The sequence below is a fragment of the Telluribacter roseus genome (assembly GCF_017355915.2).
GTDB lineage: Bacteria > Bacteroidota > Bacteroidia > Cytophagales > Spirosomataceae > Telluribacter.
This window is the reverse complement of the sequence record NZ_JAFEUV020000015.1, coordinates 1-115,343: the sequence shown is the minus strand read 5'-3', so window position 1 is coordinate 115,343 and position 115,343 is coordinate 1. Positions and strand designations below refer to the sequence as shown.

Here is a 115,343-nt window from a genome sequence, read left to right as displayed (position 1 = left end):
TGGTGCATTCCCAACCGGTATCGAGCTGCAGGATAAAGTAGTTGATAACTACAAAACTGGTAAGATGAACATCCAGGGGGTGGCTATCCAAGGAGCAGTTACTCCTATGAAAGGTGTAGATACTGCCATGTTCGACACTGCTGCTAATAAGAATAAAGTATATACCACCGTAGCTGAACTGTTGCTGCCTTCTTCTTTCAACTCTATCTCGGCTCGTCCAAGCGCTATTCCTCAGGCTGGATCGCCTCTGATGGGCAATGGTGTAACACTTCCTGCCGGATTTGAAGCTACTACCTACGTAGGTGCTTTCGGAGCTACTGACTGGACTCAGGGCTGGGCTAACTTCGATCCTCAGAATACAGACTATTAATAGTACATAAAGCTTTAAGATAACATCTTATATTGGTGTCAGATTGATAAAAGGCCGGGGACGTTGCTCCCGGTCTTTTTTGTTTTGTTTGATTTGCAGGTAGTAGTAGGGCTCTTACGCCGTGTAGACCAGAAAGAGGAGTACCACTTACAAACTCCTGATGCAGAATATAGATAACCTTTACAGACTAAATCAGGGCTTTTGCGTAACTTTACCGATTGGATTTACGTTCTTTGATGGGAAGCCTGCTTGCAATATATTACAGGCTCAAAATACGTAAACTCTTACTAACTAACGGAGGTAGCGGGCGGTAATCTGAAAAGAGCTATTACCCTCTGGTACCTGCATTTTACTATTTATAAAAAACTGAATGGAAGTATTGATTATGGCCGGACAGCTCATTCTGGGCTTGTCCATACTAGTAGGCTTACATGAACTGGGGCACCTGGTAGCCGCCAAGATGTTCGGGATGAAAGTGGAAAAGTACTTTATCGGCTTTCCACCCAAGATATGGAGTATCCAGCGGGGGGAAACGGAATACGGCCTGGGGGCGGTACCGCTGGGAGGTTTTGTGAAAATATCCGGTATGATCGACGAATCGCTGGATACCGACCAGATGAACGCGGAGCCGCAGCCGTATGAGTTCCGGGCCAAGCCAGCCTGGCAGCGTCTGATCGTGATGCTGGGAGGTATTATTGTCAATGTCATCGTAGGTATTATCATCTTTATTGCTATTTCCTACAGTACCGGTGATCGGTTCCTGTCGCGTGAGGAGGTAAACCGCTACGGTATTGTAGCCGGTGAACTGGCCCGCGAAATCGGCCTTCAGACAGGTGATAAAATTGTAAAGGTTAACGGTAAAGATTTCAAGGATTTCAGCGAAGCGGTAGGCTCGGATGTATTTCTGGGTAGCGGTAGCTACTACACCATACAGCGCAACGGTAGTCTGGTAGATGTTGATATTCCCAATGATTTTATAGAGAAGCTCTCTGATCCCGAGGCCCGTGGAACCTTTATCCGTCCGGCCGAGCCGTTTGCGGTGGGAGAGGTAGTGGCCGGGTACCCGGCTGAGGAGGCTGGTCTCAAAGCCGAAGATCGTATTGTGGCGGTCAACGGTAAGCCGATCCAGTTTTTCCACCAGCTGCAGTATGCACTTGACTCCCTGAAGGGCAAAACCGCTAACCTGACGGTACAGCGTGGCGGGCAGCAAGTTACGCTTACTTCTAAAGTTACTCCCGAAGGTACACTGGGCTTCCAGGCCAAGAGCCTACTCAACTATACTACCGTTGACTATACCCTTGGTCAGGCTATGGTAGTAGGTACCAAAGAAGCCTTCGGAGTCGTTTATAATAATATCAAAGGCTTTGGAAAGATTTTCCGTGGTGAAGTGTCGGCTTCCAAAGCCATCAGTGGTCCGATCGGTATCGCCCGTATGTTCGGGGGAGTATGGGATTGGGGTCGTTTCTGGTTCCTGACGGGACTCCTGTCAATGGTACTGGCCTTTATGAATGCGCTGCCCATACCGGCGCTTGATGGTGGCCATTCGGTGATACTCCTTTATGAGATGGTATCAGGCCGTAAGCCTTCGGACCGCTTCCTCGAAAATGCCCAGAAGGTAGGAATGGTACTCCTGCTGGGGCTGATGGCTTTCGCTATCTTCAACGACGTCTGGAAGGCGGTTTTTTAAAAGCAATACATGTGAGTGCCTACGACAGCCCACGCCACTTACCGGGAGCGCGGGCTGTCGTAGACGTATCTGACAGGCTGCAACTAGCTGGCTATGACGAAAAGAGTAACACTACTATTGGCTTTGGGTATACTGGCCCTCTTTGTGGCAGCCAGAGCTGTACACGAGTACCACGTGAGCGTGACGCAGATGCAGTATAATCCAGCCCAGAAGTCCCTGGAAATTAGTATACGGGTATTTACGGATGATCTGGAGAAAGCCTTATCTGTAGAAAACAACAACCGGCGCTTCGTGGTAAACAACAACGACCAGAACGACCCTTTTGTAGAGAAGTATCTAAGGAAGAGTTTTGTGCTTATGGATGCCAGACAGCAGGTGCGTCCTTTTCAGTACGTGGGGAAAGAGCAGGAAGCAGATGCTACCTGGATCTACTTGGAAGTACCGGCTCAGGGTACTATTGATGGCTGGATGCTGCAGAACAATTTGCTGATGGATGTGTTCAGTGACCAGATGAATATGCTGAACCTTAAGCTACCCACCGGTAAGAAAACGATTTTATTCAAAAAAGGACAGTCGTTGCACCCGCTTCAGTAGTCAGCGTAGAGCCATGTCAGTAGTAGGACAGGGCCATGACAAATGCATGGGTGGTACGGCTATTTTATCGTTAGTATACCCCGCTAATTAATTATATTTTATTGTAAATTGGGAAAAGAATCTCTGTCAGCCTGACAGAATGCCTATGAAGTTTGAAAATTCTGATCTATACAGTCGGATATTGATGTCTGACGCCGACCTAGATAGCCTTGAAATTGTACCACTGGGTGGGCCCGAAGGCTCTGATGAGCCGTTTGATGTCCCCGAGGAGCTCCCCATATTGCCAATCCGCCAGACCGTACTATTTCCGGGGATGGTCATTCCTGTGACCGTCGTACGGCAGAAAGCCATCCGGCTGGTTAAGAAGATCTATCGCAATTCGGAGATAAACTCCCGGATCCTGGGAGCGGTTACACAGGCCAAGCCCCTTAAAGAAGATCCATCCGCGGACGACCTGTATAAGGTAGGTACCGTAGCGCATATCCTCAAAATGATCACCCTGCCGGATGGTAATGTGACCATTATTGTACAGGGACGGCAACGCTTTCATATCAAAGACATCCTGCGCGAAGAGCCTTATATTACGGCGAAGGTTGAAGCCATTGAGGATTCATTTGCCAATGCTAACCGTAAGGAGTCCAAGGCCCTGCTGCAGTCGCTGCGCGATGGAGCTCACCGCATCATGCGACTAAACCCGGAAATACCCCAGGAAGCCCGTATTGCGCTGGATAATATTGAAAGTCCCATCTTCCTTATTCATTTTCTGTCGTCTAACCTCAACGTGGAGGTGGTAGATAAGCAGCGGCTCCTGGAAGAGACCAATGGACAGAAGCAGGCTAATCTGCTGCTGCAGTTCATGATGCGCGAGATTGAAATGCTCGAACTGAAGCGGGAAATCCAGACCAAGGCCAGCTCCGACATTGACCAGCAACAGCGTGACTACTTCCTGCGTCAGCAGATCAAGGTACTGCACGACGAGCTGGGCATTGATAGTCCGGAGCGCGATATGGATGAACTGCGCATAAAGGGAAGCCAGAAAACCTGGCCCGCCCCGATACGTCAGCATTTCGAGAAAGAACTAAGCAAGCTGCAGCGCATCAACCCCATGGCACCGGAGTACCCGGTTACGCTCAACTACCTCGAGATGATGGTTGATCTGCCCTGGAACCAATATACCAAAGACAACTTTGATCTGGTGCGGGCTCAGAAGATACTCGATGCCGACCATTTCGGCCTTGAAAAAGTAAAAGAGCGTATCATTGAGTACCTGGCGGTACTGAAGCTCAAGAATAACATGAAGGCGCCTATCCTGTGTCTGTACGGGCCTCCGGGTGTAGGTAAGACTTCCCTGGGTAAGTCCATAGCTAAGGCGCTTAACCGGGAGTACATCCGTATGGCGCTGGGTGGAGTACACGATGAGGCCGAAATACGCGGCCATCGCAAGACCTATATTGGTGCTATGCCCGGTAAAGTCATCCAGAATATTAAGAAGGTAGGTTCATCCAATCCGGTCTTTATTCTGGACGAAATAGATAAAGTAAGCTCTGACTTCCGGGGTGATCCGGCTTCGGCACTGCTGGAAGTACTGGATCCCGAGCAGAACTCGTCCTTTACGGACAACTACCTGGAAGTAGAATACGACCTTTCGAAGGTACTCTTTGTGGCTACGGCCAACTCCCTCGAAACCATTCATCCCGCCCTGCGCGACCGGATGGAGATTATCGAGATGACGGGCTATACCATTGAGGAGAAGCTTCAGATCGCTAAAAAGTACCTGGTACCCAAGCAGCGCAAAGAGCACGGCCTGAAGTCGACGGACGTAAAGGTGGAAGACAAAGCCCTGCTCCGCATTGTGGAAGGCTACACCCGTGAGTCGGGAGTACGTATGCTCGAGCAGAAAGTAGGCGCCCTGATCCGTAAAATAGCCAAGGCGATTGCGATGGAGCAGGACTACCCTAAGGTGATCAAAGAAGAGCATGTAGAAAAACTGCTGGGGGCCGAAATATTTGATAAAGACTTGTACCAGGACAACGATATAGCCGGTGTAGTAACGGGGCTGGCCTGGACGTCGGTAGGAGGCGAGATTCTCTTCATCGAGTCAAGCCTGAGCCGGGGCAAAGGTAGTCTGACACTTTCCGGGCAACTGGGAGATGTCATGAAGGAATCGGCTATCACGGCTCTTTCGTACCTGAAAGCGCACTCGGAAGACTTTGATATAGATTACCGCATCTTCAATAACTACGACCTGCACGTACACGTACCGGCGGGTGCTGTACCTAAGGATGGTCCCTCGGCGGGTATTACCATGCTGACCTCCGTGGCCTCTATATTTACCCAACGTCGCGTGAAGCCTTTTGTGGCCATGACGGGTGAGATCACGCTGCGTGGAAAGGTACTTCCGGTAGGAGGTATCAAAGAGAAGATCCTGGCGGCACGCCGGGCCGGGGTGAAGGAAATTATCCTGTGCGTCAAAAACCGCAAAGACGTAGAGGAAGTACATCCTGATTATATCAAAGACCTGAAATTCCACTACGTAGATACTGTAGACGAGGTACTGGCCGTAGCGCTGCTGCCCGAGAAAGTATCAAACCCCATCAAGTTTGTACTACCCGAGGAGAAAAAAGAACCCGAGGATAGTATGATCAAGGTGAACGTAGTATAAGGGGGTATAGACTCAAACGATACAGCGAACGGCGTGCCATCAGGCACGCCGTTCTGCATGTAGTAGGGGTTAGATTTGCCAAAGAGCGTCTTTCAGTATAAACACATTTACTTGCTTATCTATGACGCGCCTTACCCCCCAGTTACTGATACAAAAGCCTGAGCTATGCCCTGATGCCGAGCGACTACTGGCTTTACCCGAAAAAGTAGTTCAGTTTGGTACCGGAGTCCTGCTACGCGGATTACCCGATTACTTCATAAACAAAGCCAACCAGCAGGGCATCTTCAACGGACGAATTGTGGTGGTAAAGTCCACCGATCGGGGCGGAGTGGATGCCTTTGCCGACCAGAGCAACCTCTACACCCAGTGCATCAGAGGCATAGAGGAAGGCGCTCCGGTTGAGGAGGATATCATCAATACTTCCGTTAGCCGTACGTTGTCAGCCCGTACTGAGTGGCCTGCTATACTCGAATGCGCCCGCAACGCCGACATCCAGATCATCATCTCCAATACGACCGAAGTAGGTATTCAACTTACTGATGACGACCTGCTGGCTTCACCGCCCGCTTCGTTTCCGGGTAAGCTGGCGGCATTTTTGTGGGAGCGTTTTAATGCCTTTGCCGGCTCGCCGGAGAGCGGTATGGTCATTGTACCTACCGAGCTGGTACCTGACAATGGTCCCAAGCTACGTGAGATCGTGCTCGAGCAGGCGCGTCGTCACGCGCTGGGTGAGGCATTTACTACCTGGGTAGTGGAGCACAACCAATTCTGTAGCTCCCTCGTAGATCGCATAGTACCCGGACAGCCCGATGAGGCTACTCTGGCCGAACTGACGGAGAAACTTGGCTACCAGGACGACCTGCTCATCATGTCGGAGGTATACAGGCTCTGGGCCATTGAAGGCGACGAAAAGGTACGCGCCGTACTTAGCTTTGCCGAGGCCGATAAGGGGATTATTATTGAACCCAACATAGACCTGTACCGCGAGCTCAAGCTACGTCTGCTCAATGGTACCCATACGCTGTGCGTAGGCTTGTGCTACCTGGCGGGACTGGAGACGGTCAGGGAGAGTATGGAGACTGCCGAGACCGAGCGCTTTATTACCGAGCTGATGATGGACGAGCTGGCACCTGCCATTCCCTACGAGGTAGATCTTGACCGCGCCCGCCAGTTTGGGAAGGACGTGCTCGACCGCTTCCGTAACCCATTCATCCGCCACCAGCTCATCGATATTACGGTACAGTATACCGCTAAGATGCGCATGCGCAACATCCCCACGCTACTGAACCACTATCGCCAGCAGAGCGAAGTACCAGTACGTATAGCCCAGGGGTTTGCGGCCTATCTGCTGTTCATGAAGGCAGTCGAGGCTGTCGATGGCAAGTACTACGGCCTGCGTAATGGAGTAAAATATCCCATCCGCTGTGACTCAGCTGACTACTTCCACAATATGTGGCAGCAGTACGGTGCTGATCGGGCCAGGCTGGTAGAAGTAGTGCTGTCGGATACGCAGCTCTGGGAGAGCGACCTGACCGCCCTGCGGGGCTTTAAGGAGGCTGTAACGGAGAATTTGCAGGTACTGGAAGCCCAGGGCGCCAGGGTGCTCCTGACCGCCGAAGTCGCTTCCTAGGTACTACCATACGTTTATACGTTATCTAAATTCTATGAAGAGTTACAGGTAGTTGCACTGGCACACTTTTTTGTAAGATTCTTTGCATGTGATCTTCTCCTGCGTTGTGGGAGAAGATTTTTTTAACTAAACCATCAAAGAAGCTTTGAGAAAGTCTGTCAAGATATTGCTGGGGCTGGTAGTCTTACTGATTATTGCCCGGCTTTTGCTTCCCTACTTTGTAGTACGCTACGTCAATAAAGTACTCTCCGAAATGGATGGCTATACCGGCCGTATTGAGGATGTAAACATATCTCTATTACGCGGAGCCTACCAGATTGAGGGTATGAATATCCAAAAGGTAAATGGCCAGGTGAAGGAGCCATTTATTAAGATCCCTTTGACCGACTTATCCGTAGAGTGGGAGTCACTCTGGAAAGGAAAGCTGGTAGGTGAAGTAATCACCTATAACGGGGAAATAAACTTTGCTTTCAGTGAAGACGAAGGCTCTAGTCAAACAGGGGTTGAAAACGACTGGACGCAGGTTGTAAAAGACCTGATGCCGATCGAGATCAACCGCTTCGCCATAGTGGATGGCCAGATCGACCTGACCAATGTGATCAGTCAGCCCGGTACGGATCTATCCATGAAAAACTTCCAGCTTCAGATTGAAAACATCCGGAATGTCGAGGAGAAGGGAGCGCGCCTACCCTCGCCGGTCAGAGCTTCCGGCGACCTACAGGGATACGGCGGAAAGCTGAACTTCAAAGCAGATATGAACCTGCTTAAGAAGATGCCCGACTTAGACTATCAGCTCAATTTTGATAACGTACAGCTGGTAGAGCTTAACAAACTAGCCCGCGAGTACGCAGATATTGACTTTGAGAAGGGGACCATCAGTATCTACAGCGAGCTGGCGATGTATGATGGAAAGCTGGAAGGTTACGTAAAGCCTCTCACCAAAGATATGCAGATATTTAAGCTGAAGGAGGAGAACAATAAGGAGGAAAAACGGGGTGTCGGAGGATTTATCAAAGAACTTTTGGCAGAGGGAGGTAAAGAGATCCTGGAGAATCAGAAAAAGGAACAGGTGGCTACTAACATACCTCTGCAGGGGGATGTCAGTAATGTCAATACCAGTATCTGGCCTATACTTGGGGGAATGGTCCGTAATGCCTACATAGAGGCCTTCAAGGCCGAGTTTGATAACTCAGTTCAGTTCTATGATCTGTTCAGTTCGTCATCGAATGAAAAAGGTGGTAGCTCCAACGCTACGAATAAAGCTAATGATCGAAAGCAGCGTCGGGAGCAGAGAAAACAGGAGCGAAAGGAGAGAAGAGAAGAGAGGAAGAAAGGATAATAGTATCCAGAGCGGCTTCCGCCTGATGATATGTATACTAGAAAGAGCTATGGCCTTAATGACCATAGCTCTTTTTGTAGCTTCCTATATTTAGCGGCTCTAGGATCTGATTTCCTTCACCAAACTAATACACTCTGCGACTTTATCCGTGATCCAGCCGTAGTTGCCACTAGCCAGTACATCCTTAGGGAACAGATGTGAGCCAAGTCCTACACAGTAAGCACCAGCGCCCAGCCACTCCTGCAGGCTCTCCCGCGTAGGCTGTACACCTCCGGTCACCATCATGCGCAGGTGGGGCATTGGGCCACGGGCGGCTTTCACAAAGCCAGGGCCTACCACTTCGCCCGGAAATACTTTTACTACTTCAGCACCGGCCTGCTGGGCCTGGAAGATCTCCGTCAGCGTAGCGATGCCCGGCAGCCAGGGAATTCCTGCTTCTGAGCATACCCGGCCTACCTCCGGATTCATGAAAGGGGCTACGACAAAATCGGCCCCGGCATCAATGAATCGGCGAGCCATATCAGCGTCATAAATAGTACCAATGCCGAGCGCCATACCCGGCAGGTGTTCCTGTACGTACTTCAGGAGCTCAACAAATGTATCGTAGGCGTTTTCGCCGCGGTTGGTAAACTCAAATACGCGGGCGCCCCCGTCGTAGCAGGCTTTTAGTACTTCTTTAACAATACCTGAATCAGCATGGTAGAAGAGGGGCACGATGCCCACTTCCTGCATAAGAGTAATGATTGTGTCTTTATCAATAGCTGCCATAAAATCTGTTTAATTGGATCAGGTACCGTGTTTACTACCGTTTGATGCGTCCCGAAGTGTCACCCTGCCGGATGGCCTCTACCTCTGCTTCGGTAGATACCAGGGCATCTCCTTCAATGGTATGCTTGAGAGCCGAAGCGGCCACACCAAATTCCAGCGCACGCTGCTCATCATTGAACGTGAGCAGGCCGTGGATGAGTCCGGCTATGAACGCGTCCCCACCGCCTACACGGTCGATGATGGGGTTGATTTCAATATCTTCGGTTTCCAGTACTTTATTACCATTCCACATAGAAGCCCGTAGCAGGTTATGGCTGGCGCTTACAGAAGTCCGGTGGGTATCTACTACCCGGCTTACCTGCGGGAATGCTTCGTGGAGACGCTGGCAGGACTCTTCAAAAGTGGCACCCGGCTCTATTCCGAAAATATCTTTAAATATAAAGGGGCTACCTACCACCAGGTCGGTACCTGCCGTTAGTTCGGGAAGTATTTCGGAGGGCTTTTTCCCATACTTCCACAGGTTGGAGCGGTAGAATATATCACCGGATACAGTCAGCCCGTACTTGCGGGCCGTACGAATACCCTCCAGACAGGCATCGGCCGCCGCCTGTGACAGAGCCGGAGTAATACCTGCCCAGTGAAACCACTTGGCATCTTTCAGGATATGGTCCCATTCAATCTCGGCAGGATTAAGCTCGGCGAAAGAAGAGAACTGGCGGTCGTAGACGATCTGGCTGGGACGCATGGCCACTCCCGTTTCGAGGAAGTACACAGCGATGCGATTGCCGCCGTACAGCATGTGCGAGATATCTACGCCGTGGTAACGCAGGTAATGAGCTGCCGCGCGACCCACGGGTGTATCCGGAAAGCGGGTAACGTGGGCGGTGGAGTGGCCCCAGTAAGCGAGTGCGGCGGCTACATTGGCCTCGCCTCCCGCGTAGGTGACATTAAACTGCTGAGCCTGTTCGAAACGAGCGAAACCGGGCGTACTAAGCCGCATCAGTACCTCGCCAAAAGTAATAATCTGAGCCATTGTGTTGCTTTAATCGTATATATACAGAAAGAACTAATTTACTGGCCTGGCCAGCAAATTAGTTCTTTCTATTAAACAGTCCTATTCTGCTTTTTTGATGGGTTCCAGACGGGGCATGATCAGCTGGATAATACCCAGTGCGATCAGGTAAGCTACCGAAGCAATTATGAACAGAGGTACGTAACCCACACTTGCAATAATCTCCCCAGATGCAGCCGCAAATCCTACCCCTCCGATAGCACCGGCCATACCGCCGATACCGGTAGCCGAGGCCACCATATTCTTGGGAAACAGGTCAGAACCAAAGGTATAGAGGTTGGCCGACCAGCCCTGGTGCGCCGAAGCTGCCAGCGAAATCAGCGCAATAGCTATATAGATGTTATTAGTAATTGACGCAAAGAAAATAGGTACTACACAAAGCGCGCAGATGAGCATAGTAGTCTTGCGGGCTTTGTTGAGCGACCATCCCATTTTCATAAATTGGGTAGACAGCCAGCCGAAGAACACGCTACCTACGTCAGATACCAGGTAAATGATCAGGAAAGGAATACCAATGGTTTTCAGGTCCAGCTTCTGGTCCAGCGCTTCGTTGGTGTTGAAGAAGTCAGGTAACCAGGTCAGGTAGAACCACCAGATGGGGTCAGCCAGGAATTTACCCACCATCAGTGCCCAGGTCTGGCGGTAGCTTAACATTTTGATCCAGGGTATCTTTACCTGCGACTGCTCATGATCGGCGTCGCTGTTGATATAGGCCAGCTCTTCTTTACGTAGATTTTTGTTTTCTTCGGGCTTGCTGTACAGAATCCACCAGAATATCAGCAGAAAAGCGCCCAAAGCTCCCGTAATCAGGAAAGAAGCCCGCCAGCCAAAAGCCAGCGTCAGAGCCGGAATAGACAGTGCCGTCAGGATAACTCCAATGTTAGTACCAGCGTTGAAAATACCGTTGGCCAAAGTACGCTCCTTCTTGGGAAACCATTCTGATACGGTTTTGATAGCGGCCGGAAAGTTAGAAGCTTCGCCAAGCCCCAGTAGTCCCCGCATAAAGCGCAGCCCCATGATAGAGCCGACAAAGGCGGTACCAATACCGGCGATACTCCATACAGTAATCCCCAGAGCGTAGCCTTTCTTGGTACCGATGCGGTCGATCAGCCAGCCGATCAGGATAAATCCGAACATGTACATCAGCTTAAAGGCTGAGTCCACATAACCCATCTGTATCTTGAACTGCGCAATGGCCGCTTCGGTAAGCGGTTGATTAGCGGGCAGGCCGAGCATATCCTTCTTGAAATTATCATCAATCATCGTGAACGAAAGCACGTTCCGGTCGATGTAGTTGATGACGGTAGCGAAGAATAACAAGGCTACGATTCGCCAGCGATAATTACTGGCAGGCTTGGGAATCTGTGGGGCCTCGGCAGGAGGAGTGACAGGCTTGGTAATCATGCGAGATTAAGGTAAAGGTTGTAAACTCACCACAAGAGGTCAATAAGCCGCTGGTAGTGTATCCGGGTTTAGTGTCAGCAAAGCGGACAGGCCAGCCTGTCCGCTTTGTATATAGTGAGTAGCATATAAGCGCGTATTTCCCTAAATAAGGAGCAGGGAGTACATACCTACCCTCTAAATCCAAAGTAATTCTTGGCGTTGTAGTAGCAGATATCCTGCACCAGTTTGCCCAGCCAGGGGAGGTCATTAGGCAGCTCTCCGTTCTCTACGTCAGTACCGATGAGGTTACACAGGATGCGGCGGAAGTACTCGTGGCGTGGGTAGGAGAGAAAGCTGCGCGAGTCGGTAAGCATACCTACAAAACGGCTCAGCAGCCCCATGTTGGAAAGCGCGTTCATCTGGCGCTCCATGCCATCTTTCTGATCCAGAAACCACCAGCCCGAGCCAAACTGAACCTTACCCGCTACACTGCCATCGTTGAAGTTACCGATCATGGTGGCGATAATTTCGTTGTCCGAGGGGTTGAGGTTGTACAGGATGGTTTTGGCGAGCTCGTTGCTGGAATCGAGGCGGTCGAGGAAGCGGGTCAGGGCCTGGGCCTGGCTGAAATCGCCGATAGAGTCCCAGCCGGTGTCAGGACCCAGCTGACGCATCATGCGGGAGTTGTTGTTGCGCAGGGCGCCCAGGTGGTACTGCTGGGTCCAGTCGGAGGCAGCATCCCACTGAGCCAGCCAGTATAGCATCGCCGACTTGAACATCAGCGACTCGGCCGGGGCAGGTGCTTCGCCCGCCAGTACCTTCGCGAAGGTGGCGGCTACGGTAGCCTCATCAAAGTCGGCGGCATATACCTGCTCCAGACCGTGATCGGAGAGGCGGCAGCCCATCGAAGCAAAGTAGGCATGGCGGCTACGCAGTGCCTGCAGGTACTCGTCCAGCGTCCCGATATCCTGTCCCGCTGCTACCGATAGCTTGGTTACGTAGTCGGCAAAAGCCTTGGGCTGGTCGATAAGGAGCATGGCCTTGTCGGGGCGGAAGGTAGGCAGTACCTGTATGTCAAACTCTTCGTTCCGGAGTTGCTGGTGGGCCTGCAGGGCATCCACCGGGTCATCCGTAGTACATACTACTTCTACATTCATCCGGCGCAGCAGACTACGCACACTGTACTCCGGCTGCTTCAGCTTGGCCGAACATTCCTCGTAGATATCGCGGGCGGTATCTTTATTAAGAATAATATCTATGTCAAAGTACCGCAGCAGCTCCAGATGGGTCCAGTGGTAAAGGGGGTTACGCATGGTATAGGGTACCGTCTCGGCCCATTTCTCAAACTTCTCCCAATCGCTGGCATCGCCGGTACAGTAGCGCTCATTGATGCCGTTGGTACGCATGGCGCGCCACTTGTAATGGTCGCCATATAGCCATACCTGCGTCAGGTTTTCAAACTTAGTATCATCGGCTATCTGCTCGGGCGACAGGTGGCAGTGGTAGTCAATAATCGGCATTTGCTTGGCATACTGGTGGTAGAGATGCCGGGCCGTTTCGGTGCGAAGCAGGAAATCTTCCGTCACGAAGGTTTTCTGCGCGGTATGTTGAATGACAAACATCGAAAAGTGGATTTAATCGTTCCTACTACTATCTATCTACGTGCTGGCTATATAAGGCCAGACCTTTCTATTCCCATTTCCAAACCTCTCAGCTCAGCCAGTCCACGCAGACGTCCGATAGCCGTGTAGCCGGGGTTAATCTTCTTGACGGAGTTGAGGTCGTCGAGCATACGGTGGCCGTGGTCGGGGCGGAAAGGCATCCGCAGGTCGCTTCTGCCACTGCTTTGCCGGCGTTTCTGCTCCGTCAGGAGGGCTTTCATCACTCCGTACATATCTACGTCGCCTGTCAGGTGATCGGCTTCATAGAAGCTGCCGTCAGCCTCGCGGCGGGTTGCCCGCAGGTGTATAAAATGGATACGGTCGCCGAGTCGCTCTACCATACCTACCAGATCGTTGTCGGCGCGTACGCCGTAGGAGCCCGTACAGAAGCATATACCATTAGCCGGTATATCACACGCCTGCAGGAGCTGACGGGCGTCCTGCTCGGTACTTACTACCCGGGGCAGTCCCATGATCGGGTACGGAGGGTCGTCGGGGTGGATTGAAAGCCGTATGCCTGCTTCGGCCGCAGCCGGTGCTATCTCCTGCACAAACAGGTACAGGTTCTCGCGCAGCCTGGCGTCATCTACATCCCTATAGGTATCCAGTACCTCACGGAACTCCTCAATGGTGAAGCTTTCCTCTGAGCCGGGTAGTCCGGCTATGATGTTGCGGGTAAGTTTGCGCACCTCTTCGTCGGTGGCTCCATCCAGCCATGCACGGGCTTTCTGCTTCTGCTCATCGCTGTACTCCTGCTCGGCTCCTCTGCGCGATAGTATGTAGAGTTCAAAGGCCGCAAAATGCGTAGCGTCAAACCGCAGGCCCGTAGAGCCATCCGGCATGGGAGCGTCCAGATCGGTGCGGGTCCAGTCGAGTACGGGCATGAAGTTGTAACATACCGTATCGATGCCGCTCCGCCCCAGGTTGTACAGGGTCTCCTTATAGTTATCTATGTATTCCTTGAAGCGTCCGGTGCGGGTCTTGATGGCTTCGTGTACAGGTACACTTTCTACCACCGACCAGGTGAGTCCGGCCTCTTCTATGGTTGTTTTACGCTTTAGTATTTCTTCCTCACTCCATACTACACCATTGGGCAGGTGATGGAGCGCTGATACGATCCCTGTAGCACCAGCCTGCCGTACATCCGGAAGTGATACCGGATCATTGGGGCCAAACCAGCGCCAGGTTTGTTCGAGAGCCATTCTGAAAGTAGTTCGATTAGTAAAAAAATAGATTCACAAAAAGAGGACGAAAGTTACGTCTCTTTACCCGCACTTAAGCTACCAGGCGATTTTCGGGTACGCGCTCACGTAGTACCTTCAGCGCGCGGCCCATCTGGGTTTCTACGGTTTTGACGGAGATCTGCAGGCGCTCGGCAATCTCGCGGTAGCGCAGGCCTTCTTCACGGCTCAGCCGGAATATAACCTGGCACTGGCGGGGTAGCTCACTGATGCAGCCTTCAACCCGGTCATAGAACTCATTGAATGCGATTTCCTCAATAGGGGTGTAGTGGTCAGCGTGGGTGCTATTCCACTGTACCGAGTCCAGCGAGTCGCGCTCCCGGCAGCGGTACGAGCGTAGCTTCAGGTAGTCCAGCGCCTGGTTGCGTACAGCCCGGTACATATACGCCTCAAACGACGTATGTACCTCTATCTGCTCCCGGTTTTTCCATAGCTTCACAAATACATCCGCTACTACCTCTTCGGCGATCTCCCGTACTACCACTACGCGCATCGCATAGGTACATAGGCTGCGGTAGTGGCGCGTAAACAACTCACGAAAGGCGGTATAATCGCCTTCCCGAACGACTTTCCCGAATAGTACCTCCATACCACCTGTCCGGCGCGAGGTAAAAGAAGCTGAAGCAACAGCAGTGATTTCCATGGTAACTGTGAGGTAAGGAATAGTAATTTTTTGCGAAAACGATTGAATGGCTCGGGTAGATTATAGAGTATAATCTTACTGAGATTACACAGGAAGCCGTTGATATGCAAAAAAACTTCTTGAAAAAAAGCAAGAAATCTACGCAACCGTTCCCGGAACCGTTCCCGGAAGAGCGTCTTTTTCCGGGAAATTTTATAATTTTCGATATATTGCGGTTAGACTGAGCTGCTGGTCAGGCAAATGATAATTTGAGATAATTGTACTATTACAATAAAATACATGGGTAAGGCCTCTGTTACCATCAAAGAAATTGCGCGCGAACTGAATGTTTCGAAATCAACGGTGTCCAGAGCGTTGCGGGATAGCTCCGAAATAAGCGAGGATACCAAGCAGCGGGTGCTGGAGCTGGCCCGACAGCTCAACTATTCGCCTAACCCCATCGCACTCAGCCTGCTGAAAAACCGAACCCATACCATCGGCATCATAGTACCTGACATAGCCAATGCGTTCTTCTCGTCGGCGATTGCGGGGGTAGAGGATGTAGCCTACAGCCGGGGGTACCACGTGATGATCTACCAGAGCCACGAATCGTACGAGCGGGAGTTAATAGATACGCGGCACATCGCTACCCGGCGGGCGGATGGGCTGGTCGTGTCGCTCGCCAGCAGCTCCGAGCGCTACGATCACTTCCGGGAGCTACAGGAAAAAGACATTCCGGTGGTGTTCTTTGATAGAGTTACCGATGCCATCACTACCCATAAGGTACTGGTAGATGATTACAAGGGGGCTTTTGAGGCTACTGAGCATCTGATCAAGCGGGGATGTAAGCACATTGCTCATATAGCCGGACCTCCCAAGCTCTCCATTAGCCGCAACCGGCTCAACGGCTACCGGGACGCTCTGAATAAGTACGGATTTCCTTTTCGGGATGAATGGGTGGTATCCAGCGAGTACAACCAGGCCGGAGGTACTGAGCGGGCCTACCAGCTGATGGCGCTTCGTGAGCGGCCCGATGCTATCTTTGCCGCTTCGGACCGGATTGCACTGGGTGTACACTGGGCCCTTCGGCAACTGGGCTATCGCATGCCCGAAGATGTCGCACTGATTGGCTTCTCAGATCTGGCGATTTCGTCCCTGCTGGACCCGCCGCTGAGTTCGGTAGCTCAGCCTTCGTTTGAGATAGGGCAGCAGGCCGCCGAGCTATTGCTGGAACTGATCGAAAGCAGAAACACCCCGGTCTCTTTCGAAACCAGGGTGCTCAAGACAAAGCTTATGGTACGTAAGTCTTCTATGAAAGAGACTAGCTGAGAGAGTCCAGTTTTCTCTGGAACTCGCGCAGGATGCGGTCCTTCATGGCAACTTTACGCTTCTGAATATTTAGCTTACCCAGTAGTTGCTTATCCTGCTCTTCGTCGCCGGTCAGCATACTTTCGGTACTTTGCGTAGCCAGCTCAAGGTCACTCCGCTCGCGCTTCACGAGCCACTCCATCTCCCGGATCTGGGTGCGGAGCTGCTCTTCTTCACTCTTAAGCTCAAAAGCCGGGTACTTGCGGTGGATCACCCGCGCCAGGTAGCTCAATTCAAATATCTTATCGCAGGTAGAGCGGAACTTCTCGGCCATATCCTTATCCACCAGTTTGAAAGGAATCTTGATGTCCTTCCACTTGCTCAGCAGTACTTTGGCCTGCTCTGCCGCTACTACTATATTTTCATTTTTAAGGAGTGACTCCGCCTGGGCAAGCAGCTTTTGCTGCTCCAGTACGCGGGGGTCTACCTTTACCTTCGGCTCGATACCTTTGGCCGCGTTATACTTATCGTAGAACAGCTTAAGGAAGTGCCGGTAGGCTTTATTGATCTTGAAGAATTTCTTGGGAGGTACTTCTCCTATGGTATTCCAGGCCTGGCGTATATCGCGGGCCTTCTGGTAGGAGGCATCCAGGTCATTGCCCCAGTTGAGCTGCTTGGTCTGCTTGATGAGTCGCTCGTAGGCGTCAATCCGCTCCTGAATAACCCTGTTCTGCTCGGCGAAGAAATCGCGGCGACGCTGGAAAAAATCATCAAGTACTCCCTGAAAAGCAGTTTCTACTTCTTCCTGGTACTCTTTGTCTACCGGCCCGGTCCTGATCCACTTGGCTTTTACCTCCTGAATCTCGTCCGTTGCCTTTTGCCAGTCTTCTATGGCCGCAGCGGTTTTGGCATCCTCAATGAGGGCGCGCTTGATCTCAAGGTTTTTAAGCTGGTTGGAATAGATCAGATCCGTCAGGTAGGCTTCTGCTTTGTCGAGTCGTTCGAGCAAAGGAATAAAGTCACCGATGGCATCAAAGCCAATCAGTTTGCGACGTAGCTGCATCAGTTTGGTAAGGTACGATCCTTTGTTCTGAGCCTCAGCTACTTCCTCTTCCAGTTGGGCCACCTTACTTTCGGCAATCGTGAAACGATTCTTAAAGTAATCAATGGCTTCCTGTTCTGTTCGCTTCACTTCGCCAATCTGCCGATCGGGGTACTCCAGGTACCCCTTTAAAAATACTTTGCCGTCTTTGACGTAACCGTATTCATCCATTAATGTGGCATTTTCCATTATTTCACTTTTTATCTGCTTTACTGTAAGGGTTTATTTGATGATATTTGCCAAGCACAAATTAACTAAAAAATGAGTAACGAAACCATTATTTTCTCGATGGCGGGTGTTAGTAAAATAATTCCGCCTAATAGACACATCATAAAAAACATCTATTTATCCTTTTTCTATGGTGCCAAGATAGGAGTTTTAGGTCTTAACGGATCTGGAAAATCTACACTACTACGCATTATAGCGGGTATTGACAAGGATTTTCAGGGTGAGGTAGTATTCTCACCCAACTACTCCGTCGGTATGCTTGAGCAGGAGCCCAAATTAGATCCTACCAAAACGGTACGCGAGGTAGTAGAGGAGGGGGTGCAGGTAGTCGTAAACCTACTAAAAGAGTTTGATGAAATCAATGAGGCCTTTGGTGATCCGGATGCTGATTTTGACAAACTGCTGGCTCGTCAGGGGGAAGTACAGGAAAAACTGGACGCTACCGACGCCTGGAACCTGGACAATCGCCTCGAGATAGCCATGGACGCACTACGTTGTCCACCACCGGATGCTACCGTGGGTAACCTGTCGGGTGGAGAGAAGCGCCGCGTGGCCCTGTGCCGCCTGCTGCTGCGCCAGCCCGACGTACTGCTACTCGATGAGCCTACCAACCACCTCGACGCGGAGTCGGTACTGTGGCTGGAAGAGCACCTGCGCCAGTACAAAGGTACTGTGATCGCCGTAACGCACGACCGTTACTTCCTCGATAACGTAGCCGGTTGGATTCTGGAACTGGACCGTGGTGAAGGTATTCCCTGGAAAGGTAACTACTCATCCTGGCTGGAACAAAAGCAGGACCGCCTGAAGAAAGAGGAAAAACAGGAGTCGAAGCGTCAGAAAACCCTGCAGCGCGAGCTGGAGTGGGTGAAGATGGCCCCCAAAGCCCGTCAGGCCAAATCTAAAGCACGCTTAGGTGCATACGAAAAGCTACTGAGTGAAGAAGGAAGGGAGAAAGAAGAACGCCTGGAGATATTCATTCCGGCAGGTCCGCGCCTGGGTAGCAAGGTAATCGAAGCCCATGATGTATCCATGGCCTTTGGTGATAAGCTCTTGTTCGAAGACCTAAGCTTTGCGCTACCTCCGGCCGGTATCGTCGGAATTATCGGACCGAACGGTGCGGGTAAAACAACACTATTCAAACTAATCACCGGGCAGGCTAAGCCACTGAAGGGCCACTTTGACGTAGGCGAGACCGTGCAGTGGTCGTACGTGGACCAGGAACACGATAATCTGGATCCTAACAAAACCGTATTCCAGACCATCTCCGACGGTAACGAGTGGGTGATGCTGGGGGGTAAGCAGGTGAATGCCCGCGCCTACGTGAGCCGTTTTAACTTCGCCGGCGCTGATCAGGAAAAGAAAGTAGGCAACTTATCGGGGGGAGAGCGTAACCGCGTACACCTGGCCCTGATGCTCAAAGAAGGCGGTAACCTCCTGCTGCTTGATGAGCCTACCAACGACCTGGACGTAAATACCCTGCGGGCGCTGGAAGAAGGTCTGGAAAACTTCGCTGGTTGTGCGGTAGTCATCTCCCACGACCGCTGGTTCCTCGACCGCGTCGCTACGCACATCCTGGCCTTTGAGGGCGAATCGCAGGTATACTGGTTTGAGGGTAACTTCTCTGAGTACGAAGAAAACCGCCGCAAGCGCCTCGGTACCGATGCGACTCCTACCCGCATCAAGTACAAGAAGCTGGTGTAGTACTATCAGTACAATACAATATATAATAAAGACAGCAGCGGCAGCCCATCGGGCTGCCGCTGCTGTTTAGTAGGGTACCTATTCTTAATTACCGTACGGAATTTCTCCCCCTTGCAGAAACCCAACTACATACAGATCAAAGCCACCTTTGCCGCCGGGGCGATTGGAGGAGAAGATACCTACGTGGTATTCGAAGTCGCCTTCGCGGAGCGTGGTGGGGCGGTACTCATCGTAGGTAGTATTAATGCGGCTGCCTATGTTAACAGGTTGCTTCCATTGGCCATTCACCCGCGTCGAATAGTAAATATCAAAGCCTCCGTACCCGCCGGAGCGATCAGATACAAAGTACATCACATTGTCATTGCTCCTGCTCCAGCCTCCTGGCAGGTGCGGGCACTTATCATCGGCGGGGGAAGAGAGACGCGTATTTTTAGTAACGGGCAGAGGCTTGTCCGATAGCAGCGTTTGCAGGAGTTGTTTTTTGTCAGTGGGTATGGCTACTTCAAAGATATCGAAGTTACCGTCGCGGTTGGAGCAGAAGTACAGGGTTGAGAAGTCACCTGAAAAGGTGGGATAGGCGTCATCTTTAGAGCTGTTGAGCCAGCTTACTTCAAAAGGGCCCTCTGGTATATACTTGTCGTTGAAGTTGTGCACAAACTTGATTTGCAAGTCTCCCTTGCTGTCGTCGGCGTAGAGTAGCAGGTGCCTACCCTGTTCGTCGGGGCCTGCTGCGGACCGCTCCTGCACAATAGAATACGTCACCGGGCCTAGTACGTTGCAGTCCTGATTAGCCTTCTTCATGAGCCTTTCGTAGAAATCTTCGTCCTTGGCCAGATGGCTCAAGCCAAAGTTGCCTATGCTAGCGGTGAGCTGCTTGGCTTTATCATCATATGCCAGCGCAAGGGGCTTCAGTACCAGGTTAAACTTATCTCCGCGAGCACGTTTGGATGAAAAAAGAATGTAGTCCTGGCCACCCCAATTTATAGGTATGTTTGAGTTGTAGTCATCCGTATCCGAGTTGATGACATCCAGGTTGACGGGCGTCTCCTGGAATTTCCCATTAGGGCGCCTGTTAAAAATACTGCCCGGGCAGGAGGTCAGACAGAGGCCGAGGCCCAAACAGAGGAGGGGTAGCAAAAGGCGGCGCATAGAGTGGGTGGAGTATAGTTTGAGCTTAAGATAGATACTTTATTAGAGAGGTATATAGAGCCTGGCGGAGATTTTACGTACAATCTCCTTGCAAAGCTCATTCGGTTGCCTCTTTGCGTGTCAGGGCTTTTTACTACTTACGGGCGCGTTTCATTCTCTTTCAAAAAACCTGCCATATAGAGGTCAAACCCGCCCTTGCCGCCGGGGCGGTTGGAGGAGAATATGCCGAGGTGGTAAGTAAAGTGGTCACGATTGCGGGGTGTAACGGGCCGGTACTCATCATACTGGGTATTGATACGTGCCCCCATATTCTGAGGCTGGCTCCACTGCGTACCATCCAGCCTAGAATGGTAGATATCAAAGCCGCCATGCCCACCCGGACGGTTGGAAACCAGGTACATCGTGTTGCTCCACCAACCCTGAACGAAGTGGGGGCACTTGTCGTCGGCAGGAGACGAAAGTTGCGTGTTTTTGGTAACGGGCAGAGGCTTGTCCGATAGCAAGGTTTCGAGCAGTTGCTTGCGGTCAGTAGGAAGGGCTACTTCAAAAATATCAAAGTTTCCGCCGCGGTTGGAGCAGAAGTACAGGGTAGAGAAGTCGCTCGAAAAGGTAGGATAGGCGTCGTCCTGCGGGCTGTTTAGCCAGCTTACTTCAAAGGGCCCTTCGGCTACATTTTTATCATTGAAGTTATGGACAAACTTGATTTGCAGGTCGCCCTTGCTGTCGTCGGCGAAGAGCAGCAGGTATTTATCTGTTGGTGAGGTGCCTTCCCGGATTATATTATAATCAAATGAATAAAGTGCCGGTCCCAATACATTACAATCCTGATTGGCTTTTCTGACCAGAAGGTCGTAGTACTTTTCATTTTGGCCTACGCTCAGCCAGCCAAAGCTACCGATCCTGGCATTCAGCTTATCCGTTTTATCGTCGTATACCAACTCGAAAGGCTTTAGTACCAGATTAAACACTTCCTTCCGGTCGCGTTTGGACGAAAAGATCAGGTAGTCATGACCATGCTTATTGGAGGGCAGGTTGGAGTTATAATCGTCAAATTCTGAGTTAAACTGCTCAAGATTGACCGGAGTCGAAAGAAACTTGCCCTCACGTTCGGTTAATAATGGTCCGATGCAGGAGGACAGGCTTAGTCCAAGAGTCAGGCAGAGGGAGGAGGTCAGGAGGCGATTCATGGCAGGGTGGTGGTTGTTCTTACCAAATATAAGTAGTAGAGGACCCATTTCAAATCTCCTAATCCAAACTTAACATAGTAGTAACCTCCGGTTTGCAAAGCCCCCTGTCCTGACGTATTTTTGTTAGTTAAGCAACTAGTTCATCAACCATTTCCATGTTCAAGCCCTTACGCTATCTAGTATCTTTGGCTGTCCTGCTGGCTGCCCCCGAGGCATCCGCTCAGATGGCTCCCTCGTGGCTGCGCTACCCGAGTATCTCGCCCGACGGCAAAACAATCGTCTTTACGTACAAAGGAGATCTCTGGCGAGTACCTGCCGCCGGAGGTACTGCCACGCCCCTGACACTGCACGAAGCCCACGACTATATGCCCGTCTGGTCGCGCGACGGCAAGTCCATTGCCTTTGCCTCCGACCGCTACGGCAACTTTGATGTTTTTGTGATTCCGGCGGAGGGCGGAGAACCCCGCCGACTGACATTCCACTCGGCCGATGAGTCGCCCTATGATTTTACGCCCGATGGCAAGCAGGTACTCTTCGGAGCTGCCCGTCAGGATGTAGCCTCCAATCGGCAGTTTCCGACGGGTTCGCAGCCGGAGCTGTATTCGGTAGCCGTTACCGGCGGCCGGGTGGAGCAGGTACTTAGTACCCCCGCCGAAGACGTAAGATACAGCAAGGATGGCAGCCAGCTGGTGTACCACGACAGGAAAGGCGGCGAAAACGCCTGGCGCAAGCACCAGACATCATCCATCGCGCGGGATATCTGGGTATACGATGCAAAATCGGGCAAGCATACCAGGCTCACTACCTTCAACGGCGAAGATCGCAATCCTATATTCACAGAAGACGGTAAAAAGGTCGTGTACCTGAGCGAGCGCAGCGGGTCATTCAATGTATACCAGATGCATGTAGCTAATCCGACCTCGGCCGAAGCGCTTACTTCTTTCAAGAAACACCCCGTTCGCTTCCTGAGCCGCGCCAGCGACGGTACGCTGTGTTTCAGCTACGACGGCGAGCTATATACCCTAAAGGCCGGGGCTAAGCCGCAGAAAGTACCGGTACAGATCGCCTCCGACGCGCGCAGCAACAACGAGAAGGTAATGGCTGTTAGCGGTGGTGCCCGTGATATGGCCGTATCACCCAATGGCAAAGAGGTAGCCTATATCTTCCGGGGTGAGGTATTTGTGAGTTCGGTAGAGGGCGGCGTCACCAAGCGTATCACCAATACGCCTGAGCAGGAGCGGAGCGTGAGCTTCTCACCCGACGGAAAGGCGCTGCTGTACGCGTCCGAAAGGGGCAATAGCTGGAAAATCTACGAAACCCGCATAACCCGCGGCGAGGAGCCTTACTTCTACGCTTCGACGGTACTGAAAGAAACGCCTATTATCGAAAACAACAAGGAGAACTACCAGCCGGAGTACTCGCCGGATGGCAAGGAGATCGCCTTTGTGGAAGACCGCATGAACCTGAAGGTGTACAACATCGCCTCTAAAAAGGTACGTACCCTGCTGACAGATAAAGAATTGTTCTCCATGCGAGACAACGACCAGTACTTCCAGTGGAGCCCCGACAGCAAGTGGATGCTTTTTGACTACAGCGTACCGGGCATCGCCAGTGGTGAGATAGGTATCATTGCCGCCGATGGCAAAGGCAAGGTCACCAACCTGACCCAGAGCGGCTTCCAGGACTACCGCGCCAAATGGGTGAATGGTGGTAAGATGATGCTGTGGTTCAGCAACCGTGATGGCCTTCGGAGCCAGGCGCAGAGTGGCGGCTCGCAGGCCGATGTGTACGCGCTGTTCTTTACGCCCGATGCTTATGATCGCTTTAAATTGAGCAAAGAGGATGCGGCCTTGCTGAAAGAGCAGGAGGAAAAAGCTTCCAAGGCGGATTCATCTAAAAAGAATAAAAATGAACCTGTAGTGATAGATTGGGATGGTCTGGCCGATCGTAAAGCCAAGCTTACCATCCACTCGTCGAGCCTGGCGGATGCGCTGCTGAGCAAGGATGGCGAAACGCTGTACTACCTGGCCCGCTTTGAAAAAGGCCATAACCTGTGGAGTACCAACCTGCGTACCAAAGAGACCAAGCAGCTTATTACACTCAATTCGGGCGGTGGCTCCATGGTATGGGACAAGGACCAGAAGAATATATTCCTGAACACCGACGGCAAAATCCTGAAAATTGACCCCGAGAAGAGCAAGCAGGAAACCGTCAGCCTCAAGGGCGAAATGAACCTGGATGTAGCAGCGGAGCGTAAGTTTATGTTTGAGCACATCTGGCGGCGCACCAAGAAGACCTTCTACACCGCCAGCATGCACGGCGTAGACTGGGACAGCTACAAGCCTGACTACGAGAAGTACCTGCCGCACATTGGCAACAACCACGAGTTTGCGGAGCTGCTGAGCGAGCTGCTGGGAGAGCTGAACGTGTCGCACAGTGGCGCCCGCTACGGTACCTCCAGCCCTACGGATGACGCTACCGCTTCATTGGGGGCTTTCTATGATCTCGGCTACCGGGGTAACGGCGTCCGGATTGAGGAGGTACTGAGGGATGGTCCGCTGGATAAGGCGGGTTTTAACATCAAACCGGGTATGATTATCGAAGCCATCGACGGCGAGGCCATCACAACCGACCGCGATCTGGCGCAGTACCTCAACCGCAAAGCCGATAAGAATACACTGGTGACCATACTGGACGGTAAAAATCGCCGCGAGGTAATCGTAAAACCAGTAACGACTAGCGAAGAGAGCCGCCTGCTGTACAAGCGCTGGGTAAAGCGCAACCAGGATGAGGTGGAGCGACTGAGCAAGGGCGCGCTGGGCTATGTACACATACCCGGTATGAACGACGGGGCCTTCCGAACTACCTACGAGGAAATCATGGGGAAATTTGCCGGGAAAAAAGGCATCGTGGTAGATACCCGCTTTAACGGCGGGGGCGACCTGGTAGCTGACCTGGCGATGTTCCTGAGCGGAAAGCAGTTTATGGATTATACCACCGATACCCGAAGCAACGGCTACGAGCCTAACTTCCGCTGGACCAAGCCGAGCGTATCGCTGGCCAACGAAGCCAACTACTCCGACGGCCACTGCTACGCCTTCATGGTACAGGATCAGAAGATCAACAAGCTGGTAGGTATGCCGGTGCCGGGTACCTGTACATTCGCGGGCTGGGAGGCCTTACAGGACAACAGCATCCGCTGGGGTGTACCGCCGCTTGGTGTAAAAGCCATGAACGGCCAGTACCTCGAGAACGCCCAGACCGAACCCGACGTACTGGTATGGAATGAGTACGAAGCGGTAGTGAAAGGCAAAGACGCCCAACTCGAGAAAGCCGTAGAGGTACTGATGCAGGACATGAAGTAAAATAAAACCTGCCGGATCAAATAGAGCAAAGGCTGCTTCTCCATATGGGAAAGCAGCCTTTGCTTTTTGCACCATAACCAGTAGTAAGCACTGGACATGCCTTTGCCGGTGTTATCACCGGCGAATCAGGTAAAGGAGAAAGTAAATAATGGGTGAAAAATACCAACCATTGTGGAAAGGGCGGACTTTTACTTTATTGTCAGCCGTACGTAAGAAAAGTCTTCCTGCTTGGGTTTGCCTTGTAACGATTTATACATTTCCATCGGTACTACCCGTAGTAGTACGGTCTGGGGCGAGGCCCAGTACAACTCAAAGGGCTTCCAGTCCGGTGAATCTACCTGAAAGTACTTGTCAATCGTAGTACTATCTCCCTGCTTCGTGACCCGCCACACCTGTATGCCATTGGGTGCCGATGCCGCCGTAGCCGGGGAGGAGATAGAGGCCAGGTACTTTCCGTCGGGTGAGGGTACCGGCTCCGACCAGGTGGCGGTGAGCGCGCCGGTTGTCTTGTCCACGAGGTACGTCTGATAAGTATCGTTCCCCATCTCAGCTACCAGGTACTTATTCAGCTCCCGGTTTTGCCCCAGGTACCTGTATTCTTTCCTTTCAGGAGCGGTAGTGTTGAGCAGAGTATCCCTAAAATCTTCTATAGACCGCCACTCCCCGTTGATTTTAAGCCTGATGGTACTGTTGACTTTCTGAGCGTCACCAGGCTCCATGCTGAAACCCACGCTGGGGCTGGTAGATGCTTTACTAAATTCCTCTTCCGTGGCCGCTTCTACTGTGTAAAGGTCGGAGGAGTTACCTGCTGTTCCTTCGGTTGTAGACGTGGTGGCTTGCTTATCCGATGGGCTGGTGCAGCCAAGGGTAAGGAGTAGTATGAATAAAGAGAAGCTGTTTTTGAACATAGTGCTATTAGTGCTTTTACTTTTGGTTCAAGGTTCCCGGCGAGTGCTAGTTGATTACGTAGTCATTAGCCGGTACTACACCTAGGTTCCGGAAGATGTGCATTTGGTTGGAAGCCTGAAAAATAGCTATGCCTTACTCCCAATGTCTTATCTAACCACTCACAGAGCTTCTGTTCTTCCTTAATGACAGGTATCTCCTGAGCTGGCTGGTAAATAAGATAAAAGGCGCTGAACCAGCAGGTGTACCAACTGATTCAGCGCCTCAAATGCGTGTACTATGGTTATATCTTACTTTATGACTACCTGATTGGAGGTTTTTTCTCCTTTCTCATTCTCGAAGCTGAGTACATACACTCCTGTACTTACTCTGGTCACGTCAAGTACTGTTTGCATTTCGTGCTTCAGGGATTGAGTACTGTGGGGCCGACCACTCAGATCGAACAGCTGCAGGGTACCCGTTACCGGCTGCCCGAAGGTGATGTTAATGAAGTCGCGGGTAGGGTTAGGGTAAATAATCCAGTACCTCTCGTAGCTGGGCGTCAACGCCAGGATTGGGTCGGTCTTGGTAGTAAGCTCCACCGCCGGCGACTCCGACACCGGACTTACAGCCCGTAAGCGGTACGTGTAGGCGGTGTTAGGTTCCAGACCTGTATCGGTGAAGGTAGCGGCCTTGCCATCAAATTGGGTAACGGGGCTGAAGTTGTTTTCACCTTCCTTCTTCCTTTCCAGCATGTACTGAATATCCGTTCCACTGACCGGTTGCCAGCTCAGTTTGATTGAGCTCTCGCTACCCACGGCCAGCACATCCTTCTTGAAGTCACGAACGGCAAGCGGAGCTCCTATCGCAACCTCATGGAAGGAGAAAGCCGATACACCGTTTTTATTCTTGATGAAAGGCCCCGGAAACACACTGAATCTGGTCCCGTAGTTGAAGGCAGGAAGGTAGTTGATGCGCTGAGCGTTGGCGGGTGAAGCTAGCTTGAGTACCAGCCGGTTGCCCTGGGCCTGTGCCGAAGCTATGGGAGCCGGAGCCGATTCATTGCCGTCAAAGTAGAAGAGGGTTCTGGCGCTCATGGTAACATCAATTCCGTTGCGGTCTTTCACGACAGTATCGGCAGGCCAGCGCATTTCCTGTCCTTCGTCAAAAAGCAGCGTAATCTCATTCCTTTCCGGTGAAGAGTAATACGCCTTCTGAATGTTGGGAGACCGCCAGTTGGGGTCGTTGGGAGCACCATACACAATGGGCGAAATAAAATTAGCCAGTTGACGGCCCAGCTCCTGATAGCCTCCTCTGTCATAATGGATACCGTCATAGAAAGGAAGTCCTATGGTGGTAAAGTGCAGGGTCCTGGGAAAGAGAGTCGGTGTACGGCGCTGGAAATCACGCAGGCGTCCGGCATTGTAATCCGGGTGGAAGAGGATGTTGATCTGCATCACAACGAAGTTCTCCACCATTGGGAAGTCTCTCTGCCACATTTTGTGTAGTATATCAAACTTCTCCTCATAGCCATTCGGGTTAGTCAGAGCGTCGTCTTCACCCTGTAACCAGAAGAAGGCCCGGATACGGGTAGCACCCGAAGCTCGTATCCGCGTGCGTAGCAGATCATGGATGGTGTATACCGCCTCGGGATTGGTTTCGAGATGGCGGTCTAATCGGGTACCGGGTAGCGATCCGTTGATGACACAGGTCGGGATCTGGTGCTCCTCCAGAATTCGTTTCTGAAGCTCCAGGCCCCACTGTCCTACCGTGGGCCACGACCAGGCTGCGAGCCTCCATAAGGTGTCTCCTTCAAAATAGCCGGGATTATCGTCAGGAACACGGCCTACTGTCCGCCAGTACTTGCTCGAAGCGTTAGAGCCTCCGACTGCCAGGGCGTTGGACTGGCCATTGATCACGTAGAAGTCGCCCGCTACGACATCATCCCGCCGTACGATCCGTACCGAATCGGTCCCGTTCTGGCTGGCATATACCTCAAACGAGTAATCAGCCATTTCAGCTTTAATCTTAGTCTCCATCGCAAAGCGGGCGGAGGTACTACCAGCGGCGTAGGTAAGGTTGCTGCGGTGATAGCTTATACGCTCATTATTGCGGTATACGACCAGCGACATATGGCTCCAGTTGGGGAGCTCCATCACACCCGAAACAGGTACTACGGCTTCGTTCTGATCATTCCGGGCATACAGCTGGAAGTCGCGGGGAAGCTTGTCAAAAACTACGGAGAAAAAGCGTTGCGCCTGGGACTCCGCTACTAGACCTAAGGTAATAATACCGATTACACAAATTCTGAGTACAGCTCTATTCATATTCACAGGGTTTTAATTCTTGATTCACTGGCCAGAGGTACCTGTTCCTGGGGCCGTTCGTGATGTAATGACCAAAATTCATCGAATAAGGTTAAAAACCAAAGTACCATAATGGTAGGCAACGAGTACTTATCCCAGGACAACTGAGCTTTACCCAGCAGGATCAGATTGATCAGCACGATCCATCCGCTCAGGCTCATGGCCGGGGTGATGAATCGCATAAGCGTTACCAGCATCAGGCTAGCAAAGAGGAGCTGCTTTGGTAACCCTTTGATCCCAATCAGAGTTAAAAGGTTGTCAAAGTACCCGAGGTAAGGCCAGGTAAAGTAGCTATTGTAGGTTTGCTTGGCCGGAAAGAAGATAGCCAGCACCAGTACCACTACCACAAAGCTCCCAAACAGGAGCGGGTGGCGGCGCGGGTAGGTGATGTAGTAGCTCCAGCTATTGGTAAAGACTGTTTCGAGCAGGATGTAGTACACAGCCAGGACGGCTGAGGCGTACAGCAGAAAGCCTCCATTATATACCACGGCTTTGTCATAGTCCTGACGCAGCATTTCCGCAGCCGGAGCAGGCCCGCCCCAGAGCAGGATCCATGGCAGCAGACTCAGGCAGGCCAGTGCGTACAGGTACAGTGAAGGGGTCTGCAGGGCTGACTTGAGGGTAATGCCGAGGTTATAATTGGAAGCTTGAAACATCCGGTACACTTCGTGCAGGATAATGGCCGCCGGAAAAGCAAGCATGTACTGTCGTGAAGCAATGGCGGCTATAAACGCCAGGCAACTCAGTACGTGGGCCTTGTAGAGGTAGCCAATGACTCCCAGCAGTACAGCCAGCAGGGAGATAATATCGGTATAGTAATGAACGCTGCAGAGGTAGTAGTTGGGAAAGATCGCCAGACCGAGCAGGCACAGCCAGAACCGGGGTGACGAAGCAGGGCTTAACCAGATAAACAGGCTAATGATAACAAAGCTCAGGAAAAAGTTGAGAAGCCGGAGGTACACGATGCTTTCTCCGAAGATGTTGAGAACCCACCCGCCTATGATGAAAGGAAGGGGCGTATTGAGCTCGTTGAAGGTTTCCAGGAGGTGTATCGAGGGGAGAGGCTCCTTGCTGAACTGTATCGCGGTAGGATAGTAATGGAGCTCATCCTGATACAGTTCGAAGTGGAATTGGTTCTTATAAATGTAGATAAGAAGGAAAAGTAGTAAAAATATAATCGAAGCAATCAGCTTTCTTTTGTTCATAACCATAAAGAGAATGATCCTTTCGGGCAAAAGTAAAAATAGGTAATCTGAATTACTAATCATTAATTTTGCCGCCGAACGATCAGTTAATGCATGAATTCTAAACGGTATTTCCCTAACTTGAACGGCATCCGAAGTGTTGCGGCACTTATGGTACTATTTCACCACATCGAACAGGCTAAAGCCGCTCTGGGAATTCCCAATATCTATGATCTATCGCTGATTAAGCACATAGGCAGACTAGGAGTAGGGCTGTTTTTTGTACTGAGTGGATTCCTGATTACGTACCTGCTCCTTCAGGAAAAACACAAGTACCAGGATATTTCGGCCAGTAAGTTTTACCTGCGCCGGGTGTTCCGGATCTGGCCCATCTACTACCTGATCATTGCACTTTCGTACTTTGTGTTTCCCTACATTCCTTTGTTTGAATACCCTGGCGCGAACGAAAACGTCTTTAATTACTATGGCGAGCGGCTGGCTTTCCTGGCTGTGGTTCTGCCCAACTATGCCTTTGTGGTATACAACCTGCCGTACTGGTGTGCGCAGGCCTGGAGCATCGGGGTAGAGGAGCAGTTTTACTACCTGTGGCCCTGGATCATCAAGTACCCTAAGCGTAGAATCCTGATATTTATACTATTTATATGCGCTTCGGCTCTGGTACTTTATCTGGCTATGCAGACGGTTTCGCCCACGCAGGATGAACAACTAGACATGGTCATGACGTTTCTGGGGCAGTTCCGTATCCAGACCATGGCGGTCGGAGGCGTATGTGCCTATATTGTATTTAAGGATGATCGTAAGTTCCTGGATATCCTGTACCGCCGTGATACGCAGATAGGTGCTTATATCCTCACAGTGCTGCTTCTGGTATCAGGATTCCACTTTCCGGCTTTCATGGAAGTATACTCTATACTCTTTGCTATTATTATTCTAAATCTTGCCTCCAATCCGGGTAGTATTATCAATATCAATAACCGGTTCATGAATTACAGTGGCAAGATCTCCTACGGGCTCTACCTCTACCACGTAGCGGTGATGATACCGATACTAAACCTGCTTCGTGACTATCAGCCCATTATGTCAGGAGTGTCGTATAATCTGGTATTATATACGTCAGTAGTTGCTATTTCTATTCTGGTCGCCTCTGTCTCGTACGAGTACCTCGAAAAGCCCCTGCTCCGCTATAAGGACGAGCGCTTTGGCCGCTGAGCCGACAGGGCCGGTAACTCCGACATAGTATAGAACTGAAGGTCCAGGCTATCAGCCTGGGCCAGTGTATACTTCAGAAAGCTAACCCGAAAGCCATACTCACCCTCCCCAGGCTCCTTGTTGAGGGGCTTATGGCCAAAGAGCATAAGAGCCGTTCCGGTGTCCCGGGCTTTGATCAGGGCCTCCCGTATCTCTTCCTGGCTGATATGTACATCTGTATCAATGGTGAGGGCATCAACGGTGCGGTCATTATCAAAAGTATAGTAGATATGAGGCATGTACCTGGGGGGAAGGTGGTACAGGCGTATCCCGTACAACGAACGCTCATTCTTAGCCACGTCACGCAGGATCGTAAATCCCTGCGCCAGTAGGACAGAATCAGCCTGCTGCGTATGATTACCGCCCGGATGAGCATACGAAGTAGGATGAAAGCCCGCCTGCCGCATGTACTTCATGCCCGGTTCCAGTTCGGTACTGATGTAGCCATTCACTCCGGCATTGCTCAGGAGCTGAGTAGCGTTGCCATGGATCGTTCCGTGAAATCCGATCTCGTGACCATCCTCCTGTAGATCCTGCAACAGCCTCCTTTTAGTTTCAGAAATGGTGTCACTACAGGTGATAAAGAAGGTGACTTTTGCCCCGTGTTGTTTAAAAACAGGCCTCAGTTGATACCATTCATCAATAAAATGATCGTCAAATGAAATAGCTACCCCACCTTTGTGCTGTAAATTATCCTCTGTCGAATCACATCCTATTAAAAGAACATGAATCAGAATTACAATTACCACCTTCACGTTGAGTTTCGGGGCGACCGCTACCTCCTTCATAGTAGTATCCTGCTGTTATCAGATTCTGTTTTATAGTTTGATGACTGAGTAGACTATTTGTGCCTCTGTTAACTTCCTGAAATCTTTTAAGTAAACAATAAGGGCTATATGTTGTACTTAAAACTTGAAATATTTCAAGAAAGATATTTTTTGACACTCCCGGTCACATCTTCACCTGAATCTTTATTTACTTTGATATATAAAAGGTTAAGTTGCTCCTGCACAACCTCAACTAATCAAAACAAAGCTATAAATGATTAGGTACTATAGAAGTTACTTCAGTATCTGATCGGGAAAATGTGTGTAAAAAGGTAACAGAAGCCGAATGGCTCACAACTGTATTTTCTTATTAACATCCACAACAAAGATAGTGTCAGCATGAATGTACGAATACTGAGGGGACTTTCTACGGGTTATTTACTTATTCCAAATATCATATTCTTTTACTACTGGACCAGACCGCTGGTAGCCATCATAGGTATTGTACTTTTTCTGTATGTATACCTGGTGCAATGGTCTGATAGGACCTTTTCTACGAGTGACAAGTCCCTTTCGGGCAAAGATCTGCTTTACGTCGGGATTCTGAGCCTCATCCTGACCCTGATTTCGGGTGTAAACGGTATCTGCTACCAGACCTTTGACTACTGGTGCCACAATACCAAGTTTTATGAAATGTTCAGGGAAGAGTGGCCGTTACGCATTCCGGCCGATGGTCCCATTGTCTCCTACTACTACGGCTACTACGTAGCTCCGGCTCTGTACTCCAAGTGGGTTGGGGCACTCAGCGAGGGCTTTATCTTCTTCTGGACTTACCTGGGTTTCTTTCTGGGCGTAGCCTGGCTGTACCTGGTGCTCAACCGGAAGGTACTCTACCTTATCCTGTGCCTGAGCATTGGCGATACCCCTCACATCATCAAGACGATAACTTACAAGCTGGGTATCAGGCTCTATACCTACGGCGACTTTGGTATTGAGTCCTGGTCCAATTTCGAAAACCTGCTGTGGGTTCCGAATCAGGTGATCCCTACGCTCATTATCGGTGGTATGCTGATCTACCTGCTTCGCCATAAGCTCCCGCTCGAAAACATGGTTTTCGTCATAGTACTTACGTTCTGGTGGGCGGTGTTCCCGGCGCTCACGAGCGGCCTGCTGGTAGGTATTCTGATCCTGCGGGATTGGGTACTGAAGAAGTTTCAGCTCGATTGGCCCTTTGTCATCAAGCACGCCATTGTACCCGCGCTGGTCTGCCTGCCGGTTCTGCTGATCTTTGAATCACATAATGAGGTACCTATTTCGGGCTTTGTGTGGCAGTTTAGGGATAACACCGGCAGCCTGATCATGGAGTACCTGGTCAATATCGGTATCAACATCGTGCTGTTTCTGCTGGCTAAGCAGCTTCTCTGGAAGCAGGGCTCTAAGCTGCCCGAGTTTCCGTTTTACCTGATCATGGCATTCATCTTCCTGTTCCCGTTCTACCGGATCGGTAAGGTCAATGACTTTCTTTTCCGGGGGCTGATGCCTTATCTGATCATCGTGGGTCTGTATCTGTTCGAGCCTATTTCCCACCAATCGTACAAGGTGGTGTGGCAGGTAGCCCGTAAGTCGGTATTTAGTCTGGCTGTGTTGCTCCTGCTGTTCTCCTGCTCATTTATTCCCATTGGAAGGCTTGTGCGGGCCATGCGGGTGAATGTAGTAGCGGCCTCGTACTTCCCCGATAAGGTCACCCATAATCCTATCCCCTACGATGCCTACGAAAGTATCTACGATGTACTGGCAGATAAATGGACGCTCATGGAAGCCAAGCAGTACCTGGGGAAGGAAGGCTCTATTTATGAGAAGTACATCAGCAAGCAGCGCTAAGTAGTGCTCGGCTGAGCTTATGTGGTTAGAAGAAGTACTTATTTTTTTACTTCTTCTAACCACATTTTTAGTACCCATCGCAGATGCCTCGTCACCTCATCAGGGCTCGTGGACTTCACCATCTTTAGGGCGGTGCTGTTGTTACTTTTTGCCATAGTTATGCTCGGAAGTCCAGCCCCTGTCCGGCCAATGCTTCCCGTAATTTGGGAAGCGAACTTTTACCCATACCGTGCAGGGCGAGTACTTCTTTCTCCGTAAGGTTGGCTAGTTGTGGCAGGGTAGTAATACCGCTGTTTAGCAGCGCACGCCTTGCTGGAGCAGCCAGCAGAGAGAAACAGTCTTCCGACTCCTTCGGAGCGGCCTTCTTGTTGATAGCTTTCTCCTGATTCTCCCAGATCCGGAACTTTACAATGTCTGCGATCAGGTCCAGAGGCAGGGGCTTGCTGAGCGGAAATTGGGCAGTACCTCTTCCGCCTTTGTACTCCGATAGTACTTGTTCGAATGCCTCGTGTTGCCGGGGTACCGGATAGACGCTCACGTGCTTTTTGTAGCCCGCAAAGTAAATAAACTGCCGGCCGTTGAGGTAGTAGGCCGGTATGCCATAGCTGATGCTTTCTGTCGCATCAGGGGCTGCCTGTCTGATAAGGGTCCGGACCTGCTGCAGAATGGTCTGGACCTCGGCGGGAAACTGGGCGATGTACTGATCTACATCGGATGGAGCTGGGTTGTTCATAGGCTTAGGCTATAACTAGTGACATGTAATGTCAATGGCAGGCTGGCTTCTGCCTTGGCCAGTGATTGCTACTGATAAAAGTACATTTACTAAGGATTTACCATAAAATGTATGTACAGTACCCCGACCAGCCCTACCAGAACCATGTACAGCAGACACGGTCCCACGAGGATTTTCAGGAGATCTTTTTCCTGCCCTTGACTCTGAATAGCCGCCTGCACCACCGCAATATTCTGCAGCGCAACGGCATTGCCGATAGAGGCTCCCGCTAGCTGCAGGCTCAGCATTATACCGGGGTCGACGGCAAGTAAAGTTGCCGAGGTATATATTTCCTGACCGAAGAGTAAGTTAGAAACAGTAGCGCTACCGGCGGCAAAGCTACCCAGGGCGCCAAAGAAAGGGGTCAGAAAAACGGCCAGGCTGGTAGGAAGGCGGGGCAGGACGGGAGAAAGAAATGACTGCTGGCTCAGAACCAGGTTCTGGGCAATGGCGGCAATGAACAAAATGGCCAGAGCAGGCCTGGGAACCGACCGTAAGGCCACCCTGAAAGCGGGCTCTATCTTACTCCACTGGAATCTGCTTCCGGACACCAGCATCAGGATCAGAGGCATCGTAAAGAAGGCCATACCGGGCTGGAAAAGGTACAGCCGTCGGCTTGCTCCGTCCCAGAGAGGCAGGGTGATATGGTTCCCTTTAAAAAGCAGCCGACCCGCGATCAGCAGCAGGCTGAGGCCGATGTAGGGCAGAAAAGCCAGCAGAAATCCTTTTATATCCAGCTCTCTTTGGGGGGCGGGTACCTCTTCAGACAGAAACAGGCGGTACTTGACCGAGAGAATCACCAGGAACAGCCCCACCAGCCCGCCCAGCAACGAAGGGAACTCGGGCCCCAGGAAGGAGATCAGCCAGGCCGGAAAGGTAAAGGCAAAGCCTGACCAGAGCGCAAAGGGTATGTACTTCCGTACCTGAAGAGCCGCTGGTTCAGGAAAGTGCCGGTGGAGCAGCCCTACCAGCAGCAAAGGGACGATCCAGCCCGTACTGAGGTTAAGCAGGGAGGCCGTAGTAGCAATAGTCGGACTATCCAATTCGGCAAATCCGATTTTGATGGGAGTACCCACCGCTCCGAATGCGACGGCCGTCGTGTCAGCCCATAAGGGCAGGGCCACCGCCAGCGATACCGGGAAGCCCAGCGAAGCCAGCAGAGGAGCTATCATCAACGCCGGGGTACCAAAGCCCGCGCTTCCTTCAATAAAACTACCGAATAGCCAGGTCAGCAGGAGTACCTGGATAACGGTACGCGAAGTAATGCCCCGGAGCCCCTCGTTGATCTGGTCAATAACCTGATGTTCTTTCAGGTAGTTCAGGAAAAAGATGGCTCCGGTCAGTACCAGGCTTATTTCTAACGCCACAAACAGCCCCATCACCAGCCCCAGAGCTAGCTGATCGGCCGGACTCCCCAGCAGCAGAAACAATCCGACGCTGGAGGGGTAGCTGACCAGGGCTGCCAGCCACAGCGGCTTGCGTAGCCCCACTGTAAACAGAATCAGGATTCCGAAGGGTACTATAAAATGTACTAAAGCCATAGGCCTTGCCTGTCTTTTCTGCGGTTTGGGTGGAGAGTAGTGTTCCTCCCTATCTAGAAAAAAGTACAGGCGTTCACGTACCTACTTACGTCCTGCTTTTGCAGGTACTATTGTTTTTAGCCAGAGCTTTTATTCGTAATGACCTTTCAGAATACTTGTATAATCCGCCGGATTGTGCAGCCACGGAATGTGTCCGCTGTTTTTGATGGTAAGTACCCTGGCCGTCGGATAGCGATGGATGACAAAGTCTTTGCTGGTTTGATAAATATCCTGATCGCCGTAGACAATCGTGATGGGATAGCCCGGCTGCTCCTGTCTGGCCAGTACTGGGTACTTCACGATCTCCGGTCGGGTGCGGTTGATGGGCTCGGCCCTTAGATTCGTAAAGTCTACTCCCAGGTTTTCGGTGTCAATGAAGTCGTCGTTGTAGTTTTTCATGACCTGCGTGAAGAGACGGCCGTAGGCCCTATCACTGCCCATCATACCCAACAGGTTGTTCCAGCCCATGTTGGCCCATTGCCAGCTGGTACACTTGGATTTATTGAGCTGCATCACCTCTTTCTCCGTTTGTTTCCATTCCAGGTTGGTACCCGAGCCGGGGCAGCACAGGAAGAGGCTCAGCAGGTTATCGGAGTACTTGTCAGCGTAGATCTGCGCATACAATCCACCCCACGAGTGCCCCCACAAGTGGAACTTGCCTACTCCATAAAAGCGCCTGATTACTTCTATATCGCTCAGGTAGGCTTCCATGGAATAATCCTTGCTTACGCAGGGCGACTTGCGGGTACCTCTCTGGTGAAAAGTGATGATCTGGAAACGGTCTTTCAGGATGTCTGCCACTTCCAGCAGATCGCTGGGGAAGCCCGGGCCTCCGTGTAGCAGGATCACAGTCTCCTTATCCGGATTGGGGTAAATGGTCGTATAGAGCTTATCACCCTTGTTATCCACTATATTAGTTACGTATGCTTCACTTGCCTGCACTTTTGCCGCCAATGATGCCAGGATGGTCATACCGAAGATTATCTGTCTCATGTTGATTACTGATTAGGTGTTTCAATGAGACAAAGTTGGGTGTTGGCCAAGCGATTTCTGTTAACATTTGATAAAATCGCTATTCTCTCGAAAGCTCACTTCGCAGCCTGCTGAACGAGACGTGGGTAATACCCAGGTAAGAGGCAATAACGTGGTGGGGAATCAGGTTTTCCAGGTTGGGGTACTGCTTTCGCATGGCTATGAGTCTCTCTTTGGCACTGAACGAGCGCAGAGCTACCTCGACTAACACGGCCGTCGAAAGCTCCCTTTCTACCACCCGTTGTCCAAAGTCACGAAACTCCTTATTGGTAGTTCGCAGCTCATCAAGCTTCTCAACCGGAATTTCGGCCAGGACAGCATCCGTCAGCGTTTGCAGGCTGAATAGGCTCTTTCCCTCGCTGGTTCTGGCAAAGTGAGGAGTGATAACTGAATGGGACAGGTAGAACCCGGTTGTTACACTATCACCCTTATCGGAATTATTATATCGATGGGCAACGCCTGAAATCATTAGGTACTCGCTGTAATTCTTCTTGCCCTCAATAAATATGTCTACGTTCTTAGGTAATTCTATGATAGTAGCCTGCTCTCTGAACAGTTGCTTAGAAGTTGAAGAGCTTATACCAAAGCTTTGTAATAGATGGTCTACCGTATCTGCCATTAGTAAATAGGGGACTTAGTTATAGCCTTAAGGTACCCCGGCTAGTGAGGTACTTGCTGAGGGGTAGCTGGTGTGGGGTAGCTACTGAATTAGTTGGGAGCCGAAGCTGCTTCTGTATTTCTTTTTATAAAATCAGCCAACAGGTCTCGATAGATACTCTCCGGGGCGTACGAAGGTTCTTCCAGAGCTCTCCGTGGTTGAGCCGGTGTACATGCATGACCTCTAGCTTCGCATAGTTAGCCTCCTGTAGCTTATCCTCAAATAAACGGGTATACTATAAAGGTATTAATTTTAGAGCTCAGCAGCATGGGCGTAGACAAGCTATTAGCTGGTTTGTGAGCCTGATTCAAATTCTTTGGGAGTTAATCCAAACACGCTACCGATGTGGTTATCCGCAAAGGCCGCTCCGTTACCGATGATCAGTACCTGGTGGTAATGCCGGATTTCATAAGTACCTGCCATGGGGATAACTCCCTTGATCAGGCTTTTTGATAGACCTTCGCTGGCCAGATACTGCCCATCCATCACAATCAGGGCTGCCAGGTGCCCACCCGATGATTACCCTCCCACAAATATAGTTCTATCGGAGTACCCGTTGGTACCCGCATTAGCGTGCAGGTACTTAATGGCCCGGGCTATGTCCCTGATGTGTTCAGGGTGCTTGATGCCGATGTTCAGGGCCGGGTCCTTCCAGGTGGCGGCACTGAGCCGGCGACTGGCCGAAGCCACTGCAAAGCCCTTCGCGGCCATCTTTCGGACTACGTCCATCTCCATACTCCGGTTGACGTACGACCAGGCCCCGCCCCCAATCCAGACTAACAGCGGCGGCTTCGTTACGTTTTTGGGTAACACCACACCAGGTTCAGTTTATGATTCGCCATGTCCTGGTCAGCTCCTTGGTAATAAGGTAGAGCGCTGATTTCGGTATAGGTTGTTCCGGTGCTGGCAATCTGGGCATACATTGGGTAACCCCACCATATAAGTAATGCTACAAGTACAGGTTTCATTGGGATGATGGTTAGGTGTTATGAGGTACTTGTTTATGCTAAGGCTGTTGTTAGTACAGGTTGACCAAGTACTTGTGAGAAATACCTGGTATGACGAGAATTCTCTTCAATTCGTATAAAGGTAGCTGTAATAGGTTGTAATTGAGGTGCTAATGCTGTGGGTGTTAACTATTTTTTTGATTATTTTCTCCATCTTTACCTGTGTCGTCAGCGGCAAGCGAAGTACCTGCATAGTAGCTTATTTTCCCACCAGATAAGGCCATAAATCATCCAGCGATCATGAAGCTATCCTATCACTCAATCTCAGTTCTGCTGTTAGCAGTACTACTAAGTAGTTGCGGTGGATTTATAGAACACATGCATAAGCGGAAAGCCGTGCGGAGTGGCTATGTAACGCAGAAGGGGTTTGTGCGTGAAATTCCCTTTGAAATGTACGTAAGCAATAAGCTTATTATTGAAGCCAAGCTAAACGGCTCTTCCCGCACTTACCGCTTTATTGTTGATTCAGGTGCACTATCAGTACTTTCTAAAAATGTAGCCGAAGAGTTGGGCCTGATCAAACCCGGGAAGAAGGCCCTCCCTGCTCATATAGTATTAGACAAGGTAGAAATAGCCGGATTGGCTTTTAACAAGGTAGGAACCATGGTGTTTGACCTGGAAAAAGATCCATTCTTATCCAAGTGTGCGCAGGTCGATGGTATGATCGGTACCTCCGTATTGAAGCACTTTATCTGGCACTTTGACTTCCGTAACCAGAAAATCCTGGTATCCGAAACACCCGATTCCTTGCCATCTGCTGCTTCCGAAATTAGTTTACCTTTCACTACCGATGAGTACAACCGCGCCCGGGTCAACTGTACTTTCCCCAATGGAAAAACTAAAAAATTCATCTTCGATACGGGAGGAAATGGCTTTATGACTAATGATATCGCCTTGTTTGAAGACCTTAGGTCACAGGTACAGTACAAGGCTAATTCTGGGCAGGCCAATTACGGTGGCCTGAGAGCCCCGGTCTACGACAACACGAGCTATACCGCCCGTATTACCAATTTTAAAGTTGGGCATTTACCGGTAGATACCGTGGAGGTACAATTTATTCCTAGAACGGCCAATCATGTGGGCTGGCATTTTTTGCACAATTACACTGTCACGTTTGATTGGAACAAGCGAAAGGTTGGATTGATCCCCTACGCCCAGCAACTCCCATTGGGTAGTCCATCATCCTTCGGCTTTACCTTATTTTATAAGGTAGATACGCCAACTAATGAAAAGCGGATGATTGTAGCAGCGGTCGACAAAGATTCTCCTGCTGATAAAGCAGGCCTGAAGGCTGGTGATCGGGTCATACAGGTAGGGAATAAAGATTATCGGGTGCTCACGGATGAGTGTGTCGTATTTGAAGGCGTAGAGATAGAAGGCAATGAAGCGCAATTGACCATTCTAAGGGATGATCAACCACAGGTGGTAACGGTGAAACTGGCGGCAGTTGACAAATAGCTAAGGCAGGTATGTCAACAGTATGAATGGCTGCTAATACCTCTTCAAAGTGAAGCCATCCCTTTTTCGTAGCAGGTGAAGACACCGGTAGCTAAAGTTAAAAAGTAGCTTTTATTTCCTATCAGCTACAGCAGATTGCGCTACTCAAGTCAAGCCTCTTTCTTGTGCATATTTAAGTGTATCACCTGTATCTCCAAAGTTTGATAAGTTACTATACTTTATTACTAATGACTTTGCAAATCCATCCAGTCCGGGAAAAATTGTAGCTCTCGTTATATTCATTTTTATCATATCTCTGATAGCTATTTTCTTTTGACTTGCCGGAATGGTAACTTTCATTATAGTTTGGTGCTTTATATTACCTAGGAAGTCAAATTGGCTAACGAGCTTTTCATGAGGGTTGCACTGACACAGAAATATCGATTGTTGTAAAAAGTACCTATGATTTAGGTTTGACGGTTCAACAGGAATTATACAGTTCAAATCACCTTCTTTTGATTTATCGTAAACTCTCTCAAACACTATATCATTATAAGCATAATTATCCTCGTAATATGGATAACCTATTTTGCTTTCTAAGTAATAAGCAGCTTTCTGAGCTAGAAAGATCTTATTTACAATCCAGATAGCGATTTCTTCTGTATCTGAATTTGCTTGTTCAAAGGCAAAATACGCTGCTATATATGGTGACTTTGTAAAGTCTAATAATCTTGACGGTGCTCCGAAATGTTGCAACATGGAAAACCACTCCAATAAAGTTGTTGGAAGTTTTTCATTCTCTAAATAGAATTTAGCTCCTTTCTGGAACTCTAATAGATGCTTATCCTCAAATTCTGGATAATTTATAAGTATATCAGATCTCTCCAGTGTAGTTGTAAGATCCCATGCAGAGTTAGCCTGACCCCTAAATATCCATTCTAATCTAGATCTCTCAGCTAATTCTTTATACTCTGCCCAGCTTTCAAGTTTTATTTCCTTATAGTAGCTCATTTTCTGCTAGTCTGTTGACTACTAAATATACAAAGATGAGTGTTAGCATGTAGCTGCACCACATTTACGTTTTTATCAGCATTACCGCCAGCAAATAAAGATTTTGAATATTGAAGTAGCTGGCGTTACTCACCAGCTACTTCAACACTTCATACTTACTCAAACTTTCGCCCCTCCGTCACGCCTTTCCAGGTATCGGTACGGAAGGGGGAAGCGGGTAAGCCTTCGGCGTTGTAGAGGTTGGCGTCGGTGGGGGAGTTGGACCAGCCGTAGCGTACGGCCACGGGAGTAGGTACCTGCGGGTGCGACACTACTACTGTAGTACCTTCTATACGGGCGGAAGCGTAGTAGAACTTCTTGTCTGCCCCGGCTATTTCAAAACCTTTGAGGTACCCGTATTTGTCTTTGGTGGTAAGGCCACCGCCCACGTTATCGAAGTTAAGGATGGCCTGACCGTTGCTGAACTGTACATCTTTGTAGGTTGGTCCACTGTATACCAGATCCTGGCCGTAGGCTACCTTCAGGGCCGAAAGCGCCAGGCGCTTTCCTACGTCCTGCTTATTAGTCGGGTGAATATCGTCGGGGTTACCGATGTCAGTGGTTACGGCCATGCCGGTCTTGGGCAAACGCAGGGTCATTGCCTGAGCTTCGCGGAGTTCGGCCCAGTCGCTGCCGTCGTTGCTGCTCTGGTTGGGGCCGAAGTTGGCCAGCTGCACAAACAGGAACGGAAATCCGTAGCCCCAGTCCTGCCGCCAGCTGTTGATCAGGAGCGGGAAGGACTGACGGTACTGCTGGGCCCGGCCGGCGTTGGTTTCGCCCTGGTACCAGAGCGCGCCCGCAATGGTGTAGGGCACCAGTGGCGCGATCATGGCATTGTAGATGGTAGTACCTACGTTGTTCATGAAGTGGTCGTAGGTACGCGTAGCCTTCCAGGAGGGAATCATGTTCCAGCGGGTATCGACCAACGGAATAGAGGTACCGGCTCCTTTGACAGAGAAGTCGGCGGGAGCTCCCATGAAGCCCATACCAAAGTACTGTGGCTCACGATTGGGCTCCATCCTGATCAGGAGCGAGTTACCTCCCTGCTGCCAGGTACCGGCGGGCAGCTTGATCGCGATAGGCTCTTTGGTAGTACCTTCAAATACCTTCTTACCGTTGATATAGAACGCCAGGTCGCCGGTATTGCGGCCAAAGTGGAGGGTAGTTTCGGCAGAGGTCAGCTCGGCCGGTACATCCACCGTGCGCTGCACGTAGGCCGTACCCCGGAAGCCCCCGACGCCCTGCCACACCCACTGTCCCATGGGGTTTACTTTCAGCTTCCACTGGCTGTAATCGTAGCCGGGCTTGAGGTAGGTACTTTCGTCTACGGCGCCGATGTTGTAAGTATCAGTACCGTACGTCTGCCTGATGAGCTTTTGTTCCTGGCGCTTGGCGTCCTCGTCCCAGTTGCGGGCCATGGTTTGGGGGTAGTAGTAGAGTACATCAGACTCCTTCATAGCCTTCTCGCTGATCCAGCCCTCAATTTGAGAGCCTCCCCACGACGAGTGGATGAGGCCTACGGGTACGTCCAGTTTCTGCGAAATATCACGCGCAAAGAAGTACCCTACCGCCGAGAAATCGCCTACGGTACTGGGTGAAGCCACTTTCCATTCGCCCTTACCAAGGTCTTTCTGTGGTTCAAAGGCCAGCTCATGCGCTACCTCAAAGTGCCGGATGGTAGAGTTGTTGGCCGAAGCTATTTCTGCCTTGGCATTATCGGAACTTCGTACTTTCCACTCCATATTCGACTGTCCCGACAGCAGCCATACTTCGCCGATCAGTATATCGTTGAAGGTAATCTGGTCTTTTTTACCTTTTATAATGAGCTGGTAGGGGCCACCCGCGGGCATGATGGGTAGATCAGTGATCCACTTGCCGTCAGGACCGGCTTTGGCGGTGACAGTACGACCATTAAGGGTGACAGTTACTTTTTCACCTTTATCGGCCCAACCCCATACCATGATGACTTTATCGCGCTGCAGCACCATGTGGTCACCAAATACTCGCGCTACTTTGAGCTGCGCGAAGGTCAGACTGGTGGAAAGGAGGAAAAATAGCAGGGGGAGAATTTGTTTCGTTGTCATATGCAGCGGCTAGGTCAATCTTATTTTTTGTGCGAAGATACACTACGTATCTATAACAGTATATCTGGTTTGATTTACTCAATAGTAACTCTGAGATTAGCTTTTCGGGCCAGAATAATTGGTATAGTACACGGAGGCCTAAGCGGTTGTCCCGACTAAGCCAGGTACTCCAACGTCAGGATAGGAAAAATCTTGTTAACTTCGCTGCCAATCAGTAATTACAAATAGATAGTATGAGTCAATCAACTCCGTCTCGTAAAATACACTTCATCTCCATTGGGGGGAGTATTATGCATAACCTCGCCATCGAGCTAAAACGCAAAGGTTTTACTATCACCGGATCCGATGATGAGATATATGAGCCTTCGCGTACCCGCCTGGCCAGTCATGGTCTGTTGCCGGAAGAAATAGGCTGGTTTCCCGAAAAAGTAACTACCGACCTGGAAGCGGTCATCCTGGGTATGCACGCCCGGCAGGATAACCCTGAGTTGCTCAAAGCCCAGGAGCTGGGGTTAAAGGTATATTCGTACCCGGAATTTATATTTGAGCAAAGCAAGGATAAGCAGCGCATTGTAGTGGCCGGTAGCCACGGCAAGACCTCCATTACCTCCATGATCCTGCACGTACTGCGGTACAACCAGCGCAAGTGCAACTATCTGGTAGGCGCTCAGCTGGAAGGCTTTGATAATATGGTTCGACTGGACGAGGACTCACCCATGATCATTGTGGAAGGTGACGAGTACCTGACTTCTCCCCTCGACCCTACGCCGAAGTTCCTGCATTACCAGGCGCACATAGCCCTGATCAGTGGTATTGCCTGGGACCACTTCAACGTATTCCCTACCTGGGAGGCCTACGTGAAGCAGTTTGAACTATTGGCCGACAGTCTACCCAAGGCCGGTGTGATCATATTTGACGAAACGGATGATATGCTGGACGTGATCGGACAGAAGGAGCGCCCCGATGTGACCAAGATCCCGTACGAAGCGCACCCGTACAAGGTGGTGAATGGACAGACCTTCCTCAAGACCAAGAGCCAGGGTGATGTACCTCTGCTGGTATTCGGGGAGCACAACATGAAAAACATCAGCGGTGCCCGTATCGTCTGCGAGCGACTGGGTATTACCGATGAGGAGTTCTACCGCGCTATTCAGGCTTTTAAGGGAGCCTCCAACCGCCTCGAGCTGCTAGGCAAGAATGATCAGACCATTATCTATAAAGACTTTGCCCATGCGCCCTCCAAGGTAGAGGCTACCACCCGTGCCGTAAAGGAGCAGTTTCCGAAGCGGAAGTTGGTAGCCTGTGCTGAGTTGCATACTTTCAGTAGCCTCAACAAGACCTTCCTGAGCCAGTACCGCGATAAGTTTGAGGCAGCCGATGTGGCGGTTGTATTCTATAACCCCCAGACCATTGAGCACAAGCGCCTGGAACCGATCACGGAGCAGGATATCCGTACCGCCTTCAAGCGTAACGATCTCAAGGTTTTTACAGAGAAGGAGCCGCTTCAGGAGTTCCTCAGAAGTCAGTCGTGGCAAAACGCCAACCTGCTGATGATGAGCTCAGGTACCTTTGGCGGCCTGGATCTGAAAGCCCTGGCGGCGGAGATAGTAGGGTAGTGGGGAGCTGTTAGCTATTAGTAGTTAGGTATTAGCTTTTTTATTGATCAGTGAAAAAAGCCAACGCCTGCCGAAGAGGTACTTACACATCATACTGATTGTTAAGTATTAAGCATACCTAACACCTAACCAGCTAACGCCTAGCAGCCTAAAAAACTAATACCTAATAATTAAAAGCTAACAGCTAATAATAATGAAATCTGTAGTAGTGTATTGTGGGGCAAATCCGGGTAATAAGCCGGTATATACAGAAGTAGCGCACCAGTTAGGAAAAGAATTGGCGGCGCGAAATACAAAAGTAATCTACGGCGGCGGTAACCTGGGACTAATGGGTACCATTGCCAATGGGGTACTTGAAAACGGCGGAAGCGTGACGGGTATCATTCCCAACTTCCTGGCTAAGCTGGAAGTAGCGCATAAGACGCTGTCAGAGATTCATTTTGTGGAGACGATGCACGAGCGTAAGGCCAAAATGGTATCCATGTCGGATGGCGTTATTGCACTGCCCGGCGGCTACGGTACTATGGATGAGCTGTTTGAGATACTGGCCTGGTCACAGCTGAAGATCTTCCACGGCCCGGTCGGCTTGCTGAATGTCAACGGCTTTTACGACCACCTGCTGGTACACCTCGACAAGATGGTAGAGGAGGGTTTTCTGCGGCCGGAGAACCGGGCGCTGTTGCTGGTAGCCGATACGGCCGATGCCCTGCTGGAAAAGATGGAAGCCTTCCTGGCTACACGTGAGGAAAATAAGACGCTGGATACATCGTTGTATGTAACAGATCCGTCTAAGTAATAGCCTGATTATAAAAATGCGCGTTGTACCCTCTTTCCTGGTTGCTCTTCTTGTTAGTACCTTTTCTGTAGCTCAGACGCCCCCCCGGCTCGAAAACCTGGGGCAGACGATTAACTCTGAGTTTAACGAAATCGGTCCGGTTATTTCACCCGATGGGAAGACCCTGTACTACGCGCGCATCAGTCATCCGCAGAATACCTTCGGAGCCAAGGGAAGCCAGGATATCTGGTACTCCGAAAATCAGAACGGGCAGTGGTCGCCGGCACGGCGCCTGCCCGCTCCACTTAACAAGGAAGAGTACAACAGCCTCTACAGCATCTCACCCGATGGGAATACCGCCCTGCTAAAAGGCGCCTACCTCAATGGCCGCTACGAAACCCGCGGCTTCTCCATTAGCCAGCGTACGGCCAAGGGCTGGTCAGCACCGCAGAAGCTGGATATACCCGGCTACGAAAAAATGAGCAAGGGGCAGTTTGACTGCGGGTACCTATCCACCGACGGTAGGGTACTGCTGATGGCCTTCAGCGAGAAGAAAAACAGCAAGGACGACGATATTTACGTAAGCTTCAAGGAGAAAGGCGGTAAGTGGACCAAGCCCATGAACCTGGGCTCGGAGATCAATACCGATGATTTTACCGAAACTACCCCTTTTCTGGCTCCTGATGGGGTGACGCTGTACTTTTCGAGCAATCGCCCCGGCGGCCAGGGCAGCAACGATGTTTACTACACCAAGCGCATCGACAAGACCTGGAAGCGCTGGAGCAAGCCCGTTAACCTCGGTCCGGCGGTCAATACCGATGGCTACGATGCCTACTACACCGTATCCGCGGCGGGTGACTACGCCTACATGACTTCTTTTAAGGAAACTCTAGGCAAAGGCGACGTCGTTCGTATAGACCTGCGACCTAAAACGCAGCCGGGCGAAGCCCAGCCTACCGAACCCGTGGCACCGGCTCCTGATCCTGTGGTACTGGTGAGTGGGAAGGTGATCGACTCCAAAACCGGCAAACCCGTAGAGGCACAGATCATCTACGAAGATATGGCTAGTGGTGAGGAAGCCGGTACGGCTACTACCAATCCCCTTACGGGTGAATATAAGCTGGTACTTCCCTACGGTAAGAAGTACAGCATGCGGGCCGTAGCGCCTAACTTCATTGCCGAAGGTGAGAATGTAGACCTTACCGACTCCACTACCGCTCAGCAGGGGAAAGGCTACCGGGAGATCAGTAATAAATCCCTGAAGCTGGTACCCATCGAGGAAGGACAGATTGTGCGGCTGAATAACATCTCGTTTGAGTTTGGTAAATCGACCCTGCGCCCTGAATCCTTTACGGAGCTGGACCGCATCGCTCTCACCATGACCCAAAACAACAAGCTGTTTATTGAGCTGGGAGGACATACCGATAACGTAGGTACCGACGCCGCTAACCTCAAGCTCTCGCAGGACCGCGCCGATGCCGTACGGGAGTACCTGATCGGTAAAGGCATAGAACCCGACCGGGTCGCCAGCAAAGGGTATGGTGAAAGCCGTCCAATGGCCACTAACGAAACGCCCGAGGGGCAAGCTGCCAACCGCCGGGTAGAGTTTACGATTCTGAAAAAGTAGTGCTAGGTGTACAGTGAGGAGTTGGTAAGGCAGACTGTTTATGGATTATTTTCTCTACCGCGTGCTGTGGTATAGTACCCTGGGAGGGTTGTTTGGGTGGCTGTACTATAAGAAGAACCTACTACTTAGCACTGCCTCCTGAAGACCATACTGTACAGTTCAACCCCGGTTATTGTGATTTCACCTTTTTTTTTGCTCACTTTATAGTACCAGGCGTTGATGCAGATTCCGAAAGTAAATAGCTTTACGTAGTATCTTTTATACTTTTAAGCTGTTTCTGCATGAATGTTTTTATCATAGAGGACGAAGAGCTGGCTGTACGCAAACTGACGCGGTTGCTGGAGGAGGTAGACCCAAGTCTGCGCGTGGTAGGTACTGCTCCGAGTGTGCGGGCTTCTGTAAAGTGGCTGGAAAATAATACGACCGATCAGGCTTCGGCTCCGGACCTAATCCTGATGGACATTGAACTGGCCGACGGACAGAGTTTTGAGATTTTTGAGCAGACGACAGTATCGGCACCGGTTATCTTTACGACTTCTTACGATGAATACGCCCTGCGGGCTTTTAAAGTCAATAGTATTGATTACCTGCTGAAGCCCATCAAGCGCCACGAGCTCGAGGCCAGCCTCGAAAAGCACCGGCGGCTAAGCACTGGCAATGGAGGGGAGGCCTCTTCCCGTATCGCTATTGATGCGCTGGTGCAGCAGCTTCGCCAGCAGGTATCTCCGGCTGATTACCGGCGCCGGTTTCTGGTACGTCACCTGTCGCAGTGGGTACCCGTGGAGGTACAGGATATTGCCTTCTTCTACTCTGAGGCCGGCGTCAGCTTGTTCCGTACCCGTACCAATCAGAAGTTCTCGCTGGACTATACCCTGGATGAGCTCGAGGCCATGCTGGATCCTGAACATTTTTTCCGGTCCAACCGCCAGTACATTGTCAGTATCCATTCGGTGCAACAGATTCACCCGTACTTCAACAACAAACTTAAGCTAACGCTCAAGCCCGATCCTGACGATGAGGTACTGGTCAGCCGTGAACGGGCTACCGACTTCAAGAAATGGATGGGAAAATAGCTACTTCATCTCGGCCAGCCGGCTTTCGGTTACCAGTGGCATACTCACCACAAACCAGTCCGGCTGTTCTTCAATAATCAGTTCCCCCTCATTAAGCAACCCGTACCGGATGGTCAGGTTGGTGAGGCCGGCTCCGGTGGTCTCCACGCGGAGCGGCTTGCGTTGTAGACTATTGGCTACCGATAGCCGCTGGTCGGGCGTAGTATATATTCGGATGTGCAGGGGCTGCTCGGGCAGGATAACGTTGTAGCGCACCGCGTTTTCAACGAGCATCTGCAGGGTCAGAGGGGGGATAAACATGGACTTTTGTGTAGCATCGATAGAAATATCCATGATGAGCCCGGCGGGGTACCGGACCTGCAGCAAATGCCCAAACGACCGGATAAACTCTACCTCCTCGCTAAGAGGCACCAGCTGGCGCTCACTTTGCAGCAGGTACCTGAATACCGACGTAAGTTCGTCCAGAAAAGTATCGGCCCGGCTGGGGCTTTCTCTGATGAGTGACGACAGGGTATTTAAGCTATTAAACAGAAAATGCGGGTTGACCTGGTGCTGCAGCGACCGGAGTTGACTTTGCAGCGATACCTTTTCCAGCGTACTTGTTTCGATGGCCTCATGTTGCCACTGCCGTATCAGATACCAGCCTTCGTATATGACCAGGTAGATGAAGACGTGAAAAAACTGGATACCGATACTACGACTAACCTCAGCCGTGTCGGTAAAGAACATAAACTGCCCCTCGATAAAGTAGCGCGCTGAATGGCGAATAAAGAACGATACGGCCACCAGCAGCGGCATGATGGAAAGCAACCGCAGGAATCGTTGATGCGTATTGACCAGGCCTGGCGTATTGCGCTGAATGCGCAGAACAGCCCAGCGTGCTATTTGCCAGTTGATGATACCAGTTGCCAGCTCTACGGAGTCATTGAGCAGGATGGTGGTCCAGGGCCAGCTGAAAAAGTAGCGGTTGAGCCGGAAGAATACGGCTACAAACGCAAACAGGACTACCGGGCCCAGCAGGCGAAGTCGGATATCGTTGAATGGTTTCATAGGGCAGGCCTGGTTTGGGGCTGGTTGGCCAGCAGGGGGAGACTTACCGTAAAAAAGCCGTCTTCTTCGTGCATGGATATCGAATGCCCGCTCAGTAGCTGGTACTTGGAGGCGATGTTGGCCAGTCCTACCTTACTGGAGTAGGCGGCTATATTTTTACGCTGCAGGTTGTTACGCACCACCAGTACCTGCCCCTGGGTCTCAATCCGGACTACCAGTGGCTGTTCGGGCAGGATGATATTATGCTTCACCGCATTCTCGACCAGCAGCTGCAGAGTCAGCGAAGGTATCCGCAGGTCCTGCTGCCAGTCCTCTACCTCAATATGCATATCAAAACCCGCACCGTACCGGGTCTTAAGTAGTTGAAAATATGAGTTGATAAACTGCAGCTCACGCCCGAGCGTAGTAAGCTCCTGATCGCTGGACCGTAGCAGGTAGCGATACACGTTACTGATTTCGTCTACGAAGTTCTCGGCCTGCCGGGGATTCTCGTGAATCAGCATGGAAAGCGAATTAAGGCTGTTGAACAAAAAATGTGGGTTAATCTGGTTTTTCAGGGAGTCGAGCTGGCTCTGTAGTTTGTTCTTTTTCAGCCGTTCATTTTGCTCGTAAGCATGTTGCCAGGCCTGCAGGCCATAGCTACCTTCGTAGATAGCGTAGTAAATACAGTGGTAAAAGATCTGGATACCGAGCGAGTAGGTATACTCAGTGATATTTTCATGGACAAACGTGACATTATTGAAAGCGATATGAGCAAGCTGCCGGATAAACCAGGCAAAGTTGACCAGGACCGGCAAAAGCACCGCCATCCAGATTAGTCGCCGCCGGAGGTTGGTGATGCCGGGGTACTTTTTTTGTAGTGAAAGCACTACCCAACGAGTCAGGTTCCAGCATATATAGCCCGCGCTCAGCGCTATCAGATCCGTCCGGATCAGCTTATCAATTGTATAGTCAAAGTACCAGTTCAACCGAAAGAACAGCGTACCTATCAAGAACAGGATAGGAGGACCAATAAGGCGAATTTTTCTGTCGTCGGCCGCTTTCATCAGTCTGGCATGGGTTAGTAGTAGCGCGTACTGCTAAAATAGTGATAAAGGCATTATATACTCACCTCGATCAAAGGCAGCGTTACCACAAATAATCCGTTGTCCTCCCGGATGGATGGGTCGGGCTGGCTCAGCATCCGGTATTTCGCCAAGATATTGGTCAGTCCCACGCCGTTTGAGTTGATGCGGCTGCTTTTTCGCTGTACGTTATTCTGCACCAGCAGATGCCCTTCGTCATCCGTTACGATATCAATCACCAGAGGCTGGTCGGGTAGTATTATGTTGTGTTTGAAGGCGTTCTCTACCAGTAGCTGTAGTGTAAGAGGGGGTAGTTTATAGCTCTGGTACTTCTTGCCGATGTTGACGTTCAGCTGCAGGCCGTTGCCAAGGCGGGTTTTTAACAGGTGGTAGTAGGAGTTTATAAAGTCCAGTTCATTTTCCAGGTTAGTCAGGTACTGTTCATTGGATCGGAGCAGGTAGCGGTATACCGTACTAAGCTCTTCCAGAAATACCCGGGCCTGCTGGGGATTATCCTCAATGAGCGAATCCAGTACGTTCAGGCTGTTGAACAGAAAGTGCGGGTTGACCTGCTGCTTCAGAGCGTCGAGCTGGCTCTGCAGATTAGCCGCCCTCAGTTTTTCCCGTTCCTGCTCGGCCTGCTGAAGCTTTTTTTCTTTCAGCGATGATTCACGGATAAAAAACAGGGTTTCGTATATGGCCTGAAAAAACAGGAAGTTTGTAATCGCCATCACAAAGTCAAATCCGAACAAGCTCAGCGATAAGGTCATCTTGTTGAGCGTAATTCTAGCCGCTTGATGGTAGGTCTCATAGCTGGTAAAATCTCCGAAAAGTATCCAGAAGCGTATCGACCCCATAAGCCGGATAATGATGGTAAAAGCAATACTGCCGGTCAGGAATGTCAGGAACAGCCGTTTCGGAAGGAGTTGTTTTTGCGGGTATCTGTTTCGGAAATAGAGGATCAGAAACCGGTTGACATGCCAGTTTAGAAAAATGGACAGAAAGAAGACCAGGAAGCTAGCTACTAATTTGGCTGTCAACGGTTGTTGACTATAGTAGTTGGCAAAGTAGCCTATTACCGTCAGCAGGCTTATTCCGGTAATGCGTAACCACTTATCATCCAGGGTATTTATAGCTTGAGGAGTCATTAATCAATGCAATGAAAGAAATCTATTATAAAGATTACTACAAATTCTGATTTTCTAAACGCTGTTATGCGCTGAAACGGAAAAAGCCGCTGGTGAAGCGGCTTTTTCAATCAATGATCCGTCTTTGATCCTTTATGTACAGGTGGAGTCTGTTGTGTTACGTGCTTACGGTATGGGTTGGGGTTGCTATTTTCAGTGTTTTGTGCTTATTGAAGCTCCTTCAGCCAGGTACGGGCCAGATCGCGCGCGGCCATCACGGGCTCGCGTCCAATCCGGTAAAGCTGCTTCCACTCTCTGGACTTACCACGGTGCTCATCCTTCACAAATTCAACCCGATAACCTCGCTTTTCGGTTTGGGCGTCAAAATCAACCGACTCCGCCAGGGCAATAAATTCGCGCAGTTTTTTCTGTACTACCAAGTTTGGATTCTTTTCCGCCTGGTATTTGGCTTCATTACCCCGCTGTTCCTCAGCCTGTTCTTTTGCCTTAGCCAGGTGTTCTTCCTCGTTTTTCATACCCTGCTCCATCTGGCGGGCCATTGTGCGCTTCATAGACGCAAGGAATCGGGTCTTGAACTCATCCGGTTTGGAAGTAGCTAGTGGCTGTATGTGCTTCAGCTCCGTCAGCTCGCGGTTCAGGGCTGCTTTGGTAGGGGCATCGGCACCCTGCATCTGCTCCTGGAGCTGAGCTACTTGCTGAGGTAGCATCATAGCCAGGAGTTGAGGGGTCAGATTGCTGAATGCCGCCAGCGTCTGATCCAGTTGCTCATCCATTAGTGCTTTCAGGTCGGCATTTGTCATGGTGGCCGACGGATCGGGCGTATCGCTGATGTGGTACTTGTTCCGCAGCCAGCTATCGTAGCGGCTCCTGAAGTCCTCCGACTCCACATACGTCCGCACTATGGGATAAATGGCCCGTACGGCGGTAGCCCGCGCCTGGGCCGAAAGCTGCTTAGCGGCCTGGCGGCTATCGTAGGATAGGTATAAGGATGGATAGTCGTGGGTAAGCTGTTCGAATACCTGGCTGCTTACCTCCTCCTGGGTAAGCTTAAGCTCCTTGAGTACATCCGCCGGGCGGGTAGCCAGCGCACCGACAAGAGTAGCTAGCAGAAGAGCTTTGAATGATGATTTTTTCATGGCTAATGTTGATTTCTGTAATTTGGCAGGTTGGACTTACCAAGGCAAACTTGCAGAATGTCAGGGGCGTATCCAACCCGAAAGATCACGAAACGGTAATAATGCGTAATGAATTAGCCGGTTAGGCTGTTTAACAGAGAATGGATTAACACATCCGTCAGCAGGCATTTGCATACCGCCGACAGATGTGTTAGATCAAAGAGACTTCTCAGCAGGCAATCTGTAACTCTTCGGCCAGTAGCACGCGTTCCTGCACCTCTGCCAGTGCCTCGATGTATTGCGTAGCCAGCTCATTGGCATCGTAAGCCCCAAACTCCCAGCCAAGCTTTCGCGCGTTGCGCTGGTAAGTACTATCCGTTAGTACCTGATCTATCGCCTGCCAGATATGTACCGTTCTGGGCGTTTCGGTTTTCAGATTTATACCGGCCTTACAGTACTCAATACGGGCTGCGACTTCATTCCTGCCCTCCTGAACACCCGCTACCACCAGGGGCAGGTTATGCTTCAGGGCCTGCATAACTCCGCCGTACCCTCCATTCGTGACTAGTACACTGGCGTAGGGCATCACGGTATCAAAATCTATGTAGTCTTCAATGATGAAGTTATCCTCAGGGAAGCGCTTACGCAGTTCCTCCGTACAGGAGCCTCCGGTGGTAGCGATCACCAGGGTAGAAGGCTCATTCTTGAATGCCCTAAGGGTAGGTACCAGTAGTTTCTCAATGTCTTTTTCAACGGTTCCCTGCGTCACCAGTACTACCCGCCTGGCCTGCAGCGCCTGCATAGCGTGCTCAAAGTACTTTCGACGACGAATAGTACAAGGCAGCATGGCTCCTACAAACCTGATGTTGGGGCTGATGGACCTGCGTGGGTACTCAAGGCTTGGTACGCCACTTTGCAGGTACAGGTCAGCGTGGCGTATAGCTGCATCAAAGACAAATTCATCGGCCTCAGGAAGATTGTGCTGCCGGCGGAGCTGATTATAAAGATCATGGATCGGCTTGAGCTGTACCTGCTGTACAAAGTACCGCATCAGATGGTGTATCCAGCGGCCGGGCCGGCTGCGGGCCGGTTGCTTGCCCAGACCAGAAGGAGGCAGGCACGTATCGGATTCGGCCAGAGGGGCTATGCCTACGGATACAGTTTTTACCGGTAGTATTTCTCTAATAAAATCCGATCCCAGGAAGCCTGCATCGTGTACTACCAAGTCATAGGTCCAGTCTGCGTAGATGTCTTTCAGGTCCTCAACAAACTCGGGTACTCTTAGTAGGTATACCTCTCTGAGATCAAAACGGAGCCTGGCCATGGTACCTCTGATTCCGGCCCTTTCAGGAAAGAGTGCGTCCAGGTTGTCCCGATTGACTGTCCGGGCCTTGACGAAGGGGTAGTGGTACAGGCCCAGTCGGGTTACTTTTTCTCTGTAGTGTCCGCCTACGTACCAGCGAACATCGTGTCCCAGATCGCTCAGGTGAACCGCCAGGCTGGTCAACGGGCCGAAATGGCTATCCGCAGGAATAGTGGCAAAAAGAATACGTAATTTTTTCATGGCTAATAAATGCTGTAAGGAGTAGTAGGAAATAGATGAGGCAAAGTTGCCCGATGTATGTCAGGTGCCCAACAGTGACTTCGCTGAAACGTCAAAAGCCGCTGGTGAAGCGGCTTTTGACTGATGTGTTCGTGTGGATATATGGGTTATATGGGCAGGCTACTCTTCGATCAATACATTGGTTAGGGCGTTGGAATCGAAAGTATTGGTAGTAGCCAGATCAGTATTGGCAGAGGCTCCGGACGCCACAAAAATCCCGTAGCCACCGCTGCCGCTAACGTGGGTATTTTTTATAGTCATAGAGGCTCCGTCGCCATAAATCGCAATGTTGGTTTTTTTCTCGCCCACGAGGATTTTGCTACCTGCATTTCTTACCTCTGCGTTTTCCAGGATGTTCTTGTTTACCTGCGAGTAGCAGACGATACCCTGCCAATAGGCTGCCGAGCCACTAGCACTGGTAATCTTGATCTTCTCGGTGGCTGTTCCCTGAGCTGACATATAGCCATCAGTACTTATCTCAATGATTGCATCACGGTTCATTTCCAGTGTTACACCAGGGTTTAACTTCCAGCCCGAGTTGACTGTAAGTTCACCATTAAGCCGGTAGGGAGTTTTATCGGCAAAGGATTTCCACTCTATTTCCTTATTGCCTTCAAGGCTGGACTGTAGGACCTCTACCACATTACGCCCGTTACCTCCGGTGAATTTTGAATCGGCGTCAAGACGGGAAACATTCATGGCATCCACCATAATACCTGCCTCCGTGTGGTTAGTGAAAGAGTTTTGAGAGAATTCCCGAAGAATGGCCCCCTCATAGAGATACATTCCGTATCCGTCGTTCTGGGAAAGCTGACTGTTCTTAATGGTAATCTGAGCCTCACTACCCCCATATACGAACAACGCTGCTTTAATATCACTGTGCACGGGGCGGCTGCCAGTGTGCATGATTTCCACATGCTCCATTACATTGACGTTGCTGCCCGAGTAGAGGGCTATACCGATCCAGTAGCCTTTGGTTTTCTGTACACCTACAAACTTTATCTTTTTGTCGGGCTGCCCTTTGGCACTCAGGTAGCCGCTATCCTGTATATGCATGTATACATCGCGCTCAAAGGCAACTACCACCCCGGGATTGATAGTGAGCTCAGCGTTGACATCAATGGATCTTGTTACAATGTAGTCTGGCAGGTCAGGGTTGGCAAAGCGATCCACCAGAGTAGTCTTTGCGTTGATGGACTCCTTGATCAACACCGGATCGCTGTCGGACTGTGCTACACCGTCTCCATCGGGATCCGGATCAATGTTTTCTTTACAACTGGTCATCAGAAATACAAAAGCAAACATCAGCAGGAACCACCGGCTTACGGTTACGGCTGAGGTGCGAACAAATTGAGTACCTGGTTTTTGGGATTTGTACATGGCTGTTTTCATGGCTTGTGGAAATAGATGTTAGTAGTTGTTGGACAAGTAGTAAATCGTTTCCAAAAGTATCGGGCGCTGATCAAACTGGAATGGGTGAAGCCGGTGAAGCGGGAGAAACGCTCGATGAAACGCTATTTTAGACCATTGGTGACTTTGCCAGGGGCCAGCCATGCGTTATGTCATTCAGCTATTTACCGCACGAAGTTCAGGACCGCCTGGTTGAACTTCGCCGTTTCGGTAATGAACGGCTCGTGCCATGATTCGCTGAAACGTACCTCTGTCACCGGCGCATTGGTCAGTACCTGTTTGGTTGCCTCACCTACCGCCAATGGTACTATGCCATCCTTCACGCCCCAGAACAGAGCTACCGGAATGCGGATGTCCCGCAGCAGCGGGCCTTTCTCAAACCGACGGCTTTCGACGTTTCCGTAGTAGCTGTACGCCTTGCTGTGCGTAAACTGAGCCAGGGCCGTATTAGGTGAGTTGAAGGCGTAGTTGATGACGTACTTGCCGTCATCGTAGAGCGATACGGGGTTGCCGCCCAGCTTGTACATCCAGCGGTAGATGGGCTCCCACTCTATAGTAGCCGCGTTTTCGGTCGTCACCGGATGATCCATCAGGTACTTTTCGGCTTCGGTATTACCCTGCCGCTGTGCCTCGCTAAGTGCCCACTCATGCACGCTCATGAGCCAGTTGGCGAAGGAGAACATTCCGTTGACTACCATCAGCCCTGCCACTTCCTGCTGGTTAGTGCCCGAAGTCAGGTACTGCCAGGAAAGCTCGACACCGAAGCTGTGGGCCAGCAGATAGATTTCAGAGCCAGGGTACTGCTTTTTCAGAAGTTTTACGACAAAGCCCATATCCTCGCTGAATTGAGCATAGCGGAGGGTACTCTCCTCCACCTTACCCGACGAAGCACCGGCCACCCGCTGGTCCCAGTAGGCTACCATAGCGTTGGCTTCGAGTCCCTTGAGGTAGTAGCGGTAGCACATCGCGCAGTCGCCGGGGCCGCCGTGCACGTACAGGATAATCTTGTTGGACTGCCGGTCTCCTTTTACCCAGATGGGCATATCGGCTCCTTTGTTCCGCAGGAAAAGGGTATTATCCTCAATGGGTTGCGGGTCGCGGTCGCTACAGGCCAGCAGTGTGAGCAGGCTGATTAGTGATAGATAGGTGTAGACTGTTTTCATTGTTTTTGTAGGGGAATGGTAACGCCTGCTTCCAGGCTGAAGCGCATGAGCGTAGATGTATTATAGGGGCGCTGCTGCATCACATTTAAGCGCGTATACCACGCCAAAGGTATATTCTTCCGTACGGATAAGTCTTTGCCGATGCCTATGAAGGCTGTTGGTAAAAAGGCGTTTCCGCCTGCCCATCGCACCTGTTTGAAGTCGTCGGGGCCGTCGGGCGTATAGGTGGTACCCTCCAGAAAGTAGCGGAAATAGGAGGGAGCGAGGCCAACTTCGAAGGTTCTCCCGCGCCGGCTTGTGCGGCGGTAGGTGAGCTCTGGGGAAAGCACCAGCCCGATGTGGTTGTGCGGATGGCGGTAGGCAGCCAGGCCGGGTGCAAACAGGAACGTTTTCTGTGCCCCATTCTTCTCCTTTACATAGCTGCGGAGGGGTAGTTCGTAGGCTACTTTTAAGCCGTAGTGGGTGACGGTTTCGCCGTAGTAGCCTGCCCGTAGCGCCTGCGCCTGCGCCTCCGGCATAACGGCCAGCATGAGTGCCAGGCTTAGGAGTAGTTGAGTCAGGTTTTTCATGGACTAATTAGTATAGTTAAATGGTTGGTAGTAGGATATAGACATGTCAGTGGGCTCCTACCCCCACCCGCTTCACTCGGATAACTCCCTTAACGGATGAGGTACCCATACGGCCCGGAGGACTTGTGTCGATCCATCCGGCAGGCTCTACGGTGAAGGTACCTACCACCCAGGTTGGGTCCGAATTATCTACTTTTAAAGATCCCCCACTTACCGAAGGGGCTGATCCATACAGATGCTGATAAATAAGGGCACCTTTTACGATGTTAAAAGCTACATCGGTGCTTTTGGTCCAGCGGAAGGTACCCGTTGGGGCGCCTTTCCAGCCTAATGAGGCGTATTCGGTGCCGTTTTGGCCCAGTATAACATTGTGGGTAGTATTGATATTAGCACCACCGGGATAGGTTTTCCACTCTCCTCCGTCGATCTGAACTGAAATACCCTCAGGAGCGACAAAGATGTTCGAAATCAGTCGCAGGTCTTTGTATAGCTTTCCTTCTATTGTGGTGGATTTATTCAGAAATACTGTAACCGCGGCCGGATTCGTGGCGGGAATCCTGGAGGGAGCGTAGTAGGTACCGTCATTATGCTGGTGTGCCAGGGTACCCTCTCCGCGTAGAGCCCACTTTTCAATGTATTTCGTTGGCATAAGTGTAGGTAGTGGTACGATCAAATCATCTTCCTCAACAGGGACTTCTTCTACAGTCTGGAATACCCTGAGATAAACATTGTCACCCGGGTTGAGGAAGGAGTTCTGGGGATAGATGAACATCTTCTTAAACAGGCCCCAGTCACTGAAGTGGGTAGTCTGTACGGTTACGGTATGAGCAGTGGTATCTAAACTCTTAACGGCTGGTGACTGCCAGATCCCCTTGCTGTTCTGGTAGGCTATACGCAGTAACGCGGGATTGGAGCCATTTACATCCGTTTCGCTGTACTGGAAGGTAATGGTAGCGGGTTTGGTGAAGGTAATGCCGTGTGGTGTCAGCCTAAAAGCACGACCTGTACCACCCGGACAGTTATTACTAATAGGCTGGACCGAGATGGTCTGGCTGGTGGCAAGGGCTCCGGCGGGGATCTGGACTATGACTTGCTTGTCGGCCGATTCGATGGTACCACCGGCTGGTCCTATGGTAGCTGTGGTAGCGGTGCCTTCAGGAGAGCCTACCGGTGTAACGGCGCCGGCAGCGGGTTTGCCGGGATTGTCGCCCGGATTATCAGGATCGACGGCTCCCGGGTCGGTGTTACAGGAGGCCATACACGCGGCAAGCGTCAGGCATAGGAACAGTTGAGTAATGTTTTTCATGGCTATAGATGGTAGAAGTACTGATGGTACAAAGTTGAGGGGGCTGATAGTAACTTAGTACCTACATCATTCCTGAAACGGTAGATTTTAAGAATGAACTGTGCATCATCCGGGGCTTAGTCGTCTGTGCGGCAGGTAACAAATAAGGCCCAAAGCAGTAAATGATCAGCAGATATATCAATGAGGAGGCTAAGTACCCGGTGCATGGCGTATAGCCATAGGAGGAATCGGACAAAATTAAACTTCGGCGGAGGTAGTTAGAAGAAGTTACATATAGTCTTTGCTGATACAGAACATCTGTTCTTAGCTTATTGGTCATCAGAATGTTGACTTGATTTTGCAATTGTGTAATTTTGGTCCGCTGATCCTAAGAATGGTATCCACACATGAAACTACCCTCTTTTACCCGCTACGACTGGCTCTTACAACTTACTGCGCTGCCTGTTTATATCATTATATATAACTGGCTGATCATAGGTGATAACTATTGGCAAAGCTGGGCGACGTTCGGGATGGCAACAGGCCTTGCGGTGGTAGTTTCGTTAAGCAACTGGTATACTATCAGCTTCATTAATCTGGAAGTCCGGAGCAGGTACGTTACGCTTCAGCACTATACCAAGCGGGCTGTTCCAGGATTTATTATGGCCTCGGTTAGCTCATGTCTGCATTACAGCCTGCTGTTTCTGCTTTATCAATGGGTCAACTTGCCCGGCTTTGAACCTGACCCTTTCCGGCTGGGACTGGTGTTGCTGATTAGCGTTATCGCCGTGGCCATCATTACGGCCATTTATGAAGGTATCCATAACTTTGAATACTGGCGGCACTCACGCCGGAAGGCCGACCAGCTCACCAAAGCCCAGTTACAGGTCCAGCTGGACATGCTGCGCCAGCAGGTCAACCCCCACTTTCTGTTCAATAGCCTTAATTCACTTATCTCGCTGATTGACGAAGATCCCCGTCAGGCGGGAGCATTTGCCGAAGAGCTCAGTTCGGTGTACCGGTATCTGCTGCGGAGCAACGAAGCGCCCCTGGTACCACTGACCAACGAACTGGAGTTTATTCAGTCGTACTACCACTTACTGAAAACCCGCCACGGTAAGTCGCTTACGCTCGTTACGCTTATTCCACCGAGCGCCGAAAACCGGCAGATCCCGCCGCTGACGCTGCAACTACTGATCGAAAATGCCGTAAAGCACAACATCGTGCTGCCCGATCAGCCGCTTACCATCTCGCTGATTGCTGACGAGCAACGCCTGGTAGTAAGCAATAACCTGCAGCGTAAGTCCAGCCCGGTACTTTCCAATGGTGTGGGCTTATCCAACATCCTGAGCAAGTACCAGATACTCGGTCAGCCCGTTCCGACCGTTGAGGACGACGGTCAGGAGTTTCGGGTGACGATCCCGCTGGTATGAGCAGGTACCTCGTCACCCAAAACGGGTATGTTTTATTTATTTTCCGCTAGCTGCGCTTCCGTACTGTTCTGAACAATTTTGTTTTTGACCTTGGGTACTGTTTTCAGGTACTCATAAATAGCGCCCACTTCCTGGTCTGTCAGTCCCAGCTTAGGAGTCATGGGTTGCCTAATGATGGAGCCATCGGGCCGCACGCCCATTTTTACTGCCTTGATAAATTGTTCTTTAGTGTACTTGCCGGCAATACCCGTTTCTTCGTCGAAGGTAAGGTTAGCCGTTACTATGGGCTCTCCATTTTCACCCACCATCTCATACCCCCCTCCATAGTATCCCTTACTCCGTTCGGGATGTACCTTATCCAGATCCAGTACACTAGCAGAGTGGCAGGCGTAGCAATCGCCGACAGCGTCGGCGGTGTACTTACCCAGGGCAATGGGATCAGCGCTGTCGGGCATGGCAACGAAAGTCTGCGGGTAGGGTAGTGGTTTCAGCAGGGTATGGGCCAGTATTTTTGATACCAAGCTTAGCTCCGAAGCCGGAGGCTCCTCACTGGCTGCCTGCACCGGGAAGCGGTCTGAACGCAGCCACGCCACCACCGACAACAGATCCTCATCGGCCATGTTAGGAAATTGAGGCATGACAGCCGCATAGGTACCGTCACGGCGTATGCCAGTACGGAGAAAGTACACCAGCTCGCCGTCGGTCCAGTTACCGATGCCCTTCTCCTTGTCCTGAGTAATGTTTTTGGAATACAGTGTACCAAAGACGGCAGGTACCTCATTCATATGTTTTCCGGTGAGGCGGTTGTTTTTATCAGCGTGGCACTCCATGCACTGGATCTGGGCGATAACTTCCCCACGGGCTACCCGCTTCGGGGTGATCTCTACTTTAATCTGCGGAATGTTGTTGGGCTGCTCGTAGGTAGGTACTCCTGTAGTCGCCACATAGACTAAGCATAATCCCAGTACCAGCAGCAGGCTGCCCAGCACGATACCGGTGATCTTAAATACTCTTTTCATACGTGTAATGGATTGATGATGGCTAATAGATTACGGTGTGAAGTAATTCACGCTATAAAGGTGATAGCCTCCCTGATGGTACCCAACGATAAGCCTGATGAAACGGAAGAAAACGTAGGTAAAGTGAGAAGCTACGCTATTGACCCTCTTCGAGTTATAAATAGTGCTCTGAAAAAGGAATAGCTGTTGAATAGTGATATTGCAGGTTGTTTCAGATACTTAAATCAACAGTTCATGTACCCATTTTTCCAGTTGATGTACCCGGCTGTTTCTTTACGAATGCCCAGTCTGCAACTTTGTATCGTCGGAAGGGCAATCCACCGGCAATCAAACTCTTACTTTCTTTAAAAGCTTTAAATCCATTAGCCATGAAAAACATTAACTATTTCCGCATCATTCCCCTATTGATCATCCTGATGACCGGCGTTCTTTCATCCTGTAAGAAGGATAAGGACATCATTGCTCCCGATGCCGCCACCGCTATAGCTGGTCAGTATGGCTACTCTGAACTTACCTACAACGGCAAAACACTGCCGGCCAACCAGACAGACCTGAAGGGCTCCGTAACCCTGAATCGCCAGACCAGTACGCAGGTGGAAATATCGCTGGACATCCGTATGAAGAGCAGTAATAGTGAGTTTCTGGTAGGTAGCCTGGACGATGTAGAGGTAGCCGATAAGGGAGATGGCAATTACAGCCTGTCGTACGAGGGCGAGGAGTTTGCGCAGATCAAAGGCAAGAAGCTCACCTTCAAGGGCGAAGATGTAGATGGTGTACCCTTCACCATTGGTGCCACCAAGTAATCCCGTCACTTATATTACTCATATTTTTAGCCATGAAATCACTTAAAAAATTATCTGTATCAGCACTGGCTGCGATAATGCTGGCCGGTACCATGACGAGTTGTGCCACCGTATTCGGTGGAAAAGTTACCGAAAGTCAAAAACGCCGCCCTGCTCCGGGCGAGTCGCGCCGGGAGGTGAGAGTGGGGGCACTGGTTGCTGATATCCTGTTATTCCCATTGATCAGTATTCCCGTAGATTTTGCCACGGGAGCTATATATAAGCCACGCACTGCTACTACTTCCCAGCCTGCACCGGCTTCGAAGACTACCGCCGAGCTGGACAAAAAGAAATGATTCATAAATGAGATTAGGTTAGGTTGATTGGTTAAAAATCCGGTACACTCGTGCCGGATTTTTTTGCATGAGAAGGAGCTGCTAGTAGGTTTATTCCCCGGAGGGACTACTTTTGGGTGAGGGGCTTGCTAATTTTACGGCTTCTCCTAACTTTGACTCCTTAACAGCGTTATAATATAGAATCTCATTATTTGTAGTAATATGTTACGTATGGCCCATCAAGACACGGTAGAGATACCTCAGCGGCCCCAGCGGGCTTTTATCGGAGAAGAATTTGATCTGAAAAGTTGGGATGATCTCCAGCCATTTTACGAAAATCTCAAAAATCGTGACATCAATAGCATCGACGACCTAAGGCAGTGGTTCCGCGACCGCAGTGAACTGGAGTCGTACCTTTCTGAGAACTTTGCCTGGCGGTACATCCGGCAGACCTGCGATACTGCCAACGAAGAGCTGGTGCAGGCCCTGCAATTCTTCATTACGGATATACAACCACACCTGGCCGCTTACAGCAACGAGCTGGACAAGAAAGCTATCGAAAGTCCTTACCTGGCCGAGCTGAAAGATCAGGGATTTGAGGTAGCCGTACGGGGGATGAAGAAATCCATCGAGATATTCCGCGAGGAGAATATCCCGCTGCAGACCCAGATCCAGACCGAAGAACGTAAGTACGGAGCCATCGCCGGTGCCATGACCGTGACCCTGGACGATGAGGAAATGACGTTACAGAAGGCCGCCGACCGCCTGCAGTCTACGGACCGGGCTGTACGCGAAGAAGCCTGGCTGGCTATCAGCGAGCGTCGGTACAAGGCGCACGATGAGCTGGACGGCCTGCTGAATAAGCTGGTGGAACTACGGCACAAGATCGCTCGTAATGCCGGGTTCGACAACTTCCGCGACTATATGTTTGCGGCCCTGGGTCGTTTTGATTACACTCCTCAGGACTGCTTTGATTTTCATGAGTCGGTTACCGAAGCGGTAGTACCTCTGCTCAACGACATGGCTGAAGAGCGTAAAGAGGCGCTGCAGGTAGATCCGCTGCGGCCGTGGGATACCAAAGTAGACATACACGGACGCCCGCCGCTGAAGCCCTTCCAGAGCGGGCAGGAACTACTGGACAAAACCATCCGCTGCTTTACCAAGCTGGACCCCTTCCTGGGCAACTGCCTGCGCATCATGAAATCCATGGGGCACCTGGATCTGGAGTCGCGCAAGGGCAAGGCACCGGGCGGCTACAACTACCCGCTGGATGAGATAGGGGTTCCGTTCATATTCATGAATGCTACCTCTAACCTGCGCGACATGATTACGCTGCTGCACGAAGGAGGCCATGCTGTACACTCGCTCCTGACGCGCGACCTGACACTCAACTCATTCAAGCATCCGCCTTCGGAAGTAGCCGAACTGGCCTCTATGTCCATGGAGCTGCTGACGATGGACTACTGGGACGAGTTCTTCGACAATGAAGAAGACCTGCGCCGGGCCAAGATCCAGCACCTGGAGTCTATCATCGAGACATTACCCTGGGTGGCTACCATTGATAAGTTTCAGCACTGGATGTATGAGCATCCGGAGCACACGCCCCAGCAGCGTACCGAAGCTTGGGTACAGATCTATAAGCAATTCAGCGATAATGTAACGGATTGGTCAGGTTTGGAAAAGTACTGCCACTACCTGTGGCAACGGCAGTTACACATCTACGAGGTACCTTTCTACTACATTGAGTATGGTATAGCCCAGTTGGGTGCCATCGGTGTCTGGAAGAACTACCGCGAAGATCCAAAGGCTGGATTACAGGGCTACATTGATGCTCTCAAACTTGGCTATACCGCGCCCATTGGGGAGATCTATGCCGCAGCCCGCATACCTTTTGACTTCTCCAGAGAGCACATTACAGACCTGATGGATTTTGTACGGAAAGAACTGGAGCAGTTAAAAATTTAATAAAAACGAGCAAATGCTATTTGGTGGTTTTGGAAAAGGCCGTTACTTTTGCACAAAATCTATATAGACAAGTATACAATGAAACTCAGAAAGATAGCCGCATTGGTGGCAGGTATAGCGTTACTATCATCCTGCGAATATCAGAAGTATAATCGTGTAGAGCAGGATGACGTACGGGAGGGAAGTGAATATGTTTATGGACCTCACCCTGATTCGGCTGCCCGTCAGCTTGCTAATAAGTATGAAGATAATCCTGAGATGGATAGACGTGCAAACGCTATCCGTGAGAAGTTGTTCGGTAATACTGATGGTACTCCCGGTAGTACTGTAGAGAGTGCTACTGCTGCACAGCAGGATACCACAGGAGCAACCGGAACACAGGCTAGATAAGTATATATAGTTCTGATACTGTAAGGCAGTGCTTCTTGATAAGTGCTGCCTTTTTTTGTCAGAATACTAACTTTCCAAAACAATATCTGAATATACTAGTTGAACGGGGTGGGTATACGAGTGCCGGTTGGCCATTGAATAAATTTTAGTAATTTTTCATCGTATTTACAGCAAAACAGCATTTCTTGTAATAATTATATCCATTCTAATCTAAAACATTAAGTACATTAAACTATGAACATCGCATTGGTTACCGGTTCAGCCGGCTTGATAGGAAGTGAGTCGGTGGCGTTTCTGGCCGACAAATTTGATGTAGTAATAGGAGTTGATAACAATCTGCGTCAGTACTTCTTCGGAGCCGATGGCAACACGGAATGGAACCGCAACCGTATCACCGAAGCTTTCCCTAATTACAAGCACTACTCGGCCGACATCCGGGAAGTAAGTCAGCTGGAGCCTATTTTCAAGGAGTACGGTCAGGACATCAAAATGATCGTACACACGGCTGCTCAACCTAGCCACGACTGGGCGGCCCGCGAGCCTTTCACTGACTTTGGCGTTAATGCCACCGGTACGCTGAACATGCTGGAGATGACCCGCCTGAACTGCCCTGACGCTGTGTTCATTTTCACTTCGACCAACAAAGTGTATGGCGATAACCCTAACTACCTGCCCCTGGTAGAGCTGGAAACCCGCTGGGAGATCGATCAGAACCACCCTTACTTCGAGAATGGTATAGACGAGCAGCACAGCATTGACCATACCAAGCACTCTATATTCGGAGCTTCCAAGGTAGCGGCTGATATCATGGTGCAGGAGTACGGACGCTACTTCGGCATGAAGACCGGTATCTTCCGCGGAGGCTGTCTGACCGGCCCTAACCACTCGGGCGCTCAGCTGCACGGCTTCCTGGCTTACCTGATGAAGTGCGCCATCACCGGCAACCACTACACGATCTTTGGTTATAAAGGCAAGCAGGTACGTGACAACATCCACAGCCATGACCTGGTGAACATGTTCTGGCACTTCTACCAGAACCCACGTCCGGGCGAAGTATACAACGCCGGAGGTGGTCGCTTTGCCAACTGCTCTATGCTGGAAGCCATTGCTCTTTGTGAGCAGATCTCAGGCAAGAAGATGAGCTACTCCTACTCAGATACCAACCGCATCGGTGACCACATCTGGTACGTGAGTGACTTGAGCAAGTTCAAGTCGCACTATCCGGGCTGGAACTGGGAGTACGGTCTGGAAGAAACTCTCACCCAGATTCACGATGGTATCGCTGCCCGTCTGGCAGGTCAGGTTGTTTAATTGACAAGAGTCAAGATGCCTGAAAAGTACGTTATTGTTATTCCCCAGTTTAACGACTGGGAAGCCCTGAATTTACTGATAGAAAAACTCAATGAAGACGTGGAGGCCAGTACCCTGGCCAAAACGTCTTTATTGGTGGTAGATGACTGCTCATCCCGTGACCGTACGGAGCCTTTTGTACCCTTTAAGGGTACGGGTATCCAGGTACTGAGGTTGTACCGGAATCTGGGACACCAGCGGGCCATTGCCATCGGACTGTCGTACTTGGCCCGTGAAGGGGATTGCGATAAGGTCATTGTTATGGATGCCGATGGAGAAGATGCTCCGCGTGATATCAATATGCTGGTGCAGAAATCGGTCGAGCAGCCGGACAAGATCATTTTTGCCCGACGGACCAAACGGCAGGAAAATACCCTGTTCCGCACGTTTTACATCATCTACAAGTCCATCTTTAAATTACTGACGGGCAAGGTCATTACGTTTGGCAACTTCAGCCTGGTACCACGGCGACGGCTTCAGAACCTAGTCAGGGTGTCGGAAATATGGAATAACTATCCGGGAGGAATTATCCGCTCGCGTATTCCCTACGACGACGTGCCCATTGAGCGGGCGAAGCGCCTGGCCGGCGAGAGCAAGATGAACTTTGTATCGCTGGTACTGCACGGGCTGAGTGCTATTTCGGTACTTATAGACACCACGGCCGTACGCATCCTGATCTTTACGTTATGGATGTCGGGGCTGGTGATAGCCTTTATATTTATCATCATATTTCTTAAAATCATCGGAAACGCTACGCCGGGCTGGGCTTCGACCCTGGGTACTACCCTGCTGATCGTCATGCTGCAGTCGTTTCTGATTTCACTGTTTCTGGTATTTATGGTACTGCAGTATCGTACCCAGCAGCACTTTATTCCCGCTGTTCATTACCGCGACTTCATCGAAAAAGTCGAAACTGTAGCCTGATGCATGCTTACCTTTGATTACTCTCCTCTTATCTACTGGGCTGTTGGCTACTTGTTGGCAGGTGTTGTAATCTGGGCGGGAGTCAGCCAACGTATATCCAACCTGGCGTACCTGTGCCTCAGTATCGTGCTGCTGGTTATGATGAGGCTCCCGGCGGTGGTCATGAACCGGGAGCTTAATCCCGACGAAAGCCAGATGATCAGCCACGGGATTACGCTGTACTACAGCCCTATCTATTGGCAGTCGGTGGATGGTACTACCATCGGGCCGCTGGACAACTACCTGTTGGTGGTGCCACGGCTGCTGGGCTTTCAGGTAGACTATACGTCGGCTCGTGTCATGGGACTACTCTGCGCGGTCGGCGCCTTGCTTTTCTTTTTTGGGGCGGTACGCCGCTGGTTTGGCAGTAGTACGGCGCGGGTAGCCTTGTTGTTTCCGCTGCTTTTCCTGGCCTTTACGCAGGAGCCCGACTACGTGCACTATTCCAGTGAGCAGCTACCAGCATTCCTGTTAGGTTTTTGTCTGTATATGCTGGCCCGGCTATCCACCAGCCGGTCACTCTCTGCCCGCTGGGCTTACCTGCTGGGCTTTGTGGCAGGTATGGTACCTTTCGCCAAGCTTCAGGCCGTGCCTCAGGCCGCGGTGCTGGCACTGGCAGGTATCTGGGTCGCTTACCATTACTTCCGATCCGACAGGCAGTACCGGCCTCTGGCTGCTATCCTGCTGGGCGGGCTTTCGTTTCCGCTACTGGTAGTAGCCTGGACACTCTACCATGAGGTATTTGACGACATGATCGACTTTTACCTGCTGGGCAATGCCATCTACGCCGGTAACAGCAGCTTTACGTCCATTCCTACCTACCTGTTCAGGCTGCTATCACTAAGCCCTGACTTCCTGGTCTACTTTATACTTCTGCTAATTCCGGTGGGGGTGGGAGTAGTGCGGTGGCGTAAGCCGGCATCCAGTCCTGCGGAGCCCCGACAGGCCTTCCTGCCGTGGCTCATGGTAGGGTACCTTCTGGCGGCTCTCTATGCAGCTACCAAGTCGGGTAACCCTTTTGTACACTACCTTACGTTGTGTATACACCCGCTGGCACTGGCGGCGGTGTGCGGGCTGCACGAGTTGCGCAAGCAGCGCGTGGCCTGGTCACTGGTCCTGCCCGGGGTATGGGTACTATGGTTTGCCGGCATGGATGGCTTATCGGCTATCAGGTACCGGCAGGTAAATGCCTTCAATTCCATAGGAGCTACTGCGCTACCGGAAAGTGCGCTGGTAAGCGAAATAAAAAAACACACCGAGCCTGGCGATTACCTGGTGGTGTGGGGGTGGCACCTATTGTACTATGTAGAAGCTCAGCTACCACAGGGTACCGCCGAGAACCATTCAGAGCGAAGCATCTTTGTGCACCCTCTGCGTGATACATACCGGGCGCGCTATATCAGTAATATGAAAACCAACCGGCCGGCGGTATTTGTAGATGCCGTGGATAACAGCCTGTGGCTGGGCAATAGGGCTACTGAGGGGTACGAAAGCTTTCCGGAGCTGGCGCAGTATATCAAGCAGAACTATCACTACGTAGGTACCTACGATAAGAACCTGCTGTTTATCCGTAAGGACAAGTACCAACCTAAATAAGTCCCGGATGCTGAGCCGTAAGAAGGTCCTTGAGCGTGGTCTGATCCAGAACGGCCAGGTTGGCGTCGCGCCATTTCTCCATAACCAGCCGTAGGCTGCAGCTTACTTCATCTACGCAGTCCTCGCACTTCCCATAAAAGTAGAGCGACACACAAAGGGTAGGGGCAATGGGACCGTCAATAATGCGAAGTACTTTCGAAAACTTTACTTCTTCGGGAGGTATACGAAGCAGGTAGCCTCCGCCTTTTCCTTTCTGGCTCTGCAGAATACCATTGTTGCGCAGGTCCAGCAGGATGGCCTCCAGGAACTTCTTGGGTATTTTTTCTTTCTCAGCAATAAATGATATCAGTACCGGACCTTTACCATACTGCTCAGCAAGTACTTTCAGGGCTTTGAGTGCATATTTGGCTTTCTTCGAAATCATTGAAATGCGATGAAGTATAAAAAATCTATATATCAAATATAGTAAATATTTTGATACATAGCCGAGTGCCGGCGGCAGACCCGCCTGAGCGGGAGGGTGAAGTAAAGCCGTATTTATTCTACTTCAATTGGGCTTGCGGAGTCCAGCGGCTCTCTGGAAAGGCGGGGCAGAATGGTATCGTAAAAGTCCTTAGGAAGGAACGGCTTGGTAAGATAGGCCGTGAATCCGCTGGACATAGCACGTTCTTTTTCGACGGAGAAGGCCGATGCCGTAAGCGCGACAACCGGTATGGTACGGTTAACCTCACGAATGATCCGGGTGGCCTCGTACCCATCCATTTCGGGCATGCGCAGGTCCATGAGTATGAGGTGATACGAGTTGGCTTTGAATTTATCAACCGCTTCCAGACCATTTACCGCCGTATCAAACTGAATATTGCGGCGCTTGAGGAAGTTGGTAGCTACCAGCAAGTTGATCGGGTTGTCGTCTACTACCAGTACCCGGGCAAACGAGTAGGTATCGGTAGTTTCCGGCAGGACGACAGGCTCCTGCTGAGGTACCTCTTCCAGGAACGGAAAGTCAATCGAGAAGGTAAAGCTTGATCCTTTACCGACCTCGCTGAAGAGCTGTATTTCACTACCAAACAGGTGCAGCAACTCTTTGGTAATAGCCAGTCCAAGCCCTGTACCACCGTACTGGCGGTGAGTAGCCAGCGTGGCCTGCGTAAAGCTTTCGAAGATAGTAGGCTGCTGGTCGTATGGTATACCTATGCCGGTATCTATCACCATGAAGTGCAGCCGCACTTTTTTCTCGTCCTTCCCTATGACCTTGGTTACCATTTTTACGGAGCCCTTCTCCGTAAACTTGATGGCATTATGAATCAGGTTGGTCAGGATCTGGTTGAGCCGTACCTTGTCGCCTACTATCTGCGAAGGAATCGTAGCATCTATCTTGAATATCAGCTCCAGACTTTTCTCGGCGGCCTTAGGTATAAACGTCTTCTCCAGGCTAGTCAGCAGCGCCCGTACGTCAAACGGTATCGGGTCGAGCTGTACGTGGTTAGAGTTGATCTTATTAAAATCAAGTATATCGTTTACCACCGCCATCAGGTGATCCGACGAAAACTTCAGCGTCTGGATCAGGTCGCTCTGAAGATTGTTTTTCTTGCCATCCTGCATCATCAGATGCACTACCCCCACAATGCCATTAAGAGGTGTACGGATCTCATGACTCATCATGGAAAGAAACTCCGACTTAGCGCGGGTGGCCTGCTCAGCTATGGTTTTTTGCTTCTCGAGGGCTTCATTTTGTTTCTGAAGCGTGTAACGTAGGTAGAATTCCCGCTTGTCTTTCTCGTAGCGCATCCGGCATACATACGGAAATAGCAGGTACGCTCCTATCATAAAAAGGCCTCCTTCTCCTAAAAACCGGGTAAATGAGGCGGGGTTATGCAGGTAGATAGCTGCCGGAAGCAGCAACAGTGGCACCAACGCGGAGATCAAGGCATACCGGAAGTTCCAACGGACGACAAGCAGCGTGAAAAGCAGGACAAGAATAATATTAAATGTCTCCCGCTCGTACGTCTGGTGGGGAATTTTCCAAAGCGTATAAGCATGAAAGAGCGTTACCGTCAGAACCGTGTACAACGCCAGGTTTATGTTGTTGATCTTATTCCTGAAGTTCAGTAGCAGCAATACCGCTACGGTGGCACTGGCCATGAGCTGAATACTTAGTACCTCCTGGGTATGGGCGCTCTTATGTATATAAAATAAAATCGACGTGATGGGATAGCCTATAATATAGGCCATAGTAAGCATTCGGTGGCTCGAACGCGCTCTAACCTCAAGCTCCCTTTTCCAGAGGTTGTTATACTGATATGAGAAGTCAGTCTTGTCCAAGCAGTCGGTAAAATTTTACAGCAGGAGTACAGAAAAATTTTGGTACGGGGGTAGTAAGCCTTGCCTTTATCAAGCAAAAATCCCGCCAAAATGTAGTTTTTGGGCGGGATTTTTTCGGGTAGTAAGTGGGTAATAGCTAGTTACGTGGGGGTTTGCCTCCGGTTAGTAGCCCCTGCATCCGTTCCAGCGTTTTCTTTTCACCGCAGAGGGACAAAAATGCCTCCCGTTCGAGGTCCAGCAAATATTGTTCCGTAACGTTCTGCGGGTAGCTTAATTCTCCTCCACATATTACATAGGCCAGTTTATTTGCAATTTTGACATCATGGTCACTGATGTAGTTGGCCATGCGCATCTGAGATATACCTGCCTTGAATAAGGCGATACCCGTCTTGCCCTGCACCTTTATATCGGTACGCTGAGTAGGCTGAGTATAGCCGTTATCGGCCAGTTCCATGGCTGCCTGCTTGGCTTCCGCGATCAGACGGTTGCGGTTGAGGACAATCTGGTCCTTATCCTGCAGGTAGTTCATCTCGTACGCTTCCTGGGCTGAGGTTGATACCTTAGCCTGGGCTATGTTCATGAACGCATTCTGCAGTACATTCAGCTCAGGATCACCGGTACGGTAGAGGTCAGAGCAGCGAACGGCCATTTCTTTAGTACCCCCTCCGGCGGGTATGATTCCTACTCCCAGTTCTACAAGTCCCATATAGGTTTCGGCGTGGGCTACTACCTTATCGGCGTGCAGATTGAGCTCGCAGCCACCACCAAGCGCCAGCGTGTGCGGAGCCGTTACTACCGGAATGGACGAGTAGCGGGCGCGCATCATGGTCTGCTGGAACTGGGCGATCATCAGGTTGATCTCATCATAATCCTGCTCAATCGCGAACATAAACAGCATGGCCAGGTTAGCCCCTGCCGAGTAAGCCTCCGTAGATTCATTTCCAATCACCAGACCGCGGAAGTTCTTTTCGGCCAGGCTGATGCCCTTCTGAATTCCCTCTACGACCTCTGTACCCATAGTATTCATTTTGGAGTGGAACTCGAGGTTGAGTATACCATCCCCAATGTCATACACGGTAGCACCGGCATTTTTCCAGACCACGTTGTCCGAGTAGTTGCTTAGCAGGATAAAGCTTTCCTGCCCCGGTACTTGCTTATAGCTTCTGGAAGGAATGTCGTAGTACAGCCGCTTGCCTTTTTCAGTCTTATAAAATGATTCATTTCCGGCCTCGAGCATCTCGTACACCCAGGGCGCCGGCTGCTTGCCTAGTTCCTCCATGATACCCACCATCTTGCGGATGCCGATAGCATCCCAGGTCTCGAACAGGCCCATCTGCCAGCCAAAACCCGCCGTGATAGCCTGATCGATGCGGAATGTTTCGTCGGAGATCTCGGGTATACGGTAGGTAGCGTAGCGGAAGGCATCAGCAAAGGTCCGGCGGTAGAATTCGCCCGCTTTATCTTTACCCTCCAGCAGAACCCCAAAGCGCTTCGCCAGGTTATCGATGGCCTTAGTACTTTCCAGGGTAGTAAACTTCACCTTCTCGCTGGGGCGATAGTCCATGGTATCAAAGGCCAGGGCCATGATGACCGTCTTGCCCTTCTCGTCCTTAGTCTTTTTGTAGAAGCCCTGTCCGGACTTATCGCCCAGGCGCTTGGCTTCAAAGAGTCGCTGCATAATAGGAGGCAGCATAAATGCCTCCCGTGACTCGTCGGTACCTTCACCGGCCTGGTAGAGGTTATTAGCTACGTGTACAGTGGTATCGAGCCCTACCAGATCCGACAGACGGAAGGTACCTGATTTGGGGCGACCTACTACCGGGCCGGTCAGCTTGTCTACCTCCTCTACGGTCAGGCCTATCTCTTCGGCGGTCCGGATGGTTTGTACCATGGCGTAGATACCCAACCGGTTGGCAATAAAGCCGGGGGTATCTTTACAAAGTACGGTAGTCTTGCCCAGGAACAGGTCGCCGTAGTGCATCAGGAAGTCAATGATAGCCGGGTCCGTCTGCGGACCTGGTATGATCTCCAGCAGGCGCAGGTAGCGGGGCGGGTTGAAGAAGTGAGTACCGCAGAAGTGCCGCTGGAAATCCTCGCTGCGTCCTTCGGACATCAGGTGGATAGGAATACCCGAGGTATTGGAGGTGATGAGGGTACCCGGCTTGCGGAGCTGGTCTACTTTCTCAAAAAGGCTCTTCTTGATATCCAGGCGCTCTACTACTACTTCTATGATCCAGTCGTAGTCTTTTATGTCTTTGAGGTTATCGTCAAAGTTGCCCAGCTTGACCCGTTCGGCAAACTTAGTACTATACAGTGCAGCCGGTGAGGCTTTGAGTGTATTCTGGAAAGATTCGTTTACGATACGATTTCGTACGGCAGGATTCTCAAGCGTCAGCCCTTTGGCCGTTTCTGTTTCCGTGAGTTCTCGGGGTACTATGTCGAGTAGCAGTACCTGTACACCGATATTGGCAAAATGGCACGCTATGCGTGAACCCATGATGCCGGAGCCAAGTACAGCTACTTTACGAATGGAACGATTCATTAGTCAAAAGGTAAGATTGGTTTTTAGGATGATTTATAGAAAGACCCAAGCATAGGAGTTATATATCCTCGACCCCTTCACTGGCCTTTAATTTCTGATTTTCTTCTTCTACAATATGATTGATCTCTTTGATAACATCAAGAAAGATTACCAGCTTGTCCAGAGGTATCTTTTCACGGATCATATTATTGAAAGAAATTACGCCCTCCCGAGCCATTTCGCGCTTACGACGGCCCTCTTCGGTGAGCATGATATGGACAAAACGCTTATCCGTTTCATGTACTTCACGCCGGATCAGCCCCCGCTCTTCGAGGTTCTTGAGCATCCGCACCAGGCTCCGGGGCTCCATGCCCAGTAGTGGGGCTATTTTGGTAGCGGGAGTTCCGTTTTCGCTGTCGATATTGAGCAACACATAGCTGGTAGCCATGGTCATATCAAAGCGGGATGCATGGGCATTATACATTCGGGATATCGAATGCCAGGCCCATTTTATATGAAAATCCACTGTTTTTTCCTTACGCATACCTGTTAGATCTTGTGTGGCGTCAGAGTTGATCTCCTACAAAGTAATAAAATTAAATAATATTATGCAAGCATACTATTATATGGCTATTTGCTTTTTCATAACAGAAAAAAGCTATTCCTGCTACCAGAAATACTATTGGGCAGTAGCCTCAAGGGGGTGGGGAGCCGTATCGATTGGCTTGACCAGCCGGGCTATGAAGATGCTGAGAAAGATGGCGGTCATTGCAAACAAGCCTACCAGTCCGTAGTTGGTAACCTGTCCTTCGGGTGTTTTGCCGACAATAAGGCCCGCGCTATACGCCGCCATGGACTGGGCCAGTAGCTGTACTGATGAATTGATGGCCATAAAACCTCCGCGCTGCGTAGGCGTAACCACCGAGGTGACCATAGCTTGGGTAGGTACCAGCCGACCGTTAGAAAAAACAAAGAACAGCCCCGACACGAACAAAACAAAGGCCAGCGGCGAGGGCGACATGTGGGTAATAAGGTAGATGGGTAGCATCGACAGCAGCGCGAATACCACAAACACCGGGTACTTGCCCCGGCGGTCGGCCAGTTTACCTACTACAGGAGCCGAAAATATAGTTAGGGCCCCACCGACCAGGTAGATGAGGTATACATTGGTCTCGCTGAAGCCGACATTAGCTACAAGGTAGGGGGTAATGAAGGGAATAATGCTGAAGTGCCCCAGCATGATGGTAGTAGTCAGGAACAGAGCCCGGAGCTGATTGGGATTTCGGGCTATATTGGTCAGTACCGACAGAGGGTTGCTACGCTGCTGCCTGCTTTGCACGTGTTCGTTCAGAATGGGTACAAACTGCCAGATCAGAAACAGTACACCCAGCCCCAGTACACCTACAAATACAAAGGGGGCGTGCCAGCTGTACTCAGTAGCAATGTATAGCCCAAACGGAACGCCTGCTACCGAAGCCGCCGAGAAGGCCGTCATGACGATGGACATAGCCTGGGCGCGACGCTCGTAGGAAAATACATCCCCCACGATGGATAGTACCTGTGACCCCAGAACTCCCCCGAAGATACCCGCCAGCGCACGGGCCGCAATGAGCAGCCAGTAGGTAGGGGCTATCGCACAGGCCAGGGTACCTACCACAAAACCCCCATAGGCCAGAAGTACCACGTACTTACGCGGGTAGCGATCTACGAAGAATGCCGCCAGAAAACCTGATATACCGGCACTGAGGCTATAAGACGAAACGATCACAGCGAACTCCTGCGGACCAATGCCAAAGTACCGCATCAACTGCGGGCCCAGGGGCATCATGATCATAAAATCTACTATATGCGTAAAGTTGATACATGCCAGCACCAGGAGGAGCAATCGTTCGCTGCGGGTCATAGGTATTTATAGATTAATCATAGCCTTACTTTTCGCTAACTAGCTTATCGATCAGCCGGTTAAAGTCTTCTACAAACTTGTCGTAGTAGTGGCCGGTTCCGGGTCCGCTAAAGCCGGTATGTATCTGACGCACCTTGCCCTTTTTATCTATCACAATGGTAGTTGGAAATGACATGATGTGGTTCAGCATAGGCAGGGACTTGGCGGCCAGGGCTTTGTCGTTGACACCAGCCAGCAGTACCGGGTACTCCAGGTCATAGCGGTCGATCATGCGGCGGAGCTTGGGAGCAGAGTCTTCCAGCTTATCCGATCGCTCGTACGAAAGGCCTACGATTTCCACTCCCCGGTTACGATTTTTCTTGTACCAGGGCGATAGGAAGTTCATTTCGTCCATACAGTTGGGGCACCACGAGCCCATGATCTGCAGGATTACCACCTTATTCCTGAAGCGGGGGGCGCTAAGTGATACCATCTTCCCGTCTGCGTCAGGGAAGGTAAAGGCCATGGTCTCGTAGCCCGGCTTAAGGTAGGTCAGCGTATTGGCATCGGGTAGTTTGGCGTTAGCATCGCGGCGGGCGGCCCAGGTTTCGTAGCCGGTTGCACCCGACCAGAAGCTTCCCTTCAGGGTACCATCGGGCTGGATACCCGCTTTGAACAGAAATACGTGGGAGCCGTCAAAGCACGACAGGTACAGGCTATCGCCCTTTACGCTGCCAGCCAGGTAGCGATAGTCGCCGGTAGGGGTCAGGAAAGTACCCTGTACTGCTGTACCTTTTTGCTCAAATACTCCCACGGCAATGGTTGAATCCTTGCCATCGCGGCTTCGGAAGGTAGTGGCCCATTTGCCCGCTATGTTTCTGGCCGATGTAGTACTTTGATCTTTGAAAAACAGATAGGTATCGCCGTAGGTGGCCTCGAAAGGCAGCGTAGCTACTACTTTGCCCAGTCGGCTACGCTTCCATACGCCCGAGAGCCGGTTACCATCCACCTTTGCTACCAGGTCGGAATCAAAAAGCTGCATCGGGATGTGCAGCGAATCATTCTCGACATAAGCGCTATCGAGCTGAAGCCGTTCGGTACCGTTAAGAGAGTGGACGGTATAGGTTTTTTGATCGGGATTGGCTTTGATATCTAGCAGAAAGGGGAGCGTCTGGCCGTCACGGGTAAGGGTAGCGCGCCATATGCCATTCTTGACAGGAGTACCGGCCACCGAGGCGCCGGGAGCAGAAATAAGTAAAAGAAAGAGGGCAAACACGAGCAGATTTCTGATCATAATCACGTATTTAGCAATCAGGAGAGGATTTTTGATAAAAATTAAATAGGTAGCAGGCAGCCATGCGTACCATTGAAAATTGCTAAGTTTGTAACGGCCCCTTGCCAAGAATAAGTTCCTCAATACGTTGCTTTTTAAGAGAATGGATGTACAGAATAGCTATCATGATCCGGTCATGCTTCAGGAATGCCTGAGTGGGCTGAATATTAGTCCCGAAGGTACGTATGTAGATGTGACATTCGGAGGGGGAGGGCATTCCAGGGCCATTCTGGAGCGGCTCACTACGGGGCGTCTGCTGGCTTTTGATCAGGATGCCGACGCGGCAGCCAACGCCGAACCCCTGCGGAGCAATCCCTGCTTCACGTTTGTGCCCGCCAACTTCCGTCACTTACGAAGGTACCTGCGCCTTCACAAAGCCGAAAAAGTAGACGGTATCCTGGCCGACCTGGGGGTGTCGTCGCACCAGTTTGATACGCCGGAGCGTGGGTTTTCAACGCGCTTTGAGGCCGAGCTGGATATGCGTATGAACCAGCAGGGCGACAAAACGGCCCGGCAGGTACTGAACGACTATCCGGTAGAAGAGCTGCAGCGTATACTGGGGCGCTACGGCGAAGTACATAATGCCCGCACGGCGGCCGAGGCTATATTTGCCGCCCGACACAATACCCCCATCGAAACGGTCAATGATCTGAAAGAAATTCTGATGCGCTACGCCCCCCGCCACCGCGAGAACAAGTATTTTGCGCAGGTATTTCAGGCGTTACGTATCGAAGTCAACGAAGAGCTGAGCGTACTGGAGGAGTTTCTGGAGCAGATACCGGAGGTACTTAAGCCCGGCGGCCGGCTGGTGGTGATGTCGTATCACTCCCTCGAAGATCGCCTGGTCAAGAACTTTATCAACAAAGGGAAGTTTGAAGGAGAGGTGGAGAAAGACTTCTTCGGCAATGAGATCAAACCCCTGCGGGCTGTGACCCGTAAGCCCGTCGAAGCTACCGCCGAAGAGGTGGCCCGTAATCCGCGTGCGCGTAGTGCCAAGTTGCGTATCGCGGAGTTGATCGAAAAGGAATAGGTTAAGTAGGTTGTGTACTAGAAGAGTAAAGGGATGGCTATAAACAAGCGCAGAATGCAACCTAAGCCGCCTCGTCCCCGGCGGCAGTACCAGCTGTTCAACTGGCTGAATCGCTTCATACCGCTGGATCGGGTATTTGGAGAGAAGGAGCCGGGTAAAGAGGAGCGTGTACCGGTCAAGTACTTTTACTACCTGGGGTGGCTGGTGATGCTGCTGGTCGTGTATGAGCGGATCGGGTACATGTCGGAGCAGTATGTCCGCAAGAGCCTCAAGCTGCGAAGCGAGGTGGAAGACCTGCGGGCGGAGTATACCTCCATCAAAGCTGAGTACATGAAGAGCGGGAAGCAATCCGAGGTTATTGAGAAAATGAAGGCTTCGGGGCTGGAAGAAAACCTGATGCCCCCGCACAAAATCATTATTAAATCATCAGACAAAGAGCGGTAGGTACACCTTTCGGCCTGGAAAGGCTGAAGCCGATCCTGTCGCTAATACATCAGCCAAAGAGTTAGTCAGTACAACATGAAAAGCAGTAACGGGGGAGGACAGAACAACAAGCAGGCGTTAATAACCCGGGCTCGCATTATTGCATTGGGTCTTGGATTATTCGCAATTCTGGTGTTTGTCAAGCTCATTCGTGTACAGTTTTACGAAACCTTCAAAGGCAAAAAGTGGTCAGCCTATGCCGAGCAGAATGACCTGAAGCTGGATACCATCCCGGCCATGCGGGGCAATATCTACTCCAGCGACGGGAGCCTGCTGGCTACTTCACTCCCCTACTACTACGTGGGGCTGGACGTGAAAGCGCCCAGCGATGAGTACTTCGACGAACATGTTGATGACCTGGTCGAGCTACTGGTAAGGCACTTTGGCGAATATTCGGCCGAGCGGTACAAGCAGCGCATCGTGTCGGTGCGCCGGAGCAAGCGCTCCCGGTACCTGCGCCTTAAGAGCCGGGAGATCAGCTACCTCGAGCGCGAAAAGGTACTGACCTGGCCCTTCTTCCGCCGCGAAAAAGGCGGCGGGGGCGGTAAGTTCGAAACCGTGTACCGGCGCTACGAACCCTTTACACCCATGGCAGATCGTACCATTGGGGGCCTCAACCCCCGCACCGGCAAAGGCTGGGTAGGTATAGAGGCTAGTTTTGATCAGAAGCTGGCCGGGCGTAACGGCGTCGAGCTGGTAGAGCGTGTAGAGGGAGGGGTGAAGATACCCGTCGGAGACGACATGAATATCCGGCCTGAGCCGGGGCTCGATGTCTACACCACCCTTGACATGAATTTTCAGGATATGGCCGAGGCGGCACTGCGGCGTACGCTGCAGCAGTACCAGGCCGACTACGGCTGTGTGATCGTGATGGAAGTAGCTACGGGTGAAATCCGGGCGATGGCCAACCTGACCAAGCGCGGTGACCAGGAGTACCGGGAGGTATTTAACTACGCGCTGGCCGGTAGTACCGATCCGGGCTCTACCTTTAAGCTACCTACCATGATGGCTATTCTGGAAGAGACGGGTATGGACCCCAACCGTGAGATGGTCAATACGGGGGATGGGCTGATACACTACCGAAAGGTCAAGATTGAGGATACCAAGCGGGGCGGCCACGGCAACATTACGGCTAAGGAAGTAATGGAGAAATCGTCCAACATAGGTATACACCTGCTGATGCAGAAGTACTTCTACCACCAGCCCGACAAGTACCTGCAGTACCTGAAGAAGTTTCATCTGACTGCGCCTACGGGTATACACATGAAAGGCGAGAAGCCGCCTCTGATCCGGGATCGCTCTTCCAAGCAGTGGAGCCGCACCTCCCTTACCTTTATGTCGTACGGGTACGAGCTGCAGATGACCCCGCTTCAGACACTGACTTTATACAACGCCGTGGCTAATAATGGCCACTGGGTACGTCCCATGATGGTACGCCAGATCCGTAGCGCCGAAGAAGTAATAGACCAGCTGGAGCCCTACGTGGAGGAAACCCCGCTCTGTTCACCCCAGACCATCCGGAAGGTGCAGGATATGCTCGAAGGCGTCGTATCGCGTGGTACAGCCCGCAATATCAGCGCCAGTCACTACCGCATAGCCGGTAAGACGGGTACCGCCCAGAAGCTGGTCAATGGCCAGTACATGGTGGGAAGGTACTCTACTTCTTTTGCCGGTTATTTTCCGGCCGATAAGCCCAAGTATAGTTGTATCGTATTGATTGACAGCCCGCGTGGGTTTAGCCGGGAGCAATTGTACGCTGGTAGTGTGGCGGCTCCGGTTTTCAAGGAAATCGCCGACCGCATCTACGCCTACGATATCACCATGCATAAGCCCACCGCCCGAAAGCCGGCCGAAACCAGCAAAACTGTACAATGGGTGGGCAAAGGTACCGAACTGGCGGCTATTGGTAAAGCGCTGGATCTGACCCCGCTCCCCCAGAGTGAGGAGTGGGTACAGGGTACTATGGCTGCGGCGGGCGATGTACGCTGGCAGGCCAGGCCGGTAGAGCAGCCCGACGTGCCGGACCTGCGCGGCATGCCTCTGCGCGATGCCCTGTTTATCCTGGAGAATAAAGGGTTCAGAGTAACCTTCAAAGGAGCCGGTAAAGTAGTGGACCAGTCGCTGCCGCCGGGCACGAAGGTGTCGGGGCAGAAAAACATCTCATTGACATTACAGTAAACCGAATGGAAGATCAAAACCAGAAAATATTAAGTGAGCTGCTACGGGAAGTGCCGGGGGCGATCGTGGTGGGAAGCAGCGACCGGGCTATCAGCGACATAGTACTGGATTCACGTAAGGCAGGTCCCGGGGTCCTGTTTGTAGCGGTACGGGGCACCCAGACGGATGGACACCAGTACATTGCTACGGCTATCGAGAAAGGTACTCAAGTAGTACTATGCGAAGAGCTGCCTGCTGATACCCGTCCGGATGTTACGTATGTACAGGTACCTGATTCGGCCCGGGCTATGGGTCTGATAGCCTCGGCTTTTTATGGACATCCTTCACGCAACTTCCGATTAGTGGGCGTGACCGGTACCAACGGCAAGACCTCTGTCGCTACCTTTATGTTCCAGTTGTTTAGAGGGCTGGGGTACCGCTGCGGGCTTATCTCTACCGTACAGAACCAGATAGAGGATGAAGTAATACCTTCCACTCACACCACTCCTGATTCCCCAAATCTGAACCGCCTGCTGGCGGAGATGCAGCGCAAAGGGTGCAACTACGTATTTATGGAGGTGAGTTCCCATTCGGTGGTGCAGCAGCGGATTGCCGGGCTCCATTTTGCCGGAGGTATTTTCACCAATATCACCCACGACCACCTCGACTTCCACAAGACGTTTGATAACTACATAGCCGCCAAGAAAGGCTTCTTTGATCAACTGCCTGCCAGTGCTTTTGCCCTCGTCAACATTGACGACCGGCGGGGCTCCGTAATGGTGCAGAATACCAAAGCTCAAATCGAAACCTACTCCCTGCAGACAATGGCTTCGTTTCGGGGTAAGATGTTGTCGGATACGCTGATGGGGATGCAGATGGAGATCAACGGGAAGGAAGTATGGTTCCGGGTGATTGGCCGCTTCAATGCCTATAATCTGCTGTCTGTGTACGGAGCCGCGGTACTTCTGGGCGAAGAGCCCGCCGAAGTACTGACGGAGTTATCCAACCTGAAGAGCCCGGCCGGACGTTTTGAACAGATTCATTCGTCTACCGACGTGGTAGGTATCGTGGACTATGCCCATACGCCCGATGCTCTGCAGAACGTACTGGAGACGATCTCGCACTTGCGGCAGGGGCATGAGCAGGTCGTAACGGTAGTAGGTTGCGGAGGAAATCGCGATGCCGAGAAGCGCCCCCACATGGCGGCCATCGCCTGCAAGTACAGCGACCGGGTCATACTGACTTCGGACAACCCGCGCCACGAAGATCCGCAGGATATTCTGGATCAGATGATGAAGGGGGTGCCTCCCATTGATTTTAAGAAGGTGACCGTCATACCTGACCGCCGCGAAGCTATTTTCAAAGCCTGCTCGGGAGCCAACCCACACGATATAGTACTTGTAGCCGGTAAGGGCCACGAAACCTATCAGGAGATCAAAGGGGTCAAGTACGATTTTGATGACCGGGAGGTACTGCGGCAGGCTTTCAGCAACCCTGATGCGGTGAAGTAGAACCAAACATAAAAATAATAGAGGCTGTTTTACTTTCTTAAGGGTTTAAACAGCACCTTTACTCAACTATTACTTACAGATCTATTACCCATGCTTTACTACTTGTTTGAATACCTCGACAGACAATTCAATTTTCCGGGTGCAGGTGTATTTCAGTATATTTCCTTTCGTGCGCTAGGTACTACTTTCCTGTCTCTGCTGATAGGAGCCGTATACGGAAAGCGATTGATCAATTATCTGCGCAAGAAACAGGTAGGCGAAACCATCCGTGATCTGGGGCTGTCGGGGCAGTTGGAAAAGTCGGGTACCCCTACCATGGGGGGACTTATCATCCTGGCGGGTCTGCTTATACCGGTTCTTCTCTTTGCTAAGCTTTCCAATGTATATATCATCCTACTGATCATTACCGCCATCTGGACCGGGTTTATCGGCTTTATTGATGACTACATCAAGAAGTTCAAGAACGATAAAGAAGGACTGAAAGGTAAATTCAAGATAGTAGGACAGGTGGGCCTGGGGCTGATCGTGGGCCTGACGCTCTCTTTCAATGATTACGTGAAGATCAGGGTATACGATAAACCCGTAGCCAGTTCGACGATTGGAGAGGTACAGCGTTACCACGACATCGTTACTCCTACCATTACCACCCTGCCCTTCATCAAGAACAACGAGTTTGATTACAGCTCGCTGCTGTTCGGGGTACTGCCCGACGAGTATACCTGGATCATCTATACCATTATTGCCACTTTTATCATTACGGCGGTATCTAATGGGGCTAATATTACGGACGGTATCGACGGACTAGCGGCCGGAACCTCTATTATTATTGTGCTTACACTGGGAGTGCTGGCTTATCTGTCAGGTAATGCCCGCTTCTCACAGTACCTCAACATCATGTACATACCCAACTCGGGAGAGCTGGTAATATTTTGTGCGGCCTTTGTCGGGGCCTGCGTGGGTTTTCTCTGGTACAATGCCTACCCGGCGCAGGTATTTATGGGGGACACCGGTAGCCTTATGCTGGGAGGTGTAATAGCCGTACTGGCGCTGGCTATCCGAAAAGAGCTGATGATACCTCTGCTGTGCGGTATATTCCTGGCCGAGCTCCTGTCGGTCATCCTTCAGGTAAGCTACTTTAAATATACCAAAAAGAAATACGGGGAGGGTAGGCGTATTTTCCTGATGTCGCCGCTCCACCACCACTTCCAGAAGAAAGGCTACCATGAATCCAAAATCGTGACCCGCTTCTGGGTAATCGGCATTATGCTGGCCATTATGACCCTGGCGACGCTTAAACTGCGCTAGGTTTGGTGGCCCTAATTGGAGGCGGCTGAAAAACATCTGCCTAGGTAATTGGTTGTAGTAGGTAGAGGCTTGTGCGCTGGCAGAGTCCCTACCTACTTTTTTTGTCAACCAGTACTATTTTCATGAAAGCAGAAATAGGTACCCTTGGACCTGTCTACGAGCCCTCATCAGACCCTATTACTTCGCAGTCTCCACTTCTGGAGCAATACCGTATTGTAAGAGAGTATACCGAGGCACTGTGTGAGCCGCTGCGGGTCGAAGATTACATTCCGCAGCCCGTCGAATTCATCAGTCCGCCCAAGTGGCACCTGGCTCACACAACCTGGTTTTTTGAAGAATTTATCCTCAGTCAGTACCAGCCCGGCTACCAGCGATTCCACCCCGACTTCAGCTACCTGTTCAACAGTTACTACAACCACGTAGGTACCCGCGTCCTGCGCACCGACCGGGGCAACATCACGCGGCCAGGCGTAGAGGAGGTATATGCGTACCGCCGCTACGTGGATGACGCTATGCGTGAGCTACTACGGGCGGATACCGTGGCGGATGAGTTGAGAGAGGTACTACTACTGGGGCTAAACCACGAGCAACAGCACCAGGAACTGCTCATTACCGACTTGAAGTACATCCTGGGCCACAACCCTATTTTTCCGGTGTATCGGGACGGGTATACCCTAACTGAGGTAACCAACCGGGAGGCAGGATTTGTATCCATCGAAGAGGGCGTGTACGGTATAGGCTATAACGGGGAAGGCTTCTGCTACGACAACGAACTGGGCAGACACAAGGTATACCTCGAGTCGTTTGAGATCAGCAAAGCGCTGGTGACAAACGGCGAGTACCTGGAGTTCATGAAGGACGGCGCCTACGAGCGCTTTGACCTGTGGCTGGATGAGGGCTGGGCGTGGGTGCAACAGCATACCATAAAGTCGCCCTTGTACTGGCACTTTATAGAGGGCGAGTGGTACCACTACACGCTAAGCGGGCTCAAAAAAGTAGATCCCGCTACTATACTCTGCCATATCAGCTACTACGAGGCGGCGGCTTTTGCGGAATGGAAGGGGATGCGCCTTCCGACCGAGTTTGAGTGGGAGGTAGCCTCACCGCAACTGGATTGGGGTACCCGCTGGGAGTGGACCCACAGCGCCTACCTGCCTTATCCGCGGTTCAGTAAGGCGCCCGGTGCCATTGGTGAGTACAATGGTAAGTTTATGATCAACCAGATGGTACTGCGGGGGGCTTCTACGGCTACCTCTCCGGGGCATAGCCGTCCTACCTACCGCAACTTCTTTCACCCGCACCTGCAGTGGCAGTGTACGGGCATCAGGCTTGTTCGCTAAATCTTTTTTATCCACACTATAGAAATAATGCCTGTGCCTTCCAACGTGAAACAGCGCCTGAGCCCCCTGGCCGAAGATATTCTGAAAGGCTTCTCGGCTGAGGAAAAATACATCCCTTCCAAGTACTTCTACGACGACGAAGGAAGTCGCCTCTTTCAGAAGATCATGGAAATGCCGGAGTACTACCTGACCCGCTCTGAAATGGAGATACTGTCGGTGCAGTCGGCGGATATTGCCAGCGCCTTACAGTTTGAGGAGCCTTTTAATATTGTTGAGCTGGGAGCAGGGGATGCCCAGAAGACGCAGGAACTACTAAAGTACCTCGTGCATCAGCAAGTGGACTTTACCTATATCCCCATTGATATTTCGGAGGAAGCGATGCAGCAGCTTCAGCAAAAGCTGCATACCAGCCTGCCCGGCCTGCAGGTACAGCCGGAAGTGGGGGATTATTTCAGCATCCTGAAAGGCATGGACTTCAGCGGGCGCTCCAATCTGTTCCTGTTTCTGGGCAGTAACATCGGCAACTATGAGCCTGACGACGCCAAGGTACTGCTGGGCATGCTGTACAGCCATATGCAGCCGGGCGATAAGCTGCTGATTGGCTTTGATCTGCAAAAGGCTCCGTCCGTTATTCATAATGCGTACGATGATCCCCACGGAGTGACCCGCTCCTTCAATCTTAACCTGCTCCACCGGATCAACCGGGAGCTGGAGGCTGATATGGTAGTGGATCAGTTTGACTTTTACTGCTTCTATAATCCTTTCAATGGTGAGGTGCGGAGTGTGCTGGTGAGCCTGGTAGAGCAGGAGGTAACAGTAGGAGCCCTGCAGCAGAGCTTTCATTTTAGTCCTAATGAGATCATCCGTACGGAGCTGTCCAAAAAGTACACCCTGACGGAGATAGAGAACCTGGCGCAGGCGTGTGGATACCGGGTGGAGAAGCACTTCTACGATCATAACCACTACTTCACGGATAGCCTCTGGCGCAAGGAATAGCTACTACTCAGAGAAAGTAGCCGGATTGCTATACTAAAGTAAGGGCTTTTGCATTTATTAATAGTCACAAAACAGAAAGCATTTGTGATTATTTTTGCTTTATTCCTTAACCCCCTGATAAAGTATATGTACTCCCTTCGCTCTGGTTATCATAAAGTTTTGCTCTTTTTTCTGCTGACCTGCTTCTGGCAGGGGGCGTATGCCCAATCGACACAAGCCGGTCAGCCAACTCCACCGGAAGAAAACCGATTTACCAAGACCATCCTGGCCAATGACCTGAACGAGCCGATGGAGCTGGCCGTAGCGCCGGACGGGCGCGTGTTCTTTACCGAGCGAAAGGGCGGATTCTATATGTACGACCCTAAGTCGCGGGCTACCCGGCTGGTGCGGGAGTTTCCGGTGTACTGGGAGACCAAGTACGGCAATGGCCTCATCGGGCTGGCGCTGGACCCGAAGTTTGCCGAAAACCGCTATATCTACTTCTACAATACACCCATCTCCGATACACCCAAGCAGCACGTGTCGCGTTTCCGGCTCCTGGACGATGGTACGCTGGACCTGGCTTCGGAGAAGGTAATTATAGATATACCCATTGACTACGAGATCAGTAGACATACGGGTGGGTCGCTGGCCTTTGATCCGCAGGGTAACCTCTACATCTCCACCGGCGACAATACCAGCCCTTTTGCCTCTAGTGGCTACTCTCCCCTGGATGAGCGCCCGGGACGTGCCTTGTTTGATGTACAGCGTACCGCCAGCAACCCCAATGACTTCCGGGGTAAGATACTGCGCATTAAGCCCCGTACTGATGGTGGATACGATATACCCGAAGGAAACCTCTTTCCCAAAGGTACCTCCGGCACTAAGCCTGAGATATACGCTATGGGCTGCCGCAATCCCTACCGTATTACCATTGACCCCGCTACTTCGTACCTGTACTGGGGCGAAATTGGTCCGGATGCGGGCAAAGACAGTATCCAGGGGCCACGAGGCTATGACGAATTCAACCAGGCCCGCAAGGCCGGTAACTTTGGCTGGCCCTACTTCATAGGCAACAATATTCCCTACCATGACATCAACTTTGCTACCAATACCGTAGGCGGTAAGTTTGATCCGGCCCACCCGCTCAACGACTCGCCCAATAATACAGGTATACAAAACCTGCCGCCGGCTCAGCCAGCCATGATCTGGTACCCTTATGACAAGTCGCCGGAGTTTCCCGAGCTGGGTACCGGAGGACGAAGTGCCATTGTGGGCCCGGTGTACCATCATAACGCAGCTTCCTCGTCGGGAGTAAAATTTCCGGCGCATTACGATAAGGTACTTTTTATTACAGAATGGATGCGTAACTGGGTCTTTGCGGTACATCTGGACGATAACCAGAACGTGCAGCGGCTGGAACGCTTCATGCCCCAATCAGGCGACTTCCGCCGTCCTATTGATATGGAGTTCGGGCCGGATGGAGCCATGTACATACTGGAATACGGTTCGGTCTACGGTATAGACAACGAAGATGCCCGACTGGTGCGCATTGATTACAACCCCGGCAACCGCGCTCCGGTAGCCAAAGTTACCGCCCGTGATACCATAGGTCTGGCTCCGCTAACGGTGGCTTTCAGCAGTAGTAAGAGCTACGACTTTGATAAGGATAAACTCCAGTACGAGTGGCGATTTGAGGGAGGCAAGGTAGCATCTACGGAGGCCAATCCTACCTATACCTTCCGGAAGAATGGGATCTACCCCGTTACCGTTAAGATTACTGACCCGGCAGGGGCCAGTGGTGTAGATACCCTGCTGATCCGCGTGGGTAATACGCTTCCGCAGGTAACCATCAATACCACCAGCAACAGTACCTTCTACTTCGATAATGTACCCCTTGCCTACTCGGTAAAGGTGACGGATAGGGAAGATAAGACTATTGACCCAAAGAGGGTGAAGGTAAAGCTTAGCTATATACCAAAGCTGGCCGGACAGGAGCCACTAATCGGGCACCAGGAGTTTACGGACCAGTATGATCTGGGCAGGAGCCTGATGTCTAAGAGCGACTGCAAAGCCTGCCATCAGGTGGACAAGCCATCGGTAGGTCCGGCCTTTGCGGATGTGTCGCGTAAGTACCGGGGCGACAAGAGCGCACTGTCACGCCTGGCTAATAAAGTCATTACCGGTGGCGGTGGTGTATGGGGCGAAGTAGCCATGAACGCCCACCCGCAGCTATCACGCGACGAAGCCACCGAGATCGTGAAGTACGTACTCTCGCTGGGCGACCAGCAGGCGCAGCTAAGTCTGCCTGCACAGGGAAGCCAGGTACTTAAGGAGCACCTAGGGCAGTCCAGCCCGGGACAAAAAGAGCAGGGAGTATACGTGCTAACGGCCTCCTATACGGATAAAGGCGGAGCCATCCAACCCCTTACCAGCAGTACGTCACTGGTACTGCGCCCGGCTACTGTGGAAGCCGAAGAAGCCGATAGTCTGCACCAGATCCGGAAGCAGCGCACGGCTTTGAGTGCTATTAAAGATCAATCGTACTTCATGCTCAGGAACATTGACCTGAAAGGCATCCAGAAGCTCACTTACCGCTACTCATCGTTGAATAAGGAGGCGAAGGTAGAGGTGCATACTGGCTCGCCTACCGGGCCCGTCATCAGTACCTTCGATCTGAAACCTACCGGCGACTGGAAGGAATTCAGGGAAGTGACGGCTCCGCTCAAAGCTCCTGTCGGAAAGCACGACCTGTACTTTGTATTTTTCCGAAAAGAAGAACCTGACGCTCCACTGGCCAGTGTAGACTGGGTACGGTTTGAACGATGATATGAGGGAGTACATGAGAAAGGCGGAGCAACCAGCTCCGCCTTTCTCATGTACTTATAAATTCATCAACTCCCTACTTCACCAGCCCCCGGTCATAGGTCTTGGCTAGTTTGGGAGGCACCAACTCTTTTACATACAGGCGAGCAATGGCCTCGGCCATGTAGGGCAGCATATCGGCGTAGTTGCAAAGTACTATGATGGTCAATTTCTGGTCCGGCAGGCGTAGGATATCACCCAGGCCGGGGCCGCCGCTGTGGCCTACCATCAGGTGGCCAGCGTTTTCCTCCCAGGTCCAGCCCAGCATAGAGAATGCCCTTTTCTTATCCTGCATCAGCGGCATCTTGTCCTTAACCAGCGCCAATACATCCGGCCGTATAAAGTTATCCCGGTCCAGCGCCGTCGCCCATTTAATCCCGTCTTCCAGCGAAAGGTATAGTCCCGCCGAGGCGTAGGAGGTCTGGGTGTAGATGTTCTTAAAAATCAGCGGGTGTGTCTTGCCTTTGGTAAAGATCTGTGACTTGTAGGGCAGGGGCTCCATAAGTTGTACGGGTACGCCACGCGTTTCCAGGTCATAGCCGCTGCTCGTCATTTGCAGGGGTGTGAAAACTTCCTCCTTCAGCAACTGCTCCATAGGCTTGCCGCCGATTTTTTCCAGGACGTACTGCAGTACAAAGAAGTCGCCGTTCATGTACGATTCTTTGGTGCCGGGCTGGAACACCAGCGCGGAGTCTTTCAGGGCCGTTACCAGTTGCTCACTGGTCTGGATGCGGGTGTTATTGCCTTGGGGCCACGGGATTCCCGATTCGTGCGAGAGCAGGTGCTTGACCTGGATGTCCTTCCAGATAGACGGACTGTCGGCCATGTACTGGCTGATGTAGTCGTCAAGCCGGATCTTCCCCTCCTGAAGCCACTTCATCACCAGTGTAGAGGTGAATAGCTTGGTGGAGGAGGCAATGTGGAATAGCGTGTTTGGGGTCACCGGCTGGTTCCACTCCACATTGGCGATCCCGTAGGTACCGGCGTGGAGTACTTTGCCGTCTTTGATGACGGCTACGGCCATACCGGGTGCGCCGGTCTCCGCCATTTCTTTTTTAACGAAAGCGTCAATCTCAGCCCGGGTGGGATCACTGGCTTGTTGGGCATAGGTGGTAGTGCTCAGCCAGTACAAAATGGCTAGCAGTAGGGTGATTTTTTTCATGGCTTTGAAATGGATTAAGTACTTGATACTTGTTCAGCGATCCGGATGCTGGCCGAAAGGTAGGAGCCTAAAAAGCCCTCTTCCAAAGCAGGAAGAGGCTTTCTAGCCGAACTGTAGTATTTTTTACCCTGAAATGTAGCTTAGGCAACGGCCAGTTTCAGCCATTCTCTGAAGGCGGGAGCCTTGGTGCGGCTCATGGTGATAGCCTCGGGTAGCTTTGTGAAGGGATGTAGCAGGATAGCGATCCTACCATTCTCGATCCGCTCGATGGATTTGACCAGTTCGCGGTGAATGATGTACTGCCGGTTGGCGCGGAAGAAGTAATCCGGCGGTAGTAGTTGCTCCAGTTGTTCCAGCGACTTCTCCACCAGGTGTATCTCGCCATTAGTAGTCCCAATAATAGTCAGGTCGTCAGATACGGTACAGTAGCGAATATCAGATAGGTTCAGCACGGTACTTCGGCCTGCCAGTTTGGTCAGGAGTGTAGCCCTGGGTATGTCCGGCTTTGGCTTTCTGCTTTCTAAGTACCCGGACCACTGCCAGAAGTACATCGTGATATAGATGCCGTTGAGCACCAGCAGCCAGATTTCAAATACCCACAGGTGGTGCGTATACACCTCGCGGGGTACCGGCTTGTCGGTAAGCAGGTAGTTGATACCTTCGGTCAGGAAGATCAGGATGGACAGGGACGCCACCGTGGTAAGTACCAGCTGCAGTAGTATGCGCTTGAGTACATTTTTCTGGTAAGGGTACTGCTCGTCAAGCCTGCGTATGATATACCGGACGGCCAGCCAGGCGCAGGTAACTTCAAAGGTATCCAGCAGAAGTCCAAAGAGGAACCTCCGGTTGAGCAGGAACTCACCGTAGGCGATGTAGATATTAATAACGCCTATGGGTATAAAAAGCAGGATAAAGAACTTGTCCTTGTATGTGGGGGTAAACCTAGCTTCCACGAGACCTGAACCGTAACAATAGTTTCTAACTACTTGTAAACTTACTTTAAATGTACAGGATTGCAGGCTAAATTTTAGTGGCAGCCTGTCCTTTCATCGTTGTAAAACTAAAAAGCACAGACTACTGCCTGTGCTTTTTAGTATGTACTTATAGTAGGTAAGCTATTTCTTTAACTCAGCATAGTGCTTGAAGAACAGCGGGATGGTTTCGATGCCTTTGTAGTAGTTGAACAGCCCGTAGCTCTCGTTAGGTGAGTGCAGGGCATCGATGTCCAGACCAAAGCCCATCAGGATGCTCTTCACGCCCAGTTCCTGCTCAAACAACGCCACGATGGGTATACTACCACCACCGCGGGTAGGAATGGGCTTCTTGCCGAACGACTCTTCCATAGCTCGTGAGGCCGCTTCGTATTCCACCGAGTCGGTGGGATTGACGTAAGGAAGTCCGCCATGGTGGGGCTTTACCTTCACCTTTACCGACGCCGGAGCGATGGATTCAAAGTGTTTGGTGAATAGCGCCTCAATCTCTTTATCCGTCTGGTTAGGTACCAGTCGCATGGATATCTTGGCGTGGGCTTTGGAAGGAAGTACCGTTTTGGCACCTTCACCCGTATAACCACCCCAGATCCCATTCACATCCAGCGTTGGGCGGATGGAGGTACGCTCGATGGTGGTATAACCCGCTTCACCGGCTACGTCATCGATATGGAGGTCTTTCTTGTACTCGTCCAGGCTGAAGGGAGCTTCGTTCATGGCCTTACGCTCTTCTTCCGTTAGCTCTAGTACGTTATCATAGAAGCCCGGGATGGTAATGCGTCCGTTCTCGTCTTTGAGCGAAGCGATCATCTCACACAGCACGTTGATGGGGTTAGCGACGGCACCACCGTACACACCCGAGTGGAGGTCACGATTAGCACCTACTACCTCTACTTCCAGGTAGGTAAGTCCGCGCAGACCCACCTCGATAGAAGGTACATCGTTGGCTATGATGCTGGTGTCGGAGATCAGGATAGTATCACACTTGAGCATATCGGCGTGTTCCTTCACAAACTGGCCCAGGTGGTCAGAGCCTACTTCTTCCTCACCCTCGATCATGATCTTGACGTTGCAGGTCAGGCTGTTGGTTGCCAGCATGGTCTCCAGTGCCTTGATGTGCATGTAGAACTGACCTTTATCGTCACAGGCACCCCGGGCGTAGATACGCTCGTTCTTGATCACCGGCTCAAACGGAGGCGAATCCCACAGCTCATAGGGATCGGCAGGCTGTACGTCGTAGTGGCCGTAGATAAGTACCGTCGGCGCGGCCGGATCAATTATCTTTTCACCGTACACGATTGGATGGCCGGGTGTTTCAAATATTTCGGCACGGTCAGCACCGGCTTCCTGGATGCGATCACGAACGTACTCAGCGGCACGGCGAACGTCATCTTTGAACTTGGAGTCGGCACTAACAGAAGGAATACGCAGGAGATCAAGCAGCTCGTTGAGGAATTTATCGCGGTTTTGCTCTATGTAATTTTGCATAATTTTTAGTAGTGGTGAGAAGTATAAAAGCCTACGGAGGCGAGCCACGAAGTTAAAAAAAATACCCCTAGAACCATACGGTCCCAGGGGCTCACAGATGATTTATGGTAAGGCTTACGAGTTATCTTTGTGGCTTTTGAAAAGCTTCACACGGCTCTCATTGCCATTTAGAAGACGAACTATGTTTTTTTGGTGTGTCACTACTACTAAAAGGAACATGGCAAAACCAAATACAATCAACAGGGTTTCGGCCTGGCCGAAGACACCCATCATTGACAATACCGGGAAAGCCAGTGTTGCCAGTATCGAACTCAGCGAAACGTACTGAGAAGCTATCAATGTCAGGATAAAAATGGTAATGCAAACCAGCGCCAATTCAGGGTGGATAGCCAGTACCATACCTAACAGAGTTGCAACTCCTTTTCCTCCTTTAAAACGAACAAACACAGGAAAAATGTGTCCTACAATAGCGATAATTCCAAAAAGGATCTTGTAGATCAGGATATCTCCCTCTCCGATAGCACCGAAGAAATAGAGCAACGGGGCCAAAAGGGTAGCGGTCCACCCCTTCATGACATCAATGAGCATCACAACTGTACCAGCTCTCTTACCTAGGGTCCGGAAGGTATTAGTAGCTCCGGCATTTCCGCTTCCGTGTTTACGAACGTCAATACCAAAGTAGCCAATGCCGTACCACACCGACGTTGGAATAGAACCTAACAGATAGGCTCCGAGAATTGTCAATAGCAGCAACGAGATACTCATTTAAATTGTATTTAATCAATAAAAATTGTACTTCTTTTTCGACCTTGTAGCCAAAAATAACACTATTGCTACAATATACAAGAATTGGACTCTGCTTTATAAACGCTATTAAATTCTAAATAATTCACTATGCATTGTAACTACTTATAAATCAGAACCCTTCCGCGGCTTCTTCTTTCTTTTTAGCCGGTTTTTTCTGTACCTCTTTTTTCTCGGCAGCTTTGACCACCTTGGCTTTTTTCAGAGCGGGCTGGTAGAAGTCGTAGAAGCGGTCCGTGAACATAGCCTTCTCCTCGAGGCCGAGTGTAGTCAGGGACATATCTTTGGCTGACTTGGCGTTGCGCGACTTGGCCAGTACCTGATCGTTGAATTCTATTTCGGAGGATACTACTCCCAGCTGCCGCTGCGAATAATCGAAGAAGTACCATACATCGGGGGAGGCTTCGAGGTACAGGCTAAACTCATCCCCACTGTCGGTGCGTCTGATCTCGAGCATACCTTCCATCTGGGCATTTACGTCGTTCCGACCCAGGTTGGATACGCCTATCTTGCCTTGTGAATAGAGAGCACCGTGTTTCTCGGACCAGTGCAGGTTAACGTTGGACAGTACTACAGGAACATCCAAAGCCGATGAGGCTTCAAAAAGTGGCTTGTACTCCGCAGCTATTTTGTTGAAATAGGCGTCAGCGGTAGACTGTCCGATGAGTGCCGCCAGTTTGGTACCGAGCCGTGCGGGATCATCCTCGGCCGGATCGCTATTCTGCTCATCCAAGTTGGTTTGTACAATTTTGGTAGCCAGCGGGGTGAGTACAGGGGCCAGTACCGGCAGGTTCAGGAGCAGCATGGTATTGAACCGGTAGCGGAGGCTATCTACCTGCACTTCTACCAGCCCCGAAGCTTTGATCAGGTCCGAAGCAGTAAGCTTGAGGGGGCCGGCAAAGGTAGCCAGACCTTTCTGGTCGTTGAACCGGAAAGCCAGCGCCTCGTTGACCAGCCCGTCAGCCCCAACCGGAGGCATGATCTGCAATGACTTACTTTCAGCATCGTAGTTCATGGTACCCTGGGCATTAAAGATATCCTGGTCATTATTAGACTCCTTGGGCGAAAGGAACGTCAGGTACATACCACCCCCATTGCGGTAATGAAGACCAGCAAACAGGGGCTCTTCCACCTCATTTTTCAGGTTCTTATCTACTTTGATGGTAATAGCTTCCTGTTCGGGTGTCTCCTTGAGGGGGATCCATGAGCTCATCAGCCCGGGGCGTTTCTTGAGCATAGGGCGGATATAGCCATCGAGTTGCAGAGCGGGCTGGTAAGACACTAGCTGTACTCCTCCTTTGTACTGTATACCCGGGAAGAGCAGCATGCGCTGGTTTTCGGATACTTCGGCACGGGCGGTGGTGTAGTATGCCTTCTCAGTGGTCGGTGCGGCGGCATTCTGACGCCCCCTTTTGGTGGTGGCTACCTCCGTATTGCTCAGCTCACGCAGCTCGAAGTTCTGCATCTTGATGGCGAAGGTATCCTTTTGAGCAGTGACGTACTGGTACGTAGCCGATCCCTCAAAGTGATTCCGGGAAGTAATCCGGATGTCGGCGTCTTTGAGGCGGTGGCTACTATTGAGGGTATCTATCTCGATACGTGCTTTCTTCAGGGGAAGCATCTCTCCATTGCGACGGATACTAACTACCCCCTTATCCGGTATAATCTTCACATCAGCAGTGCGGATGTAAGGTACTCCGCTGATGTTGAGCGTCATCTTCTCAACCTCGTACAACGCCGCCGATCCGTTGAATGACAACCCCTCCTGATCGGGAGCCATGGACGTAAAGGTAGAGTTATCTACGTCACCTTTCATGGCTACCGTTTTGTTATTGATATTCCAGCGGGCTTTGTTAATGGAGGTGCGGTAGGCTGCGTAGGGGAATACCATTCCGGAAGAGTCGGCGTCGAATCCCTCCGTATTGGTAGTGAGCTCCACTTGTCCCTTCGCTACGTTAAAATCTACGTCTACATTCTGACCCACCAGGATCGGGCGGAACGACTGCTGCTGGCCCTCCTTCAGGGTAAATTGGGCCTGATTGGCCAGGAAGCCTTCTTTGTTAAATTTAATGTCGTTAGAGGCTAGTTCAGCGTCGGAGCGCTTGAGCTTTCCGTGGCCATACAGCCCCGCCGAGCGCAGCAGCAGTCCACCTTCCAACTGGGTACTACCCTTGTAGAAGTTAAAATAGTTGCCTTTGGTGTCAATGAACATGCTGTCGGTCTTGGGGAACCAGCGCATGGTATAGTTCTTCACCTCTACGCTCGGAAAGTACGCTTTGCCGATAGTAGCTTCCTTGATGCTGGCGGTGGCTCCCGAGGCAATCAGCGAATCAGGAGTGAAGAACATCTCCTCCGTTGGGATAGTGGCTGACAAGTGATTGATAATACCCGGAGCTCGTAGCCCCTTACTGTTCATTACGAGCTTATCCGTCAGCTTTACCGTTGATTTTCCGCCGTATAGTTTGAGCAGTTTAGCCGTAGGCTTATACTCAAAGCCCATAGAGTTATCGGGCATGGTCTTCAGCAGGGTCTTGAGAGGCGGAAGCATACCAGCCGACTCAAAGGTACCTACAAAAGTAATATCGCGCTGATCGAGGCTGTCGGCATCCAACTTGGGTATCTTAAAGAACACCTCCCGGTCGTAGGCCACGGCCCTTTCTTTCTGATCAAAGAAAACTGTAATACCCTCGGGTATGACCATACGGGGTGATTTGGTATTCTTCTGCCGCCCTGACTTGTTCTTAGGGTCATTCAGGTAGAAGGTACCTCCCTTGTCGTACTTGATATGCCCTCCCACCTCATTGGCCAGGCCTTTGGCAAATTGCTCCTGAGGGGTGTAGGTGATGGAGTCAACCTGATTGAGGTTAACAAAGAACTGGTCGTAGTTGAATTTTAGGTTTTGCCCGGCAAAGCGGAACTTCGAAGACTTGAGCTGCCCATTGAGGGTAAAGTCCCGGTTGCGGCCTATGACTACCTGCTTATCAGACGGAGTAGCGACAATTTTTAAAGAATCACTCACCACAAAACGCTCCACACCACGTACGGTCAGAAGGGTATCTTTCAGATTGATGGTAGCGTTGGCTATCTCACTGTTGGCCTGGAACTGGGAGTTGATCAGGAAGTTGTCATAGTCGCTCTTGTCCATATTGGCCAGGATATACATTACTCCCTTACGGCTCAGCCGGTACTCTTCGGTCCCTTTGTCTTTCTGAAAATATCCCTGAAGCGTGAGCCGATCCAGGGCCTGGCGCATAATCGCCGGGTCTTTTTTGAACTGGTTGGCCAGATCATGCGGGGAGAAGTTCTGTCTTTTCTGAGTTTGGGCGAAGCTGGCTGCCATGATCAGAGGCTGAAAGCCAAACTCTTCCGTCATGGCCTGAAAGCGCTGGGGCCGGAAGTAATCGAATGATTCCAGCTTAACAGGTACTACCTTCTTGCCCGCAATCATGTAGAATTCAGCCTTCTCGTTGGGCAGGTGCCAGCGCATGGCCTCAGCCCATATATTCATCTTATGGTAGCTATCTGCGAAGGGAATACCTTCGAAGGGAGTACCATCGGCGCGCTCAAGACGAAGTAGTCCCTGCCCGTCGCTGTAATAGAAATGGACACCGGGATGGTACAACGAATCAGTACCCAGTGGCATCGAAAACTCAGCGAGCTGGGCCGTAACGATAGAATCATTGAGGGCAAAGCGGTGGCTGCTGGCCCTGAAAACGGGCTTATTGTTGAATGTAACGGATATTTCAGACGGTTCGTTACTCAGCGAGGTACTGTATATGGTACTACCGGCCAGCGCAAAACCTCCCCGGTACAGCAGGCTCTTGCTGCTATTCCGAAGAACGGCATCGTTGCGGTACGATACAAAGCGTGGGTAGGTAGAAGGCTTTCCGGCCGCACGGCGTACGCTCCTGAACTCAAACCTGCCCTTGACGGGGCTGGCCAGCTTGCTTTCGTAGTGGAGCGTGGCGTTGTCGATGGTCAGTGTGGGGCTAGAGGGCTGAAAGAAGTAGTCCTCAAAGTTGAGATAGATGCCCTGATCGCCTTCCCAGGTAAATTTACCACCCTTTCCCACAAAGGTACCCTCCCTGAGAGAGACACTACCCGTGCTGGGGCCGAAGGCGATGGAGTCTTGAGCCGTTACCACAGCAAAGCTGGCGTTCTGTAAGTCCAGCAGGGCACCGGTAAGGGTAGGTATGGGCTTGGCTTTGGTGTCAATAAGTACCGAATCAGCGGGCAGGTCCCAGCCATCGTTGGCAGGAGCGGCCGGCTTGGTGTCGGTAGTAGTGGTGGGCGCCGATTCATCAAAGCGGAAGCGGTACTGGCCTTCGGTCAGGTACAGCTTGCTGAAGTTGGAGGTATACAGTTGTCGTTTCTCAACGACGAGCTGAGCCGTTTCGAGAAGTTTCTGAAGTGATTTGGCGTCGTAGGTATCGCTGGCTTTATCCACCATGATCATAAAGCCGTTGGTATCGCCCTGCTGGGTGGTGATGGTATGCAGGTTGCGCATCAGGAGGTAGAATATGGGGCCGGCCTTCTGCCCTTTGGCCGCCAGCCGCCGCACCAATCCTACGAACTCCTTCTGCTGGGTAGCATTGAGCTGGCTCATCCAGATACTCTCCAGATCCTGCGCCGCTTTGGCGTAGGTTGGGTTCCGGCTGCTTTCCATCAGCTTTTTTATATCTACCATAAATTGCCCCGGGTCATCCGAAAGCCGGACTCCCTGCGCCCATACGGTAGTACCCGTAAGAATGATCAATCCAAACAGACAAAGGCGAAATAACTTCATAGAACTCCTTTCACAGTTTTCTTAGCTTGTTTTCTCAAAAACCACCGTAGCCCACTCGTGGCGGGTATCGGTTCGTACTTTGGTGAGGCCGTTTTCCAGAGCACACTGTACAATATCCGGCTCGTCCATTTCATAAAAGCCACTTACTACCAGCCAGCCGCCGTGCAGCAGGTGCTGTACGTAACGCGGAATCTCACTCAGCAGAATATTCCGGTTGATATTGGCCAGTATTCCACCGAACTGCCGATCCAGCGGTACATCCGTGATCGTACCCTGGAATACTTCAGCATCCTGCTCTACCCCATTCAAGGCAAAGTTCTCACGCGTATTTTCTACCGCCCACTCGTCAATGTCAAAAGCCACTATACTTTTGGCTCCCAGTTTACGACCCAGTATGGCCAGTATACCCGTACCGCATCCTACGTCCATGATGTCCAGTCCGGCGTGCGGCAGGCTGAGCTGCTCGTTCATGACCAGCCAGGTAGTAGCGTGGTGCCCCGTCCCGAACGACATCTTGGGTGTAATCAGCAGGTCATAGGTGAAGCGGTCGTCCGGCTCGTGAAACTGAGCCCGTACCCGTACGGCCGTCCCTACTTCGATCGGCTCATAGCTGCGCTCCCACTCCTCATTCCAGTTCCTTTTCTCTAACGCTTTCCATGAATGAGCTATTGCAGTGAAGATCTGGTATTTGGCTATAACGGCCTCAAGAGCAGCCTCGTCAAAAAGATCCTCTGTAATATAGGCATTGAGTCCCTCGTCGGTTTCTACAAACGATTCGTAGCCAACCTCGGCCAGTTCGGCGGTGAGGATATCAGTATAGTCGGGGGCAATGGTTAGGCTTAATTCTACGTAATTCATGAAGTATTCAGTAACAGACTTTTTAATGTATAAATATTAAAATAGGTATTTGCTTCAAAGGTAACCAATAAAAAGCGGGAAGCTCACGGCATGAACTTCCCGCTGGTGTCTGTCAGGTAGCTTCTCATCGAAACAGATACGCTTAAATCTTCACAATTACCAGCTCTACCCGACGGTTGCGCTGGCGCTCCTGCTCAGAAGCACCCTTGGCCACGGGGCGGGTAGAGCCGTAGCCTTTAGCTTCTACCCGGTTAGGGGCTATACCCTTGCTGATAAGGTAGTCGCGAACGGCACTGGCCCGCTGGCGCGACAGCTCCAGGTTCTTGTCAAAGTCGCCCACGTTGTCGGTATGACCCTCTACCCGTACCTGTAGGCTGGGGGTACTGCGCATCATATCTACCAGTCGGTCCAGCTCTTCGTACGACTCCCGCAGCAGTTCATACTTGGAGGTTTCGAAGTATATGTTGTTGAGTGTAATGCTGGTACCCTCTTTCAGGGGGATCAGATAGAAATCGCGGGTAAGCGCGGCACTTCCGGCAGAGTCGGCCGGATTCACCGCCGCGGAGGCAGTCAGGTATCCTTTGGCCGAAACACTAAGCGTGTAGCGCTGCTCCGGGGCTAGGCTCATGCGGTAGTTGCCCGACGAGGTACCCAGGCGCAGGGTATCAGTACCATCGGCATAGGATAGCTGTGCCGGGATAGCCCGACGCGTAGAGGCGTCGTAGACGGTACCCTTTAGCGTAACAAGGGTGGCCTTAGTGGTACGTGACTCCTGGTCAGGTTTGGCTACACGTGGCTGTGGGGTACTTGCCAGTGGCGGTTCGTCGCGAGGTTCTTCCCTGGGGGGCGCCTTTTGAGCCGGAGCAGATTGGCGCAGTGGGTTGTTGATGTGTACCCCGTAGAAGTTCCAGTACTCGACCTGGCCCGGATTGCGCCCTTCGAAGAAGTCAAATACCTCGATACCCGGATCGAGCCGCTCGTAGTAAACCCGGAAATTGACTACGTCGCCCGGGTATACAACCTGCTGCTCGGGCTCTACGGCTATACCTTCGGCCCGTATAAAACTATATTTTCGGGTAGTATTACCGGGTTTGTACAGGCGACTACGCGGGTCAATGCTGATGTAGTTGGTAACAAGCCGGCGGTTAGGGAAGAGGCGGTACAGATCGGCCGGGTAGGCGCTCCTATACTCCATATCAATAATGGTGTAACGGCTGGTCAGCTCTACCTTTGTAATGCGGACGTAGCGGGCATACTGCTCTTCTACCAGGGGACGATGGGTAATCTGTCCGGTGGCGGTTCCTATACCAAGCCAGACCATACCCAGTACAATAGTAAACGCTTTCAGACTCATGGCTGTCAGGGGCTATGTTATGACCTAAGGAAACATTGCAAGAACGACAGTATGAGTAACTTAGTGTATTGAAAAGAGTTAAATAAAATTTTTGGCCGGAGCTATATCTGGATAAAAGGTTTCCAGAAATCAGGGTCGTAACGCTCCCAGGCATGACATCCAAAAGGAAGCTGCTGATGATTGATAGCGTAGCTGGCGGCGGGGCTCTTCTCAAACGCAAAAGCCAGAGCCTCCTGCCAGGCGGGGAGCTTGATAAAGTACTTCATAGGGGCCAGACGGCGCGCGTCCAGCGAGAAGAGTTTGTCTTCGTTGCCGGGCCAGCGCGAGTAGAACCGGTCGTAGATCCGGATGTACCGGAGTAGCGCCGGAATGCGCCGCAGCGACAGGCCTCCGTTCAGGACCGGGCGGTGCTGGCTAAGTACCCGGGCGTATTCGTCGCCAGCATTGGCCGGTAGTTTATATAGCTCAGCCGGTTCCAGGCCGGGGGCGCCTATATAGTCGTACCCTTTGGCGCACCATTCACGTAGTTCATCCCTGAATACGTAAGCGTCCAACTGGTAGATGAGCATGTATTCGAATTCGGCAAAGCTCTCATAAAACGAGCGCGAAACCATGAGCTCGTTATAGCCATCGATGCCACTGAAGTACCTATCGTCGTACGATCTGAACTGTAAGCTAGGGTACTCCTCCGCCAGCTCCTTGAGTAGCAGGCCGGCTGGCTTGATTACAAAGGTCGGGTAGGCGGATAGTACCGTCAGGCACTGGCGTAAGGAAGCCTGTTCGGCCGGGGTCATAGCTGCCTTGTAGATGGGTATGACAACAGCTACCAGCGATGAGCTTGTCGATTTCATTCGTATGCGGAATGTACGTATTGGCTATGATTGATTTATAGGCTTCGGCATTATTCAAGCAAGTCCCCCAGAGCCGGCAGCCACCAGTGCCTACTACTAAACCGGTAGCGGCCCGAGACTACATCCTTCAGTACCGGCGAGATACGGAGTACCCGACTGTGGGGAAGGTTAGCCCGGCGCTGGTAGTGCCGTAAGCGCAGGAAAAGCTTGATGAGCTTTTCCCGGGGGATATACGGGTAGTCGCGCAGATGCAGGTAAATTTTCTCCAGCTCCTCCGCCTTGTCCCGAATAGGAGCCAGCTTCAGCTCCCGGTCCCGCTTAAAGCGGTCAAGCATGCGTACTGGTTCCAGCTTGCCCCCCAGACCAACCTGCTGGCTGGAATGCATACGGTACGAGATCAGACACTCATTGATAAAGCCTATCCTGTCCTGCAGGCTCAGCACCAGGGCGATCCAGCCGTCGTGGATCAGCAGGGGGATATGGGTAGGGAAGGGAAGCAGCCGGTTCAGGCACGAGCGCCGGATCGCCAGCGTGGCCCCTGTTACTACCGGTCCGTTGAACAGGATTTCGTGCGCTTTACCCTGCAGCCATTTCTGCTGCTGCTGCTCTACAAACTCTACTCCCTGCCACAGTGTGCATTTCAGGGACTTTGAGTTATCATCAATCATGAGTGCATCCGAAAACACCGCATCTTTATCCGGATGCGCGTTAAGGTACTCTACCTGCTTTTTTACCCGGTCTTCGCGCCACACGTCATCCTGGTCGCTTAGCAGCAGGATGTCGCCCCGGCAGAGCAGCAAGCACTTCTCAAAATTCTTGGTAGAACCCAGATTTACCTCATTCTGGTAGATATGTATAGGGAAAGGAGCCTTTTCTGCGAAGGCGCGTATGATAGCTATAGTGTCGTCACGGGATCCATCATCACATACTATAAGTTCATTTACGGGTAAAGTTTGACGGGTGATACTCTCCAACTGCTCAGGTAAATACCGTGATCCGTTGTAGGTACACATAGCCACTGAAATCATACAAGTTGGTTATAATAGCTACTAAGTTCGGGTTGTGTTTTTGTCAGGGTTTACGTTAGAGGAAATGGGCTTCTATAGTGGATTCTACTGTGCTACGGTAGCGGGTGGTTCTTCCAGAATATCCGGAGGTATCTGATATACATCGTGCTTTATAGCCCACTGCAGGAGTTGGCCATGCCCTTGGGTATTGATGATATCATAGTAGACTAAGGGTACACTTTTGTCTTTCAACCACGCTGTCAGCGTCACTTGATTTTGCTGATTAAACTCCTTAATCTGGAGTGAATTCGTTGTGTAACTTAGGCTCCATAGCAGCCCGGCTACCAGGTATAGGGGCAAAAGTAGGTTTTTTTTTAGTTTCCCGGTATCATATAGAATGGAAATCACCCAAATCGGAATAAACGCCGTAAAAAACATATATCGGGGTGCAATGCCACCTGCTGCCTTGGTATCAAAGCGGGAGATGGCAATAAGTACTCCCGTTAGAATTGGTAGACATAACAAGCAAAACAAGAGAGGTGTTTTGAATGCGTAGCCACTCCACAGGAGTCTTATCCAGTAATAAAACACCACTGCACCAACCACCATACACAGGATAATGTTCGTATAATGCCAGGGCGAACCATAGGAACTTACGTAGGCAAAGCTGCCCAGGTACGTGAAAAACAGCCGCATAGCCCAGTCAATCCGGAAGTGTGAGAAGTCACGCGTTACGGCTGGTTCGTTGGTAAGCTGTAACAAAACGTACAGCAGAGCAATGCCTATCCAGGGGGGGATGAGTTGATATTTTTTCTGGGTCCATAGTAAAAAAAGAGCCAGGGGAACAACCAAAATGCCGTTGCCAAAGGAAATAATAGCGATTAGGGCAGCCAGCATAGATCCGATGTACTGCCACGATACTACCTCCCGGGCTGATACGAGCCAGTACAGACTTAGCATGATAAAGAAAAAGACAGTGTAGTACTGGATACCACCCCAGTAGTAAAGGGTAACCTGCCAGAAAGAAAGGCTAAACAGAAATAAGCTGATGGGAAGCAACAAAGGCCATATCTGGACCTTTGACTTTTTGAGAATGGCCAGAGTAAGGCCAAAAGCAGCCAGCAGGTAAAGGTTCTGATACAGGATCAGTGTCCGAAAGTTGAGTTTGCCAAATAAGTCATAGTAAACAATGGAAGAAAGCCGGGACAGAAAGATCCGGTGTTCGTTATGGGGCTTAAAGAGCAGGGCAACCTGTTGCTTTAAATTAATTGCCTCAAAATAAAACATCCGTATGGCATAGATTGTAGCATGATAATCATCAAAGGATGGGATATCAAGCGTATAGTGCAAAACAGCTCGTACAAACGCTACAAAAACAACTATACATCCTCCAATACTGGCTGCTTTCAACAGTGTATTCCTGTAATCCTTCATTAGAAAAATACAAAAAATATAAAGAAATAGTGAGTGCTTAATTTATTGGCACAAAGAAAATTGGTACAATCCATGAATCCTTTTATTTAGTAGTATATTTATTTAACGGTACCCCGCCCATGCCCCTTGATGATGCGCTTAAAAAGGCTATTGTTCAAATGCCTATAAAAGAAAAAGACAAACTGCTCCTGCGGCTTATTAGCAAAGACAAAGCCCTGGCGGACCGGCTGTACTTTGAACTCATAGAAGGTAGCAGCACGACTCAGGAAAGACGTCAGGAAATAAAAAGCAAAATTCTGCGGTTGGCCCAGATGGCCCAGCATACGCCGGGCTGGATACTAATGGATATGCGTACGCTGAGCGGCGATATCGCTTACCATGTGAAGGTTACCAAGGACAAGTACGGTGAAATAGAGCTAAACCTATACCTGCTCAATGCGTTCTTTGAGTACCAGGCCGACCCCCTGCGTACCCATACCTCCCGAACGGAGAAGGTGGCCATGTACATGACGAAGAAAGCAAAGACGCTGCTTAACCGCCTCAATAAGCTCAACAGCGACTACTATGTGGATTTTGAGCAGGATGTGAATCGCCTGCTTCAGCAGTTGCACTCCATGTGTACGCAACCCTACGCCCGGCAGATGAACATACCCCGTGAATGGCCGTAGGTACTTATCAAAAACCTATATTTGTTTCCTATGAATACAACAGCCTTACTTATCATAGATGCCCAGTACGACTTCTGCCACCCCGAAGGCGCGCTTTACGTGCCGGGGGCGGATGAGGACGTAGTACGTATCGCCAACCTTGTACGGCAGCATGCCGGGCAAATCGATCAGGTGGTAGTGACCCTGGATACCCACCACGTGCTGAATATTGCGCACCCGGGCTTCTGGGAAGATGGGGAGGGAAATCCGCCCGCTCCGTTCACCGCGATCACGGCAGCCGATGTAGATGCCGGACGCTGGGTACCGCGCTATGAAGCAGACTATGCCCGTGAATATGTACATACGCTGGAAGAGGAGGGAGAGTTTCAGCACTTTATCTGGCCCGAGCACTGCCTGATCGGCACGCGCGGTGCCGCGCTGGACGACGCTATCGCCGGGGCCCTGAGGGAGTGGGTACACCAGTCAGGCCGTGACTACGAGGCGGTAGTGAAGGGCATACATCCGTTTGCTGAACACTTCGGCATATTCAGGGCCCAGGTACCCGTGCCGGGTGCTCCCGAGACCGAGTTGAATACGTCGCTGATCACGCTGCTGAACCGCAATGACCGGGTACTGCTGGTGGGTGAGGCCCGCTCGCACTGCGTGGCTACCAGCCTGAAGCAAATCCTGCGGTACGCGCCCGAACTGGTACCAAAGCTGGTAGTGCTGACCGACTGTATGTCGGATGTGACGGGGCTGGGCTATCTGGCAGATCCTATCTATGCCGAGGCCCGTGATCAGGGGGTACTGTTTACTACCTCCACCGATTTTCAATTTTAACCAACTTATTTGCCTGAGCAGAGCAGGCCATTCCTCCCCGCTATGTACATACACGTAGCGTCCTGTTCTGCTCATAAATCCGCTTACTGATGAGGCAGTTCATTTACCGGCAGTGGCCGTTTCTGCTACCCTTCACCATTCTATGGCTGGGGGTGGGGGGTATACAGCTCTTTCATACGCAGAGTGACATTATTATCTCTATTAATAACTTTTGGAGCCCGATGGGGGATTTCCTGTTTAAATACGGTACCCACCTTGGCGACGGGATCTTTGTCGTAGCGGTAGCCTTACTACTGATGTTGTACTCGTACCGCCGCGGCCTGCTGATCGTGCTTGGCTACCTGATATCGGGTCTTATCGTTCAGGTCTGCAAGCACTTTATATTTGCTGACATACATCGACCCTGGTACACCATGTCTAAGGTGGCGCCCTGGCTGCATAAGGTAGAGGGGGTGCAGATGTACCAGAATGGTAGCTTTCCGTCCGGCCATACTACCTCGGCTTTTGCCTTGTTTGCCATGCTGGCCTTCATGAGCCGGGAGCCCTGGGTGAAGGCGCTGTATCTGCTGCCTGCCGTGGTAGTAGGGTACTCACGTATGTACCTGCTGCAGCATTTTCTGATCGATGTACACGTGGGCTCCATGCTGGGGGTAGTGAGCAGCATTCTGCTCTACTACTATTTTGAAGAGTACTGGAAAGCACATCCTAAAACCTGGAATCAGCGGGGGCTCCTGTCCTGATATCTTTTTGGTGGCAATGGTGGGAGAGTCAGCCGGATTCCTTAAGTTTGTTCAGGTAGGATAATCTTCTATCTACCATTGTGCCACGTATCCCACCAGCGTATGACACGGTTTTTGGATCAGGTAGTACTTGTTACGGGTTCAGCCTCGGGAATTGGGCGGGCTACGGCCCTGGCTTTTGCCGGAGAAGGGGCTCATGTGGTGGTGGCCGATGTAGCCGAAGAAGGTGGACACGCTACCGTAGAACTGGTCCGGAAAGCAGGAGGCGAAGGCCTGTTCATACCATGTGACGTAGCGCAGCCCGATCAGTTGCAGCAACTGGTCAATGAAATCGTGCGGGTATATGGAAGACTGGATGTAGCCATTAATAACGCGGGCGTAGGTGGTGTATTTGCCCGCACCGCAGACGTACCCGCCGAGGAGTACCACCGCGTCGTCAACGTCAACCTGGGCGGTGTGTTTTTCGGAATGCAGTGCCAGATCCGTCAGATGCTCCGGCAGGGCGGAGGCCGGATCGTGAATGTAGCCTCACTGGCCGGCTTGCGTGGCTTCGCCAACTGCTCCATCTATACCGCTACCAAGCACGCGGTCGTAGGCCTTACCAAAGCCTCGTCGGCCGAATACGCCCGCAAAAATATCCGGATCAATGCCGTATGTCCTGCTTATACCCGATCGCCCCTTTTTGAGCAGCTACTGTATCTGAACCACTCCTACGAAGAAAAATTCAAACTGAATATTCCCATGAGGCGCTACGGACAGCCAGCCGATACGGCACAGGCTATCTTGTGGCTATGCGACCTCCACAACACCTTTGTGACAGGTATGGCGCTACCTATTGACGGTGGTATGATGGCTGTATAAGCCGGAAATAACGCCGGAACTGTGTTTATTTGTGCTGAAAACTGAATTGAACGTTATGATTTTTGCTGGCCGGTACCGCCATCTTATTCTTTTGTTAGTGGTAGCCTTTGGCTTTTTCTGGAACCTGGGCAGTGCCCCTCTGTTCGATGAGGATGAGGGCTTCTTTGCCGAAGGGACGCGTGAAATGGCTCTCCGTGGTGATTTTATCTCTACGTATATCAACCAGGAACCCCGCTTTGATAAGCCACCCCTGACCAACTGGCTGCAGTACGGAGCCACGCAACTCCTGGGCTGGAACGAGTGGGCCATGCGTCTGCCTTCGGCCGTGGCAGCCCTGGGCTGGATGCTGGTGATATTCTTGTTTGTGCGGAAGCGGTTGAGCGAACGGGAGGCTTTTTATGCCACACTCATGGCTACCTGTTCGCTGCAGATCACAATTATTGGCAAGGCCGCCCTGGCCGACGCCCTACTCAATGCCTTTCTGGTGGGGGCCATGTTTAGCCTGTACGAGATCCTGCAGGGTGGTCACAGGAAGTATACCTTTCTGTTCTATGCGTTTTCGGCGCTGGGGTTTCTGGCCAAAGGACCCATTGCGGTACTGGTACCCGGTGCGGTAACTATCCTGTACCTGTTGCGCTGGCGGAGCATCCGGCCACTCTGGCGGGTACTCGACGGCTCTGGTATCCTGCTATTTCTGCTCATTACGCTGCCGTGGTACATACTACAGTACCAGCAGATGGGGCAGGCGTTCATTGATGGCTTCTTCTTTAACCATAACGTCAACCGCTTCCGAACGGCCTTTGAAGGCCACTACGGCGGTATTCTGTACTTTGTACCTATCCTGCTGGTGGGGCTGCTGCCCTTTACAGCCGTGGTACTGTCGATGTTTGGCCGGCTGCGCTACCTGTGGTACGACAAGTACTTCTCGTTCCACCTGCTATGGTTTGCGTTTATCTTTGTGTTTTTCTCGCTGTCGGGTACCAAGCTGCACCACTACATCATCTACGGCTACACGCCCCTCTTCGTGCTGGCGGCCTGGCACATTGCCTATAATCCTGGCCTACCGCTGATCTGGCCCCTGCTGGTATTCATGATTATCCTGCTGGTGGCTCCGTTTACGCTCCCCAACTTTATTCCCATGATCAACGATGCCTACGCCGTAGAGGTCATTCAGGGAGCCGCCGCTGAGTTTGATCAGGAGTACTACATAGCTATGGGTGTGCTCTTGCTGGTGTTGCTGGTGCTGGAAGTAAAACGGGGGTGGCCTAAGGATCTGCGGCTGTTACTGGCCGGTCTGGTGCTGCTGGTGACGATCAATATGCTCTGGATGCCCCGGCTGGGTAATCTGCTGCAGGAGCCGGTGAAGCAGGCGGCCCTGGTAGCCAAGCAACGAGGCTATACCAATCTGGTCGTGTATGATCACTACTATCCCAGCTTTCATTTTTACTCCGGCCTCTTTGCCGAAGAGCGTGACCCCAGGCCGGGCGATCTGGTACTGGCCCGGAAGTACCGCCTGGACGGAGTACCTAACAAGGAGATTCTCTTCGAGAAGTACGGAGTAGTACTGGCTAAGATCAATCCTTAGGTACTTTACCAGCCTGGCCTGAACAGTTACTAAAAAAGCCTGGGCTACTGTCGGAACAGCGGCTCCAGGCTTTAAACCTCCCGTGGTGTGGATATCAACTACTAGTTATTCATTGAAAGTTGTTCGTGCGTCTCCTCCACGTTGTGGCGGAGCATCAGGCCTGACGATACACTGGCGAGTACCAGTTTCAGCTCAGGGTGGATATTGTCTTTGAGCCATACCTTGCCGTTGTTCAGGGTAGATACCGCGCCGATGGTTTGGCCATCTAACTGGAACTCGTAACCGTAGACGCTGGTAGGGTTGGCCAGCTTGGAGCCTCCTTCCAGTTCACGCAGGCCTACAATAGTAATGCGGGTACCGTCAGTATTGCTACGGATAAAGCCGAGCGTGGTGTTTTTGAGGGTACGACCGCCATCTACGTTATGAAGGATAAATTCCCAGCCTTCTTTAGAGCCACTCAACTCAATACCTCCCGCGAAGTAGTTGCGGTAGTTGGTCGAGAGGGAGAAGTACTCGCGTACGGGCGACACATCCACATCCCGGAAACGGCTGACAAAGGCTACCTCCGCTGAGCGTCCACCGGGACCGAACTGCTGGAAGCTCAACTTCTCGCGGGCTCCGTTGAAGCGGGCGACAAACGGTATCGAATAGCTGAATGTCCAGCCGCGCTTTACCTTGCTGGTGGTATAGTCGCCGAAGGTGAGTACCTGTCCGATCTGGAAGCCCTGGCGGCCTTTGACCGAATACTCGGTAGAGACTGATTTAAGATCATTGGTAACGGCTACTTCGGCGGTGCGGCAGGCTGTAAAGGCTAGGGCCATAAAGGCAAGCATGAGGGTGTACCGTCCGGCGGTAACGATGGGGGTGAGCGTTATTTTTTTCATGGCTAAATAGGTGATTACTGTCTATAAGAGGCGCAGCAGGAGCAAAAGGTTGGAACGGGGATCGCTTTTTAATCAATTTTTAGTGGAGGCTACCTGATTTTTATTGAATATTGTAGGAAGCCTTTTAGACTATCCCCCTGCCCCTGATACATACCGTTTCTACTGGCGTTCCAAAGCTAGTTGAAACCGGTGACAGGTACCTCTGGCTTTTTACAAAGACGGAGTACCTGCTGACCAGCGGAGCGGGTACTTTACCAATGGAATCCAGTTCCTTACCCCAACGTCCTGCTTATCTCCTGCCGCTGCTGGTGGCGGCGCAGTTTGCCGGTACTTCGCTCTGGTTTGCTCCCAATGCTGTATTGCTGAGTCTGCAGCCTTTTCATCCCGGTGTTACTACCTTTTTGCCTACCATGACTACGGCCGTGCAGCTGGGCTTTGTGCTGGGTACCCTTTGCTATTCGTACTTTTCAATAGCCGATCGCTACTCGCCTGTGCGGGTATTCATGGGGTCGGCGTTACTGGCGGCCCTGACCAACGCGGCAGTACTGCTGAGCTACCAGTGGCTCCCGGGCCTTTTTATGACGCGTATGGCCGTGGGCTTTTTCCTCGCGGGCGTGTATCCGGTGGGGATGAAGATCTGCAGCGACTGGTACGAGGCGGGTCTCGGCAAGGCGCTGGGCTATCTGGTGGGCGCGCTGGTGCTGGGTACGGCATTCCCGCACCTGATCCGGGCGCTGTCGGTGCAGCTCGACTGGCGGTACGTGATCCTGGCTACGTCGGCCCTGGCCGTGGCCGGCGGCCTGGTAGTAGGCCTGCTGGTAGCCGATGGTCCCTTCCGGCGGAAGGCTGGGCGGCTCAATCCAGCTATGCTCGGGGAGGTATTCCGGGTACCTGATTTCAGGAGGTACGCCTTCGGGTACTTTGGGCATATGTTCGAAATATATACCTTTTGGGCCTTCGTTCCGCTGCTGCTGCTGACTTACACCCGACTAACCGGTACTACGCTAGATGTATCCCTGTGGTCGTTCGTGATTATAGCGGTAGGGGCTTTGGGCTGTGTGTCGTTGGGCGAGTTATCGGTCCGCTGGGGGAGCCACCGAACGGCCTGGCTGGCACTGGTGGTATCAGCAGTGTGCTGTGGCCTGGTACTCGGGATGGCCCTGCTGCCGGTGGTGGCACTGGTGGGGTACCTGCTCGTGTGGGGTATCAGTGCAGCGGGCGACTCGCCGCAGTTTTCGACGCTGGTGGCGCAGCACGCTCCCGCCGACTACCGTGCTACCGCCCTTACCATTGTTACGTCCATTGGTTTCTTTATCACCATTCCCAGCCTGTACCTTACGCAGTGGCTGTTCGGCCAGTTCGGGCATCAGGCGCTGGTCGTGTTGGTACTAGGTGGTATCTTTGGCCTGCGAGCCATGCGTAATAGAAAGGTGAAAAACACGACCTGATTATAAAAAAGAAAGCTAACACCTAAAAACTAACAGCTAACACCTAACTACATATGAAACCAGCCAGCTACTGGGTAGAGAAGTACCAAATGCAGGCCCACCCCGAAGGCGGGTACTTTGCCGAAACCTATCGCTCTGCCGAGCAGATCCCCCAGTCGGCTCTGCCCGACCGCTTTAGTGGCGCTCGTACGTTCAGTACCGGCATCTACTTCCTGCTCGAGGGGCACCATTTTTCGGCCCTGCACCGCATCCAGTCCGACGAGCTGTGGCACTTCTATACGGGCGATCCGCTGGAGGTGTACGTCATCTATCCCGAAGATGGGCGTCTGGACGTGATCAGGCTCGGATCTGACCCTGAGCGGGGTGAGGTATTTCAGGCGGCGGTACCGGCGGGTACCTGGTTTGGCTCCCGGCCCGTTGGGGGCAGTACCTACTCCCTGGTAGGCTGTACGGTAGCACCGGGCTTTCATTTTGCTGATTTCGAACTGGCCGATCGGGAGGAGTTACTGGCTCAGTATCCCCAGCACCGGGAGGTGATCCAGTCGCTGACGCGGTAACTGGCTACTGCTTTCTACGAATCACCGTTGAGTGCAGTACCCTGATGCGCCAGCCTTTGCGAGTCTTTTCCAGAATGGCCGACTCCATCCATCGGATGGTCGTTTCCTTCTGGTTGCGGGTTACGACGGCGGTATTCTCGTAGTTGGTCCAGGCTACGTTGCCCTTCACGACCGTATTAAAGAAGTCAAAACTATTGAGGCGTTTGTAGTCGGCCGGGCGTGTGACGGCGAATTTGACCTGCAGGGTATCCATGTTCCAGACCATACCATCTTCCAGCAGCAGAAAATCCTCCGTAACCGTTTCCTGCATTTTCGGGATGCTGGCTTCGGTCAGAGCGTCAAAAAACAGCACCACCATCTGCTCCACCTCTTTCTGTTCTTTGGTTTTGGTCTGCGCCAGTACCTGCTGCAGGGGCAGGCAAATGAGTAGCAACAGGAGTATCTTTTTAAGCATATATAGTAAGTTGAAATGTGAAAATAAATACTCCAGGCGGCTTCTACCGTAGCAGCTCTCTTTCTTTCAGCCAGTCAAATATAATCTGATCCACTGGAGAGACCTTATCCCGATCCGCGTAGCCGAACCATACCACCTCCTCTATTTCAGCGGCAGGGGCTATGGTACCCTCAAAGGCCGCCTCGTAGCAGGTCATCTTCATCTGTACCCCTTCGGGATTATTATCCGCCTGCGCCTGAAACACACCCATCAGCCGGATGCTATCCTCCACCAGCTCCACGCACAGTTCTTCCCGGATCTCGCGCGATAGCGCTTCCCAATCGCTTTCGCCGGGCTCCCGTTTTCCGCCTGGGAAGTAGTACTTCGTTCGGCCCCGGCTCCGGGTGCTTAGTATTTGGCCGTCGCGGATCTCGATCCAGGCTAGTTTGTCTATGACTTTCATGGTGGATAGTGGTAGTAGAGCCGCTAAATTAGTAATTAGGTCGTACAGTAGCGCCAGGGTAGTTTTCTCATTTTACGACTTTCCTACGTAGAGACAGCAATAACCACCAAGTATGAAACTGACCAACCCTATCGGCTTGATCCCGGGCCTCGTAGCGGCTCTGTGGATAAGTCTGTTGCCGGCCTTACCGGAAGCCAGCGCCCAGTCTTTGCGCAAAACCGTTTCCCTCTTTGACGGCAAGACCCTGACCGGCTGGAAAACCGTAGACCCGGCTCACGCAAATTGGTGGTACGTAGCCGACAGCGTGATCAGGAGCGGCGATGGTGTCAAAAAGATACCTGATAACAGTTACCTGTACACGACCCGCGAGTACGGCGATTTTGAGTTTCGTTGCCTGTTCCGGCTGTCCGGCAATCCGGCTACGGGAATGATCAACAGCGGCATTCAGTACCGGTCTATTGTCAAAGATGGCAAGATGATCGGGTACCAGGCCGACATTGGCCACGGGTACTGGGGCGATATCTACGACGAGCACCGCCGCGAAAAGCTCGCTGGGGGCGACCTGCGTACGCTCCGGCACCTGCTCCGCGAAGACGGCTGGAACAGCTACATCATCCGCTGCCAGGGCAACCGCCACGAGCTGTACATCAATGGCGTCAAAACCTGTGAGTACATAGAAAAAGACCCCAGTATCCCGAATAAGGGCGTCATTGCGGTTCAGATTCATTCCGGCGGCGCGGCCCAGGTGGAGTTCCGGGATATTATGCTGACGGAGCTATAGATAAGTACTAGCTAAACAGTAGCATGAAGGTAACCGCGCAGATCATAGTCAATAAGCGGCTATCCCAAAAGAAGAGGAAGACTCTGTCTTTGAGTCCTGTCTCTGGATTTGCTGAACTGGGCCTGGCTCTGGCTGGATGAGACCTTTATGTTTGATTGTATAGTCTGATCCCATGTATTACAGACTGAAACTTCCATTTTATAACTAGTTGTAAATGGCTGCCTCTGATCCATCTATCGTAGTATTGGGTTGTTTTGATACCAAAGGCGAGGTGTTTGCCTGGCTGCGGGAGTGCCTGCTGGGGCAGGGTGAGCGAGTCTTGACCATCAATACCGGCGTATTGGGTACTACCGACTGCTTTCCGGTAGATATTGAAGCAGAAGCGGTGGCCGAAGCCGCCGCAGTGACCCTCACCGACCTACAAACCAGGCGGGATCGCGGACAAGCCGTAGACTGCATGGGCAGGGGAGCCGCCCAAGTACTATCCCGATTAGTAGAAGAAGGAAAAGTCAAGGCGGTCATCGGCATGGGCGGCGGCGGGGGGACCTACATTGCGCTGGCCGCCATGCAGGCCGTACCACTGGGCATTCCCAAGCTGTGTCTGAGTACGGTGGCCGCCAAAGATCTATCCCGGCAGGTGGGCGATAAAGACATTACCCTGATGCCCTCTGTAGTAGATGTAGCCGGGCTCAACAGCATTATTCGTCCGCTGATCGCGCAGGCCGCGGCGGCCATCCGAGCCATGGCTGGGGTAGCCCGAACTACGAAAGGTACTACGACTACGGCCGGAAGTATCGCCATCAGTATGTTTGGCAACACCACCGCCTGCGTCGATGCCTGCACCGAATTGCTGACCCGACAAGGTTACGAGGTCCTGGCTTTCCATGCCACGGGCGTAGGAGGCAAGACCATGGAAGCCCTGATCCGGGAAGGTTGCTTCGACGCGGTACTGGACATAACAACCACCGAACTGGCTGATGACCTGTGCGGGGGCATCTGCAGCGCCGGTCCCGACCGACTGACCGCCGCGGCCCGGATGGGGATTCCGCAGGTGGTGGTGCCGGGTTGTCTGGATATGGTTAACTTTGCCCATCCGGATACCGTGCCGGAGCCCTACCGGCACCGGGAACTGTACCGTTGGGCGCCGGACGTGACGCTGATGCGGACCAATGCGGAAGAAAACCGGCAGCTGGGCGAGCAGCTGGCCCAAAAACTAAATAGGTCCGCGGCTCCCGTAGCTGTGCTTTTGCCCCTGAAAGGAATATCCCAGATTGATGCCGAAGGCGGCGTATTTTATCATCCTGAATGGAATAGGGTTTTATTTGATGTCATACAGGCCCATGCAGCGGAAAGGATAGAAGTGAGAGAGGTAGATGCTCATATTAACGACCGGGCATTTGCCGAAGTACTGGTACAAATCCTGCTGGACCTGATGCAAAAGAACAAACTAACAAAAACAGGTACTTAGGATAGCTGAATAATCAAATCATTTTAAAAAATCAAGACAGACTACTATGCCAAATCCATGGACCGGTAAGGGGAATCCCTATACCCGACAGGAGGTCAGAGAGCGCCTGCGGGCTACTCTGGATCAGAACAAAGCCATTATCGCGGCCGGAGCGGGAACAGGAATCAGCGCCAAATTCATTGAAAAAGGCGGGGCCGATCTGATCATTATCTATAATTCGGGGCGCTTCCGCATGGCCGGACATGGCTCCACGGCTGGCCTGATGGCCTATGGCGATGCCAATGCCGTGGCGATGGAAATAGGGGAGTTTGAAGTGTTGCCTGTAGTGGAGGAAATCCCTGTGATTTGTGGCGTACACGGCTCCGACCCCCGCCGCCGGATCTGGCACCATCTGCTGAAGGTAAAAGAAATGGGTTTTTCGGGCATCAATAATTTCCCAACCCACTCCATCGTAGATGGGCAGTTCCGGCAGGTACTGGAAGAAACGGGTATGGGCTTCGACAAAGAAGTGGAAATGGTCCGGATCGCCAGTAAAATGGAGCTGTTCTCTATTGTGTACGTAGCCAAACCGGAAGAAGCTCGCCAAATGGCCGAAGCTGGTGCCGACGCCATTATTGCTCATGTAGGTACTACAATAGGAGGTTCTATAGGCGTAGTAGAGGCCTCCTGCACCATGGACGACGCCATTGAGCGTACCCAGCAGATCATAGAAGCCGCACGGGACGTCAACCCCGACTTGTTCTTCCTGACCCACGGCGGACCGGTCAATACACCCGAGGATGTACGCCAGGTCCTGGATGCCACCGATGCCCACGGCTTTGTCGGCGCCTCCTCGCTGGAGCGTATGGGCGTAGAGGCCTCCCTGACGGACCTGACCCGTCGCTTTAAAGCCCTCACGCTACCGAACCGGCAGAAGTAGGAGGTAGGTTGTACTGCTACTTTACGTTAGTGAGGGTTTCTCAATGAAGTGATAGGTACTTCTTAAGTAAAATCTGTTCATGCCTGACCACATTCTTGATTATTACCTGTATGCTTTCTCGCATCTGAATACGGGTGGAGGTAGAACCAAAGAGTCTGCTCCTCATAAGCCTGTACTGCTCCTATCGGTTATTCAGGCGTATGAAAGCAGAGTACTTACTTCTAATCAAATCTCTATTTCCCCTGAGCTGACCAGTTAGTTCCGGTCCAACTGGAACAGATTTGTCACAACTAACCATACACCCGGATTTGCGCTAACATTTTCCATAGTGTCTTTAGTTACAGTTCACTAACTTCTAACCATGCAAATACTTGCTGTTTGTCCATTTTATTTTTATGAACTGTATCATGGTCTACATTACAAAGAGTTATCAAATTGTCTTTTTCATTTTTTCCTCCATTAGCATGATATTCTAAGTGATGTAGTTCAAGAAGTCTTCGAGGATCTTCCGAACGTCGCTGACCAGGGTGCCACTTGCATTTCCGGCAGCAAAACTTATCTCTTTCTAAAACTGCTACTCGTACGGAATCATCAATTTTACGATCATGTGGTTCTGCTTGTTTATTCTCTTCTAGCAAGTAAACACCAACGGGTAAGTCTACCCTTCCTGATGTTTTTGTCTTAACTGGCCATCCTTCTTCAGTTCGTAGTTCACGTACTCGACGAGCCCATTCTTTAACTCCATTAGCAAGATATGCTAATTCTTCGCCTGTGACTTGCCGATTCACATTATTAATGCGTGAGTAGATCCGTAATAGTCAAACCTTGTACTTATTATGGCAAGCTATAAACAAACCGAGTACGAAGTGCTACGCCGGCGCTGTGTCG

Annotated in this window: 94 protein-coding genes (1 of these 94 running past the window's edge); 43 read left to right on the top strand and 51 right to left on the bottom strand. The window is 51.4% G+C overall.

Annotated features, from left to right (window positions below):
- From JTN23_RS21860 to JTN23_RS21835, 6 genes are all read left to right on the top strand, one after another.
- Nucleotides 1-370, top strand: the 3' end of a protein-coding gene (locus JTN23_RS21860) for a beta-helix domain-containing protein (RefSeq protein WP_247237199.1). The gene continues 950 nt to the left of window position 1, outside the view; 370 of the gene's 1,320 nt are visible here — the last part of the coding sequence; its start codon lies off the left edge, out of view; it ends in the stop codon at nt 368-370.
- Between the two features lie 370 nt (nt 371-740).
- Nucleotides 741-2,057, top strand: coding sequence for an RIP metalloprotease RseP (gene rseP, locus JTN23_RS21855; protein ID WP_247237198.1), 1,317 nt, complete (start codon nt 741-743; stop codon nt 2,055-2,057).
- A 93-nt stretch (nt 2,058-2,150) separates the two neighbouring features.
- The gene (locus tag JTN23_RS21850) at nt 2,151-2,651 is read left to right on the top strand and encodes a DUF6702 family protein (protein WP_247237197.1); all 501 of its coding nucleotides are present in this window, start codon (nt 2,151-2,153) and stop codon (nt 2,649-2,651) included.
- Between the two features lie 145 nt (nt 2,652-2,796).
- Complete coding sequence (lon, locus tag JTN23_RS21845) at nt 2,797-5,313, top strand: endopeptidase La (protein ID WP_247237196.1); 2,517 nt, start codon at nt 2,797-2,799, stop codon at nt 5,311-5,313.
- 121 nt (nt 5,314-5,434) lie between these two features.
- Nucleotides 5,435-6,943 (top strand): tagaturonate reductase, encoded by a 1,509-nt coding sequence (locus JTN23_RS21840; RefSeq protein ID WP_247237195.1) that lies wholly within the window; start codon nt 5,435-5,437, stop codon nt 6,941-6,943.
- Nucleotides 6,944-7,088: 145 nt separating this feature from the next.
- Entirely contained in the window at nt 7,089-8,282 is a 1,194-nt protein-coding gene (locus tag JTN23_RS21835) for a DUF748 domain-containing protein (protein ID WP_247237194.1), read from the top strand.
- Nucleotides 8,283-8,381: 99 nt separating this feature from the next.
- On the opposite strand, the gene JTN23_RS21830 is transcribed toward JTN23_RS21835, so the two are convergent.
- The 6 genes from JTN23_RS21830 to JTN23_RS21805 form a co-directional block, all read right to left on the bottom strand.
- Complete coding sequence (locus tag JTN23_RS21830; RefSeq protein ID WP_247237193.1) at nt 8,382-9,050, bottom strand: bifunctional 4-hydroxy-2-oxoglutarate aldolase/2-dehydro-3-deoxy-phosphogluconate aldolase; 669 nt, start codon at nt 9,048-9,050, stop codon at nt 8,382-8,384.
- A 34-nt stretch (nt 9,051-9,084) separates the two neighbouring features.
- Nucleotides 9,085-10,083, bottom strand: a complete 999-nt coding sequence (locus JTN23_RS21825) for a sugar kinase (RefSeq protein ID WP_247237192.1) — start codon at nt 10,081-10,083, stop codon at nt 9,085-9,087.
- 81 nt (nt 10,084-10,164) lie between these two features.
- Complete coding sequence (locus JTN23_RS21820) at nt 10,165-11,526, bottom strand: MFS transporter (RefSeq protein ID WP_247237191.1); 1,362 nt, start codon at nt 11,524-11,526, stop codon at nt 10,165-10,167.
- 167 nt (nt 11,527-11,693) lie between these two features.
- Nucleotides 11,694-13,127, bottom strand: coding sequence for a glucuronate isomerase (uxaC, locus tag JTN23_RS21815; protein ID WP_247237190.1), 1,434 nt, complete (start codon nt 13,125-13,127; stop codon nt 11,694-11,696).
- Between the two features lie 47 nt (nt 13,128-13,174).
- Complete coding sequence (gene uxuA, locus JTN23_RS21810; RefSeq protein WP_247237189.1) at nt 13,175-14,368, bottom strand: mannonate dehydratase; 1,194 nt, start codon at nt 14,366-14,368, stop codon at nt 13,175-13,177.
- A 73-nt stretch (nt 14,369-14,441) separates the two neighbouring features.
- On the bottom strand, nt 14,442-15,050 hold the full coding sequence (locus JTN23_RS21805) for an RNA polymerase sigma-70 factor (protein ID WP_247237188.1): 609 nt from the start codon (nt 15,048-15,050) through the stop codon (nt 14,442-14,444).
- Nucleotides 15,051-15,329: 279 nt separating this feature from the next.
- Between JTN23_RS21805 and JTN23_RS21800 the strand changes: the two genes are divergently transcribed.
- Nucleotides 15,330-16,358: a LacI family DNA-binding transcriptional regulator gene (locus JTN23_RS21800; protein ID WP_247237187.1), complete on the top strand. Its 1,029-nt coding sequence runs from the start codon at nt 15,330-15,332 to the stop codon at nt 16,356-16,358.
- On the opposite strand, the gene JTN23_RS21795 is transcribed toward JTN23_RS21800, so the two are convergent.
- Entirely contained in the window at nt 16,351-17,628 is a 1,278-nt protein-coding gene (locus JTN23_RS21795; RefSeq protein ID WP_247237186.1) for a DUF349 domain-containing protein, read from the bottom strand. The two genes, JTN23_RS21800 and JTN23_RS21795, sit on opposite strands and share 8 nt — an antisense overlap.
- A 72-nt stretch (nt 17,629-17,700) precedes the next feature.
- Between JTN23_RS21795 and ettA the strand changes: the two genes are divergently transcribed.
- A complete protein-coding gene (gene ettA, locus JTN23_RS21790) occupies nt 17,701-19,368 on the top strand; it encodes an energy-dependent translational throttle protein EttA (RefSeq protein ID WP_247237185.1) in 1,668 nt (555 codons plus the stop codon).
- Nucleotides 19,369-19,452: 84 nt separating this feature from the next.
- Here the strand turns inward: ettA and JTN23_RS21785 are convergent, their stop codons facing one another.
- The gene (locus JTN23_RS21785) at nt 19,453-20,517 is read right to left on the bottom strand and encodes a TolB family protein (RefSeq protein ID WP_247237184.1); all 1,065 of its coding nucleotides are present in this window, start codon (nt 20,515-20,517) and stop codon (nt 19,453-19,455) included.
- A gap of 137 nt (nt 20,518-20,654) precedes the next feature.
- Nucleotides 20,655-21,704: a TolB family protein gene (locus JTN23_RS21780; RefSeq protein ID WP_247237183.1), complete on the bottom strand. Its 1,050-nt coding sequence runs from the start codon at nt 21,702-21,704 to the stop codon at nt 20,655-20,657.
- Between the two features lie 155 nt (nt 21,705-21,859).
- On the opposite strand from JTN23_RS21780, the gene JTN23_RS21775 reads away from it, so the two are divergent.
- Nucleotides 21,860-25,069 carry a S41 family peptidase gene (locus tag JTN23_RS21775; protein WP_247237182.1) on the top strand — a complete coding sequence of 1,070 codons (3,210 nt, stop codon included), beginning with the start codon at nt 21,860-21,862 and terminating at the stop codon, nt 25,067-25,069.
- Between the two features lie 188 nt (nt 25,070-25,257).
- On the opposite strand, the gene JTN23_RS21770 is transcribed toward JTN23_RS21775, so the two are convergent.
- From JTN23_RS21770 to JTN23_RS21760, 3 genes are all read right to left on the bottom strand, one after another.
- Nucleotides 25,258-25,977: a TolB-like translocation protein gene (locus tag JTN23_RS21770; protein WP_247237181.1), complete on the bottom strand. Its 720-nt coding sequence runs from the start codon at nt 25,975-25,977 to the stop codon at nt 25,258-25,260.
- Nucleotides 25,978-26,265: 288 nt separating this feature from the next.
- Nucleotides 26,266-28,281, bottom strand: coding sequence for a T9SS type A sorting domain-containing protein (locus tag JTN23_RS21765; protein ID WP_247237180.1), 2,016 nt, complete (start codon nt 28,279-28,281; stop codon nt 26,266-26,268).
- Between the two features lie 2 nt (nt 28,282-28,283).
- Nucleotides 28,284-29,525: a hypothetical protein gene (locus JTN23_RS21760; RefSeq protein ID WP_247237179.1), complete on the bottom strand. Its 1,242-nt coding sequence runs from the start codon at nt 29,523-29,525 to the stop codon at nt 28,284-28,286.
- A gap of 93 nt (nt 29,526-29,618) precedes the next feature.
- On the opposite strand from JTN23_RS21760, the gene JTN23_RS21755 reads away from it, so the two are divergent.
- Entirely contained in the window at nt 29,619-30,734 is a 1,116-nt protein-coding gene (locus JTN23_RS21755; protein WP_247237178.1) for an acyltransferase family protein, read from the top strand.
- Here JTN23_RS21755 and JTN23_RS21750 read toward each other — a convergent pair.
- Nucleotides 30,707-31,561 (bottom strand): polysaccharide deacetylase family protein, encoded by an 855-nt coding sequence (locus tag JTN23_RS21750; protein WP_247237177.1) that lies wholly within the window; start codon nt 31,559-31,561, stop codon nt 30,707-30,709. The two genes, JTN23_RS21755 and JTN23_RS21750, sit on opposite strands and share 28 nt — an antisense overlap.
- Nucleotides 31,562-31,939: 378 nt before the next feature.
- Between JTN23_RS21750 and JTN23_RS21745 the strand changes: the two genes are divergently transcribed.
- Nucleotides 31,940-33,421 (top strand): hypothetical protein, encoded by a 1,482-nt coding sequence (locus JTN23_RS21745; protein ID WP_247237176.1) that lies wholly within the window; start codon nt 31,940-31,942, stop codon nt 33,419-33,421.
- A gap of 157 nt (nt 33,422-33,578) precedes the next feature.
- On the opposite strand, the gene JTN23_RS25950 is transcribed toward JTN23_RS21745, so the two are convergent.
- The 6 genes from JTN23_RS25950 to JTN23_RS21715 all read right to left on the bottom strand — a co-directional run bounded on the left by JTN23_RS25950 (nt 33,579) and on the right by JTN23_RS21715 (nt 38,279).
- Nucleotides 33,579-34,154 carry a DUF1801 domain-containing protein gene (locus tag JTN23_RS25950; protein WP_310586740.1) on the bottom strand — a complete coding sequence of 192 codons (576 nt, stop codon included), beginning with the start codon at nt 34,152-34,154 and terminating at the stop codon, nt 33,579-33,581.
- Between the two features lie 89 nt (nt 34,155-34,243).
- Nucleotides 34,244-35,734 carry an L-lactate permease gene (locus tag JTN23_RS21735; RefSeq protein WP_247237175.1) on the bottom strand — a complete coding sequence of 497 codons (1,491 nt, stop codon included), beginning with the start codon at nt 35,732-35,734 and terminating at the stop codon, nt 34,244-34,246.
- 129 nt (nt 35,735-35,863) lie between these two features.
- Complete coding sequence (locus JTN23_RS21730; RefSeq protein WP_247237174.1) at nt 35,864-36,766, bottom strand: alpha/beta fold hydrolase; 903 nt, start codon at nt 36,764-36,766, stop codon at nt 35,864-35,866.
- A 79-nt stretch (nt 36,767-36,845) separates the two neighbouring features.
- Complete coding sequence (locus JTN23_RS21725) at nt 36,846-37,424, bottom strand: Crp/Fnr family transcriptional regulator (RefSeq protein ID WP_247237173.1); 579 nt, start codon at nt 37,422-37,424, stop codon at nt 36,846-36,848.
- A gap of 324 nt (nt 37,425-37,748) precedes the next feature.
- Nucleotides 37,749-37,949 carry a hypothetical protein gene (locus JTN23_RS21720; RefSeq protein ID WP_247237172.1) on the bottom strand — a complete coding sequence of 67 codons (201 nt, stop codon included), beginning with the start codon at nt 37,947-37,949 and terminating at the stop codon, nt 37,749-37,751.
- Nucleotides 37,950-37,982: 33 nt separating this feature from the next.
- The gene (locus tag JTN23_RS21715) at nt 37,983-38,279 is read right to left on the bottom strand and encodes an alpha/beta hydrolase family protein (RefSeq protein ID WP_247237171.1); all 297 of its coding nucleotides are present in this window, start codon (nt 38,277-38,279) and stop codon (nt 37,983-37,985) included.
- A gap of 509 nt (nt 38,280-38,788) precedes the next feature.
- On the opposite strand from JTN23_RS21715, the gene JTN23_RS21710 reads away from it, so the two are divergent.
- A complete protein-coding gene (locus JTN23_RS21710; protein ID WP_247237170.1) occupies nt 38,789-39,928 on the top strand; it encodes a retropepsin-like aspartic protease in 1,140 nt (379 codons plus the stop codon).
- A 144-nt stretch (nt 39,929-40,072) separates the two neighbouring features.
- Here the strand turns inward: JTN23_RS21710 and JTN23_RS21705 are convergent, their stop codons facing one another.
- Nucleotides 40,073-40,918 carry an FRG domain-containing protein gene (locus JTN23_RS21705; RefSeq protein ID WP_247237169.1) on the bottom strand — a complete coding sequence of 282 codons (846 nt, stop codon included), beginning with the start codon at nt 40,916-40,918 and terminating at the stop codon, nt 40,073-40,075.
- 155 nt (nt 40,919-41,073) lie between these two features.
- The gene (locus tag JTN23_RS21700) at nt 41,074-43,041 is read right to left on the bottom strand and encodes a sialate O-acetylesterase (protein ID WP_247237168.1); all 1,968 of its coding nucleotides are present in this window, start codon (nt 43,039-43,041) and stop codon (nt 41,074-41,076) included.
- 233 nt (nt 43,042-43,274) lie between these two features.
- On the opposite strand from JTN23_RS21700, the gene JTN23_RS21695 reads away from it, so the two are divergent.
- The 4 genes from JTN23_RS21695 (at nt 43,275) to JTN23_RS21680 (ending at nt 48,132) form a co-directional block, all read left to right on the top strand.
- Complete coding sequence (locus JTN23_RS21695) at nt 43,275-44,657, top strand: UDP-N-acetylmuramate--L-alanine ligase (RefSeq protein ID WP_247237167.1); 1,383 nt, start codon at nt 43,275-43,277, stop codon at nt 44,655-44,657.
- 193 nt (nt 44,658-44,850) lie between these two features.
- On the top strand, nt 44,851-45,453 hold the full coding sequence (locus tag JTN23_RS21690) for an LOG family protein (RefSeq protein WP_247237166.1): 603 nt from the start codon (nt 44,851-44,853) through the stop codon (nt 45,451-45,453).
- Between the two features lie 16 nt (nt 45,454-45,469).
- Nucleotides 45,470-47,059, top strand: coding sequence for an OmpA family protein (locus JTN23_RS21685; protein WP_247237165.1), 1,590 nt, complete (start codon nt 45,470-45,472; stop codon nt 47,057-47,059).
- Between the two features lie 281 nt (nt 47,060-47,340).
- On the top strand, nt 47,341-48,132 hold the full coding sequence (locus tag JTN23_RS21680; protein WP_247237164.1) for a LytR/AlgR family response regulator transcription factor: 792 nt from the start codon (nt 47,341-47,343) through the stop codon (nt 48,130-48,132).
- Here the strand turns inward: JTN23_RS21680 and JTN23_RS21675 are convergent, their stop codons facing one another.
- The 9 genes from JTN23_RS21675 to JTN23_RS21635 form a co-directional block, all read right to left on the bottom strand.
- Nucleotides 48,133-49,182 (bottom strand): sensor histidine kinase, encoded by a 1,050-nt coding sequence (locus tag JTN23_RS21675; RefSeq protein WP_247237163.1) that lies wholly within the window; start codon nt 49,180-49,182, stop codon nt 48,133-48,135.
- Entirely contained in the window at nt 49,179-50,228 is a 1,050-nt protein-coding gene (locus JTN23_RS21670; RefSeq protein ID WP_247237162.1) for a sensor histidine kinase, read from the bottom strand. The genes JTN23_RS21675 and JTN23_RS21670 overlap by 4 nt, the downstream gene beginning before the upstream one ends.
- A 53-nt stretch (nt 50,229-50,281) precedes the next feature.
- Nucleotides 50,282-51,394: a sensor histidine kinase gene (locus tag JTN23_RS21665; RefSeq protein ID WP_247237161.1), complete on the bottom strand. Its 1,113-nt coding sequence runs from the start codon at nt 51,392-51,394 to the stop codon at nt 50,282-50,284.
- 206 nt (nt 51,395-51,600) lie between these two features.
- Nucleotides 51,601-52,530: a hypothetical protein gene (locus JTN23_RS21660; protein WP_247237160.1), complete on the bottom strand. Its 930-nt coding sequence runs from the start codon at nt 52,528-52,530 to the stop codon at nt 51,601-51,603.
- A gap of 208 nt (nt 52,531-52,738) precedes the next feature.
- Nucleotides 52,739-54,073 (bottom strand): glycosyltransferase, encoded by a 1,335-nt coding sequence (locus tag JTN23_RS21655; RefSeq protein WP_247237159.1) that lies wholly within the window; start codon nt 54,071-54,073, stop codon nt 52,739-52,741.
- Nucleotides 54,074-54,232: 159 nt separating this feature from the next.
- Entirely contained in the window at nt 54,233-55,504 is a 1,272-nt protein-coding gene (locus JTN23_RS21650; RefSeq protein WP_247237158.1) for a hypothetical protein, read from the bottom strand.
- A gap of 182 nt (nt 55,505-55,686) precedes the next feature.
- Nucleotides 55,687-56,685, bottom strand: coding sequence for an alpha/beta fold hydrolase (locus tag JTN23_RS21645; protein WP_247237157.1), 999 nt, complete (start codon nt 56,683-56,685; stop codon nt 55,687-55,689).
- Nucleotides 56,682-57,254 carry a hypothetical protein gene (locus JTN23_RS21640; protein ID WP_247237156.1) on the bottom strand — a complete coding sequence of 191 codons (573 nt, stop codon included), beginning with the start codon at nt 57,252-57,254 and terminating at the stop codon, nt 56,682-56,684. Before JTN23_RS21640 ends, JTN23_RS21645 begins: the two co-directional genes overlap by 4 nt.
- Before the next feature lie 46 nt (nt 57,255-57,300).
- Complete coding sequence (locus tag JTN23_RS21635; protein WP_247237155.1) at nt 57,301-58,560, bottom strand: hypothetical protein; 1,260 nt, start codon at nt 58,558-58,560, stop codon at nt 57,301-57,303.
- A gap of 386 nt (nt 58,561-58,946) precedes the next feature.
- Between JTN23_RS21635 and JTN23_RS21630 the strand changes: the two genes are divergently transcribed.
- Complete coding sequence (locus JTN23_RS21630; RefSeq protein ID WP_247237154.1) at nt 58,947-59,972, top strand: sensor histidine kinase; 1,026 nt, start codon at nt 58,947-58,949, stop codon at nt 59,970-59,972.
- A gap of 32 nt (nt 59,973-60,004) precedes the next feature.
- On the opposite strand, the gene JTN23_RS21625 is transcribed toward JTN23_RS21630, so the two are convergent.
- Nucleotides 60,005-60,991 carry a c-type cytochrome gene (locus tag JTN23_RS21625; RefSeq protein WP_247237153.1) on the bottom strand — a complete coding sequence of 329 codons (987 nt, stop codon included), beginning with the start codon at nt 60,989-60,991 and terminating at the stop codon, nt 60,005-60,007.
- A 368-nt stretch (nt 60,992-61,359) separates the two neighbouring features.
- Here JTN23_RS21625 and JTN23_RS21620 point away from each other — a divergent pair, with 368 nt between their 5' ends.
- From JTN23_RS21620 to JTN23_RS21590, 7 genes are all read left to right on the top strand, one after another.
- Complete coding sequence (locus JTN23_RS21620) at nt 61,360-61,794, top strand: hypothetical protein (RefSeq protein WP_247237152.1); 435 nt, start codon at nt 61,360-61,362, stop codon at nt 61,792-61,794.
- A gap of 32 nt (nt 61,795-61,826) precedes the next feature.
- Nucleotides 61,827-62,129 (top strand): hypothetical protein, encoded by a 303-nt coding sequence (locus tag JTN23_RS21615; protein WP_247237151.1) that lies wholly within the window; start codon nt 61,827-61,829, stop codon nt 62,127-62,129.
- A 210-nt stretch (nt 62,130-62,339) separates the two neighbouring features.
- Complete coding sequence (locus tag JTN23_RS21610) at nt 62,340-64,073, top strand: M3 family oligoendopeptidase (RefSeq protein WP_247237150.1); 1,734 nt, start codon at nt 62,340-62,342, stop codon at nt 64,071-64,073.
- Nucleotides 64,074-64,151: 78 nt separating this feature from the next.
- Nucleotides 64,152-64,463 (top strand): hypothetical protein, encoded by a 312-nt coding sequence (locus JTN23_RS21605; RefSeq protein WP_247237149.1) that lies wholly within the window; start codon nt 64,152-64,154, stop codon nt 64,461-64,463.
- Nucleotides 64,464-64,697: 234 nt separating this feature from the next.
- Entirely contained in the window at nt 64,698-65,774 is a 1,077-nt protein-coding gene (locus JTN23_RS21600; protein WP_247237148.1) for an NAD-dependent epimerase/dehydratase family protein, read from the top strand.
- A 15-nt stretch (nt 65,775-65,789) separates the two neighbouring features.
- The gene (locus tag JTN23_RS21595) at nt 65,790-66,737 is read left to right on the top strand and encodes a glycosyltransferase (protein ID WP_247237147.1); all 948 of its coding nucleotides are present in this window, start codon (nt 65,790-65,792) and stop codon (nt 66,735-66,737) included.
- A gap of 3 nt (nt 66,738-66,740) precedes the next feature.
- A complete protein-coding gene (locus JTN23_RS21590) occupies nt 66,741-68,372 on the top strand; it encodes a hypothetical protein (RefSeq protein WP_247237146.1) in 1,632 nt (543 codons plus the stop codon).
- On the opposite strand, the gene JTN23_RS21585 is transcribed toward JTN23_RS21590, so the two are convergent.
- The 6 genes from JTN23_RS21585 to JTN23_RS21560 all read right to left on the bottom strand — a co-directional run bounded on the left by JTN23_RS21585 (nt 68,365) and on the right by JTN23_RS21560 (nt 76,391).
- Entirely contained in the window at nt 68,365-68,796 is a 432-nt protein-coding gene (locus tag JTN23_RS21585; protein WP_247237145.1) for an RrF2 family transcriptional regulator, read from the bottom strand. The two genes, JTN23_RS21590 and JTN23_RS21585, sit on opposite strands and share 8 nt — an antisense overlap.
- A 113-nt stretch (nt 68,797-68,909) precedes the next feature.
- Complete coding sequence (locus JTN23_RS21580; protein WP_247237144.1) at nt 68,910-70,604, bottom strand: ATP-binding protein; 1,695 nt, start codon at nt 70,602-70,604, stop codon at nt 68,910-68,912.
- 226 nt (nt 70,605-70,830) lie between these two features.
- Nucleotides 70,831-73,236, bottom strand: coding sequence for a 3-hydroxyacyl-CoA dehydrogenase/enoyl-CoA hydratase family protein (locus tag JTN23_RS21575; RefSeq protein ID WP_247237143.1), 2,406 nt, complete (start codon nt 73,234-73,236; stop codon nt 70,831-70,833).
- A 58-nt stretch (nt 73,237-73,294) separates the two neighbouring features.
- Nucleotides 73,295-73,759 (bottom strand): MarR family winged helix-turn-helix transcriptional regulator, encoded by a 465-nt coding sequence (locus tag JTN23_RS21570; protein ID WP_247237142.1) that lies wholly within the window; start codon nt 73,757-73,759, stop codon nt 73,295-73,297.
- A 135-nt stretch (nt 73,760-73,894) separates the two neighbouring features.
- On the bottom strand, nt 73,895-75,118 hold the full coding sequence (locus tag JTN23_RS21565) for an MFS transporter (RefSeq protein ID WP_247237141.1): 1,224 nt from the start codon (nt 75,116-75,118) through the stop codon (nt 73,895-73,897).
- Between the two features lie 25 nt (nt 75,119-75,143).
- Nucleotides 75,144-76,391, bottom strand: coding sequence for a peroxiredoxin family protein (locus JTN23_RS21560; protein ID WP_262918611.1), 1,248 nt, complete (start codon nt 76,389-76,391; stop codon nt 75,144-75,146).
- A gap of 142 nt (nt 76,392-76,533) precedes the next feature.
- On the opposite strand from JTN23_RS21560, the gene rsmH reads away from it, so the two are divergent.
- The 8 genes from rsmH to JTN23_RS21520 all read left to right on the top strand — a co-directional run bounded on the left by rsmH (nt 76,534) and on the right by JTN23_RS21520 (nt 88,060).
- Complete coding sequence (gene rsmH, locus JTN23_RS21555) at nt 76,534-77,460, top strand: 16S rRNA (cytosine(1402)-N(4))-methyltransferase RsmH (protein ID WP_247237140.1); 927 nt, start codon at nt 76,534-76,536, stop codon at nt 77,458-77,460.
- A gap of 54 nt (nt 77,461-77,514) precedes the next feature.
- Entirely contained in the window at nt 77,515-77,904 is a 390-nt protein-coding gene (locus tag JTN23_RS21550) for an FtsL-like putative cell division protein (protein ID WP_247237139.1), read from the top strand.
- Between the two features lie 75 nt (nt 77,905-77,979).
- Entirely contained in the window at nt 77,980-80,121 is a 2,142-nt protein-coding gene (locus JTN23_RS21545; protein ID WP_247237138.1) for a penicillin-binding protein, read from the top strand.
- Between the two features lie 5 nt (nt 80,122-80,126).
- Nucleotides 80,127-81,611: a UDP-N-acetylmuramoyl-L-alanyl-D-glutamate--2,6-diaminopimelate ligase gene (locus JTN23_RS21540; protein WP_247237137.1), complete on the top strand. Its 1,485-nt coding sequence runs from the start codon at nt 80,127-80,129 to the stop codon at nt 81,609-81,611.
- Nucleotides 81,612-81,701: 90 nt separating this feature from the next.
- The gene (gene mraY / locus JTN23_RS21535; protein ID WP_247237136.1) at nt 81,702-82,916 is read left to right on the top strand and encodes a phospho-N-acetylmuramoyl-pentapeptide-transferase; all 1,215 of its coding nucleotides are present in this window, start codon (nt 81,702-81,704) and stop codon (nt 82,914-82,916) included.
- Nucleotides 82,917-83,038: 122 nt separating this feature from the next.
- Nucleotides 83,039-84,256, top strand: a complete 1,218-nt coding sequence (egtB, locus tag JTN23_RS21530) for an ergothioneine biosynthesis protein EgtB (RefSeq protein WP_247237135.1) — start codon at nt 83,039-83,041, stop codon at nt 84,254-84,256.
- 27 nt (nt 84,257-84,283) lie between these two features.
- A complete protein-coding gene (gene egtD / locus JTN23_RS21525) occupies nt 84,284-85,252 on the top strand; it encodes an L-histidine N(alpha)-methyltransferase (RefSeq protein ID WP_247237134.1) in 969 nt (322 codons plus the stop codon).
- A gap of 159 nt (nt 85,253-85,411) precedes the next feature.
- Complete coding sequence (locus tag JTN23_RS21520; RefSeq protein WP_247237133.1) at nt 85,412-88,060, top strand: PQQ-dependent sugar dehydrogenase; 2,649 nt, start codon at nt 85,412-85,414, stop codon at nt 88,058-88,060.
- 73 nt (nt 88,061-88,133) lie between these two features.
- On the opposite strand, the gene JTN23_RS21515 is transcribed toward JTN23_RS21520, so the two are convergent.
- The 10 genes from JTN23_RS21515 to JTN23_RS21470 form a co-directional block, all read right to left on the bottom strand.
- Complete coding sequence (locus tag JTN23_RS21515; protein WP_247237132.1) at nt 88,134-89,258, bottom strand: serine hydrolase domain-containing protein; 1,125 nt, start codon at nt 89,256-89,258, stop codon at nt 88,134-88,136.
- A gap of 140 nt (nt 89,259-89,398) precedes the next feature.
- Nucleotides 89,399-90,211, bottom strand: a complete 813-nt coding sequence (locus tag JTN23_RS25945) for a LytTR family DNA-binding domain-containing protein (RefSeq protein WP_247237131.1) — start codon at nt 90,209-90,211, stop codon at nt 89,399-89,401.
- 162 nt (nt 90,212-90,373) lie between these two features.
- Nucleotides 90,374-91,735 (bottom strand): dipeptidase, encoded by a 1,362-nt coding sequence (locus JTN23_RS21505; RefSeq protein WP_247237130.1) that lies wholly within the window; start codon nt 91,733-91,735, stop codon nt 90,374-90,376.
- Nucleotides 91,736-91,849: 114 nt separating this feature from the next.
- A complete protein-coding gene (gene plsY / locus JTN23_RS21500; protein WP_247237129.1) occupies nt 91,850-92,500 on the bottom strand; it encodes a glycerol-3-phosphate 1-O-acyltransferase PlsY in 651 nt (216 codons plus the stop codon).
- A 151-nt stretch (nt 92,501-92,651) separates the two neighbouring features.
- On the bottom strand, nt 92,652-97,325 hold the full coding sequence (locus tag JTN23_RS21495) for a hypothetical protein (protein WP_247237128.1): 4,674 nt from the start codon (nt 97,323-97,325) through the stop codon (nt 92,652-92,654).
- Nucleotides 97,326-97,346: 21 nt separating this feature from the next.
- Nucleotides 97,347-98,183: a 50S ribosomal protein L11 methyltransferase gene (gene prmA, locus JTN23_RS21490; RefSeq protein ID WP_247237127.1), complete on the bottom strand. Its 837-nt coding sequence runs from the start codon at nt 98,181-98,183 to the stop codon at nt 97,347-97,349.
- Nucleotides 98,184-98,325: 142 nt separating this feature from the next.
- Nucleotides 98,326-99,537, bottom strand: a complete 1,212-nt coding sequence (locus JTN23_RS21485; RefSeq protein ID WP_247237126.1) for an OmpA family protein — start codon at nt 99,535-99,537, stop codon at nt 98,326-98,328.
- 101 nt (nt 99,538-99,638) lie between these two features.
- On the bottom strand, nt 99,639-100,388 hold the full coding sequence (locus JTN23_RS21480) for a DUF5672 family protein (protein WP_247237125.1): 750 nt from the start codon (nt 100,386-100,388) through the stop codon (nt 99,639-99,641).
- A gap of 50 nt (nt 100,389-100,438) precedes the next feature.
- Nucleotides 100,439-101,416, bottom strand: coding sequence for a glycosyltransferase family 2 protein (locus JTN23_RS21475; protein WP_247237124.1), 978 nt, complete (start codon nt 101,414-101,416; stop codon nt 100,439-100,441).
- Between the two features lie 84 nt (nt 101,417-101,500).
- Nucleotides 101,501-102,745 carry a hypothetical protein gene (locus JTN23_RS21470; RefSeq protein WP_247237123.1) on the bottom strand — a complete coding sequence of 415 codons (1,245 nt, stop codon included), beginning with the start codon at nt 102,743-102,745 and terminating at the stop codon, nt 101,501-101,503.
- Between the two features lie 242 nt (nt 102,746-102,987).
- Between JTN23_RS21470 and JTN23_RS21465 the strand changes: the two genes are divergently transcribed.
- The 5 genes from JTN23_RS21465 (at nt 102,988) to JTN23_RS21445 (ending at nt 107,502) form a co-directional block, all read left to right on the top strand.
- Nucleotides 102,988-103,497: a hypothetical protein gene (locus JTN23_RS21465; RefSeq protein WP_310586739.1), complete on the top strand. Its 510-nt coding sequence runs from the start codon at nt 102,988-102,990 to the stop codon at nt 103,495-103,497.
- A 30-nt stretch (nt 103,498-103,527) separates the two neighbouring features.
- A complete protein-coding gene (locus JTN23_RS21460; RefSeq protein ID WP_247237121.1) occupies nt 103,528-104,316 on the top strand; it encodes a cysteine hydrolase family protein in 789 nt (262 codons plus the stop codon).
- Between the two features lie 89 nt (nt 104,317-104,405).
- Entirely contained in the window at nt 104,406-105,056 is a 651-nt protein-coding gene (locus JTN23_RS21455) for a phosphatase PAP2 family protein (RefSeq protein WP_247237120.1), read from the top strand.
- Nucleotides 105,057-105,158: 102 nt separating this feature from the next.
- The gene (locus tag JTN23_RS21450; protein ID WP_247237119.1) at nt 105,159-105,917 is read left to right on the top strand and encodes a glucose 1-dehydrogenase; all 759 of its coding nucleotides are present in this window, start codon (nt 105,159-105,161) and stop codon (nt 105,915-105,917) included.
- Between the two features lie 55 nt (nt 105,918-105,972).
- Nucleotides 105,973-107,502: an ArnT family glycosyltransferase gene (locus tag JTN23_RS21445; protein ID WP_247237118.1), complete on the top strand. Its 1,530-nt coding sequence runs from the start codon at nt 105,973-105,975 to the stop codon at nt 107,500-107,502.
- Nucleotides 107,503-107,603: 101 nt separating this feature from the next.
- Here the strand turns inward: JTN23_RS21445 and JTN23_RS21440 are convergent, their stop codons facing one another.
- Nucleotides 107,604-108,386, bottom strand: a complete 783-nt coding sequence (locus JTN23_RS21440; RefSeq protein WP_247237117.1) for a hypothetical protein — start codon at nt 108,384-108,386, stop codon at nt 107,604-107,606.
- A gap of 257 nt (nt 108,387-108,643) precedes the next feature.
- Here JTN23_RS21440 and JTN23_RS21435 point away from each other — a divergent pair, with 257 nt between their 5' ends.
- A complete protein-coding gene (locus tag JTN23_RS21435; RefSeq protein WP_247237116.1) occupies nt 108,644-109,834 on the top strand; it encodes an MFS transporter in 1,191 nt (396 codons plus the stop codon).
- A 53-nt stretch (nt 109,835-109,887) separates the two neighbouring features.
- The gene (locus tag JTN23_RS21430) at nt 109,888-110,391 is read left to right on the top strand and encodes a cupin domain-containing protein (RefSeq protein WP_247237115.1); all 504 of its coding nucleotides are present in this window, start codon (nt 109,888-109,890) and stop codon (nt 110,389-110,391) included.
- 4 nt (nt 110,392-110,395) lie between these two features.
- On the opposite strand, the gene JTN23_RS21425 is transcribed toward JTN23_RS21430, so the two are convergent.
- A complete protein-coding gene (locus JTN23_RS21425) occupies nt 110,396-110,845 on the bottom strand; it encodes a DUF4440 domain-containing protein (protein ID WP_247237114.1) in 450 nt (149 codons plus the stop codon).
- Nucleotides 110,846-110,888: 43 nt separating this feature from the next.
- Nucleotides 110,889-111,287, bottom strand: coding sequence for an NUDIX hydrolase (locus JTN23_RS21420; RefSeq protein WP_247237113.1), 399 nt, complete (start codon nt 111,285-111,287; stop codon nt 110,889-110,891).
- Nucleotides 111,288-111,399: 112 nt separating this feature from the next.
- Between JTN23_RS21420 and JTN23_RS21415 the strand changes: the two genes are divergently transcribed.
- The 4 genes from JTN23_RS21415 to JTN23_RS21400 all read left to right on the top strand — a co-directional run bounded on the left by JTN23_RS21415 (nt 111,400) and on the right by JTN23_RS21400 (nt 114,714).
- Complete coding sequence (locus JTN23_RS21415) at nt 111,400-112,068, top strand: 3-keto-disaccharide hydrolase (protein ID WP_247237112.1); 669 nt, start codon at nt 111,400-111,402, stop codon at nt 112,066-112,068.
- 214 nt (nt 112,069-112,282) lie between these two features.
- Complete coding sequence (locus JTN23_RS21410; protein WP_247237111.1) at nt 112,283-113,536, top strand: Tm-1-like ATP-binding domain-containing protein; 1,254 nt, start codon at nt 112,283-112,285, stop codon at nt 113,534-113,536.
- A gap of 46 nt (nt 113,537-113,582) precedes the next feature.
- Nucleotides 113,583-114,455 carry a phosphoenolpyruvate hydrolase family protein gene (locus JTN23_RS21405; RefSeq protein WP_247237110.1) on the top strand — a complete coding sequence of 291 codons (873 nt, stop codon included), beginning with the start codon at nt 113,583-113,585 and terminating at the stop codon, nt 114,453-114,455.
- Nucleotides 114,456-114,534: 79 nt separating this feature from the next.
- On the top strand, nt 114,535-114,714 hold the full coding sequence (locus JTN23_RS21400) for a hypothetical protein (RefSeq protein ID WP_247237109.1): 180 nt from the start codon (nt 114,535-114,537) through the stop codon (nt 114,712-114,714).
- 79 nt (nt 114,715-114,793) lie between these two features.
- Here JTN23_RS21400 and JTN23_RS21395 read toward each other — a convergent pair whose 3' ends face one another.
- A complete protein-coding gene (locus JTN23_RS21395) occupies nt 114,794-115,243 on the bottom strand; it encodes an HNH endonuclease (protein ID WP_247237108.1) in 450 nt (149 codons plus the stop codon).
- Between the last annotated feature and the right edge of the window lie 100 nt (nt 115,244-115,343).

Bases quoted from the DNA above. Each gene is read 5' to 3' on its own strand.
- rseP (WP_247237198.1), top strand. From the start codon at position 741: ATGGAAGTATTGATTATGGCCGGACAGCTCATTCTGGGCTTGTCCATA.
- JTN23_RS21850 (WP_247237197.1), top strand. From the start codon at position 2,151: ATGACGAAAAGAGTAACACTACTATTGGCTTTGGGTATACTGGCCCTC.
- lon (WP_247237196.1), top strand. From the start codon at position 2,797: ATGAAGTTTGAAAATTCTGATCTATACAGTCGGATATTGATGTCTGAC.
- JTN23_RS21840 (WP_247237195.1), top strand. From the start codon at position 5,435: ATGACGCGCCTTACCCCCCAGTTACTGATACAAAAGCCTGAGCTATGC.
- JTN23_RS21830 (WP_247237193.1), bottom strand. From the start codon at position 9,050: ATGGCAGCTATTGATAAAGACACAATCATTACTCTTATGCAGGAAGTG.
- JTN23_RS21825 (WP_247237192.1), bottom strand. From the start codon at position 10,083: ATGGCTCAGATTATTACTTTTGGCGAGGTACTGATGCGGCTTAGTACG.
- JTN23_RS21820 (WP_247237191.1), bottom strand. From the start codon at position 11,526: ATGATTACCAAGCCTGTCACTCCTCCTGCCGAGGCCCCACAGATTCCC.
- uxaC (WP_247237190.1), bottom strand. From the start codon at position 13,127: ATGTTTGTCATTCAACATACCGCGCAGAAAACCTTCGTGACGGAAGAT.
- uxuA (WP_247237189.1), bottom strand. From the start codon at position 14,368: ATGGCTCTCGAACAAACCTGGCGCTGGTTTGGCCCCAATGATCCGGTA.
- JTN23_RS21805 (WP_247237188.1), bottom strand. From the start codon at position 15,050: ATGGAAATCACTGCTGTTGCTTCAGCTTCTTTTACCTCGCGCCGGACA.
- JTN23_RS21800 (WP_247237187.1), top strand. From the start codon at position 15,330: ATGGGTAAGGCCTCTGTTACCATCAAAGAAATTGCGCGCGAACTGAAT.
- JTN23_RS21795 (WP_247237186.1), bottom strand. From the start codon at position 17,628: ATGGAAAATGCCACATTAATGGATGAATACGGTTACGTCAAAGACGGC.
- ettA (WP_247237185.1), top strand. From the start codon at position 17,701: ATGAGTAACGAAACCATTATTTTCTCGATGGCGGGTGTTAGTAAAATA.
- JTN23_RS21785 (WP_247237184.1), bottom strand. From the start codon at position 20,517: ATGCGCCGCCTTTTGCTACCCCTCCTCTGTTTGGGCCTCGGCCTCTGT.
- JTN23_RS21780 (WP_247237183.1), bottom strand. From the start codon at position 21,704: ATGAATCGCCTCCTGACCTCCTCCCTCTGCCTGACTCTTGGACTAAGC.
- JTN23_RS21775 (WP_247237182.1), top strand. From the start codon at position 21,860: ATGTTCAAGCCCTTACGCTATCTAGTATCTTTGGCTGTCCTGCTGGCT.
- JTN23_RS21770 (WP_247237181.1), bottom strand. From the start codon at position 25,977: ATGTTCAAAAACAGCTTCTCTTTATTCATACTACTCCTTACCCTTGGC.
- JTN23_RS21765 (WP_247237180.1), bottom strand. From the start codon at position 28,281: ATGAATAGAGCTGTACTCAGAATTTGTGTAATCGGTATTATTACCTTA.
- JTN23_RS21760 (WP_247237179.1), bottom strand. From the start codon at position 29,525: ATGAACAAAAGAAAGCTGATTGCTTCGATTATATTTTTACTACTTTTC.
- JTN23_RS21755 (WP_247237178.1), top strand. From the start codon at position 29,619: ATGAATTCTAAACGGTATTTCCCTAACTTGAACGGCATCCGAAGTGTT.
- JTN23_RS21750 (WP_247237177.1), bottom strand. From the start codon at position 31,561: ATGAAGGAGGTAGCGGTCGCCCCGAAACTCAACGTGAAGGTGGTAATT.
- JTN23_RS21745 (WP_247237176.1), top strand. From the start codon at position 31,940: ATGAATGTACGAATACTGAGGGGACTTTCTACGGGTTATTTACTTATT.
- JTN23_RS25950 (WP_310586740.1), bottom strand. From the start codon at position 34,154: ATGAACAACCCAGCTCCATCCGATGTAGATCAGTACATCGCCCAGTTT.
- JTN23_RS21735 (WP_247237175.1), bottom strand. From the start codon at position 35,734: ATGGCTTTAGTACATTTTATAGTACCCTTCGGAATCCTGATTCTGTTT.
- JTN23_RS21730 (WP_247237174.1), bottom strand. From the start codon at position 36,766: ATGAGACAGATAATCTTCGGTATGACCATCCTGGCATCATTGGCGGCA.
- JTN23_RS21725 (WP_247237173.1), bottom strand. From the start codon at position 37,424: ATGGCAGATACGGTAGACCATCTATTACAAAGCTTTGGTATAAGCTCT.
- JTN23_RS21720 (WP_247237172.1), bottom strand. From the start codon at position 37,949: ATGGATGGGCAGTATCTGGCCAGCGAAGGTCTATCAAAAAGCCTGATC.
- JTN23_RS21710 (WP_247237170.1), top strand. From the start codon at position 38,789: ATGCATAAGCGGAAAGCCGTGCGGAGTGGCTATGTAACGCAGAAGGGG.
- JTN23_RS21705 (WP_247237169.1), bottom strand. From the start codon at position 40,918: ATGAGCTACTATAAGGAAATAAAACTTGAAAGCTGGGCAGAGTATAAA.
- JTN23_RS21700 (WP_247237168.1), bottom strand. From the start codon at position 43,041: ATGACAACGAAACAAATTCTCCCCCTGCTATTTTTCCTCCTTTCCACC.
- JTN23_RS21695 (WP_247237167.1), top strand. From the start codon at position 43,275: ATGAGTCAATCAACTCCGTCTCGTAAAATACACTTCATCTCCATTGGG.
- JTN23_RS21690 (WP_247237166.1), top strand. From the start codon at position 44,851: ATGAAATCTGTAGTAGTGTATTGTGGGGCAAATCCGGGTAATAAGCCG.
- JTN23_RS21685 (WP_247237165.1), top strand. From the start codon at position 45,470: ATGCGCGTTGTACCCTCTTTCCTGGTTGCTCTTCTTGTTAGTACCTTT.
- JTN23_RS21680 (WP_247237164.1), top strand. From the start codon at position 47,341: ATGAATGTTTTTATCATAGAGGACGAAGAGCTGGCTGTACGCAAACTG.
- JTN23_RS21675 (WP_247237163.1), bottom strand. From the start codon at position 49,182: ATGAAACCATTCAACGATATCCGACTTCGCCTGCTGGGCCCGGTAGTC.
- JTN23_RS21670 (WP_247237162.1), bottom strand. From the start codon at position 50,228: ATGAAAGCGGCCGACGACAGAAAAATTCGCCTTATTGGTCCTCCTATC.
- JTN23_RS21665 (WP_247237161.1), bottom strand. From the start codon at position 51,394: ATGACTCCTCAAGCTATAAATACCCTGGATGATAAGTGGTTACGCATT.
- JTN23_RS21660 (WP_247237160.1), bottom strand. From the start codon at position 52,530: ATGAAAAAATCATCATTCAAAGCTCTTCTGCTAGCTACTCTTGTCGGT.
- JTN23_RS21655 (WP_247237159.1), bottom strand. From the start codon at position 54,073: ATGAAAAAATTACGTATTCTTTTTGCCACTATTCCTGCGGATAGCCAT.
- JTN23_RS21650 (WP_247237158.1), bottom strand. From the start codon at position 55,504: ATGAAAACAGCCATGTACAAATCCCAAAAACCAGGTACTCAATTTGTT.
- JTN23_RS21645 (WP_247237157.1), bottom strand. From the start codon at position 56,685: ATGAAAACAGTCTACACCTATCTATCACTAATCAGCCTGCTCACACTG.
- JTN23_RS21640 (WP_247237156.1), bottom strand. From the start codon at position 57,254: ATGAAAAACCTGACTCAACTACTCCTAAGCCTGGCACTCATGCTGGCC.
- JTN23_RS21635 (WP_247237155.1), bottom strand. From the start codon at position 58,560: ATGAAAAACATTACTCAACTGTTCCTATGCCTGACGCTTGCCGCGTGT.
- JTN23_RS21630 (WP_247237154.1), top strand. From the start codon at position 58,947: ATGAAACTACCCTCTTTTACCCGCTACGACTGGCTCTTACAACTTACT.
- JTN23_RS21625 (WP_247237153.1), bottom strand. From the start codon at position 60,991: ATGAAAAGAGTATTTAAGATCACCGGTATCGTGCTGGGCAGCCTGCTG.
- JTN23_RS21620 (WP_247237152.1), top strand. From the start codon at position 61,360: ATGAAAAACATTAACTATTTCCGCATCATTCCCCTATTGATCATCCTG.
- JTN23_RS21615 (WP_247237151.1), top strand. From the start codon at position 61,827: ATGAAATCACTTAAAAAATTATCTGTATCAGCACTGGCTGCGATAATG.
- JTN23_RS21610 (WP_247237150.1), top strand. From the start codon at position 62,340: ATGGCCCATCAAGACACGGTAGAGATACCTCAGCGGCCCCAGCGGGCT.
- JTN23_RS21605 (WP_247237149.1), top strand. From the start codon at position 64,152: ATGAAACTCAGAAAGATAGCCGCATTGGTGGCAGGTATAGCGTTACTA.
- JTN23_RS21600 (WP_247237148.1), top strand. From the start codon at position 64,698: ATGAACATCGCATTGGTTACCGGTTCAGCCGGCTTGATAGGAAGTGAG.
- JTN23_RS21595 (WP_247237147.1), top strand. From the start codon at position 65,790: ATGCCTGAAAAGTACGTTATTGTTATTCCCCAGTTTAACGACTGGGAA.
- JTN23_RS21590 (WP_247237146.1), top strand. From the start codon at position 66,741: ATGCTTACCTTTGATTACTCTCCTCTTATCTACTGGGCTGTTGGCTAC.
- JTN23_RS21585 (WP_247237145.1), bottom strand. From the start codon at position 68,796: ATGATTTCGAAGAAAGCCAAATATGCACTCAAAGCCCTGAAAGTACTT.
- JTN23_RS21580 (WP_247237144.1), bottom strand. From the start codon at position 70,604: ATGGCCTATATTATAGGCTATCCCATCACGTCGATTTTATTTTATATA.
- JTN23_RS21575 (WP_247237143.1), bottom strand. From the start codon at position 73,236: ATGAATCGTTCCATTCGTAAAGTAGCTGTACTTGGCTCCGGCATCATG.
- JTN23_RS21570 (WP_247237142.1), bottom strand. From the start codon at position 73,759: ATGCGTAAGGAAAAAACAGTGGATTTTCATATAAAATGGGCCTGGCAT.
- JTN23_RS21565 (WP_247237141.1), bottom strand. From the start codon at position 75,118: ATGACCCGCAGCGAACGATTGCTCCTCCTGGTGCTGGCATGTATCAAC.
- JTN23_RS21560 (WP_262918611.1), bottom strand. From the start codon at position 76,391: ATGATCAGAAATCTGCTCGTGTTTGCCCTCTTTCTTTTACTTATTTCT.
- rsmH (WP_247237140.1), top strand. From the start codon at position 76,534: ATGGATGTACAGAATAGCTATCATGATCCGGTCATGCTTCAGGAATGC.
- JTN23_RS21550 (WP_247237139.1), top strand. From the start codon at position 77,515: ATGCAACCTAAGCCGCCTCGTCCCCGGCGGCAGTACCAGCTGTTCAAC.
- JTN23_RS21545 (WP_247237138.1), top strand. From the start codon at position 77,980: ATGAAAAGCAGTAACGGGGGAGGACAGAACAACAAGCAGGCGTTAATA.
- JTN23_RS21540 (WP_247237137.1), top strand. From the start codon at position 80,127: ATGGAAGATCAAAACCAGAAAATATTAAGTGAGCTGCTACGGGAAGTG.
- mraY (WP_247237136.1), top strand. From the start codon at position 81,702: ATGCTTTACTACTTGTTTGAATACCTCGACAGACAATTCAATTTTCCG.
- egtB (WP_247237135.1), top strand. From the start codon at position 83,039: ATGAAAGCAGAAATAGGTACCCTTGGACCTGTCTACGAGCCCTCATCA.
- egtD (WP_247237134.1), top strand. From the start codon at position 84,284: ATGCCTGTGCCTTCCAACGTGAAACAGCGCCTGAGCCCCCTGGCCGAA.
- JTN23_RS21515 (WP_247237132.1), bottom strand. From the start codon at position 89,258: ATGAAAAAAATCACCCTACTGCTAGCCATTTTGTACTGGCTGAGCACT.
- JTN23_RS21505 (WP_247237130.1), bottom strand. From the start codon at position 91,735: ATGCAAAATTACATAGAGCAAAACCGCGATAAATTCCTCAACGAGCTG.
- plsY (WP_247237129.1), bottom strand. From the start codon at position 92,500: ATGAGTATCTCGTTGCTGCTATTGACAATTCTCGGAGCCTATCTGTTA.
- JTN23_RS21495 (WP_247237128.1), bottom strand. From the start codon at position 97,325: ATGAAGTTATTTCGCCTTTGTCTGTTTGGATTGATCATTCTTACGGGT.
- prmA (WP_247237127.1), bottom strand. From the start codon at position 98,183: ATGAATTACGTAGAATTAAGCCTAACCATTGCCCCCGACTATACTGAT.
- JTN23_RS21485 (WP_247237126.1), bottom strand. From the start codon at position 99,537: ATGAGTCTGAAAGCGTTTACTATTGTACTGGGTATGGTCTGGCTTGGT.
- JTN23_RS21480 (WP_247237125.1), bottom strand. From the start codon at position 100,388: ATGAAATCGACAAGCTCATCGCTGGTAGCTGTTGTCATACCCATCTAC.
- JTN23_RS21475 (WP_247237124.1), bottom strand. From the start codon at position 101,416: ATGATTTCAGTGGCTATGTGTACCTACAACGGATCACGGTATTTACCT.
- JTN23_RS21465 (WP_310586739.1), top strand. From the start codon at position 102,988: ATGCCTATAAAAGAAAAAGACAAACTGCTCCTGCGGCTTATTAGCAAA.
- JTN23_RS21460 (WP_247237121.1), top strand. From the start codon at position 103,528: ATGAATACAACAGCCTTACTTATCATAGATGCCCAGTACGACTTCTGC.
- JTN23_RS21455 (WP_247237120.1), top strand. From the start codon at position 104,406: ATGAGGCAGTTCATTTACCGGCAGTGGCCGTTTCTGCTACCCTTCACC.
- JTN23_RS21450 (WP_247237119.1), top strand. From the start codon at position 105,159: ATGACACGGTTTTTGGATCAGGTAGTACTTGTTACGGGTTCAGCCTCG.
- JTN23_RS21445 (WP_247237118.1), top strand. From the start codon at position 105,973: ATGATTTTTGCTGGCCGGTACCGCCATCTTATTCTTTTGTTAGTGGTA.
- JTN23_RS21440 (WP_247237117.1), bottom strand. From the start codon at position 108,386: ATGAAAAAAATAACGCTCACCCCCATCGTTACCGCCGGACGGTACACC.
- JTN23_RS21435 (WP_247237116.1), top strand. From the start codon at position 108,644: ATGGAATCCAGTTCCTTACCCCAACGTCCTGCTTATCTCCTGCCGCTG.
- JTN23_RS21430 (WP_247237115.1), top strand. From the start codon at position 109,888: ATGAAACCAGCCAGCTACTGGGTAGAGAAGTACCAAATGCAGGCCCAC.
- JTN23_RS21425 (WP_247237114.1), bottom strand. From the start codon at position 110,845: ATGCTTAAAAAGATACTCCTGTTGCTACTCATTTGCCTGCCCCTGCAG.
- JTN23_RS21420 (WP_247237113.1), bottom strand. From the start codon at position 111,287: ATGAAAGTCATAGACAAACTAGCCTGGATCGAGATCCGCGACGGCCAA.
- JTN23_RS21415 (WP_247237112.1), top strand. From the start codon at position 111,400: ATGAAACTGACCAACCCTATCGGCTTGATCCCGGGCCTCGTAGCGGCT.
- JTN23_RS21410 (WP_247237111.1), top strand. From the start codon at position 112,283: ATGGCTGCCTCTGATCCATCTATCGTAGTATTGGGTTGTTTTGATACC.
- JTN23_RS21405 (WP_247237110.1), top strand. From the start codon at position 113,583: ATGCCAAATCCATGGACCGGTAAGGGGAATCCCTATACCCGACAGGAG.
- JTN23_RS21400 (WP_247237109.1), top strand. From the start codon at position 114,535: ATGCCTGACCACATTCTTGATTATTACCTGTATGCTTTCTCGCATCTG.